Source organism: Microbacterium album (genome assembly GCF_014643695.1).
Taxonomy (GTDB): Bacteria; Actinomycetota; Actinomycetes; order Actinomycetales; family Microbacteriaceae; genus Microbacterium; species Microbacterium album.
This window is the reverse complement of sequence record NZ_BMJY01000006.1, coordinates 57,672-139,097: the sequence shown is the minus strand read 5'-3', so window position 1 is coordinate 139,097 and position 81,426 is coordinate 57,672. Positions and strand designations below refer to the sequence as shown.

The following is an 81,426-nucleotide window of genomic DNA, read 5'->3' as shown; positions in this document are numbered from 1 at the left end:
GGAAGACCGCTCGTTGAGCGAGCGCAGCGAGTCGAAACGGGTTGAGCGAGCGGAGCGAGTCGAAACCGAGCTCAACCCCCGTGTCAGGGGCGGGTGAGGGTGCTGCGGGCGGGTCGGTAGATCCCGCGTCTGTCGATCCAGGGCGGGGCTTTGATCACCGGGGTGCCGACTCTCATACGGACGTCCCACCCGGAGTGGTCGAGGTTGTGGTGGTGCCACCAGCACAGGAGCACGCCGTTGTCGGTGTGGGTGGGGCCGCCGTTCGCGTGTTCGTCGACGTGGTGGATCTCACACCACGCCGCGGGGATCGTGCAGCCGGGGATGATGCACCCGCCGTCGCGGGCGGTGATCGCCCGGCGCTGGTGGGCGTTGAACACCCGCTCCGGGGTGCCGAGGCGGACGATCCTGCCGGTGCTGTCGTGGATCACCTTCTGCACGGCCCCGGTGCGCGCGATCCGGTGCGCAGTGGACACCGGGACCGGGGTGCCGTCGATCCTCGCGGCTGCGGTGGGGTTGTGGAGGTCGTCCTCGGCGACGGTGACCACCAGCGTGGGGGCGGCACCGCCGAGCGTGGGCGTCTCGATGGCTTTGGCGGCGGCTTGGATGATCACCGCCAGCACGTCGTGACGCTTCTGCGCGTTCGTTCGCGGGTCATCGACAACCTCGTCCGAGGACCACGCGGTGTTCTCGTCCCGGTCTTCCGGGTCGACGGTGGGGGTGAAGCGGACGGCGGGGTTCAGGTGCGCATCCAGCAGCCGTTGCAGCCCGGCGGCGACCTCGGGGAGGAGGGACCCCCGTAGCGGGACGACCCCGTCCCGAATTACTCCCAGGGTCAGGCCCCGGTTCCGGGCAGCGCGTTCCGCATCGGGTTCGGGGCCGTCTTGGTCGAGGTAGGTCGCCCAGGTGCGGGCGTGGACCTCGACCTCCGCGAACGTGGGCGGGATCATGCCCGCCTGCTCGTCCAGGGTGCCGGTGGCGTAGGCCACCGTGGTGGCCTCTGCCGCGTCCCACTGGACGGGGTCGGCACGATCCTGGGCCTTGCCCAGTGCTGTCGTGATCTCGTGGGCGGCATCGAGCCCCAGGGCACCGTCCCGTAACGCTTCGCCGACGTGGGGGAACCGGGCCGGGAGCTCCTCACCCGTGAGAGACACCCGGGGGCGGGTGTGCTTGTCCAACCGGATGCGGGCGTTGATCGACCTCGAGGACGCACGCGTCGTGCGCTCCAGCAGCTCCACGCCGTTCCGGCACCCGTACCGCGCCGACAGGCGGTCATCCGCACCCCGGGCGGAGCGGGTGTCGACCTCCCCGGCCAGGCGCACCCGGGCGGCGTCGACCACCCGTCCCAGCGCCTCCACGGCGGTGACTGCCGCTACCAGATCAGCGTCCGACAACGCCGCCGTGTTGTGGATCAGGGCACGCAGCTCACCGGGTGAGGGGAACTCCTCCCCGCTGGTGGTGTACCGGTGATCCATACCTCCACGGCAGGGAGGACCACCGACATTCCCGCGCGAGAAACCGCCGATCCACACCCCAAAACGAAACCCCTGGACAACCCGCTTCCGACGGTGACTGTGGACGAGGAGTGGGGCCCGCGCCTGCCGGCCTCGGTTTCGACTCCGCGGCTGCGCCGCTCCGCTCAGTGAGCGGCCAGACGCGCGACGTCAGTCGTCGTCGTCCTCATCGTCGTCCGACTCGTCATCGTCATCCTCGTCAGACTCGTCCTCGTCGGAGTCATCGTCGTCGTCCGAATCGTCATCGTCGTCGTCGGACTCGTCGTCCTCGTCCGAGTCATCATCGTCATCGTCATCGTCCGACTCATCATCGTCATCGTCATCGTCCGACTCATCGTCGTCATCGTCATCGTCCGACTCATCGTCATCGTCCGACTCATCATCATCGTCGTCGTCCGACTCGTCGTCGTCCGAGTCGTCGTCCTCGCCGCCGGTGTCGAGCGCGTCGATGTCGACGCCGTCGACGTCCCCCGCGTGGAGCAGGGGCGAGTCGTCCTCGTCGAAGTCGTCGTCCTCGTCGTCGTCCGAGTCGTCATCCGCACTCCGGTGCGCGGCCGCCTCCGCCTCGGCGGCCGCCTGGGCGGCCTGATACTCCTTCAGCCGCACGGCCCACGGCACCCACTCGGGCGCGAGCAGGGCGTCGTCGCCGGGCAGCAGCTCGGCCTCGAGCACCGTCGGCTCGGATCCCTCGACGACCGCGAGCGACACCGTCCAGTACCAGCCGGGATAGCCGAGCAGCCGGTTCTCGAACCGCAACGAGACCACGCCGTCGCTCTCGACGAGGTGCCCGGCCGGCTCGCCCACGCTGGACGGGTCCGTGATCTCGTGCAGCGCCGCGAGTGCCAGATCGTGCGCCGCCAGCAGTCGCGCGTCGGGCTCGCTCGGCGGGAGCGCGCCGTCCGTCACCGGCTCGCCGTCGCGTGCGTCTTCCGCGTCAGACATCGAGCTCATCGGCGACCTTGCGCAGCACGGCGGCCGTCTTGCGGGCGTGTCCCGAGGACGGATAGCGGCCGCGGCGCAGATCCGCGCCGATGCCGTCGAGCAGCTTGACGAGGTCCTCGATGATGACGGCCATGTCGTCGGCGGGCTTGCGCTTCGCCTTCACGAGGCTCGGCGGAGCCTCCAGCACACGCACCGAGAGCGCCTGCAGACCCTTGCGCCCCTCGGCCACGCCGAACTCGAGGCGGGTGCCCGCCTTGGGCGCGGGTGCGCCGGCGGGCAGGGCGCTGGCGTGCAGGAAGACGTCCTGGCCGTCATCGGACGCGATGAAGCCGAACCCCTTCTCCTCGTCGTAGAACCTGACCTTGCCGGTGGGCATGACACACAACCTCTGGATGCGGTGAAGAACGAACGCGGGACCGGCGGATCCCGCACATCCAGCCTAACGCGCCACCGCATGCCGCTACTCTGAGGAGGATGAGCACGAAGACCCCCGAGGACCCGCCGGTGCGCCGGATCGATCGGATCCTGGCATTCATGTCGCTCGGGATCGCCGTGCTGTCGGTCCTGTGCTTCTTCGCCATCATGATCGGGCGGGCCATGGGCATGACGAGCACGGAGGACTACGAGGCCGGGCTCTGGCCGATCGTGAGCGCGATCCCCCTCTTCGGCCTGCCGATCGCGTTCGTCCTGATCCTCGTGCTGCTCATCATGAGCTTCGTCCGGAGGGGCAAGGCGGCGCGGCGCCCCTGACCCACCGACGTGAGCGCCGTGAACAGCACCGAAGCCCGCATACTCGCGGAACGGCTCGCGGCTGCGGACGACGCCGCCCTGGCACGCCTGCTCGAGTCCCGGCGCATCGCGCCGCGCGCCCCCTGGCACGACTTCTTCGACGCGGCGGAGGCGCTGCTCGCACCGGACGCCGTCGCGCGCGCCGTGGCCGCACTGCCCCGCGACGCGCTCGCGCAACTGGCGGCGCAGAGCGGGCCGGAGCGGCTCGGACTGACGGATCCCGACGGCAGGCCGTACCAGGCGGTGCGCGTCGCCCTCGGCGGGATCGCCCCCGTGCCCACGCCCGACCGCACGCCCGCCGCGGCGAGCGAGTCGGCCGCCGCGCACGCCGCGGAGCGGGCGTTCACCACGCTGTCGACGCTCGCGGACGTGCTCCTGCTGGCGGTGCGCACGCCGCTGTCGCGCGTCGGCTCCGGCACACTCGGCGCCTCCGACCGACGCCGCATGCTGCAGGCCGAGATCGTGCGGGACCTACACGAGGCCGACGAGCTGGTCGCGCTGGCCGAGGTCACGGGGCTGCTGGCCGTGGCGGACCGCGCCTGGCTCGTCACGCCGCGCGGCGCCCAGTGGGTGGCCGAGTCGACCCCCGTCCGGTGGGCGCACCTCGCCACCGCTCTGCGCACCGCGCTGCCCGCGGGCCTGCGCTCTCCCGGCGGGGGCTGGATCGCCCCCTCGCTGTGGGGCGACGCGTACCCCCTGGACGAGGAATGGCCGGCACGCGCGCGTCACTGGCGCCGGCTCATGGAGCTGACGGGGCTCACCGCCGAGGGGGAGAGCCGCGACGAACCCCCCACCGAGCCCGCCTGGGCCGTGTCCCTGCGTGAGGGGGGCGACGCCGATCCGGCCCCGCTGGTCGCCCTGCTGCCGCACGAGGTGGACCGGGTGTTCCTGCAGAACGACCTGACGGCGATCTCGCCCGGGCCGCTGGCCCCCGCCCTGGACGTGCGGCTGCAGGGCATCGCGACGCGGGAGTCCCACGCGCAGGCATCGACCTACCGTTTCACCGAGTCCTCGATCGCCGGCGCCCTGTCCGCCGGCGAGACCGCCGCGGGCATCCTCGAGTTCCTGTCCGAGATCTCGTTGACCGGCGTGCCGCAGCCCCTCGAATACCTCGTGCAGCGGATCGCCGAGCGGCACGGGCTCGTGCGGGTGGCCGTGGATCCGGACAGCGGCCACACGGTCGTGACCAGCCGCGACGCGGGGCTGCTCGAGACCATCGCCGTCGACCAGGCGCTGCGCGCCCTCGGCCTGGTGCCCGACGGTGAACGCCTGCGTACGCGCGTCGCGCGAGAGACCGCGTACTGGGCCCTCGCCGACGCCCGGTACCCCGTCGTGGCGGTCGACCGGCACGGCCGCACCGAGACGCTCGCCCGCCATCGGATCGCGGCGGCCGAGGACGATGCCGGACCCGAGGATCGCTACGCCGCGCTCGTGGAGCGCCTGCGCAGCGCGCACGGAGCGGACGCCGACCGGGCCTGGCTCGAGCGCGAGCTCGACGCGGCCGTCCGCGACAAGGCGCTGCTGTCCGTGGAGGTCGCCCTGCCCGATGGCTCCACGCGCTCCTTCACGCTCGAGGCGACCGGGCTGGGAGGGGGCCGCCTGCGCGGTCGGGACCGGGGCGCCGACGTCGAGCGGACGCTGCCGGTCAAGAGCATCACGTCCGTGCGGCATGTGTGACGGATCGGCCTGTCGTGCCGCTCGCGGCGTTAGAATTGTCCGCTATGGCTGATGGCCCCCTGATCGTGCAGAGCGACCGCACCGTACTGCTCGAGGTCGCGCACCCGGACGCGGAGACGGCGCGCCACGAGCTGGCGATCTTCGCCGAGCTGGAGCGCGCGCCTGAGCACATCCACACCTACCGCATCACCCGGCTGGGGCTGTGGAACGCGCGCGCGGCCGGCCACACGGCCGAGGACATGCTGTCGACGCTGGATCGCTGGTCGCGTTTCCCGGTGCCGCCGTCGGTGTCCGTCGACATCCGCGAGACCGTCGAGCGATACGGCCGGCTGACCATCCGGCGCGGCGACGACGGCGAGCTGCTGCTGACGTCCACGGACCGCGCGGTGCTGGCCGAGGTCTCGCGCAACAAGCGCATCCAGCCGCTGCTGATCGCGCAGCCCTCGCCCGACACCTACGTCGTCGACGCGTGGGCGCGCGGCCACATCAAGCAGGAGCTGCTCAAGATCGGCTGGCCCGCCGAGGACCTCGCGGGCTACACGCCGGGCACCCCGCATCCCATCGACCTCGACGAGGGCGACTGGGCACTCCGCCCCTACCAGCGCCAGGCGGTCGACACGTTCAGCGAGGGCGGCTCGGGCGTCGTGGTGCTGCCCTGCGGCGCGGGCAAGACCCTGGTGGGCGCCGGCGCGATGGCGGCGACCAAGACCACGACGCTGATCCTCGTGACGAACACCGTGTCGGCGCGGCAGTGGCGCGACGAGCTGCTCAAGCGCACGACGCTCACGCCCGAGGAGATCGGCGAGTACTCGGGCCAGTCCAAGGAGATCAAGCCGGTCACGATCGCGACCTACCAGATCCTCACCGCGCGCCGGAAAGGTGAGTATCCGCACCTCGCCCTGCTGGACGCCCTCGACTGGGGCCTGATCGTCTACGACGAGGTGCACCTGCTGCCCGCGCCGGTGTTCAAGCTGACCGCCGACCTGCAGGCGCGCCGCCGCCTCGGCCTGACCGCCACGCTCGTGCGCGAGGACGGCCGCGAGGGCGACGTGTTCAGCCTGATCGGGCCCAAGCGGTTCGACGCCCCGTGGAAAGAGATCGAGGCGCAGGGCTTCATCGCCCCCGCGGCCTGCTACGAGGTGCGCGTCGACCTGCCGCCGAGCGAGCGGCTCGAGTACGCCGCGAGCGCCGACGAGGAGCGCTACCGCCTCGCCGCGACCGCGCCGGCCAAGATCGACGTGGTGCGCAGCCTCATCGCCAAGCACCCGGGCGAGCGCGTGCTGGTCATCGGCCAGTACCTGGAGCAGCTGGACGAGCTCTCACGCGAGCTGGACGCGCCGAAAATCACGGGCGCGACGCCCGTGGACGAGCGCGAGGAGCTGTTCCGGCAGTTCCGCGAGGGTGAGATCTCGCTGCTGGTCGTGTCGAAGGTCGCCAACTTCTCGGTCGACCTGCCCGAGGCGTCCGTCGCGATCCAGGTGTCGGGGTCCTTCGGCTCGCGCCAGGAGGAGGCCCAGCGCCTCGGCCGCCTGCTGCGCCCCAAGCAGTCCGGCCACACGGCCAGCTTCTACACGCTCATCGCCCGCGACACGGTCGACCAGGACTTCGCCCAGAACCGCCAACGCTTCCTCGCCGAGCAGGGCTACAGCTACACGATCCTGGACGCCGAGCGCCTCGAGGCCGCGTAGCGCGGCCGGCTCCTGCGCCCGACTGCCAGCATCCACCGATTCGGAGATCTGCACCGTTTCGGAGCGTTCGCGCGGATCGGGTCCTACACCGTGGATTTCTCCGTCGTCCGCGGCGGTACCGGTGCAGGATCGAGGCCCGGGTCCCGCGGCGCCCGCCGCGCGCGGAGCGCCAGCAGGCGGTCGATCACCACGCCGAGGCACACCGCGATCACCACGCCGAGCAGCGCACCCAGCAGCGGGGCGTCCTTGAACCAGTTGCCGGCGATCACGCCGATCGTGACCGAGTAGGCCGCCCAGACGACGGCCGCGAGAGCGGCCAGCGGGAAGAACCGGCGCGGCGGATAGCGCGTCGCGCCCGCCGTCAGGTTGACGGCGACGCGGCCCATCGGGATGTACCGCGCGATGAGGATGAGCGACGCGCCCCGTCGGGCCAGCCCCCGCTGTGCCCAGCCCAGGGCGCGTCGCCCGCGCACGGTCCGCATCCACCGGAAGCGCTCGAGCCCGATCGCCCTCCCCAGCAGATACGTCCCGGCGTCCCCCGCGAACGCGCCGACCGCGGCCAGGACCCCGACGATCCATGGCACGGGCGAGCCGGTGGCAGCCCCGACGGCCGCCGCGGTCACCACGACGGTCTCGCTCGGCACGGGAGGAAACACCCCGTCCAGCGCGCTCGCGAGCAACGCGAGCGGGTAGATCCAGACCGTGCCCGCGGCCACGAGCAGCTGGTCGCCCACCGCCGTCAGCCACTCGAGCAGCTCCCGTCCCATCCCACTCACCCTTCGACGCTAGGGGCCGGCCCGGCCGGCCGGATCCCCCGGAGGGCCCATCCGCGTACATCCAACGGATGATCCTGGCCCCTCTCGACGCTAGGCGGCGCACGCACGCGTGTCAGTCGGGATATCCCCCGTTCTCCCCGCGGCTTCCCGCAGGGCCGTTTCCGGGTTCCCCCCTACCCGCAGGGGGCGTAGCGTACTGGATCCGTGCGAGGAGCGACGATATCCAGCGGGATCATCAACAGCACAGACATAATGGGCGCATGACCGCACCGCGCATCCTGGTCGTCGACGACGAGCCGAACATCCGAGACCTGCTCTCGCAGAGCCTGCGTTTCGCGGGCTTCCAGGTGAGGACCGTGGCCAACGGCGCCCAGACGATCTCGGCCGTGCTCGAGGAGGAGCCCGACCTCATCGTGCTGGACGTCATGCTGCCCGACATGAACGGCTTCAGCGTCACCAAGCGGCTGCGCGACGCCGGCTACACCGCCCCGATCCTCTTCCTGACCGCGAAGGACGAGACCGAGGACAAGATCAAGGGCCTGAACGTCGGCGGCGACGACTACGTGACGAAGCCGTTCAGCCTCGACGAGATCGTCGCGCGCATCCAGGCGATCCTGCGCCGCACGATGCAGAGCGACGAGGAGGAGCAGGTCATCCGGGCCGGCGAACTGACGATGGATCAGGACACGCACGACGTGTACGTCGGCGACACCGCGATCGATCTCAGCCCCACCGAGTTCAAGCTGCTCCGCTACCTGATGCTCAACCCCAACCGCGTGCTGTCGAAGGCGCAGATCCTCGACCACGTGTGGGAGTACGACTTCAACGGCGACGCGGGCATCGTCGAGAGCTACATCTCCTACCTGCGCCGCAAGATCGACCCGCACGCGTCGGAGTCGCTCATCCAGACCAAGCGCGGCTTCGGCTACATGCTGAAGGTGGACAAGGCGGGCTGAGACCCCCGCGCGGCGGCGCGCGTTGCCCGCCGCGATCCCGCAGAGAGGCCCCGTCCTGGCGAAGAAGACCGACGCGATCACCCGCTGGTGGCGGCGCATCAGCCTGCGCGCCAAGGTCACCGGTGTCACCGTGACGGTGCTGGCCCTCGGACTGCTGGCGACCGGCGTCGGCACGACGCCCATCCTGCGCGGCGCGCTCGTGGGCAACATCGAGTCGTCCCTGCAGCAGCTCGCGGTCACGCCCGTCGGGGAGCAGCTGTTCAACATCTCCGGCGACGAGGTGCGGGGCCCGGTGTTCACGACGCGGGCGAACGCGCCGCGCACGGACTACTACGTCGCGATCTACGGCCCCGAGGGCGACCTGCTGGCCACCGGCGGGGGTCGCGGACCCGGCTTCCCCCGGCCGCTGTTCCACAGCGAGTACCCGCTGTCGAACGCCTACGCCGACCAGGGCAAGATCTTCGTGCTCACCGACGGCGCCGGCGAGGTGTTCCACGCGGCCGTGGCCGTGAACCCGCTGCCGCAGAGCGGCACGTTCTACACCCAGATGGTCGCGCTGCCGCTCGACGAGGTCGACCGGTTCATCGGCACCTACTTCGGCATCTTCACGCTCGTCTCGCTCGCCACCATCGTGTGGGGCGCGCTGCTGACGCGCTGGGCGGTCACCCTCACCTTCCGCCGCTTCAGCCAGGTGGAGAACACCGCGATGTCCATCGCGGCGGGCGACTTCAGCCAGCGGCTGACGGACATCGAGCCGCACACCGAGATCGGGCGCCTGAAGTCGGCGATCAACACCATGCTCGACCGCGTCGACGCGGCCCTGTCCCAGCGCGACGCCACGGTGCGGCAGATGCGGCGGTTCGTAGGCGACGCGAGCCACGAGCTCCGCACGCCGCTGGTGAGCGTGCGCGGCTACGCGGAGCTGTACCGGATGGGCGCCATCCAGGGCCCGGAGGACACCGCGCGCGCGATGGAGCGCATCGAGAAGGAGGCGATCCGGATGGGCGTGCTCGTCGAGGACCTCCTCGCGCTCGCGCGCCTCGACGAGCGCCGCGAGCTGGACATCGCGCCCGTCGACCTGCGCCCGCTCGCGCGCGACGCCGCGCTTGACGTGCGGGCCGCCGATCCGGCGCGCCTCGTCACGGTCATCGACACGACCGCGGAGGCGCTCACGGGCCCGATCGCGATCAGCGCGCCGGTCGAGCCGCCCGCCGAGGAGCACCGCGACGGCGTGACGACCGACACCAAGAGCATCCCCCGCCGCCTGCCGCGGTCGATCACGGCGGCGACCGAGGGGCTGGCGTCGATGCTGCGCCGCCGCAACCGCGCGGCGGGCGAGCCCACGGGGGAGATCGAGGTGCCGCCGCTCGACTTCTCGGTGCCGCAGGCCATGCGCCCCGTGGCCGTGCCGCCGGTCATCCTCGGCGAGGAGCACCGCGTGCGCCAGGTCATCGCCAACCTGCTCGGGAACGCCCGCCGCTTCAGCCCGGAGGGCTCGCCCATCGAGATCGAGGTCGGCGTGGACATCGAAAAGGACATGGGGTGGATCGCCGTCGTCGATCACGGCGAGGGCGTGCCCGAGGCGATCCGCGACCAGATCTTCGAGCGGTTCTGGCGTGCGGACACCTCCCGCGCCCGGGAGACGGGCGGCAGCGGCCTGGGACTGGCGATCGTCGCGTCCATCGTCGAGGCGCTGCACGGGGCGGTCGCGGTCACGGACACCCCCGGCGGCGGCGCGACGTTCCGCGTGTCGTTCCCGCTGGCGCAGCGGCGCGACATCGCGGACCACGCATACATCGAGACGCAGCCGATGCCGAAGCTGCGGCCGGACGAGGATGCGGGCGGCGCGAACGCCGGCGCGTGAGCGGTCCGCCGCGCCACTCCTCGTCCCCAACGCCCCCGTCGCGCGCCGTCCCTCCCGATCCGGGACCCGGGTGCCCGTGCGGGTCTGCGGGAACCTAGCGTGAGACGGCGTCCATGAACCTCACGAACCGGGAGACACACGATGCCCGCATACTCCGTCGACAGCGACGCCGTCCTGACCGCGACCGCGCAGGTGCACGCCACGGCCGAACGCATCCGCGCCGAGACCGAGGCGCTGCTCGGTCAGCTGCTGCACCTGCAGTCGTCGTGGCAGGGCGGCGCGGCGAGCGCATTCCACGGCACGATCGAGCAGTGGCGAGCCACCCAGCGCACGGTCGAGGAGGCGCTCGCCTCCATCGGCCAGGCCCTGGGCGTCGCCGGCGCCCAGTACGCCGAGACCGAGCACCTCACGGCCGGCATGTTCCGCTGACGCCGACACAGCAGAGCGGCCCCTCCCGGAGGAGGGGCCGCTCTGCTGTGTCGGACGGGAGTTGAGCTCGGGCGCTCACGTGCGGGTTTCGACTCGCTCGCTTTGCTCGCTCGCTCAACCTTGATCCGTCACGACTCAACGCCGCTTCGCGGCATTGAGTCGCGCCGCATCAAAAGTCCATGCCGCCCGTGGGGTCGCCGCCGCCGGCCGGGGCCGCGGCCTTCTCGGGCTTGTCGGCGACGACGGCCTCGGTCGTGAGGAAGAGGCCGGCGATCGACGCGGCGTTCTGCAGCGCCGAGCGCGTCACCTTGGCGGGGTCGATGATGCCCTGCGCGAACAGGTCACCGTACTCGCCCGTCGCGGCGTTGAGGCCGTGGCCGACCGGGAGGTCGGCGACCTTGTTCGCGACGACGCCCGGCTCGAGACCGGCGTTGAGGGCGATCTGCTTCAGCGGAGCCTCGATCGCGACCTTGACGATGTTCGCACCGGTGGCCTCGTCGCCCGTGAGCTCCAGGCCCTCGAACGCGGTCTTGCCGGCCTGGATGAGGGCGACGCCACCACCGGCGACGATGCCCTCCTCGACGGCGGCCTTCGCGTTGCGGACGGCGTCCTCGATGCGGTGCTTGCGCTCCTTGAGCTCGACCTCGGTGGCCGCGCCCGCCTTGATGACGGCAACGCCGCCGGCGAGCTTGGCGAGGCGCTCCTGCAGCTTCTCGCGGTCGTAGTCGCTGTCGGTGTTCTCGATCTCGCGGCGGATCTGGGTCACGCGGCCCTCGATCTGCTCCGTGTCGCCGGCACCCTCGACGATCGTCGTCTCGTCCTTCGTGACGATGACCTTGCGGGCGCGGCCGAGCAGCTCGAGGTCGGTGTTCTCGAGCTTGAGGCCGACCTCCTCCGTGATGACCTGGCCACCCGTGAGGATCGCGATGTCCTGCAGCTGGGCCTTGCGGCGGTCGCCGAAGCCGGGAGCCTTGACGGCGACCGACTTGAAGATGCCGCGGATCTTGTTCAGCACGAGCGTCGCGAGCGCCTCGCCCTCGACGTCCTCGGCGATGATGACGAGCTCCTTGCCCGCCTGGATCACCTTGTCGACGACCGGCAGAAGGTCCTTGATGTTCGAGATCTTCTGGTTCGCGATCAGGATGTAGGGGTCCTCGAAGACCGCCTCCTGGCGCTCCGGGTCGGTCACGAAGTAGGGGTTCAGGTAGCCCTTGTCGAAGCGCATACCCTCCGTGAGCTCGAGCTCGGTGCCGAAGGTGTTCGACTCCTCGACGGTGACGACGCCCTCCTTGCCCACCTTGTCGATGGCCTCGGCGATGAGCTCACCGATCGCGGTGTCGGCGGCCGAGATCGACGCGGTCGCGGCGATCTGCTCCTTCGACTCGACCTCCTTGGCCTGCTTGAGCAGCTCGTCCGAGAGCGCCTGGACGGCCTTCTCGATGCCGCGCTTCAGGCCGATCGGGTCGGCGCCGGCAGCGACGTTGCGCAGGCCCTCGCGGACGAGCGCCTGGGCGAGGACGGTCGCGGTGGTCGTGCCGTCACCGGCGACGTCGTCGGTCTTCTTCGCGACCTCCTTGACGAGCTCGGCACCGATCTTCTCGTACGGGTCGTCGAGCTCGATCTCCTTGGCGATCGAGACGCCGTCGTTCGTGATGGTGGGGGCGCCCCACTTCTTCTCAAGCACGACGTTGCGACCGCGCGGGCCGAGCGTCACCTTGACGGCGTCGGCCAGCGTGTTGAGGCCGCGCTCGAGGCCGCGACGGGCCTCCTCGTCGAAAGCGATCATCTTTGCCATGTGTGTGTCGTCCCTCCCGGACGTAGGCGTGTGGTCTTAGCACTCCATTCCCGCGAGTGCTAACGCCATTCTGGCACTCACCCCCACCGAGTGCAAGCCACTCGGACAGCGGTGGGCGCAGCCCATCCGGGCCGCGCGACGACGCCGCTCCGGCCGTTCCGGCGGGCGCATCCCGCGCCGCCGGGCGACGCGTCACACGACGCGAACGGCCTCGGCCTGCGGCCCCTTCTGCCCGGCGCCGACGGTGAACTCGACGGACTGCCCCTCCTCCAGCACGCGGAAGCCGCTCATCTCGATGTTCGAGTAGTGGACGAAGACGTCCTGGCCGCCGTCGGCCACGGTGATGAACCCGTAGCCCTTCTCGGCGTTGAACCATTTGACGGTGCCCTGGGTCATGCGAACTCTCCTGGTGCGGGTGCTGATACGCGGGAATCGTATCCGCGCGTCCGCGCTCCGGGAGCGTCAGCGGACGAGTGTTGACACGTCCGCTTCGAACTGTTTACCCGCCTGAAACACGGTCGAGGCCCACGACCACGGTGACCTCCAGGATCGGGTCCTCCGGGCTGTGGTACTCGTCGCTCTGCTCCACGCGGGCCCCGCCGATCGTCTCGGCGATGCCGAGGGCCACCGCCTCCTCGTCCGGCGACGCGTAGTACACGGTCGTCTCCGGGAAGTCGGTCACGGAGGACGGGGACGGGATCACCATGTCCTCGCTCCAGCCGGCCGCCGTCAGGTGCTCCGCCGCCTCGTCCTCGAGCCCGGGCGTGGCCGTGCCGTTGAGGATGAGCACGCGGTAGTCGGTGTCGATCACGGGCTCAGCCGCTGGGGGCCGCTCCGGGGCGGGAAGGATGTCCACCCGCTGGGAGAGCAGCAGGAAGGCGAGGATGCCCGCCGCCGTCAGGACCACGGTCGCGAGCGCAGCCCACAGGAAGACGACGAGCCGCGACATCCGCGGGGGCTCGGCGCGGTGCGCGCCGACGCGCTCCGCCTGGCGGGGCACATCGTCGAAGCGGTCCCGGGGATAGCTGGTCGGCACCCCCCGATGCTACCCGGAGCGCGCTGATCGTCCCGCGCGCACGACGGCGGGTCAGCCCGCGAGGCGCGCGCCGCCGGCGGCGCGACCGCGCTCCGGACCCCCGCGACGGGCCGCCAGCCGGGCGTCGCGCTGCCGGCGCAGGCGGCCGACGAGCAGCGGATCGGCGGCGATCGCCTCGGGCGCGTCGATGAGCCGGCCGAGCAGCTGGTAGTAGCGCGCCGGCGTCAAGCCGAGCCGGGCCCGGATGGCCTCCTCCTTGGCGCCGCCGTGCCGGCGCCATTCCGCCTCGAACGCCAGGATCGCGCGGTCCCGGTCCGACAGCCCGCCAGCGGCGGATCCTTCCGGCGGCGAGGACGCAGGCTGCGAGGACGACATGGGACCACGCTAGGCGCGGGGACGCTCCCGCGCCGGGAGGCGCTCCGGGCGGGATCCGACCGCGTGCGCGGCTCAGCGTCCGACGCCCTTCGAGGGGATGTCCCACTCCGTGCCGGTATGAGCCAACCCGTGTCCCACATCGTGCCGCTATACGCACGCCATACCGACAACAAGTGGGACACACACATCGGGAGCGACGCGCGACACCCACACCGACGACCGGCACCCTCGACGGGGCGTCCCACTTCAGGCCGGTATGAGCCCGACCATGTCCCACTTCGCGCCGCTATATGCGGGTCATACCGACAACAAGTGGGACACGCTCGTCGCGAGCACGGCGACGGCGGCCGCGGCGGCCGCGCAGCGGCGCCGGGCTCAGTGGCCGGCGCGGCGCGGTTCGATCCACGCGCCCAGCGGGTCAGCGGCGGCGAGGACCTCGCCGTCGAGAGCGAGCGCGAAGCCGGGCCAAGCAGCCGCATCGATGGGCGGACTCCAGGCGTCGTGGAGGCCCGGCTGGTCGAGCGTGATCCAGTGCGCCCCGCGGTGCTGCCCGGGGAGCGGGGCGCGGACGCCTGCCGGATCGCGCAGTGCCGCGATGAGCGCCTCGCGCCGCGCCCGCGGCACATAGGGAAGCACACCGGGGGTGGTGACGACGAGTGTCGCGTCGACGGGGGCCCGCGCGGCGACGCGGCGCACCAGCGCGACATCGGAGGCGTCCCCCGCCACGAGCAGCGGCGGATCGGCGGCCACGACGTCCAGCGCGGCGGAGATCCGTTCGGCGCGATCGCGCTCCTCAGGCCAGACCAGCCCCTCCAGCCATGCCCTGTCGCCTGCGTCGCGCGCATCCAGGGGCTGCAGGTCGATGCCGCCTCGCCAGACGATGCGCGGCAGCGCGTCGGGCAACTCGAGCGGCTCGGCGCCGCGCACCTCCGTCTCGAGCGTCACTGCCGCGCCGCCCCGCGGCCCGAGCTCGAGACCCGTCCTGCCGTATCGGTACGCATAGCGATCGGGGTAGAGGCACAGCCCGCCCGAGGCGCCCAGCTCGAGCAACGCGAGCGGCCCGGGTATGCGGGCGAGCGCGGGCAGCAGCGCCGCGCACCTCAGCGGCTCGTTGGTCTGCAGCGTGCGCGCCGAGCACTCGGCCACGACCCGTGCCGCGTTCGCGCGCACGAACGCCGCCCACGCGGCGAACGATCCGGCGCCCGCGGGTTCGACCGGGGCGCCCAGCATGCGCGTGACGGCGAAGACGAGCGGCGGCTGCCGTCGCTGCGCCGGGATGCGGGCGAGGATGCCGCACAGCTCGGGATCGGCCGCGACGCCGGTCGCCCATTCCGCGTACACGGCTGAGCGGCCGGGCGCCTCCTCGCGGGCGAAGCGCGCGAACCGTTCGGCGACCGCCTCGGCCTCCGCGCTGTCGGGACTCTGCGTCATCCCCTCATCCTCTCGCGCCGCGGACGAGCGACGCCGGCGCGACGCCCGGGCCCGGGGGCGCCGCGCGGGCGTACGCTGGATTCAGGCCATCGGGAGGGAATCCATGTCGTACAAGGTCAGCAAGTCCGAGGAGGAGTGGCGCGCCGAGCTCACGCCGGAGCAGTACGCCGTGCTGCGCGAGGCCGGCACGGAGCGCCCCTGGACGGGAGAGCTGCTGGACGAGGATCGCGCCGGGCTGTACACCTGCGCCGCGTGCGGGGCCGAGCTGTTCAAGAGCGGGACGAAGTTCGACTCCCACTGCGGCTGGCCCAGCTTCTACGAGTCGGTCCGCCCCGACGCCGTCGAGCTGTTGGAGGACACCAGCCACGGGATGGTGCGCACGGAGGTGCGCTGCGCCACGTGCGGATCGCACCTGGGACACGTCTTCCCCGACGGCTTCGGCACGCCCACGGGCGACCGTTACTGCATGAACTCGCTGTCGCTCGACTTCCGCCCCGAGTCCTGAACGGCACGCGATGAGCGCGCTCGAGGCGATGCGCGTGCGGCGTTCGCTCTTGCGCGTGACGGACGAGGCCCCCACACACGCCGAGCTGGTCGAGCTGGTGTCGGCCGCCGGCCGCGTGGCCGACCACTCCGGCCTCGCCCCGTGGCGGCTGATCGAGCTGCGCGGGGACGACCGTGAGCGGCTCGGGCGCGCCCTCCACAAGGCCGAGCGCAAGCGGGGCGTGTCGACGAAGCCGCTTCGCGCGCCGCTGCTGATCGCCGTGGTGGCCCGGATCCGCCCCTCGCACAAAGTGCCGGAGTGGGAGCAGGAGGCGGTCGCGGCCGGCGTGGCCCACATGCTCAGCCTCCTGCTCGACGAGGCCGGCTGGGGCGTCTTCTGGCGCACGGGAGACGCCACGCGTTCCAAGGCGGTGGCCAAGGCACACGGGCTGGCGCGGAACGAGCGGCTGCTCGGATGGCTCTACGTCGGCGGCAAGCCCGAACGCTCCCGGGAACTGCGCATCAAGACCGTCGACGGCGAGCGATTCCTCTCGTCCATGCCCCGGAAGAAAGACAAGAAGGGCAAGAAGAAGTAGCGGACGGCAGGGCCGGCCGTCCACGCGTCAGCGGACGGGCCGTCGCGCGAGCGCCGTGACCGCGACGCCGGCACCGGCGATCAGGACCGTCGCCGCCGAGCGCCACGGAGACGGCGGCACAGCGGGCGGCCACAGCGCGTCGAGCACGAGCGAGCCCACGAGCATCCCGAAGACCGAGCCCAGCGTGAGCAGCAGCACGCCGATGCGCGGCGCGAGCGCCGCCGACATGGCGATGTAGACGACGCCCAGAGCCCCGCCGAGATACAGCCACGGCTCGGCCGGGAACGGCGCCACGCCCACGGCGGGCACCTGCACCACCGCGACGACGCCCAGGACGAGCGTGCCGCCGGCGAAGTTGACGAAGGTCGCTGCGGTCGCCGAGGCGGTCTTGCGCTGGAGCCGGCCGTTCGTCGCCTGCTGCCAGGCCAGCGCCGCCCCCACGAGCACCGGCAGCAGCAGCATCCACAGCGGCACCTCCCGCAGCGTGCCGCCGGTGAGAGCCACTCCCACCGCGGCGAGCGCGAGCGCGACGCCCGCGACGCGCGGCATCGTCACGGCCGTGACCCCCGAGGGGCTGTAGCCCGCGCGATCGAGCACGAGCCCGTTGAGCGTCTGCCCCGCGACGACGCCCACCGTGAACAGGGCCGTACCGATCACCCCCACGACGGCGCCCTGGGCCCCGGTCGTGAGCGCGCCCGCCGCGCCGCCGATCAGGATCCACCACGGGATGTCGCGCGCGCGCATCCCTCGCCACAGGCGTGACATCCCCGCACGCCCCGAGGGCAGCGCCGCGACGACGACCACCATGATCACGAACCCCGAGCCGAAGGAGACCAGCGCCGCCATCACACCGTTCTCCAGCGCGGCCCCCAGCCCGCCGTTCACGCGGGACTGGATCGCCGTGAGCAGTCCGACGCCCACGGCCCCGGCGACCGGCAGCAGCCCGCGGCGTCGACCGCGCGGGGCGGAGGGCTCGGCGGGAACGCGCACCGCCCCACCCTACGCCCGCGCGACCGGACGTCCGCGCACCGTCCCAGGCGCACGAATCTGCGCCGCCGTGCCCTACCGCAGGGGCACGAACGTGCGCCGCGGTTGCCCTAGTGCAGGCGCACGAACGTGCGCCGCGGGGCGACGGAGGCGATCTCGCGCAGCCGCCGGATCCGCTCGGCCGTGGCCGGGTGGGTGCGGAACAGCCCCGCGATCCCCTCGTCGGCCAGCGGGTGGGCGATCATCAGGTGCGCCTGCGACGCCGCGGTCCCCTGCGGCTCGATCGGCGTGGCGCGCGCGCCGCGCTCGATCTTCTGCAGCGCGCTCGCGAGCGCGATCGGGTCGCCGGACAGCCGCGCGCCGTCGAGGTCCGCCTCGTACTCGCGCGTGCGGCTGATCGCGAGCTGGATCAGGCCGGCGGCGAGCGGGCCGAGCACGAGCATCAGCAGGATCGCGAGCGGGTTGGGCGCGTCCTCGTCGTCCGAGCCCCACGGCAGGAACAGGGCGAGGTTGGCCAGCGAGGTCACGATGCCCGCCAGTCCCGCCGCCACGCTCGAGATCAGGATGTCGCGGTTCGCGACGTGCGCGAGCTCGTGCGCGAGGACGGCGCGCAGCTCCCGCGGGCCGAGCAGGCGCAGCAACCCCTCGGTCACGCACACCGCGGCGTGGCGCGGATCGCGCCCGGTCGCGAACGCGTTCGGCTGCGCCAGCGGGCTCACGTAGACGCGCGGCTCCGGAAGGCCCGCGGCGGCGGCCAGTTCGCGCACGGTAGCCCGCAGCTGCGGCGCCTCCACGTCGGTGACGGGACGCGCACGCATCGAGGCGAGCGCGATGCGATCCGACCAGAAGTACGCGATGCCGTTCATCGCGAGCGACACGACGACGGCCAGCGCGAGGCCCGTGCCGCCTCCGACCCCGTAGCCGATCGCAAGGATCAGGGCCGTGAGCGATCCCAGCAGCAGCGCCGTCTTCCATCCGTTGCGGTAGTGCGTCATCCGAACCAGCTCCCCTCTCCTCTCGCGCACTCCGATTCGACTCCGACTGCAAACCTGCGTCGAGTCGACTCAACTCTTATTGTTCATGACGCCGTCGAGACGTTCCGTATTCCCGCGCTCCTCGCGGTGTCTCGGGTGCCGACGCCGTCGGTCGGTCCACGGAGCGCAGCGTGGCACTCGACACGAACCTCGGCGACGCGGTTGGATCGCTGCACGAGACGTCAGGGAGGTGGATCGTGGACGCAGCGGCGGAGCCCGTGAGACACCGGGTCGGGTTCATCAGCCTCGGGGTCATGGGCGCGGCCATGGCCGCCCGGCTGACCGGAGCCTGGCCGTTGCTGGTCTGGAACCGCACGGCCGCGGCGACCGAGCCGCTCGCCGCGGCCGGCGCGGGCGTGGCCGGATCGCCGGCCGAGGTGTTCGCGCGGTGCCCGGTCGTCATCCTGATGCTCGCCGACGAGCGCGCGCTGGACGACGTCGTCCGGTTCGACGGCTCTGTCGACTACCGGGGGACGACCGTCGTGCAGATGGGCACCGTCGCCCCGGCATACTCGAGCGCCCTCGGCGAGCGCCTTCGCGCGGCGGGCGGACGGTACGTCGAGGCGCCCGTCTCCGGCTCTCGGCAGCCCGCGCTCGAGGGCGCTCTGATCGCGATGGTGGCGGGCGACGACGCCGACGTCGAGCGCGTGACCCCCGTGCTGCGCCCGATGTGCGCGCAGATCTTCCGGTGCGGAGCGCCGCCCGACGCTCTGACCATGAAGCTCGCGGTCAACACGTTCCTCATCACGCTGGTGAGCGGCCTGGCGGAGGCCTTCCACTTCGCCGAGCGACACCGCCTCGACCCGGCGCTGCTGGAGCGGATCCTGGCAGCGGGCCCCATGGCGTCGACCGTGTCGACATCCAAGGCCGCCAAGCTCGCGCAGGAGGACTGGAGCGTCCACGCGGCGATCCCCGACGTGCTCAAGAACAGCCGCCTCATCGTCGACGCGGCCCGGCGCTCCGCGACCGCCTCTCCCCTCATGGAGGTGTGCACGCAGCTGTTCGCGGAGGCGGAGCGGCTCGGCCACGATCGGGACGACATGGCCGCCGTGGTGTCGGCGATCCGCGACCGGACGGCCCGGGGCGAGGTGCGCCCGTGACCCCGGACGCGGCCGGGCCCGCTCGCGACGAGGTCGGCGCGCTGGGCCCGGTAGGACGGCGCGCCGCGGCGGACCTGGGGTTCGCGGACGACGAGCTGGCGCGGGTGGAGCCGCCCGCCGAGCCGCCGCGGTGGCGTTCCGCTCTGCGGGTCGCGGAGCTGGCCGTGGACAGCGTGGCGCTCGCCTCCCTCGCCCTGAACGCCGTGCTCGCGTCCCGCTCGGGACAGCCGGGGCCCGCGCCCGTGCGAGTGGACGGGGCGCGCGTCGCCGCCTCGTACGGCAGTGACCGCCTGCTGCGGATCGACGGGACCGCGCCGGACGTGTGGTCACCGCTGTCGGGCTTCTGGCGCGCGGAGGACGGCTGGATCCGCACGCACGGCAACTACCCGCACCATGCCGAGCGCCTCCGCGGGCTGCTCGGGCTCGGATCCGACGCGCAACGCGCGGACGTCGAGCGCGCCGTTGCACGCCGGTCGGCCACGGCGCTCGAGGAGGCCGCGGCCGAGCACGGCGCCCTCGCGATCGCGGTGCGGGATCCGCAGTCGTGGCGCGCGCACCCGCAGGCCAGGGCCGTGGCCGGGGCGCCGCTGGTCGCGCTGGACCTCGCCGGCCCGGCCGACCCGCGGCGGTGGCGCGCGGCGACCGCCCCGCAGCGGAATGGGCTGCCCCTGGCGGGCGTGCGCGTGCTGGACCTCACGCGCGTCATCGCCGGGCCCGTGGCCACCCGCGACCTCGCGCTCGCCGGCGCCGACGTGCTGCGGGTCGACTCGCCACACCTGCCCGAGATCGAGTGGCAGCACCTCGACACCGGGCACGGCAAGCGGTCCACGCGGCTCGACCTGGGCGCCCGCCGCGACCGGCGCGATTTCGACGAGCTGCTCGCGTCCGCGGACGTGCTCGCGCTCGGCTACCGCCCCGGCGCGCTGGAGCGGCTGGGCCTGGATCCCGCGACGCTCGCCGAACACCGCGCGGGACTGGTCATCGCCGAGGTGTCGGCCTGGGGCGTCACGGGCCCCTGGAGCCGGCGGCGCGGCTTCGACAGCCTCGTGCAGGCGGCGTCCGGCATCGCGATCGCCGAGAGCCGCGACGCGGGCGCGACCCCCGGTGCGCTCCCCGTGCAGGCGCTGGACCATTCCGCGGGCCACCTCCTCGCCGCGGCCGTCGCCACGGCGCTGCGCCGCCAGCGCGCCTCCGGCGGCACGCTCCGCGTCGGCGTGAGCCTCGCCCGCGTCGCGCAAGAGCTGCTGGAGGCGGGCCCCGCCGGCGCGCAGCCGACCGCGACTGAGGACCGCCTCCCCACCGCGACCGCACCGCTCGCGGGACCCGAGCCGGATCCGCCCGTGGTCACCACGGCACCGCCGCCCCTCGCGTTCGCCGCCGCCCCCGAGGTCTGGCCCCGCATGGCACGTCCCTGGGGACGGGACGCGCCCACGTGGGACCCACTGCCCACGACCGCGCACGGGTGACGCGCGTGCCGCGATGGGCTAGCGTGGCCACCATGCCGAAGCTGCTCGTGCGCCGCCGCCAGGACCGCATCATCGCCGGAGTCTGCTCGGTCGTCGCCGACCGGTTCGACATCAGCCCGACGCCCGTGCGGGTGCTCGCGGTGCTCGGTCTGTTCTTCTTCGGCTGGACGATCCCGGTCTACATCGCGCTGTGGGTGGTCATCCCCTCGGAGTGAGCGGGCCCCGCGGCTGCCAGACACTCCTTAGACGGTGCTCGGACGGGCCACCGGGACGATGGTGACGAGGCCGACGCTTCGCTCACCGGCCATGGGGATCCGAGAGCTGTCCGTCCGCATGCTGGTCCTGATCGGAGCGAAAACGCTCCAGATCCGGGCTCCTGCCCCCGCCGAACAGCTCCCGGAACTGCGCGTTCGGCCGGTACGGAGAGGGGGAAACCGGGAGTCTTTGATATCATCTCGCACAGAGTGATATCGCAGGCGGGAGGTGACGATTGGCTGCCATCACGATCCGAAGCCTGCCGGACGAGGTGCACCGCGCACTCAAGGCACAGGCACAGCGGCACGGTCGAAGCACCGAGGCAGAGGTGAGGTCGATTCTCTCGAGCGCCGTCCTGCCTCAGCAACGGGTGCGGATGGGACAGGCCATGTCGCAGATCGGGCGCCGAGCGCGACTGGCCGACGAGGAGGCGGCGCTGCTCGATGACATGCGCGACCGCACACCGGCCGAGCCGATCGAACTGCCGTGATCGTCCTCGACACCAACATCGTCTCAGAGACCCTGCGCCGTGAGCCGTCGCCCGTGGTCCTGGACTGGCTGGACGCGCAGGCGCAGGACACGCTCTACCTGAGTGCGATCACGTGCGGAGAGCTGCGGTTCGGCGTCGAGACGCTCGCCGCGGGGGCGCGGCGCGACCGGCTGCGCTCGATCATCGACGCGATCCTCGAGCTGTACGAAGGCAGGATCCTGGCGTACGACGCGCGCGCGGCCATCCACTACGGGCGCATCGCGGCGAGAGCCCGCACGGCCGGCCGGCCGCTTCCCGTCGCGGACGGACTCATCGCGGCAACGGCGGCCGCTCACGGATACGCAGTCGCCACGCGGAATGATGCCGACTTCGCCGCGGCGGGCATCGAGATCATCAACCCCTGGCGCGTGAGCTAGAGTGCGCCGCGGTGCCGGCTGCGGGGCTCGAACCCACGACCCCCTGTTTACAAGACAGGTGCTCTACCAACTGAGCTAAGCCGGCGTGGTCCCGCGCGACGATGGTCGCGCGGCGGACCAGTCGAGCATACCGAGCCGTCACGCCCGGTGCTGCAGGACGCTACTCTCCGTCGGTGGGGGTCGGGGCGGGAGGCTCGTCGGTGGGAGTCGGGGCGGGGGACGGCGTCGGGGTCGCGGTGCGCAGGTAGGCGTCGCTGGAGACGTTCAGCACGAACTGCGAGAACTCCTCAGCCCGCTCCAGGGAGCCGACGTACGACTGGCCGTTCACGAGGATCATCGGCGCGCCCGACAGGGTCACGTCATCCGTTCCCGGCAGAGGCTCAGTCAGCGCGCGCTCGGTCGCCTCACGCGCCCAGGAGAAGTAGTCCTCGTTCTCGATGCACGCGCGCACGACCTGCGTGTTGGCGGCGCCGACGGCGATCGCGCGGTCCGCGAGTTCCGCGTCGGAATAGCCGTCACTGTCGGGCGAGGGCTGGTTCGTCAGCAGCTCGTGGTTGTATGCGATGAACGCCTCGGGCGCGTGCTCCCACACGCACGCGGCCGCTCCGGCTGCGCGCTGGGAGTACTTCGTGCCGTTCGACTTCGACGTCAGGAGCGCCACGGGGTGATACACGAGCGACACCGCGCCCTGCTCGACCCACTCCTTCAGCTGTGCGGCATTCGTCCGCTGGAAGACGCCGGACGCCTCTGACAGGTAGTCGACGTACACGTGGATCTCGACCGCGGGGGCGGCGTTCGTCTGCGCTTCGGCCTCGTCCGCCTCGTCGTCATCGTCCGCGCCGACCACGGTCTCGTCCAGGACGACGCCGTCGTCCTGCATGTTGGCCGGGTTCAGCGTGGGCTTCGACAGGGTCGGGACCACGGCGTTCGTGACCGCGAAGGCGACGGCCGCGACGACGGCGACGACGCCCAGGACGATCGCCGCGCGCCGGAGCACGCGGTTGCGCGCCTGACGCGCCTTGACCTGCTGGGCCTTCTCGCGCAGCGCCTCGCGCCGGCGTCGCGCCTCGGCGGTCTCGCCCGTCTCGTCGCTCGACATGCCATCCTCTTGAAGCTGAACGCGTGGCGGCCAGATCACCGCCACAACTCTCCGATGCTAGTGAGTACGGCTGAGAAAAGCCCAGACGGGGTCGCGACCGGCGCCTCCGGCGGGCGGATCCGCGTCGCGCGACACGCCCGGGCGGACCGGGCCGGATGGCCGCGTGCCATACTGAGAGCGACCCAACGGCGGGTCTGCGGGGCCTGGTTTCGAGAGGAGCCGGGCATCGCATCCATCACTACGGATCGTCCGGCACGTACCTGCCGGTGAAGGAGAAATCATGGCCTCGGTCACGTTCGACAACGCCACCCGTCTGTATCCGGGCGGAACCCGCCCCGCGGTGGACAAGCTCAACCTCGAGATCGGCGACGGGGAGTTCCTCGTCCTCGTCGGCCCGTCCGGCTGCGGAAAGTCGACCTCGCTGCGCATGCTCGCCGGCCTCGAGGAGGTCAACGACGGGCGCATCCTCATCGGCGACCGCGACGTCACCGACGTGCCGCCCAAGGACCGCGACATCGCGATGGTCTTCCAGAACTACGCGCTCTACCCGCACATGACCGTGGCCGAGAACATGGGCTTCGCGCTCAAGATCGCGGGCGTCGGCAAGGAGGAGCGCGCCAAGCGGGTGCTGGAGGCCGCCAAGCTGCTCGACCTCGAGCCGTTCCTCGCCCGGAAGCCCAAGGCGCTCTCGGGCGGTCAGCGCCAGCGCGTCGCCATGGGCCGGGCGATCGTTCGCGAGCCCCAGGTGTTCCTGATGGACGAGCCGCTGTCGAACCTCGACGCCAAGCTGCGCGTCCAGACCCGCACGCAGATCGCGTCGCTGCAGCGCCGCCTCGGTGTCACCACCGTGTACGTCACGCACGACCAGACGGAGGCGCTGACGATGGGCGACCGCATCGCCGTGCTGAAGGACGGCCTGCTGCAGCAGGTCGGCACGCCGCGCGAGCTGTACGAGAAGCCCAACAACGTGTTCGTCGCCGGCTTCATCGGCTCGCCCGCCATGAACCTGTTCCCCGCTGACCTCGTCGAGGGCGGCGTCAAGTTCGGTTCGAAGGTCGTGCGCGTCGAAGCGGGCGCGCTCTCGCGGGCCCACGGCTCCGAGGTCACCGTGGGCGTGCGGCCGGAGGACATCACCGTCGCCCCGTCGGACGGCGAGGGGCTGCAGGTCACGGTCGACCTCGTCGAGGAGCTCGGTGCGGACGGCTACCTCTACGGCCACTCCGAGATCGACGGCAAGCGCACCGACATCGTCGCGCGCGTCGACGGCCGCGTGCACCCCAGCGCGGGCGAGACGGTCACGCTCGCTCCCGCGCCCGACCACGTGCACGTCTTCGACATCGAGACGGGCGAGCGCCTGACGCCCGCCGTCGCGACCGTCTGACGCCGAGCGCCCACGGAGGCGGCGCGGCCGCGCCCGGGCCGCCTCCGACAGCGCCGGCCGCACCGCATCCAGACACGAGGTGATCCGTGCCCGAGTCCCTGCGCATCACGGCGGCCGAGTTCGATCAGAGCCTGCTCGCCCTGCCCTGGAAGGTCCCCCTCGAGCAGTGGCCGGCGAGCACGATCGTCAAGCTGCCCAAGGGCATCTCGCGCCACGTCGTGCGCTTCAGTGAGCTTTCGGGGCAGATCGTCGCGGTCAAGGAGACCACCAGCGCGATGGCGCAGCGCGAGTACGAGATGCTCGGCAGCCTCCAGCGGCTCGACGTGCCGTGCGTGCGGCGCGTCGCCGTCGTCGCGGGCCGTACCACACCGGACGGCGAGCCGCTGCCGGCCGCGCTCGTCACGGCGCACCTGAGCTTCTCGATGCCGTACCGCGCGCTGTTCACGCACGCGCTGCGCCCCGGCACCGCGACGCGGCTCGTCGATGCCCTCGCCGTCCTGCTCGTCCGGCTCCACAACGTGGGCTTCTACTGGGGAGACGTCTCCCTGTCGAACACCCTGTTCCGGCGCGACGCGGGCGCGTTCGCGGCCTACCTCGTCGACGCCGAGACCGGTGAGCTCCACGAGTCCGCCACGGGCGACGGCCTCACCGACGGTCAGCGCGAGCACGACCTCGACCTCGCGCGCACCAACATCGCGGGCGAACTCATGGATCTCGCGGCGAGCGGCCGACTCGAGGGCGGAGTCGATCCGGTCGCCGTGGCCGACGGCATCGTCTCCGCCTACCGCGCGCTGTGGAGCGCCATCCGCGACCAGGAGACGTTCTCGGTCTCGGAGTCGTGGCGCATCACGGAGCGCGTGCGGCGCCTCAACGAGCTGGGCTTCGACATCGGCGAGATGTCCATCGAGACGGTGGCGGACGGCACGCGCGTGTCCATCCAGCCGAAGGTGGTCGACGCGGGTCACCACCAGCGGCGCCTCATCCGCCTCACGGGCCTCGACGTCGAGGAGAACCAGGCCCGCCGCCTGCTCAACGACCTCGACGAGTTCCGCGTGCGCTCCGGCCGCACGGAGGACGAGGAGGAACTCGCGGCGCACGAGTGGCTCACACAGGCGTTCGAGCCGGTGGTCCGGGCGATCCCGTTCGAGCTTCGGGCCAAGCTCGAGCCCGCCGAGGTGTACCATCAGGTGCTCGAGCACCGCTGGCACCTCGAGGAGAAGCGCGAGGCATCCGTCCCGCTCGCCGAGGTGCTGAGCAGCTACATCCAGGACGTGCTGCGGCACCGCCGCGACGAGGCGACCATCATGGGCCCCCTCACCGAGGGCGTGACGGCTCCCGTGCCGACCTCCTCGCCCGCGCCCGACTGGCGCGACCTGGTCTGACCCGCGGCCTGAAGCGGAATCGCTCGTCAGAGCAGGATCGACAGCGGGTTCTCGATCCTCTTCACGAAAGCGGCCAGCCACTCGGCGGCGAGCGCACCGTCGAGCACGCGGTGGTCGGCTGAGAGCGTGACGGTCATCACCGTGGCGACGCCCAGCTCGCCACCGGCCATGACGACGGGACGCTTCAACGCGGCGCCCACGGCGAGGATCCCGGCGTGCGGCGGGTTGATGATCGCGGAGAACTGACTCGTGCCGTACATGCCGAGGTTCGAGACGGAGAAGGATCCGCCTTCGAGCTCATGTTGCTTGAGGCGCCCCTCGCGCGCCCGGCCGGCGAGTTCCCTGACTGTCGCGCTGAGCGCGCCGAGTGACAGCCGATCGGCCCCACGGACGACCGGGGTGAGCAGGCCGTTCGGCACCGAGACGGCGACCGCGAGGTCGACCGCGTCGAAGCGCCGGGTGGCTTCATCCGTCCAAATCGCGTTGGCGTCGGGGACGTCTGTGAGCGCCCCGGCAACCGCCTTCAGCACCAGATCGTTGACGGACACCTTCTCGGCACCGGACGCGTTGATTCGCTCCCGCAACGCCAGCAGCTCGTCGACGCGCGTATCGGCGACCAGAAAGAAATGCGGCACGGACGACGTGCTCTCGGTGAGCCGCCGCGCGATCGCGCGGCGCATGCCCGTGTGCGGCACGTCGGTGAAGCCGGTCTCCGGCGCGGCCGGGCCGGGCGCAGCGGTGGCGGCCGGCGCGGCATCGGGTGCCGCCAGAGCAGGAGTTGCGGGCGCTGCCGCGACGAACGCGTCGAAGTCACGGCGGGTGATGCGCCCGTTAGGGCCGGTACCGGGGATCGCGTGGACGTCGATTCCGCGCTCTGCCGCCAGGCGGCGCACCAGCGGCGTGACGAAGGTGCGCCCCGCCCGCGCCGCCCCGGCCGCTGCGGGCGGAGCCTCTGCCTCACCCACGGGAGCGGCCTCGGGCATCTCAGGCACCGTCGCCGGCTCGGGCGCGGACTCCGGCTCGGGCGCCGTCTCCGGCTCGGGCGCGGCGGGCACCGGCGCCGCCTCGGGCACCCCCGCCGCCTCCGTCGGCGACGGCGCGGCATCGGCGCCGGCCTCGGCGAGCGCGGTGTCGAGCGCCTCTCCCTGGCCCGCGATCACGGCGATCGGCGCACCCACGGCGGCTTGCTCTCCCGCACCGACGAGCGATCCGGCGAAGACACCAGCGACTTCGGCCTCATACTCGACGACCGCCTTCTCGGTCTCGATCTCGACGATCGACTGGCCGACGTCGATCGCGTCGCCCGGCTCGACGAGCCACGCCTGCACGGCTGCCTCGGCGCCTCCCGCCGCGAGCTGCGGCATCCGGATCACGGTGGCCATCAGACTGTTCCCCATCCCGCGCGCACGCGCTCCAGGCCGGCGGCGACCTCCTCGGTCTTCGCGATCGCGGCCCGCTCCAGCACCTTCGAGATCGACGGCGACGCCTCACCGCCAGTGACGCGCTCGATCGGTTGGTCGAGCCAGTCGAAGAAGCGCCGCTGCAGCTCGTCGGCGAGCCAGCCGCCGTACGACGTGCCGCGCGCGCCCTGCTCGACGATCAGCACGCGGTTGGTCTTGCGGATGCTCTCGCCGACCGTGTCCCAGTCGAGCGAGGCGCGGTCGAGCCAGCGCAGATCGATCAGCTCGCCGTCGATGCCGGTCTGCTCGATCGCCTCGAGCGAGTGCTGCACCATTGACAGGTAGGTCAGCACCGTCACCTCCGCGCCCGTGCGCCGCACCGCGGCCGAGCCGGGCGGGATGATGTAGTCGGCTTCGCCCTCCGGCACCTGGTCCGCCTGGCCGTAAAGGTCGACGTGCTCGATCACGAGCACCGGGTCCTCCAGAGCCAGCGCTGCGTTGAGCAGCCCTCGGTAGTCGGCGGCGTTCGAGGCCGCGACGATGCGCCACCCGGCGGAGGTCGCGAAGATGCCCGCCGGGTCCATCAGGTGCTGCGAGCCGTAACCCGATCCCATCGCCACCTTCGTGCGGAGCACGAGCGGCATCCGATTGTTGTCGCCGAACATGTGGCGCACCTTGGCGACCTGGTTGAACACCTGGTCGGCCGCGACCCACATGAAGTCGGGGTACATGAACTCGACAACGGGCCGGAACCGGCCGTCGAGCGCGACACCGCCGGCCAGACCGAAGAAAGCGTTCTCGCTGATCGGGGTGCCGATCACCCGGTCCTCACCGTACTTCTTCGCGAGCCCCTTGGTCGCACCGTTGGTGCCGCCATTGAGGCGGTGCACGTCCTCACCGAGCACGATGATCCGCTCGTCCTCGGCCATTCGGCGGTCGAGCGTGGCGGCGATCGCATCGACGAACTTGGTGTGCTGCCACGGTCCCGAGTGATCGACGGGATCGAGCACCGAGAGACCGTCGAGCTCGGCTCCGTCCGAGCGGATGCCTCTGTCGACGACGGCGGGATCCGGCCACAGCTCGGGGCGGATGCGACGCTTGCCGGGCGCGTCCGGATCGGGCTCGATGAGCGCGGCGACGGCGTCGGCGAGCGCCGCCTGCGCCTGCTCTCGCACGCCCGCGGCACCCGCCTCGTCGAGCAGCCCCAGCCTCCGCAGCTCGGTGGTCGTGCGGACGATCGGATCGCGCTCGCGCCACGCGGCCTCCTCGGCCTTTGGCCGGTAGCCGAACGCGCTGCCGGGGAACGGCCCGTTCTGGTGGAAGAAGCGGTACACCTCGGCCTCGACGATCGCGGGCCCCTCACCCGCCCGCATCCGCTCGGCGGCCTCCTCCATCGCGAGGTGCACGGCGAGCGGATCCATGCCGTCGACGCGCCACGACGGGATGCCGAAGCCCTGACCGCGCACCGAGAAGCGCGCGTCGGCCGTGACCTCATCGGCACGGGTCGACACCGCGTAGAGGTTGTTCTCGATGAAGTACGCGACGGGCAGCTTCCACGCCGCCGCGAGGTTGAACGACTCGAGCACCGACCCGATCTGCGACGCGCCGTCGCCGAAGTAGTTGACCGTGAGGTCGGTGGTGCCGCCGTGCTTCTGCGCCCACGCGTTGCCCGCGGCGAACGGCGCGCCGCCGCCGACGATCGCGTTGGTTCCGAGCGCACCGGCCTCGAGCCACTGCAGGTGCATCGAGCCGCCGCGCCCACCCGAGAAGCCCTGCGCGAGGCCGAGGATCTCGGCGAGCGTGCGCTGCAGCACGGTCTGCAGATCGTCCGACACGAGCGCATCGAGGTCGAGGCCTCCCCTGGAGACGTGGCCGATGACCTTCGCGAGGAACTGGTGGTGCCCACGGTGCGAGCCGTTCACCGCATCGCTCGAGCGCAACCCGACGATCGACCCGACCGCGCCGCCCTCCTGACCGATGCTCGAGTGCGCGGGGCCGTGCACCAGGCCTTCGCCTGCCAGCTCGAGCACGGTCTCCTCGAAGGCCCTGATGAGGTGCAGCTGCCCGAGGATCGTGCGCAGCAGCGCGGGATCCGCGGCGTTCCAGTCGGCAGCGGTGGACGCGAGCTGAATCCACTCCACCCCGGTCTGCAACCGCTTGCGTCTGGGCATCCTCGCCACCCTCCGTCATCGACGCCGACTCTGGCGTCATGGCCGAGAGTACGATCAGATCGGATCCAATACAAGCTCTCCGATCGATTCGCGCTGGCTATTTCGTCCAAGATGCATGAAAATGGGTCCAATCGGGCGCCTCGCGCGTTCCCTGCGACAAGGAGGTCCGCATGCCGATCCCAGGAGTCCGCGGCACCGACCACATCGGCTTCACCGTTCCCGATCTCGACGAGGCGGAGGCGTTCCTCGTCGGCGTGCTCGGTGCGGTGCGCGTCTACACGCTCGGGGCCAAGCAGTCAGACGACGACTGGATGCAGCGGCAGATCGGCGTGCATCCGCGCACGGTCATCCGGGAGATCCGGTTCTATCGGCTCGAGAACGGCTCCAATCTCGAAGTCTTCCAGTACGACGCGGCCGACGGCCAGGCGCCGCAACCGCGCAACAGCGACATCGGCGGCCATCACCTCGCGTTCTACGTCGAAGACATGGACGCGGCCGTGGCGTACCTGCGCGCGCAGGACGTCGAGGTGATGGGCGATCCCGTGGCGTCCGCCGGCGCATCGGCCGGACAGCGCTGGGTCTACTTCCGCGCCCCTTGGGGCATGCAGTTCGAACTCGTCAGCTTCCCCGACGGCAAAGCGTACGAGATCGACACGGCACTGCAGGACACACCCGGCACGGCGCTGTGGCACCCCGCGCGTCCGGCAGAGTGAACCGCATGGCATTCGACACCGACATCGACCCGCACGGTGCGTATGAGGGCACCCCTGCGGATAGCGCAGTCGCCGCGAACAGCGGGCACGGATCGGCGGGCGTGCGGATCGCCGACGGCGTACGCGCGGCCATCCTGGAGGGAGCGTACCCGCCGGGCACGCGCGTGCGCCAGGAGGATCTCGCCGACCAGTACGCTGCGAGTCGGGTGCCGGTGCGCGAGGCGCTGCGGATCCTGGAGGCCGAGGGCCTCATCACGCGGGTCGCGAACGCCGGCGCTTGGGTGTCGCAGCTCAACCTCGCCGAATGCGAGGAGTTGTACCGCGTGCGCGAGCGGATCGAGCCGCTGCTGCTGGCGATGAACGTGCCGCTGCTCGCCCCAGCGGTCGACGACCTCGCCGAGCTGGCGGCGCGCATGGAGCGCGCTGCGGACGCCGAGGAGTTTCTCTCGCTCGACCGGGCCTTCCACCTTGCGACATACGCGGCGGCGGATACGACGATGCTGCGCGAGACCGTCGTGCGCCTCTGGAACCGTACGCACCACTACCGTCGCGCCTTCACGAGGGTGGCACGCGCACACGGCGAGGACGCGGCCGTGCACCTCGACCACCGCCTCCTCGTCGAAGCGATCCGCCGCGGCGACGCCGACGAGGCCGAGGATGTGCTGTACCGCCACGTCCGACGCACGCGCGTCGAACTCGCGCGGCACCCCGAGATCTTCCCGCACTGAACGCCCCGCCGGGCCGCGGCCCGGATCCGACACACAAGGAGGCATCGTTGGCGATCGCAACCATCAACCCCACGACCGGCGAGCTCGTGCAAGAGTTCGAGCCGCACGACGCGGCCGAGGTCGAGCGCCGCATCGCCGAGGCCGACGAGGCCGCCCGCGCGCTGCGGCGGACGACCTACGCACAGCGCGCGCAGTGGATGCACGCTGCGGCTGACGCGCTCGAGGCCGACATCGACGAAGGCGCGCGGATCCTGACGCTCGAGATGGGCAAGCCGCTCGCGCAGTCCCGCGCCGAAGTGCTCAAGAGCGCCAAAGGCATGCGGTACTACGCCGACAATGCGGAGCGGTTCCTCGCCGACGAGCCGCTGCCCGATGCATCAGCGGTCGGAGCGTCGCAGGCGTTCACGCGCTACCAACCGCTGGGCGTCGTGCTCGCGGTCATGCCGTGGAACTACCCTTTCTGGCAGGTCATCCGCTTCGCCGCGCCGGCACTGATGGCAGGCAACACGGGCCTGCTGAAGCATGCCTCGAATGTGCCGCAGTCGGCGATCTACCTCGACACGCTGTTCGAGGAAGGCGGCTTCCCCACCGGATCGTTCCGGACACTGCTGATCGGATCGCGCGAGGTCGAAGCCGTGATCGCCGACCGCCGTGTGAAGGCCGTCACACTGACGGGATCCGAGCCCGCCGGCCGCGCGGTCGCCGCGACCGCGGGCCGGGAGATTAAGAAGGCCGTGCTCGAGCTCGGCGGATCGGATCCCTTCATCGTGATGTCGAGCGCCGACCTCGAGGCGGCCGCGACGACGGCCGTGAAGGCGCGCACGTCGAACAATGGGCAGTCTTGCATCGCCGGCAAGCGCTTCCTCGTGCACACGGATGTCTATGACGAGTTCTCGCGTCTGTTCGCCGAGAAGATGGCGGCACTGAGGGTAGGCGATCCGTTCGACGAGGGCGTGGACATCGGGCCCTTGGCGACACGCAGCGGCCGCGACGACCTCGCCGAGCTCGTCGACGACGCCGTCGCGCGCGGCGCGCGCGTGCTGACGGGAGGCAAGGCGCCCGAACGTCCCGGCTGGTTCTACGAGCCCACGGTGATCGACCAGCTGCCCGACGATGCCCGTCTCGTGCTCGAGGAGGCGTTCGGGCCCGTGGCGTCGCTGTACCGCTTCGCCGACCGCGAGGAGGCCGCACGCATCGCCAACCAGACGACGTTCGGCCTCTCCAGCGCAGTGTGGACGAACGACCCCGAGGAGGAGGCCTGGTTCATCCAGGCCCTGGATGCCGGCGCGGTGTTCGTCAACGGGATGACGGTGTCCTACCCCGAGCTGCCGTTCGGGGGCATCAAAGACTCCGGCTTCGGGCGCGAGCTCGCCGCCGTCGGCATCCGCGAGTTCACCAACCTCAAGACGGTCTGGAAGGCCTGAGACCACACGAAGAGACGATCTCGACGCGCAACGGCCCGGTCCCCCGATAGCAGGGAGCCGGGCCGTCGTCGAACGGTCGCCCGTGGCCGGAATCAGTAAGGGTTGGCGACGAAGAGGTCTTGGGCGGGGAACTTCGTGAGCACCTCGGTGCCGTACTCCGTGACGACGACCTCCTCCTCGATCCGGGCGGCCGAAATGCCGTCGGAGGCCGGGCAGTAGGTCTCCATCGCGAACACCATGCCGGGGCGCAGCTCGACCGGGTCCTTCAGCGAGTTCAGGCGCGAGATGATGGGCCGCTCATGCAGCCCCAGGCCGAGACCGTGCGCGAACTGCAGGCCGAAGGCGGCCAGCTCGTTCTCGAAACCGAAGTCCTGCGCCTTGGGCAGCACCTTTGCCACATCGTCGCTGCCCACCCCCGGCTTGATCGCGTCGAGCGCGGCGTCCATCCACTCGCGCGCGGTCTTGTAGGCGTCCTTCTGGCTCTCCGTCGCCCACCCGACTCCAAAGGTGCGGTAGTAGCAGGTGCGGTATCCGTTGTACGAGTGGATGATGTCGAAGAAGGCTTGATCGCCGGGCCGGATGATCCGGTCGGTGAAGTTGTGCGGGTGCGGATTGCAGCGCTCGCCCGAGATGGCGTTGATCGCCTCGACCTGATCGGAACCGTACTCGTAGAGCCGCTTGTTGGCGAGCGCGACGATCTCATTCTCCCGCACGCCCGGCCGCAGCGCGTCGACGATGTCCTGGTACACCCCGTCGACCATGGCCGCGGCCTGGTTGAGCAACACGATCTCGTCGTGATTCTTGATCACGCGCGCGTCCAACATGTGCTGCTGTGCATCGGCGATCCGGATCCCCTGGCGCTGCAGCTCGAACAGGAACGGCGGCTCGACGATGTCGATGCCGACGGGCGCGTCGGCGAGACCTGCGGCCGCGAGCAGCGACTTAATCTCCGCGACGGCGTCCTTCATCAGGTCGGCGCCGCCCTCCGGAGCGACCGCCCCCTTGAATCCCAGGAACCCCGGCCGGTAGTTCTCGTCGGGCACCCAGTCCGAGTAAAGCCTGTGATGCTTCACAGCCGACCCGAAGTCCCAGAGAATCGGGTCATGGTCGCGCATCAGCAGCGCGTACCGGATCATCTTGTCACCGAGGGCGCCGCCGATCCACGTCTGCGTCGTGTAACGGATGTTGTAGAAGTCGAACAGCAGAAACGCGCCGCACTCGCTCGCCTCCAGCGCCGCCTTCGCCCGGCCCAGCCGGTAATCGCGCAACCGTTGGAAGTCCACGCGGTGCTCGTAGTCGACGCCGTTCTGCCCGGGAGCCATGAGCGATCGAACGCCCGGCGGGCGCTGGGACGGCCGCTCAAAACGCCGGCCGCCCCCGTGAGGGCCGTGGCCGTGCCCGAGGCCGTGGCTCATGCCGTCGCCTCATCCGGCGCCTCGAGGCCGTCGCTGACGTCGGCGTTCTCCGACACGAGCTCGAGCCCGGCGCCGTGCGCGACCGTGATCAGCAGCGTCGCGAAGTCGAGGTCGACGTTTCCGTTGCCGACCTCCTGGGCGACGATGTTGCGCGTCACCGAGGTGACGGGCAGCGGCACACCCAGCTCGTAGCCGGCTTGCAACCCGAGGTCGAAGTCCTTCTGCAGCAGCACCTGCGTGAAGGTCGGAGTGAAGTCCAGGTTCACGAAGGCGGGCGTCTTGTACCTCGTGAACACCGAGCCCATGACCGAGTCGTTGAGGAAGTTCAAGAACGCCGCGCGCGTGACCCCGCCCTTCTCGACGAGAACCGTGATCTCCGCGAGCGTCTGCGTGACAACGCCGAGCATGATGTTGTGCGCGATCTTCACCAGGCGCGCCACCTCGCCCTCGCCGACATAGGTCACGCCTCGGCCGAAGTGGTTCACGACGGGCTCGAGCTCCTCGTACGCCTCACGCGGCCCCGAGACCGCGACGGTCAGCTTACCCGCGGCGATCACCGACGGGTTGCCGCTCACGGGAGTCGCGAGCAGCTGCGCGCCGCGCTGTGCGGCCGCCGCCCGCAGCGTCTCGCTCGCCTCGACGGACACGGTCGATGAGTCGGCGATGATGCGCGGTGCATGGTCGGGATCGGTGAGCAGTCCGTTCGGGCCGGTCGTGACCTCCGCCAGGTCCTTCGGGGCCGAGACCATCGTGAAGACGATGTCGCGGTCGGCAAGCCCCGCGGGGGTCGAGACGATCTTCGCCCCGGCGTCGACGAGCGGCTGCGCCTTGGCGGCCGTGCGGTTGTAGACCGTGACGTCGTAGCCAGCGTTCAGCAGTCGCTGCACGAGCTGCGAGCCCATGCGCCCGGTGCCGATCCATCCGATGGTGGGAGTGGTCATGAGTGCTCCTTCGCTCTCAGAGGTGTTGTCGTTATGGGGGGGTCAGGCTGATGCGCCGGCGCTCTTGACGGCGCCGCCGAAGTAGAGATCGGCGATCTCGGGGTTCTCGAGGATCTCCTTTGCGGGGCCGGTCAGAAGCACGCGTCCCGACTCCATGACGATCCCCGTGGTCGCCATCCGCATGCCGAATCGCACGTTCTGCTCGACCATGAGGATCGCCGTGCCGCGCGAGCGCATCACCGAGACGGACTCGTCGATGATGCCGAGCGACTTCGGGTCGAGGCCGAGCGACGGCTCGTCGAGCAGGATGAGCTTGGGATCGAGCATCAGCGACCGGGCGAACTCCACCATCCGCCGCTGCCCACCGGACAGCAGTCCGGCCCGGGTGGTCAGCCGTGCCTTCACCAGGGGGAACTGGTCGAGCACGTTCGCGAACCGGTCGCGGATGAGCGCCCGCTCGCGGCGGATCACGTAAGCCCCCATCAGGATGTTCTCCTTCACCGTGAGGTTCGGGAACAGCCCGTTGGTCTGAGGCACCTGGGCGACCCCGCGGCGCAGCACCTCGTCGGGAGCGAGACCCGTGATCACCTCGCCGTCGAGCTCGATCGAGCCCTCGCTCGGGGTGAGCAGGCCGCTGACGGCGCGCAGCACGGTGGACTTGCCCGCGCCGTTCGGCCCGACGATGCAGCCCAACTCGCCGGGGCCGACCTCGAGGTCGACGCCCTGCAACACGTTCCCGCCGCCGTAGCCGGCGACGACGCCGGTGATCCTGATCACTTCGCGCCTCCTTCGATCTCGGCCGGGACGGCCGGCTTCGCATCGAGCAGGTAGTCGTCGCCCAGGTAGGCGTCGATCACCGCCGGGTCCTTCTGGATGTGGTCGGGACTGCCCTGCGCGATCACATGCCCCTTGGCGAGCACGCGGATCGGGTCGCACAGCCCGAGCACGAACGGCATGTTGTGCTCGACCAGCAGGAATGTCTTCCCCTGCCGGTTGAGGTCGCGGATCAACTCGCCCATCCGCTCGATGAGCGTCGGGTTGATGCCGCCCGCCGGCTCGTCGAGCAGGATCAGCTTCGGATCGAGCACCAGAACTTGCGCCAGTTCGATGAGCTTCTGCTGCCCATATGACAACGACCCGGCCTTCGCATCGCGATAGGCGGCGAGCCCGACGAAGTCGAGAAGCTCCATCGCCCGCGCGGCCTCGGGTCCGCTCACGGCGCCGAGCCCGAGCTGCGGGATCGAGAACGACCGCAGCGGCGTGACGATGTTCTCGAGCACCGTCATCTCCTTGAACAGGCGGGTGATCTGGAACGTGCGCCCGATGCCCCGGTGCGCCCGGCCCCACGACGGCTCGCGGTCGATGCGCTCCCCGTCCAGCAGGATCTCGCCGCGGTCGGCCCCGAGCGTGCCCGAGATGAGGTTGAACACCGTGGTCTTGCCGGAGCCGTTCGGACCGATCAGCGCAGTGATGGACCCCTCGGGCACCGTGAAGCTACAGTCGTCGACCGCTTTGTTCCCGCCGAACGCCTTCGACAGGCCGCGTACCTCCAGCAGCGGCACCGGCGGCACCGTCGCGGGCGCGCGCTCGGTGACCGTGATAGCCGAGAGCGGCTTGTCGAGAGGCGTGAGGCGCGTGCCCGACAGGCCCACGGTGCCGCGGGTGCGTGCCTTCTCGAGCAGGGTTTGCAGGCTGGGGAGGATTCCCTTGGGCAGCAGCACAACCAGCACGACGAGCAACCCGCCGAACAACACCAGGCGCGTATTGCCTCCGCCGGCGAGGCTGTTGGCGAGGGTGTTGACCGGCTCGAGGATGAAGGCACCGATCACCGGCCCGAACAGCGTGCCCCGGCCGCCGAGGATGACCGACAGCACGATCTGGACGCTGAACAGGATCGAGAACATGTTGATCGGGTCGACGAAGCCGAGGTAGTAGGCGTACACGCCTCCGGCCATGCCGACGAACAACGCGCTCGCGCCGAACGCGATGATCTTGTACATCGGTGCGTTCACGCCGACCGCGCCGGCCTTGCCCTCGTCCTCGCGGATGGCGATGAGCCCCAGGCCGAACTTGGTGCGGCGGATCCCCCACGACATCAGCAACGACAGGCCCAGGAGCATCACCAGCAGGAGGTGGAAGGGCCAGTTGCCCCACTCCCGCGGCCAGTCCGGGATGGGCAGCGTGATGCCGCTGGTGCCGTTCGTGAGCTCGGTCCACTCGATGGCGATGAACTGCACCAGGAACAGGAACGCGATCGTGATGATGACGAAAGACGGTCCGCGCGACCGATAAGTCACGAGCCCCAGCAGCGCCGCAAGTAGCGCGGACAGGACGCCGCCGATAGGGATCCAGACAAACGGCGACACATCGGGCACGGCCTTCGCGAGGATCGCCACCGTGTACGCGCCGATGCCGACGAATGCGAACTGGCTGAGCGAGAGGTAACCCGCATAGCCGGTGATGATGTTGAGGCCGACCGCGCCGATGGCGAAGACGAGCGCGATGATCACCGTGTTCTGCGCCGACCTGCTCGGCGAGAGCGGGAACAGCACGAGCACGACCGCGGCGACAGCCAGGACGACCATCGTGACGATGCGGATGGTCCTCGGGTTCGCCCACACCGGCCCCCGGTACTCGTCCGGCGGAGCCGCGGGAAGGTTGGTCGTGTAGGCGGAGCCCTTCTCTAGATCGCTCAATGGACCGCGTCCTCTCGGAGTCGCTGCCCCAGGATGCCCTGCGGGCGCAGGAGCAGCACGATGAAGATGACGAAGAACGGCACCGCGACCACCCAGCTCGCGCCGAGCCACAGGGTCGCAAGCTGCTCGCCCACGCCGATGATGAGGGCGCCGATGACCGCGCCGGCCAGACTCCCGAGACCGCCCAGCACGACGATCGCGAGCAGTCGCGCGATCCACTGGTAGTGCGACCCTGGGATGAACGGGTACGTGGCGGCGATGATCGCGCCGCCCGCCCCGAGCGTCGCAATGCCGATCGCGAATGTCGTCGCGGCGATGGACCTGACGCTCACGCCGACGAGCAGCGCGCCTGACTCGTTGACCGACGAGGCGCGGATCGCCCGCCCCTGCCAGGTGCCGTTGAGCAGCAGATGCAGCCCGACCAGCACGACGATGGCGATGGCCGCTGCGATGAGGTTGGCCGTGGGCACGTAGAACGGACCCAGGGCGATCGACGTGTCGGTGTACGGCGTCCGCACGGACCGCGATTGGTTCTGCCAGATGTAGCCCATCACGCCCTCGAGCAGCAACGCGATGCCGAACGTCGCAAGCACCGTCATGCTCACGTGGCTACCGCGCACGTGCCGGATGATCAGGACGTAGGCGAGCCACCCGAGCGCGAACATCGCGATGACGACCACCGGGATGCTCACGAGCGGGTCGAGCCCGAGCCACCGCCAGAGCGTGTAAGTGAAGAAGGCGGCGAGGATCGCGAACGCGCCGTGCGCGAGGTTGATGACGCGCATCACGCCGAAGACCAGGGTGAGCCCAGAAGCCATCAGCGCGTACACGGCGCCGATGAGCAGGCCGGAGAGCAGCGCTTGGATGATGTTCATATCGCGTGGGTCTCCCGCTCAGAACGCGTCGCCACGCCAGCGCAGGATCTGGTCGGTGGTCGCGACGCCCTCGGGGAGGATCACGTGGCTCACGCCGTCCTGCCACTGCCCGACGAGGAACTCGCCCTTAGGGCTCCCGTCCTCGTTCCAGGCCAGCGTGCCGAGGATCGTCTCGACCTCGTTCGCCCGCAACCAGTCGGCCAGCGCCGCCTGGTCGTCGTAACCGCCCACGGCCTCCACCGCCGCGGCGAGCACCTGGCCGGCCGCGAACCCGTCGGCCGCGTCCTCGGGCGGCGTTCCGCCGAACATCTCCCGGTACTTCGCGACGAACTCGTCGTTGCGGAACGTCTCGGCGTCCTCGTGGTAGCTCGACGAGAAGAACACACCCTGGGCGTTGTCGGCGCCGACGCCGTCAATGTACTGCGCGCCGTATGTCGGCGACGAGCTCTGGTAGAGGATCTCGGGCGAGTAACCCGCGCGGTTCAGCGCCCGCACGAAGTTGACGCCGTCCTCGAACTGGGCTCCCTGCACGACGATCTCGGCACCCGAGTCCCGGACTCCGCTGACAATGGCGTCGAAGTTCTTGGTCGTCGCCGGGTAGATGTCCGCGTACACGGTCTCGATGCCGGCGGCCTCCAAGACCTCACGCACGCCGTTCACGACCGGGGAGGAGAAGGGATCATCGAGGGAGGGGTACGCAGCCGTCGCGGGCCGCTGGTCGTCCGGCAGCGCCGCGACCCAGTCGGCGAAGGTCTTCGCCTGGGTCGAGGCGATCGCCTGCTGCGAGAAGAAGATGTACTCGAAGCCGCGGTTGAACATCTCGGGCGAGGCGCAGGACGGGCAGATGTAGAGCATCCCGGCGCGCTCGGCGATGGCCGAAGCCGGGATGTTGAGCAGTGACGACTGGGTGCCGAGCAGCAGATCGACGCCCTCCTGGTCGATCAGGGCGTTGTAGTTGGTGACGACGGTGTTCTGGTTCGTGGCGTCGTCGCGGACGATGATCTCGACGTCGCGGCCGAGCAGCCCGCCCTGCTCGTTCTGCAGGGCCTCCCAGACCTGGTAGCCCTGCTGTGTGTCCTGACCGCCCTGGCTGAACTCGCCGGTGAGCGGCAGCGATGCGCCGATGCGGATGGGGCCCGCTTCGGAACCGGCATCATCCGCATCGGGGGCGCAGGCGGTGGCGGTCACGATGAGGGCGGCCAGTCCGAGGCCGGCGATCAGGGTGCGTGCGTGCATGGTGGTGCGCATGGAACCTCACCTCTCTGTCAGGTTCGATAGGACGGGCCGGCATCTTCGCACGGCGCTCTGCAATCGATTGCGGTCAGGCTACGGCGCTGGCCCTCGGCTGTCAACGCCTTCGAGCGGCGGGTCGGTCCCGGACGGCGCTATTCGCAGCAGGGCCCCGTCGAATCACGCACGACCAGCGACACCGGGATCCTGATCGTCCGGGCGTCGAGCTGCCGCATCTCGATCGCCGCGAGCAGGAGGCGCGCGGATTCCATGCCCATCTCACGGAGCGGCACGCGCACGGTGGTCAGCGACGGCGAGAAGTCGGCGGCGAAGGGCATGTCGTTGAAACCCACGACCGATACGTCCTCGGGGACGCGAAGGCCGTGGGCATGGAGTGACCGGATCGCCCCGAGCGCCACGAGGTCATTACCCCCGATGATCGCGGTCGGCCGGCGGGCGCCCCTCGCAAGCAGCTCGTCCATGGCCCGCTGGCCCGCTTCCGTCGTCAGCGCTCCGGCGTCCACCACACGCGTGCGCACGCCGGGCAGCTCGCGCGCCGCCGCCGCGAACGCATCGGCGCGCGCGCGTGTGGTCGAGAAGTCACGGGGCCCGGCGAGATGCGCGATGCGCCGGTGGCCGAGGTCGACCAGGTGCTGCACCGCTGCGGCCATGCCGCTCTCGCTGTCGTTCGTAACCACGGGATAGGGTGCAGAGCCGGCCTCGCGGTTGACCATCACCGCGAACACGCCGTCGCGATGCGCGCGTTCGACGGCCGGCTGTGCCCCGAGGCGCCCAGTCGCGACGATGAAACCGTCGACGCGGCGCTGCACGAGCGACTCGAACGCCGCCAGCTCGACCGCGTCTCGCCCGTCCGTGTTCGCCAGGAGTGCGGTGTAGCCACGCGGCTGTAGCACGTGCTCGATACCGCGCACGATGGGCGGGAAGATCGGGTTCATCAGATCGGGGATGATCACACCGATCGTCATGGAGGTCTTCGTGCGCAGACCGCGCGCGACGACATCGGGCACGTATCCCAGCTCGTCGGCCGCCGCCCGCACCCGTTCGACGGTCGCCGCCCGCACCTGCGAGCGCGTCGCCTCGTTCAGGGCGCGCGACACGGTCGCCTTGTGCACGCCCGCGAGCCGCGCGACGTCATCGATCGTGACTCGTCTGGGCATCGCGCCCCCCCTCCTGCGCCATCAACCTACCGGGGCGGCCGGTGGCGGCCCGGTCGACCGTGGGATCGTGCACCGTTCACCGATCCTGCACCGTATAGCGGGCACGGCCGATCGACGCGCCCGCGACGAGCACGAGGCTCGCGACCGTTGACCACAGGAACAGCGCGTCGTATGCGTGCGTGCCTGCGGCGAGCGATCCGGCCCACGCGCCCACCGCGCCGCCGCCGAACAGCGCGCCGGCGAACACGGCCATCCCCACGGCCCGCGCATCCCAGGTCGTGTCGGTCATCCACGTCTGGACCTGCGTGTGCATGGCCGCCCACGTGACGCCCATCAGCACCGCGGCGACGCCGACCGTCGCGGCGTCGACGCGCCATGTCAGGGCCGCGAACGCCAGCACGGTGGGAACGCCCGAGGCGAGCACAATCGCGTGTGGCTTCCAGCGGCCGTACACGAGCTTGACAGTCTGGCTCGCGACGATCACCGTGACGCCGAAAAGTGCGGTGACGAGACCCGCGACGCCGATCGACGCACCCTCCGCCTGCAGGGCCACGGGCAAGTAGCTGAACACACCGATCAGCAGCGCGCCCTCGAGGGCGCCGATCGCGAGCACGCCGACCGCCCAGGGGTTGCGCATCACGCGGAGGAGCCCGGAGATCATCCCGCCGCCGCCGTGAGCCGCCGGTTCGCTCAACCGGCCGAGCATCACGGTGACGGCGATGCCGGCGACGGCCGCGGCGGCGAAGGCGACGCGCCACGACGCCCACTCCCCCGCGGCCGACGCCGCGAGCGTGCCCGCGGTCATGCCGAGCGACAGTGCAGCGGCGAGGTTCGCCGCCGCGGTCTGCCGCTCGCGCATCGGCAGCGCGTCGCCCAGGTAGGTCAGCACCGCCGGCACGGTGGCGCCGAAGCCAGCCCCCGCGACGAGCCGCCCCACCAGCAGCGTCCAAGGGTCCGGCGCGAGCGCGGCGATCAGGGCCCCAGCCGCGCCGATGGGCGTCGAGATGCGCAGCGTGCGCACGCGCCCGATCCGTACCGACACGACCGCCCAGCCCAGCTGCATGAGCGCGTACGCCAGCACATACACGGTCATTGCGTGGCCGACGGTGTCGATGTCGACGCCCAGCTCGTCTGCGATCACGGGGATGAGCGGCGGTAGGAGGGCGCGGTCGAAGAACGTCAGGAAGGCGCTGCCGAGCAGCAGCACCAGTCCGGGCAGGGCGGCACCCATCACAGGTGCGGCGGGGTGCCGCCGGCTTCCCGGTCACGCACGAACCAGATGGCGCGCGTCTCGCCGTCGGAGTCGTTCCAGAAGCGGTGGGGAAGGCCGCTGTCGAAGGCGATCGAGTCGCCCGCGTGCAGCACCGTCGCACACCCGTCGACCTCGATGTTCAGACGCCCCGCGATCACCACACCGTACTCGCGGCCCTCGTGCCGCGTCAGCTCGTCGTGCGGCGGGATGCCGGGGGCGTACACGACCTCCAGGAACTCGGCCTCGGGCTCGCCCGCCGCGGTGAGGCGGCTCCATCGTGGGCCGCCCGAAAGCTGGATCGACGGGTGATCCGCCGCGCGCTGCACGATACCCTCGAGCCCGTCGCCGGCGGCCGGCACGGGGATGACGGATCCGTGCGGTCCGGCGGCAGGCACGGCTCCGGTGTCCGATCCCTCCAGCAGCGCGTGCACCGAGACGCCGAGGATGCCCGCCGCGGCATAGAGTGCGGGCACGCTGAACGCACCCATCCCCCGCTCGACCTGCGACACGTGGCTGGGTGAGACGCCGATCCGTCGTGCCAGCTCGCGCACGCTCAGTCCCGCCGCCAGCCGGGCGGTGCGGATGCGTTCGCCCATCCCCTCGCGCAGGTCGGTCACAGCGGCGCTTCCTGCGGCAGCCGCCCCTCCTGCGGCGGCAGCCGGCTCAATGCTGCCATGGCCTCCACGGCCGAGCGCAGCGGCTCGTCCCCCGCGGCCGTCTCGCCGTCGGCTCGACCGATCACGAACCAGATGCCCTCCGCGGTCACGTCGCCGTCGTTGACGTAGAAGTGCGGACGCGTCGAGTCAAAGCAGAACGAGTCGCCCACACGCACCCGGTGGGTCTCGAAGTCGACCTTCAGCGTGAGCTCGCCCGCCGTGATCGTGCCGTACTCCACGCCAGCGTGGCGCATATGAGTGCCGTCCAGTGAGCTGGCTGCACCGGGCTCGTATGTGACCCGGATTGCGTCGATGCCGGAACCGGGTCCCATTCCCGCCAGGCGCCGCCACACGACGCCGTTCTCCATCACGAGGGCAGGCTCGTCCTCATGCCGCTGCACGGGCGTTGTGGGCACCGCGGTGACGGGAGCCGCCCGCGCGGTGTCCAGGATGTCATCGACAGACAGCCCCAGGCATGTGGCGATCGCGTAGAGCGTCGACACGGACGGGCGCACCTTGCCGGTCTCCACCTGCGAGAGCAGACTCGGCGAGATGCCCGCGGCACCCGCGGTGGACCGCAGGCTCTCCCCCCGGGCCTCGCGCGCACGCCGGATGCGCTCACCGAGCTCGTTCATGCGGTCCCCATTCCCCCTCAGGTGGTGTTCCGAGAATAGCGCTCCGTGTACCGCCCCGATGAACATGGGCAGTGCACACCGCCTCTGCGCGCCTTCGTCCGTGCAGGCGCGATCAGCCGGCGGACGCCGCCGCGACCACGTGGAACTCGAAGCGCAGTCGCGGATCCGTCGCGAGGCGCGAGATCTCGAGGGTGGTCGACGTCGGGATGTGACCGCCGAACCACTCGCCCTGCAGCGCGTTGACGACATCCTGATCGGCCACGATGTCGGTGAAGAAGCGGATCATGTTCACCACGTCATACCGCTCGCAGCCCGCGGCCCGCAGCGCGAGATCCAGATGTGCGAACGCGTTGCGCGCCTGCCCCTCCGCATCCATCGGCATCGCATCGAACACCTCGGGGCGGTGCGGATGATCATGGTAGACGGGTGCGCCAGTGACGCCGCTGATGAACACGAGCCTGGCGCCCGACACGGTGCGGATCGCCGGGACGAACGGGCTCACGATTCCGTCGTCGTAGCCCTCGTGGTGGATGATCTCGGCGTTGCCCACGCGGCGCGGGGCGGGGATGTCACTCATGTCGTGCTCCTCTCAGAGCCGCGCGCTCCCGCGAGCTCGCGGCCGTCCTCGGTGATGCCTTGCGGCGTGATGCGGTCGTGCATGACACGACCGCCGAGCACCGTCAAAGCGCTGCGGATGCCTGCGAGGTCCTCCTCGGGACAGGTCAGCGGATCCGCGTCCGGCACCATGAGGTCCGCGTCGTATCCGGGTGCCAATCGGCCGCGCGTGCCGGACTCTCCCGTGAACCACGCGGCGTCGCGCGTATAGGCGGCGATCGCGGACCGTCGGTCGAGCAGATGCTCGGTGGACCGCGCGCCTCGCCCATCGAGCGTCCGGCCCGTCACAAGCCATGCGATGGACGCCCACGGGGAGAACCAGTTCGCACGCGTCGCGTCGGTGCCCGCGCCGATCGGGATGCCGCGGCTCCGCATCCCGGCGATCGGCGGCGCGCACGTCGCCGCGTCTTCGCCCCACGCCTCGACATAGTCGCCGCCCTTGAGCAGCAGCCGGTTCTGGACGAGAATGCCCGCACCGAGTCGGGCGATGCGGTCCAGATTCGTCGCGGACGCCGCGTCGGCATGCACGATCGACCAGCCTCGACCGGAGACCAGCCCCTCCTCGCGCTCGACCTGCTCCCATGCGTCGAGCACCCGGCCGAGCGTCCTGTCGAGCACGGCGTGCACGCTCATCCGCCAGCCGCGGCGTGCACAGAGCCGCACGATCTCCACGAGCTCCTCGTGGGCCGCGTCGCTCAGCTCGAACGGATCGAGCCCTTCCATGTCGTGGCAGCCGAGGTGCGGGATCTCACCGATGCCGGCGATTCGCAGCATGTGGTCGCCGGCGCCGGGTTGGACCAGGTCTGTGAGCGCGCGGATGTCCTCCACCTCGCCGCCGCGCGACCATGCCGAGACGAAGGTGCGCACGCGCACGGATAGCTCGCCCGCCCTCCAGACGCTGTAGAGGTCGTCGTAGTCGCGCGGAGTCATCAGCAGCCCACCGCCGTCCACCACGCCGGTGAGCCCGTGTCGCGCAAACTCGGCAGTCATCGCGCGAACGCCCCGCCGTGCCTCCTCCGCGTCGACCGCAAGTGCGGCCGCGAGGGGCACCGCGAAGGCGCCCACGCCGCGGATCTCGCCGGTGAGGCGCCCCTCGGCATCGCGCAGCAGCGTCCCGCGCTCCGGGTCGGGAGAGTCGTCCGTCCAGCCGCAGGCTGCCAGTGCCGCCGAGTTCAGCACGGCGCGGTCGTACAGCTCCTGCACGTACACGGGATGGTCCGGCGCCGCGGCGTCGAGCTCGGCACGCGTGGGGGCGCGACGCTCGGCGAGCTGCGAAGCGTGCCAGCCCCCGGTGACGGGGATCCACTCCCCCGCGGGCCGCGCGGCGGCGGAATCGCGCACCGTCCGCAGCGCCACGGCGAGGTCGCGCACATCGTCCCAGTGCAGCGTGCGGGTCCAGGCCGGCCCCGCGCGCACCGCATGGATATGGGAGTCGTTCAGCCCGGGCAGCACCCGCCGCCCCTCGAGGTCGATGACCCGGGCCGCGAGCGGCTCGTAGGGCGCGACGTCCGCGGCCGTGCCGACGGCCACGACCCGCCCGCCGGCCAGCGCAATCGCCTCCGCCTCCGCCGGGCCCTGCCCCGCATCGGCGAACGTCGTGATCCGACCGCCCCGTAGCACGAGGTCGACGACGGGTGGCGGGGCAGCCATCAGATGCTCAGGTGGCGCTCGAGCAGCACCGTGTCCACCGCCAGGTCCGGCGCCGGCCCCTGCCAGGCGACCGTTCCCGAGTCGTCGATGAGAATCACGTGCTCGGCGATCTCCAGGGCGAGGTCGACGTTCTGCTCGGCGATCAGCACAGACAGCCCGGATACCGACAGCTCGGCGAGCCGATCCTGGATCACGTCGAGCACGGCGGGTGCGAGCCCCTCGCTCGGCTCGTCCATGATCAGCAGCCGCGGCCCGGTCATCAGCGCGCGACCGATGGCGAGCATCTGCTGCTCGCCACCCGAGAGCGAACGCGCCATCGAGCGCTGTCGCTCAGCCAGCCGGGGGAAGAACTCGAAGACGCGGTCGACGGTCCAGGCACTTTCGCTGGCGTCGGCGCGGCGCGGCACGACCGTCAGGTTCTCGAGCGTGGTGAGTGACCCGAACACCCGGCGCCCCTGAGGCACGAAGGCGATGCCCGCGCGTGACACCATGTGGCTCGGCTTCCGGGTCAGATCCGAGCCCTCGAACGTGATCGTGCCGTGGGTGATCGTCGGCGGACGCAGGCCGCAGATCGCGCGCACGAGCGTGGTCTTGCCCATGCCATTGCGTCCGAGCACGGCGACCGCGCGCCCCTCCGGCAACTCGAACGTGACGCCGTGCAGCACGCGCGCCGTCTGATATCCGACGTGCAGGTCGGTGACATGAAGGGTCACGACTCCTCCTTCCGATCGCGACGGCCGAGGTAGATCTCGCGGACGGTCTCGTTCGCGCGCACCTCCGCCGGAGTGCCCGTGACGACGTGGTGCCCGTTCTCCATGCACATCACCCGGTCGGTCAGGCCCAGCGCCAGCGACATGTCGTGCTCGATCAGAAGGATCGGGATCGTGCGGGGCAGCTGCTCGATGAGCTCGCGCAGCGTGGCGCGTTCGGCCGCCGAAAGCCCCGCTGCCGGCTCGTCGAGCAGCAGGATGCGCGGGTCGCCCACGAGCGCCATCGCGATCTCGAGCTGACGCTGCTCACCGTGGGACAGCGCCGCCACCGTGTCGTCGCTGCGGTACGCGAGGCCGACGGACTCGAGCGTCTCCCGTGACCGCGCCGTGACCTGGTCACGCGATCCCTGCGGGCGCCAGAACACCCGCGCGCCCGCGGTGCCGCCGCGGGCGGCGACGCGCACGTTGTCCAACACCGTCATCTCCCGGAACAGGTTCGACACCTGGAACGTGCGCCCGACGCCCAAGCGGGCGCGCCGCGCGGTGGGGACCGCGGTCACATCCCGCCCGAACAGCTCGACGCGGCCGTCCGTCGGCGCGACGTCGCCGGCGATCATCTTGAACAGCGTGGTCTTGCCGGCCCCGTTCGGGCCGATCACGCCCATTCTCTCCCCGGCACCGAGGGTCAGCGAGATGTCGTCCACGGCGCGCACGCCGCCGTAGCTCTTGCCGAGCCCGTTGGCGACGAGCGCGGGCACCGCGGCCCCTTCCCCCTGCGGGCCGGGAACCGCGGACTCGCGCGCAGGAGCGCTCATCAGCCCTGGAAGTCCTGCGAATAGGTCGGCTGCTCGAGAATCTCCTCCGGTGACTTGCCCAACCATTGGTCCACGTCCTCGAAGGTGGCGATCGGCACGTTCTTGTACACACCGTCGACCTCACGCACCTCGCGCACGTAGACAGGGCTCGTCATGTTGTTGTAGTCGTCGAAGGACGCCTTGCCGAAGATCGAGTCCTCGAACTCGTGGGCGGTGATGGCGGCGACGAGGTCCTCACCGGTGACCAGGCCGTTCTCCTCGAGCACCGCCGCCACGAGACTCGCCGTCATGTAACCGCCCGCGACGTTCGCCGACGGGATGCGGCCGTCGTAGCGCTCAGAGTAGGCCGCGGAGAACTCCTCGACCACCGGCGACTCGCGCCCCTCGGCCCAGTACGAGATCGACCGAAAACCCTCGATGTCAGCGCCCAGCGTCCGCAGCGTGGCCTGATCCATGCCGCAGCAGTTCATGATGAGCGGCTGCGACTCCCCGAGACCCATGCCCAGGAAGCTACGGAGGAAGTCGGGACCAGGAGCGCCGCCCGCCGTTGCGACGAACGCGACGTCGGCCCCGGCCGCCTGGATCTGGGACACGTAGGTCGAGAAGTCGCTCGTGCCGTTCGGGAACCACAGCTGCTGCACGACCTCGCCCCCGCCGGCCTCGAAGCCCTGAGTGAATCCGGCGCACGACTCCCAACCGAACGCGTAGTCGGGGCACAGCGTCACGGCCGTCTCGTAGCCTTCCTCCTCAGCTGCCCACCGGGCACCGGGGAAGATCGTCTGCGAGCCCGACTGCGAGCCCGTGCGCACCGTCAGGTCGTTCGCCTGCTTCTGCGTCAGGTCATCGGCCGCCGCCACGGGGTGCAGGTTCGGGATGCCCTGTTGTGAGGTGTACGCCGCCACCGCCAGCGCCGTGTTGGCCAGCAGGGGGCCGATCACGACGTCGACCCCGTCAGACGTGACGAGCTTCTGCGCCTTGGTGAGCGACACCTCGGGGTTGCCCGCGTCGTCTTCGACGATGGTCTCCACCGTCACACCACCGGCTTCGGGGCCGTTGATCTCCCAGTACAGGTTCCAGCCGTCGACCATCTCCTGACCGGCGATCGCGAAGTTGCCGGTGATGGGCGAGATGTAACCCACCTTGAGCACCTGGGCACCGTCCTCGCCGCCGTCCGCGGCGCCGGGGTCGGCAGGCGCGGCCCCTGGCGGGGCGCACGCGGTGAGCGCGAGGGTGGCCGCTGCGCCGAGGGCGGCGAGTGCGGACAGCCGTGACCGATGTGACATCCTCTTCGACGTCATCACTGTTCCTCTCATGTGATCTTGCTGGTCGACACCCCGGCCAGCGGAGCGTCGCTTGATGCGAGCGGGTCTGCGGGCGGCCCCCCGGTGCTGCCGGGCGGCCCCGCTGAGGGCGGACCGGAGCCGAACCGCCCGAGCAGCGTGATCACGCCGCCCATGATCCCCTTGCGTGCGAAGAGGATGACCAGGATGAACACCAGCCCGAGCAGAGTGGGCCAGCGCTCGACCGAGTTCGACACGACGTTCTCGATCAGCACGACGACGGCCGCGCCCATGAGCGGGCCGAAGGTGGTGCCGACGCCGCCCAGGATCACCATCACGATCAGGAGCACCGAACGGTGCACGCCCGCCGATGACGGGCTGACGAAGTGGGTGTGCCAGACGGCCAGCAGCCCGGCGAGCCCCGCGACGAAGCCCGACATCATAAAGGCGCCGAGCTTGTAAGCGGGCACGTTGTAGCCGAGGCTGCGCATCCGGGTCTCGCTGTCTCGGATCCCGCGCAGGCTCGCGCCGAACGGGGAACGGCTGATCACCCACAGCGCCACGGTGACGAGGACGAACATCCCGACGAGGAAGAAGTAGTAGATCCAGTACGGGCCGAGCACGTCGGGTCGCCGGATGCCGGTGATGCCGTTCTCGCCGCCTGTCACGCCCGACCAGCGATACGCGAGCCCGAAGATCACCATGCCCAGGGCGAGGGTGACCATCAGGAAGAAGATGCCGCTGGTGCGCATCGAGAGCGCGCCGTAGACGAAGGAGACGACCAGCGTGACGCCGAGCGCGACGACGATCTGCATCTCGGGCTCGAGTCCCTGTCTGCTCGCCCACCCCGCACCGTAGGAAGACGCCGCGGCGATCGCGCCGTGTCCGAGCGAGGCCATTCCACCGTCGCCGACGAGGAAGTTCACGCTGGCGGCGAGCATCGCGGCGATCAAGATGGTCATCGCCAGCGAGACGACGTACTGATCCGCGCCGAGATAGGGCAGCGCGACGGCGAACGCCAGCAGGATGACCATCAGCACGAGCTGCAGCCAGGGCCACCGGGTTCGCGAGTAGAAGAAGGTCGGGCTGTTGATCGTCCTGGTGATGGGCGAGTGCGTCATGCGGGCCTCCCAAACAGTCCTGTGGGACGGAACACGAGCACCAGCGCCATCGGGGCGAAGACGGTGAAATACGCGAGGTCAGGCACCCACGCTTTCGCGAACGCGTCGATCACGCCGATGAGCACGCTGCCCACCGCGGCCCCCGGAATCGAGCCGAGCCCGCCAATGATGATGACGACCAGCGCGTACAACAGCACCTCGTCCTGGATGCCCGGACGGATCGACAGCACACCGGCGCCGACCGTGCCTCCGATCGCGGCGAGCGCGGCGCCGAGGATGAACATGCCGGTGAACACGCGATTGATGTTCACGCCCATCGCCTGGATGATCTCGCGGTCGTCGACGCCGGCGCGCACGACCGCGCCGATGCGCGTGCGGTGCTGCAGGAGCACGAGGCCGATGCCGATGACCACCGCGACGCCGATGACGAGGATGCGGTACCAGGGATAGGTCAGGGTGCCGATCGTCATCGCGCCGGGCACCATCACCGACGACGGCAGGTTCCGCGGGTCGCCGCCGAAGAACGCCAGGCACAGGTCCGCCGTCACGAACGACACGCCGACGGTCACCAGCACCTCGGGCAGCTCCTGCCCGCGCACGAACCGCAGCAGGACGACCTCGACCACGAACGCCGTCACCGCCACCACGATCACCGCGGTGATCAGGCCGACGAGCAGGTTCCCGGTCATGGCCGACACCACGACTCCGAGGTATCCGCCCAGCATGTAGAACGCGCCGTGCGCGAGGTTGATGATGCGCATCAGCCCGAACACCAGCGTCAGTCCGCTGGCGAGCAGGAACAGCAGCGCCCCGAAGCTGAGACCGTTCAGCACCTGCTGCGCGAGGAAGAGCGGCTCGAACATCGTCAGTCGGCTGCCTTCTCGCGGTGCGCCTCTCCGCGGCCCTCCGGCGTGTTCAGGTGCGACTGCGAGTCACGGATGCCGGGCAGCGGGCCGTTCACGGTGAAGTAACGGCCGCCGCCGGCGACGAGCAGGTCTTCGGCCGGGAACTTCGTGATGACCTCGCAGCCGTCGGCGGTGACGACGAGCTCCTCCTCGATGCGCGCGGCTCCCCAGCCGTCCGCCGCCGGCCAGTACGTCTCGAGAGCGAAGACCATGCCCTCCTCGAGAACTTCGGGATGGTCGAGCGACGTCAGCCGGCTGAAGATCGGCTTCTCCCAGATCGACAGCCCGACGCCGTGCCCATACTGCAGGGCGAACGCGGCCTCCTCGTCGGGAAACCCGACCTCCTGCGCCTTCGGCCACAGCGACACGATGTCGGCGGTCGTGGCCCCCGGCCGCACGGCCGCGATTGCGACGTCCATGTACTCGCGCGCGATCTTGTACGCGTCGCGCTGCGCCGGGCTCGCGGATCCCACCGCGAAGGTGCGGTAATAGCAGGTTCGATAACCGTTGAAAGAGTGCAGGATGTCGAAGAACGCCGGATCCCCCGGGCGGACGGCGCGGTCGGAATAGACGTGGGGATGGGGCGCGCAGCGCTCCCCGGAGATCGCATTGACGCCCTCCACGTACTCCGAGCCCTGGTCGTAGAGCGACTTCGCCACGAGGCCGACGCACTCGTTCTCGCGCACGCCTGGACGCAGGAACTCATAGAGCCGGTCGTAAGCGGCGTCCACCATCGATGCGGCAGAGGTCAGCAGCGTGATCTCGTCGGCGGTCTTGATCCGCCTCGCCTCGAGGAACACCTGCTGCCCGTCGACCACAGTGATGCCCTGGGCCTGCAGTGCGAACAGGATCGGCAGCTCGATGAGGTCCACGCCGAGCGGCTCACGTGCCAGCCCGAACCGTTCAAGCTCGCGCGTGACCTTGCGGGCGACCTCCTCGGCGATGCCGGCCGCGGGCGGGAATGCGCCGCGGAGCGTCGAGATACCGGCGCGGGCCCCAGTCTCGAGCCGCGGCCGCTTGGCGCCGTGGTGCGGCGCGTGGGGGTCCGCGTCAGCCTCCATGTGGGTCTCGTGCAGCCACGGGTTCAGCAAGTCGTGGTGCTTCGCGGCCGACCCGAAGTCCCACACGATCGGGTCGGACGAGCGCGTGATCAGGCAGAACCGGATGAGCTTGTCCATCGCCCAAGTGCCGATGTGGGTCGCCGACGCGTAGCGGATGTTGCCGAAATCGAAGGCGAGCAGGGCGCCAAGCTCGGAGCGGTCGAGCTCGGCGCGCAGCCGCGCGAGCCGCTCCTCCCGCAGGCGTCCGAAATCGACGCGCGCCTCCCAGTCGACCCCCATGTTCCCTCGGGTCGCGATGCTCATGTGACGTCCTCGTCTCTTTGGATCAGTGGGCTCGGTGGCGGATCAGGTGATGCGCCAGCCGCGGTCGACGTTGAGACTGTGCGCGGAGACGCCGCGGTTGAACAGCAGGAAGCGCACCGCGTCGACGATGTCGGTCATGGTCGCCAGCTCGCCACCGGGCGTGCGCGACTGATAGCCCTCGAGCACGGCCGCCGGCTTGCCCGCCCAGAACGGGCTGTCGCCGACGATCCCCGGGTGGAGCGCGTTCACGCGGATGGGCGCGAGCTCCAGCGCGAGCGTGTTCATCAGACCCTCGATGCCGCCGTTGATTGTCGACACGGTGGTCGACCCCGGGTAGGGGGCATCCTTCGCACGCCCGCCGAAGAGCACGATGCCGGTCTCGTTCGACGGCTGCAGCCGGTCGAGCAACGCGTGGATCACTTCGGTGTAGCCGATGAGCTTCAGCGTGATGAGGCGTCGGGCGCGCTCGATCGAGTAGTCCCGGATCGTGTTGGCGTCGCGCTCGATGGCGCCCAGCACAAGCCCGTCGATCGCGGGGACGTCCGCCAGCGCGGCGACGATCTGCTCGGGCTCCGACACGTCGACGGCGAGGCCGGTCGCCGCGGGTCCGAGATCCGCCGCCACCCGGGCGGCCGTCTCCGCGCTGCGGCTCGTCAGTATCACCCGATCACCGCCGGCGATGAGATCCCTCGCGATCTCGAGGCCGATGCCGGCGGATCCGCCGACGACCAGGATGGTGCGCTCCGTCACTGTTCCTCCTCCAGACGTTCCGTCAGGTACTCCCAGTCCCGCGCGAAGCGGTAGGCGTGGCGTGCCGGCATCTGCGGCGCCTGGGTCTCCAGCCATCGCACGGGAGCGCCGGTCGCGGCGAACGAGTGGACTGTGCCGACGCCCGCCCACGCGATGTCCCCCGCGCGCAGCAGGTACTCGTCGCCGTCGAACGTCGCACGCACCTCGCCCTCGGTGATGAGGTACGCCTCCTCGAGGGGGTGGTCGTGCGGACCTGCCTTGCCATCAGGCTCGTACTGCACCATGAACAGCGTCCCCAGCGTCGCGCCGAGGTCGGAGTCGACCATCATCTTCAGGGAGATGCCGCTGTACACCAGCAACGCGGTGCGCATGCTGGCTGAGACGGCCAGCAGCTCCTGCGACTGAGCGTCCTTGTCCATGTGCGCAGCGCTGATCGAGCCGAACGAGCGCATGCGCGGATCGCGGGGATCGACGCGCACCGCGTCGCGCGCGGCCAGTTCCGGCACTCGGTAGGTGTCGCCGCCGTGGCGCGAGCGCGCCGGCGGCGTGAACAGGTCGGCCCATTCCGCCCCCTGCGCGCCGACGGAGCCCCAGCGGTGCGGCACGCCGATGGGGATGACGCCGTAATCACCCGCCATGAGGTGGACCGTGGCCTCGGGCGTCGCGAGGAGCACCTCCCCGCTCAGCACGTGGAAGCTCTCCTCGAAGGAGTGCACGTGGGTCGCGATCCGGCCGCCCCGAGCGAGCCGCGTGATCCCGAAGTCGGTGTGCGCGGCCCCGTCCTCCTCGCCGACGGCACGCCATCGCGTGACGCCCTCGGCGCTCGGGGCCACCGGCCCCGGATCGGAGTAGACGGCGTCCGCCGCCCGACGAACCACGTACCTCGCCATAGCAGTCTCCCGAGAGCTCCACCGCGGCGCCTCGTCGCGCCGTGGGTGCCGCACCGTCGTCGATCCCTCGGGTGTACAGCGCTAACCCGAGAACTGTTCAGTGCTGCTGAACCCGAGTAAACGGCTTAAGCACAGAATGTGTCAAGAGCTTGTGAACATCGACTGCGCGCGCCATCCTGGTCTCGTCCTGCTGATCAAAGGAGATCGAGCATGTCCGATACCCCCATCCCCGCTCCCGGCCAGCCCATCGTGTTCCGCAACGGCATCCTCCTCAGGATGGACGACGCCCACTCCGTCCATCGCCGGGCGGACGTGCTCGTCATCGACGGCAGAATCGCGCAGGTCGGCCCCGACCTGGCCGCCCCGCCGGGCGTCCACGAGATCGACGCCAGCGGCGGCATCGTGATGCCGGGCATGGTCGACACGCACCGGCACATGTGGCAGACCGCGATGCGCGCGTACGGTGCCGACTGGACACTCACGCAGTACTTCGTCTGGTACTACCTGGAGCACGGCAAGACCTTTCGGCCCGAGGACATCGCGGTCGGCAACCTGCTGTCGGCGCTCGACGCCATCGAGTCCGGCGTGACCACCGGCGTCGACTGGTCGCACGGTCTGCGCACGCCCGATCACGGCGCTGCCGCCGTGGACGCGCTCGCGAGCGCTCCGGGCCGCTATGTCTTCGCCTACGGCAACCTCCATCAGGCTCCGTGGGAATGGACGCAGGAGCCCGCCGTCGCGCGCGTCATCGAGGACGCGCGCTCACGCCTGTACGGCACGCAGTTGGCCTTCGACGTGCCCGGCGACGCCTCCTTCCCCGAGGCGCCGGCATTCCGCTTCGCCAAGGACATGGGTCTCTCGGTGACAACCCACGCGGGCGTCTGGGGGGCGACGGGCGACGACGGCGTGCGCCTGATGTACGAGCACGGCGTTATGGATGAGGGCTTCGTGTACGTGCACGCTGCAACCCTCAGTGACGACTCTTATCAGCGCATCGCCGCGTCGGGCGGCACGGTGTCGCTCTCCACCGAGAGCGAGCAGACCTGCGGCCAGGGCTATCCGCCGGCCGCGAAGCTGCGAGCGCACGGCATCCCAGCGTCACTGTCGATCGACACGAGCGTGTGGTTCAGCGCTGACATGTTCTCGGCGATGCGCACGACGATCGGCGCCGACCGGTCTCTCGAGCACTACATCGCGCATCAGGACGGAGCGACGGTGACCCATGCCACCCTGCGCGTTCAGGACGTCGTCGACTGGGCGACGCGCGGCGGAGCCAAGGCGATCGGACGCTGGCACGAGATCGGCAGCCTGGAACCCGGCAAGCTGGCCGACATCGTTCTGATCCGCAACGAGCACTCGCCGACGATGCTGCCGATCCTCAATCCCTACGGCCACGTCGTCTACCAGGCCGGACGCGGCGACGTGCAAGTAGTGCTCGTCGGCGGCGTGCCGGTCAAGTGGGACGGCCGCCTGTGCGGCGTGGACCTCCCGGGGCTGCGGGCGCGGCTCGACGACACCGTAGAGCACCTGCGCGGCACGCTCGGCGACGACGTGTGGCGCGCGGGCATGAACCCTGAGATCCCGGAGGCGGAGATCCTCAGCAATCCGTACCAGTACCGCAAGGGCACCCGCGCCCGCTGACCCCGGTCGTGGGTCAGTAGCCCACGGTGAAGCGCGTACGGCGGTGCTTCGGGTTCTCGATCTCGTCGAGGATCGCGATCGCGAAGTCGGCGCCGGAGATCGTCGACTCCCCCTTCTCGTTCGCCACGAGGACGTCCCCGCCCGTGCGGTAGCCGCCCGTGCGCTCGCCCTGCGCGTACGCCCCGAACAAGACCGCGGGGTGCACGTAGAACCAGTCCAGGCCCGTCTCATCCGCGCGGAGGTCGTCGAGCACGCCGATCATCTCGCGCGCCTCCGGCTGGAAGGCCTCGGGGAACTCGCCGGCGTCGATCAGCATCGGGCCGCCCTCGGCGACCAGGCTGCCGCCCGCGCCGCCCACGACGCCGAGCCGCGTCCCCTCGGGCAACGCGTCCGCGAGCCCCGCGATGCCGGGACGCACGCGCCCCGCCATGTCCTCGCGCGGAGCCACCGCCACCACCACGACGTCGACGTCACCGATGGCGGCCACGACGCCCGGTCCGTCCGTGAGGGTCGCCGTCGCGTAGGTGGCGCCCTCGACGCGCTCGGACGGCTCCTTACGCGAGACCGAGACGACCGTGTGGCCGCGGTCGACGGCCTCCTTCACGATGTGGCTGCCGGCGTAGCCAGTGCCTCCGATGACGGCGATGCGAGCCATGCTGATTCCCTTCGTCGGGTGATGCTGTCGTAGGTCGAGCGGTCCGCGAGACGCGGACCATCCGTGGCAACGCGCGTCGCGCTCCCAGGATTCCCTCAGCTCGGAAGCGGACCCACGCGCGTTGTCTAGTCGGTCGCGGCCCGCAGGGTCGCGATCTGATACAGCGCGACGGATGCCGCGATCCCGGCGTTGAGCGATTCGGTCGCGGCGGAGATCGGGATCGACACGATCTGGTCGCAGGTCTCGGTCACCAGCCGGGAGAGCCCCTTGCCCTCGCTACCCACGACGACGACGACGGGACGGTCGGCGAGCTGCAGCGAGGGCAGCGAGACGTCACCGTCGCCGTCCAGGCCCAGCACGAATACGCCCTGCTTCTTGAACTCCTTCAGGGTCGTGGTGAGGTTCGTCGCCATCGCCACGGGGATGCGGGCGGCGGCGCCGGCGCTCGTCTTCCACGCGCCCGAGTTCATGCCCGCGGAGCGGCGCTGCGGGATCACCACCCCGTGTCCGCCGAATGCGGCCGTGGAGCGGATGATCGCGCCCAGGTTGCGGGCGTCGGTCACCCCGTCCAGCGCCACCAGCAGCGGGGTCTGACCGCCCTCGATGATCCGCTCGAGCAGGTCCTGGGGGTGCGCGTACTCGTACGGCGGAACCTTCAGCGCCACGCCCTGGTGCACGCCGTCGAAGCCGGCCATGCGGTCGAGCTCGGGCCGCGTCACCTCGAGGATCGGGATGTCGCGGTTCTTCGCGATCGACAGCATCTCCTTGACGCGGTCGTCCATCTCCACCCGCTGGGCGATGTACAGCGCCGTGGCGGGGATCCGCGCCCGCAGCGCCTCGAGCACCGAGTTGCGCCCCGTGACGTTCTCGGTGTCCGTGTCGCCCTTGGGCCGCGACGTCCGGGGCCCGGGGGTCTGGGCGTGCTGTCCGCGCTTGGCGGCGAGCCGCTCGGCGGCCTGCTTGCGCTTGTGCGCGACGTGGTAGACGCGGTCCTCGGCCTTCGGGGTGGGCCCCTTGCCCTCGAGCGCCTTGCGGCTGTGCCCGCCGGTGCCCTTCGTGGGGCCCTTCTTCTTGCCCCGGCCTGCGCCCGGGCGTCCCAGCTTCGCCATCAGTTCTCCCTCTTGCCACGCCCGGCGCGGCTGTCGTCTTCGGCCGCACGGGGGGCGGCATCCGGGATGCTCCACCTCGTCCCGTCGGCGGTGTCCTCGAGCGCGACTCCCGCGGCCGCGAAGAGATCGCGGATGCGGTCGGCCGTCGCCCAATCCTTCGCGGCCCTCGCCTGCGCCCGCTGCGAGATCAGCTCCTCGACCAGCGTCGACAGGGCCGTCTCGGCGCTCGATGCCGCGGTGGACGTCGCGCTCGCGGGGTCGAGCCCCAGCACGCGCACCATCGCCGCGACGCCGTCGGCCGCCGCTCGCACCGCGGCCGCGTCGCCCGCGTCCAGCGCGGAGTTGCCGGCGCGCACGGTGTCGTGCAGCACGGCGAGCGCCTGCGGCACGCCGAGGTCATCGTCCATGGCGGCGGCGAACGACTCGGGCACCTCGCGCTCGCCCGGCGCCCCGACGGCTTCGGCGGCGCGCGCCTGGAAGCCCGTGATGCGCTCGAGCGCGGCGGCGGCTTCGTCGAGAGCGCGGTCCGAGATGTCGAGACTGGACCGATAGTGGGCGGCGGCGAGCGCGTAGCGGACGACCAGAGCCGGACGGCCGGCGAGGAGGTCGGCCGCGAGCGTGACGTTGCCGATCGACTTGGACATCTTCTGCCCGTCGACAGTGACGAGCCCGTTGTGCACCCAGAACCGGGCGAAGGGATCGCCCGCGGCGGCCGACTGGGCCAGCTCGTTCTCGTGGTGCGGGAAGCGCAGGTCCAGGCCGCCGCCGTGGATGTCGAACTCGGCCCCGAGATAGCGACGCGACATGGCGGAGCACTCGATGTGCCAGCCCGGACGACCCGGGCCCCACGGGGAGTCCCAGCACGCGTCGGCCGGCTCATCGGGCTTGGCGCCCTTCCACAGGGCGAAGTCGCGCGGGTCGCGCTTGCCGCGCGGATCGGCGTCGGTCGCGGGCTCGATCGCGTCGAGCGACTGACGCGTGAGCGAGCCGTACTCGGCCCACGAGCGCACATCGAAGTACACGTCACCCGCGGCGGCGTAGGCGTGGCCCCGCTCGATCAGGCGCGCGATCAGCTCCTGCATCTGCGGGATCGAGGCCGTCGCGCGGGGCTCGTATGTCGGCGGAAGGATGCCGATCGCGGAATATGCGCCGGTGAACTCCTGCTCGATCCGGTACGCCAGCGCCCACCAGGGCTCGTCCGCGGTGGCGCGCTCAAGCACCTTGTCGTCGATGTCGGTCACGTTGCGCACGAACGTGACCCGGCCGAAACGGTACGCCAGCCACCGCCGCAGCAGATCGAACGCGAGCGCCCCGCGCAGGTGCCCGACGTGGGGCCCCGACTGCACCGTCGGTCCGCACACGTACATCGTCACGTTCCCGGGAACGCGCGGCACGAACTCGCGCAGGGACTGCGCGCGGGAGTCGTAGATGCGGACGGACACGCCCCCAGCCTACGGCGTGGCCCATCCGAAACCCCTGCGCCCCCACGCAGGGCCCGTTGACTAGCGCCGGTGCCGTTCACTAGTGCGGGGAACGCTAGTGAACAGCACACACGCTAGTCAAGGCCGTGCGGTGGGTGCGGGGAGCGCGAACAGATGGGGTAGAACGGTCGGGTGCGCTTCGTCCTCGCCGTGCTCGCCGCGGCCGTGCTGTTCGGCACCACGGGCACGTCGCAGGAACTCGGCCCGGACGGCACCACGCCGCTCGCGGTCGGGGCCGTCCGGCTCGCGATCGGAGGAAGCGCGCTCGCGCTCCTGGCCGCGGGGGCCGCGGTGCTGCGCCACCGCCGGAGGCCCCCTCGACCGCGCCTGTCGGCGAAGCCGCTCGCGCTGATGGCGGCGACGGCCGTGTCGCTGTTCGTCTACCAGCCCCTGTTCTTCCTCGGCACGTCCGCCAACGGGGTGGCGGTGAGCACCGTGATCGCCCTGGGCTCCGCGCCCGTCCTCGCCGGGCTCCTGGAGTGGCTCCTCACGCGGCGCGCCCCCGGGCTGCTGTGGAGCGCCGCGACCGCCGTGTCCACGATCGGCGTCGCCCTGCTCGCGCTCGGCGGGGGCGCGGGCGGATCCGCGGACCCCGCCGGCCTGGCCGGATCGCTCGGAGCCGGTGCGGCGTTCGCCGTCATCGCGGTCGCGCAGCGGCGGCTGCTCGACGCGGGCTGGCACCCGTTCACGGTCGTCGGCGCGATGGGCGGAGGCAGCGCCGTGATCGCCGCCGCGGCGCTGCCGTTCACCGACCTGGGCTGGATGGCCGACCCCCGCGGCGCGGCCATGGCGCTGTGGCTGGGGCTGGCCACCATCACCGCCGCGTACGCCCTGTTCACGTGGGGCCTCGGCGGCCTCAGGGCGGCGACGGCGGCGACGCTCACGCTCGGCGAGCCGCTCACCGCGAGCGTCCTCGGCATCGTCGTGCTGGGCGAGCACCTCTCCGCGCTCTCGACAGCGGGCATCGTCGTGCTCGGCGCCGGGCTGGTGCTGCTCGCCTCCGGTCGGCCCGCTCGGCCCGCACTCCCCGACTCTTCACCGTAGAGGGCTGATCCGATGATCGAGATCCGCACCGACGACCTGACCGGCGAGCAGACGCTCCGGCTCGCCGCGCAGCACCACGCCGAGATGCACGCGAACACCCCGCCCGAGAGCGTGCACGCGCTCGACCTCGATGCGCTGCGCGCTCCCGGCATCACGGTCTGGAGCGCATGGATCGACGGCGACGTGGCCGGCATCGCCGCCCTCGCGCAGCTCGATGCCGCGCGCGGCGAGCTGAAGTCGTTCCGCACGGGCGACGCCCATCGCGGCCGGGGCGTCGCCCGTGCGCTCCTGCGCCACATCGTGGCGGAGGCGCGCGCCCGCGGGCTGACGTCGCTGTGGCTCGAGACCGGCAGCGACGCGGCGTTCGCCCCCGCCCGCGCGCTCTACGCGGGCGAGGGCTTCCGCGAGTGCGGCCCGTTCGCCGACTACACGGACGATCCGCTCTCGACGTACATGACGCTCGCTCTCTGAGCGCGTCGCCGGCGGGCGGCGAGCGCGAGGACGACCCCGGCCGCCAACACGGCCGCGCCCGCTGCCAGCGCCGTCATGAGAGCCACCGCGTCCGCGCCGGTCGCGGCGAGCGCCTCGACGGGGACGATCCGGATCGGAGCCCATCCGATCAGCTCTCCTGCGGCGTCGTACACCGCGATCCGGTGATCGCCGAGCGGAACGTCGAGCGGGATCGTGACGGCGATCGTTCCGTCCGGCCCGGCCGTGCCCGTGACCAGCAGCTGGGGCTGCGAGTACAGGTAGACGGCCACCGCGCTGCGCGGCTCGAGACCGCCGACCCGGATCGTCTCTCCCGGGCTGGCCTGGGACGGAACGGTGACGCTGCCTCGCACGTCGGCGGTGAGGGCGCCGCCGGGCAACGGCTGCCACCCCGGCGTCTGCGGACCGCCGACCGGGTCCGGCCCCGTGCCCCCGCCGCCGTGAGGGGGCCGCGGCTTCACGGGAGGCTGCGGCTTCACGGGAGGCTCGGTCCCGTCGTCCGCCGCCACGAGCTGTCCGACTCCCCAGTGCGCCGTGCTCTGGTAACCGGTGCCCGTCGGGTCGGCCCAGTTGCGGATCGCCGTGCGGGCTCCGGCCGTGCCGTCGTTGACCTGGAAGTCGAGGCCGTGGAACGTGCCCTCGCCGCCGTACTCGAGCAGGGAGATCGCGGCCTCGACGACGTAGCCGCCGTCGACGATCGCCGTCGCCGAGGTGAGCCGTCCCTGCTGGAACGCGGTGTCGCCGGTCCCGAACGAGACGGCGTTCTCCGCGCTGATCCGGATCTGGGTGTCGTCGTACCGGTATGCGCCGTTCTTGACGTTGCCGGCATCGACGTAGATCTCGACGGAGTCCTGCACCCACGGGTCACTGCCTGAGACGTCCACCTGCTCGTCGGCGACCTCGGCCAGCACGTACAGCGTGTTCCCGCGCCACAGCGTGCGCACCGTGGCGCTGGCGCCGCCCGTGCCCTCGACCTGCACGTCCGTGGACACCGCGCCAGCGGCCTCCCAGTGCTCGTCGATCTCGCCGTCGATGTCCGGGGCCTCGGCCGTCTCCACGACCTCCAGGTACGACAGCGGCTCGATCAGCGACAGGGTGCCCACGGCGCCGGGCGAGTTCCACGCGCCGATGCCGCCGATCCTGACGTCGAACGCGACGGTGTCGCCCTGCGCTGCGCCGTCCAGGGGCAGCTGTGCCGCCACCCGGACGCCCGTGTCGGTGGCCGTCGCCGCAGCGGGCACGTCGCCCGTCCCGTCGCCACGCACCGTGTAGACCGTGCCGCCCAGTTCGAGCTCGATGGCCGTGTTCGCGTCGCCGCCGGGGGCATCGACCAGGACCGTGAGGCCGTCGGGCGTCCATCGCGCCTGGAAGGCGCCCTCGCCGTCCAGCGCGTGCAACGGCAGGCGCCGCCACTCCGGCGCGTCCGGTTCCAGAGGCACCTCGCCTGCGAACACGTTCGCCGCGCGCAGCCGGTCGGGAAGGGCCGCGCCCGCCGCGCCGTAGTACGCCGGCTTGGCACGCAGCTCGTCGTCGAACAGCAGCGGCGCGCCGTTGGAGGAGCGCCAACTGCGCCCGTCGGTCAGCCCCCAGACTGTAATCGCGAAGAGGTCGTGCGCGCGGAACACCTCGAACGCGTCGCGGTAGTAGTAGCCCTGATCGACGAGCCGCGCCTGCGTCACCGGCGTGCCGGTGGTCACGTCGAACTCCGTCACCGCCTGCGTCAGGCCGAGGCCGGCGAACCGTTCGAGCGCGCCCGCCAGGGCAGAGATCGGCATGGCCAGGCTGACGTGGAACTGGTGTCCGACGCCGTCGAGGGGCACCCCGCGCTCGAGCAGTCGGTCGACGAGGGCGGCATACCGCCCCTGCTTGCCGTCCTGCTCGGTGTTGTAGTCGTTGATGAACAGCGCGACCGGACGATCGGAGCCGGCGTCGGCGTACGTCTCGTTGAACGCCTCGTCGGCGTACTCGAAGGCGAGGTCGATGTACTCCTCCCCCAGGATCCGGTACCACTCGCTGCGGCGCAGGCCGTCGGCGAACTCGCCGCCGTCGGAGACCACCTCGTTCACGACGTCGAACGCGGTCACGGGGTTGGAGGCCGATCCGTACGGGCCATACCTGTCGGCGAGGCTCTCGGCGACGGCGAAGATGTGGGTGCGCATGCGCTCGCGCAGCGTCTGCTGCCCGCTCCCATCGGCAGCTAGCGGAGCTCCAGAGGCGTCCTGGAAGAACCAGGCCGGCGTCTGGCTGTGCCACACGAGCACGTGCCCGTACAGATCGAGGTCGTTGGCCGCGGCGAAGTCCATCAGCGCGAGCGCCTCCGGGTGCGGGGCGAAGGCGCGGTCGGCGCCGTACCAGGCCTCGGGCTTCATGTGGTTCTCGGCGGTGATCTGCGTGAAGTGCCGTCGCAGCAGCTCCGCGGGCGACCCCGTGGTCTCGCGGCTGTCGATGGCCACGCCGAGCGGCACGTCGACCGTGCCCGCCAGCGACGGCAGATCCTCGATCACGACGGCGTCCGGAACCTTGAGCACGACGTCGTCGACGAGGAAGTCGCTGCGGTTGCTGCCGTTGTAGTTGGTCTCGAAGTACAGCAGCGCCTGATCGGCCGCGGTCGCCTGGAACGTGGCCGAGACGTGCGTCCAGCCGTTGTTCGAAATCCCGGAGAACTGGCCGAGCGTCGAGTAGGTGGTCGAGCCGCCGGTCGTGCGAGCGAGGCTCAGCCAGACGTCGTCGACGGGCTGCCCCTCGGCGAAGCGCACCCAGGCCTCGAGGCGGTACGCGGTGCCCGGCACGAGCAGGCCGGTGACGTCGTGCCCGATCCCGGCGCCCTGGCCGGATCGCTCCGTGACGATCGCCGCATGTGCGCCGCCGTGCGCGACGCCGGTCAGCTCGACCCTCGGAGCGCCGGCGCCCGCATCACGCGGAGCCCAGCCGCCGAGCCCGTCCTCGAAGTCCGTGTGCAGCACGACGGTCCCCGGTGCCGGCGTCTCCGGATCGGGCCCGCCGCCCGGAGGGCCGGCGTCCAGCGGTTCCGCGGAGACGACCAGGTCGTCGACCAGATAGTCGTACGGAGCGCCGGTGTCGCTCGTGCCGATGTAGACCTGCAGCTCGCTGACGTCCGCGCCGGCCGGCACCTCGTACGTGCCCGTCACGGTCGTCCACGCATCGGCCGAGACGGCTGTGTTGCCCACCCACTGATACGCGGGCTTGACCACGAACCGCGCCTGCGTGGCGGACGTGCCCTCGGCCAGCCGGACCGACATCGAGAACGTGTAACGGTGCCCTGCGGCCAGGAATCCCACGGGAGACTGGATGCCCGTGAAGTCATTGGCGCGTCCGGCCACGCGCAGCGCGAGGCCGTCGCCGGACTCGACGAACTGCAGCGTGCCCGCGCCGCCGCCGGACTGCGTCCAGCTGCCGGTCGTGCCGTCGTCGAAGTCGATGGTCTCCACGACGGTCGGGGCGGCGGTGGCCGGCGCGACCGCCCCGGCGCCGATCAGGGCGAGGCCGCCGAGGACGCCTCCGAGGGTACGGGTGAATCTGAACCTGCGCATGGCGCTCCTTTGCGCGTGCGGGGATTGTTGTCGGTGACACCATATTCCCGAGGCAAGGGTACAGCGCAAGACCCGCGTCGCATTGTGTCGGGATGCGGCGACGGCTCCGGGGCCGGGCGCCGGGCCGGGCGCGAGCTCAGGCGGGGTGCACCAGCGCCACGGCGAAGGCCTGCACGCCCTCGCCCGTGCCGGTGAAGCCAACGCCGTCGGTCGTGGTCGCCGAGACGGAGACGGGCACACCGCCCAGCGCGGTCGAGAGAGCCGCCTCGGCCTCGGAGCGCCGCGGCGCGAACCGCGGGCGCCGGCACTGCACCTGCACCGCAACGTTTCCGATCGCCCAGCCCGCCTCGCCGAGCAGGGCCCGGGTGCGAGCGAGGAACGCGTCGGCGTGCGCACCGGCGAACTCCGGGCGGTCGACGCCGAAGTGGGTGCCGATGTCGCCCAGCCCGGCCGCCGACAGCAGCGCGTCGACGATCGCGTGTGCGACGGCGTCGCCGTCCGAGTGCCCGGACAGAGCACGCTCGCCCGGCCACTCCAGCCCGGCGAGCCACAGCACGGCCCCGTCGTCGTCAGCGAAGGCGTGCACGTCCGTGCCGACCCCGACCCGCGGCAGCGCCGCCCCGGGACGAGCGACGGCGGAGTCGGCGACCGCGGGGACCGGGGCGGCCACCGATCGCGCGCGCTCGAGGTCGGCGGGAGTGGTGATCTTGAAGCCCAGTGGGTCGCCCGCAACGATCGCCACACGGTGCCCCGCGGCGGCGACGAGCGCCGCGTCGTCGGTGAAGTCCTCGGTCGCCACCGCGTACGCCGAGTCGAGCACGTCGCGGCGGAAGCCCTGGGGGGTCTGCGCCGCCGCGAGCTGCGAGCGGTCGACCGCCTCGACGATGCGCTCCCCCTCGACGCGCTTGATCGTGTCGATCACGGGGAGGGACGGGACGACGCCCCAGCCGGTCCGGTCGACGGCGTCCACCACCCGGTCGAAGACCTCCGGGGGCGTGAGCGCGCGGGCGGCGTCGTGCACGAGCACGACCTCGATCGACGGCCACAGTCCCGCAAGCCCGGCCGCGACCGACTCCTGTCGGGTGGCGCCGCCCGTGACGACGGACACGAGATCCGCCCGGTCTCCGGCGACCTCGCGGGACTCGGTCAGCGCCTCGCCCTCGCGACCCGCGGGAGCGACGACGACGAGCTGCGCCGCGGCCGTCGACGATGCCGTCAGCACGCCCCGCAGGGCGTGACGCAGGATGCTGTGCCGGTCGATGCCGACGAATGCCTTGGGCTCACCGGCTCCCAGTCGCGTGCCGGCACCGGCTGCGACGAGGACGACGGCGATTCGCGGAACGGGCGTGAGGGTCACCCCCTCAACGTACCCGCATCCGGGCCGCCCTCAACCGGGACGGCCGGGCCGGCGTCAGGACGCGAGGACCTCGTCGAGGACGGTCGCGGCCTTCTCCTCGTCGGTCTTCTCCGCGAGCGCGAGCTCCGAGATGAGGATCTGGCGCGCCTTGGCGAGCATGCGCTTCTCGCCCGCCGACAGACCGCGGTCCTGATCGCGGCGCCACAGGTCGCGCACGACCTCGCTGACCTTGATCACGTCACCCGAGGCGAGCTTCTCCAGGTTCGCCTTGTAGCGGCGGGACCAGTTGGTCGGCTCCTCCGTGAACGGGGCGCGCAGGACCTCGAAGACCTTGTCGAGCCCGTCCTGGCCGATCACGTCACGCACGCCGACGAGGTCGACGTTCTCCGCGGGAACCTCGATCACGAGGTCGCCCTGGGTGACGTTCAGCTTGAGGTAGACCTTCTCTTCACCCTTGATGACTCGGGTCTTCACTTCGGTGATCGTGGCCGCCCCGTGGTGCGGGTAAACGACCGTCTCGCCAACCTCGAAAAGCATAGATTCTATTTCCTTCCGGCGACTTCCAGGATACCACAGCGGCTATCCACTAAGGTTTGCGACCGCCCACCCCGTGTAGCGACACGCCGAAACCGCGCACGTCTCAGGGATCGAGTCGGCCGCCCCTCGGAGGCATGGGCCGGGGCACGCGCACGCGACCCCCTAGAATGTGTGGCAGGGCCCGCAGCTCGGCGGGGCCGCACGACCTGGAGGTTCCGTGAACTCCCGTACTCTCGCGTCCCTCGCCCTCGGCGCCGTTCTCGCGCTGGGCGTCACCGGCTGCGCCGCCATCACGCCGCAGGCGACCACGCTCATGTACTCCCCGTCCGACGGCGTCAACGTCCCCGACACCGACGGTGCGGCGGTCAAGGTGCTCAACGCGGTCGTCATCGCCGACGAGCAGGGCGCGGACGGCAACCTCGTGGCGGCGCTCGTCAACGCGTCCGACTCGTCGGCGCGGTTGAACGTCGACTGGGGCGGGCAGTCGCTCACCATCACGGTCCCGGCGAACGACACGCTGAGCCTCGGGACCGGCGACGTCGAGCCGGTGCTGCTCGAGGGCATCGACACCCCGGCGGGCGCGACCATCCCGATGTACTTCCAGTCGGGCGACGGCGAGGGCGTGCTGGTGCAGGTCCCCGTCCTCGACGGGTGCCTCGATCACTTCGCCGACCTCGTCCCCGGCGGCGAGCGCACCGACTGCTCGCACCTCGAGCACGAGTCGGCTCGCGGCGGCGGCCACTGAGCACCGCCCGGCACGCACGCGGAAGGCCGCGGGGATCCGATCCCCGCGGCCTTCGCGCTGTCCGGCGGCGTCTCAGCCCTCGAAGCGGTATCCCAGCCCTCGCACGGTGACGAGCATCTGCGGGTCGCTGGGGACGACCTCGATGCGCGAGCGGATGCGCTTGATGTGCACGTCCAGCGTCTTCGTGTCGCCGAAGTAGTCGCTCCCCCACACGCGGTCGATCAGCTGCCCGCGCGTGAGCACGCGGCCGGCGTTGCGCATGAGGACCTCCAGCAGCTCGAACTCCTTCAGAGGCATGTTGATCTGCTCGCCGTCCACCGCGACCGTGTGCCGGTCGACGTCGAGCGAGACGCGCCCGCCCTCCAGGATCCGCTCGTCGAGCTCGCCCTCCGCGTCGGCCGCACGCCGCAGGACCGCGCGCATGCGGGCCAGGAGCTCGCGCGCCGAGTACGGCTTGGTGACGTAATCGTCGGCGCCCAGCTCCAGGCCCACGACGATGTCCACCTCGGAGTCCTTGGCCGTGAGCATGATGATCGGCACGGCCGAGGACGTCCGCACCTGGCGGCACACCTCCGTGCCCGGCATCCCGGGCAGCATCAGATCGAGCAGGATCAGGTCGGCGCCCTGCTCACGGAACGCCGCCAGCGCGGCCGCTCCGTCCTCGGCCATCTCGACCTCGTAGCCCTCCCGGCGCAGCAGGTAGGCGAGCGGTTCGGCGAGGTCGGGCTCATCCTCGACCAGCAGCACACGCGTCATACACGGCCTTTCTTCGCTGTCGTGGCCACGGCCGCCTTGGCCGAGCGCTTCTTCTTCACGGGGACCTCGATGACGGGCGCCTCGCTCAGGGGCAGGCGCACGGTGAACGTGGATCCTCGATCCGGCTGCGACCAGAGTCGCACCTCTCCGCCGTGACGCGAAACCGCGTGCTTGACGATGGACAGGCCCAGGCCGGATCCGCCGGTGCGGCGCGACCGCGCCTGGTCGGCGCGGTAGAAGCGCTCGAACACCCGCTGCTGGTCGGCCTCGGCGATGCCGATGCCCTGATCCGTGACGGCGATCTCCACGACGCCCTCGACCGCACGCACCCCGACGCCGACCCGGGAACCCCGAGGCGAGTAGGCGATCGCGTTGGCGACGAGGTTGCCGACGGCCTCCTTCAGGATCTGCGCGTCGCCGCGCACGTACAGTCCGCGCTCGCCCCCGCGCACGAGCTCCACCCCGGCGGAGTCGGCCTGCACCGCGTGCGCCTCGATCGCGGACGCGACGACCTCGTCGATCGCGACGTCGCCCACCTCGGTCAGCTCGTCCGCCGCCTGCAGGCGCGACAGGTTCATGATGCGCCCCGTGAGGCGCCCGAGGCGATCGGCCTCCGCCGAGAGCCGCGCCGTGAACGCCCGCACCTGCGCGGGATCGTCCGCGGCGAGCTCGATCGCCTCCGCCAGCAGCGTGATCGCGCCGACCGGCGTCTTGAGCTCGTGACTGGTGTTGGCGATGAAGTCGTGCCGCATCTGCTCGAGCCGCTCCTGCTCGGTCAGATCGCGCACGATCAGCAGGATCAATCGCTCGGCGATGCGCGTCGCGCGGGCCGCCACGAGACGGGAGTCGGTCGACATGCGCCCGCGCTGGAGGCGCAGCGTCTCGGTCTCCGTGGCTCCCGAGCGCGCGTTGCGAACGAGATCCCGCAGCTCGCCGTGCTCCAGCGGCTCCCCCGCCTCGAGGCCGAGCCACGCCGCCGACGGCGAGGTCGCCATCACCACGCCCGAGGGCCCGACGACCGCCGCGGCGTCGTCCATGGCCTCCAGCACGGCCGTCACGCCTTCGGGCACCACGTCGACCGCGTCGCGGGCGACGCGCGCCCTGGCGCGGAACGCCGCGAAGAGGATCAGGGACGCTCCGGCCCCGATGATCGCCCCGAGAAGCAGGGCGAGCAGCGCGAGCTGCGTCGTGTCCATATCTCCAGAGTAAAGTCATGGCGAACGAAGGGTGGAACGGGCGGGCTCCGCGAGGAGCACGCGCCGCGGAGTGTTTACCGCGCCGGCACCGCTCGTTCACCTTCGCTCACGACAATCGCAGAGAGCGTGCGTGCGGCACCCGCCGTGCGACGCCTCCGCGAGACAGACGAAAGGTCCCCGATGCGCGAAGTCTTCCATCAGTCTCTCGAGGACGTGCAGTCTCGCCTGGTCGAGATCGCCGAGCTGGTCACCATCGCGATCGACAAGGCGACACGCGCCTTCGGCACGAGCGACGTCGCGCTCGCCGAGGAGGTCATCGCCGACGACGCGCTGATCGACGAGCGCACGTTCGCGCTCGACGAGCTCGCGATCGAGATCCTCGCGATGCAGCAGCCCGTTGCCCGCGACCTCCGCATCGTCGTGACGGCGCTCCGCGTGAGCGCCTCGCTGGAGCGGATGGGCGACATGGCCGAGCACATCGCCCAGCTCGCCCGCACGCGGTACCCCGAGCGCGCCGTCCCGAAGGGCCTCAAGGGCACCTTCGCGAAGATGGGCGAGCTCGACGTGGAGATCTCGCGCACGCTCACGGAGCTGCTGCGCACGCAGGATCTCCGGATCGCGGACGAGATCCGCAACCGCGACGACGACGTGGACGAGCTGCACGCGAGCGTGTTCGAGAAGGTGCTCAGCGACAGCTGGCAGGGCGAGGCCGGAGCGACGGTCGACGCGACCCTCGCCAGCCGCTACCACGAGCGGTTCGCGGACCACGCCGTCTCGATCGCCAAGAAGGTCATCTACCTCGGCACCGGTGACTGGGCCGCCCACGGCAAGCCCCCCGCGGCAGCGGCCGCCGACGCCGCGATCGCCGCCCGCCCGACCCCGGCCGAGTAGCCCGACAGCGAAGAGGCCCCGCCCCGGATCATCCGGGGCGGGGCCTCTTCGCGAGCGCCTACTTCTTGCCCTGCGCGGCCACGGCCGCCGCGCCGGCGGCCGCGGCCTCGGGGTCGAGGTAGCGGCTCGCGCCGGTGGGCTTCATGGCGTCGTCGAGCTCATACACGAGCGGGATGCCGGTGGGGATGTTGAGCGCGGCGATGTCCTCGTCGCTGATGCCCTCGAGGTGCTTCACGAGACCGCGCAGGGAGTTGCCGTGGGCCGTGACGAGCACGGTGCGTCCGGCCGCGAGGTCGGGCACGATCTCGCCCTCCCAGTAGGGCAGCATGCGGTCGATCACGAGCTTGAGCGACTCGGTGGCGGGAAGCTCGCCGTCCATGTCCGCGTAGCGCGGGTCGTCGGTCTGCGCGTACTCGTCGGCCGGGTCGATGGGGGGCGGCGGCACGTCGAACGAGCGGCGCCACTCCATGAACTTCTCCTCGCCGAACTGTTCCAGCGTCTGCGCCTTGTCCTTGCCCTGCAGCGCACCGTAGTGGCGCTCGTTGAGCCGCCAGGAGCGTTTGACGGGGATCCACAGGCGGTCCGCGGCGTCGAGCGCGATGTTTGCCGTCTGGATCGCGCGGCTCAGCACCGAGGTGTGGACGACGTCCGGCAGCACCCCGTGCTCCGTGAGCAGCTCGCCTCCGCGCTTGGCCTCGCTTCGCCCCAGCTCGGTGAGCCGCACGTCGACCCATCCGGTGAAGAGGTTCAGCTCGTTCCACTCGCTCTGGCCGTGTCGCAACAGGATCAGGGTGTGTGCCATGGCATCAGCCTACTTCCGCGCAGGCAGGCCCGCTGCGCCGGTTCGCGCTCGGTCCCAAAAAGAAAAGCCGAGACAATGGACCCCATGGCAGCGCGTGCGTCCCGGGGGCCCGAAGGGCGGCCCACGCGGGGCACGACCGGCACGAATCGCCTGCGGCGGGTGGATCGGTGGATCGCGCATCTGGCCGAGCTGCGGCGGGCACCCGATCCGTTCGTCGTCGACCTGGGGTACGGCGCGAACGGCGTGACGACGCTCGAGCTCGAGGCGCGCCTGCGGCGGGTACGCGGCGATGTCGACGTGCTGGGCCTGGAGATCGATCCGGAGCGCGTCGCGCGCGCCGGCGATCAGCTCGACGCGACCCGGCGAGGCGAGACCGTCTTCTCCCCCACCGCGCGCGTATCGTTCGCCCGGGGCGGGTTCGAGGTGCCGACGGCCGGTGGGCGACGGCCCGCCGTGATCCGCGCGTTCAACGTGCTGCGGCAGTACGACGAGGCGGATGTGGCGGTCGCGTGGGAACGCATGACCGACCGTCTGGCGCCGCGCGGCGTGCTCGTCGAGGGCACGTGCGACGAGATCGGCCGCGTGTGCAGCTGGGTCGATGTCTCGCCCGCCGGGCCCGTGCGCTTCACGATCTCGCTCCGGCTCGCCGAGCTCGATCGGCCGAGCATCGTCGCCGAGCGGCTGCCGAAGGCGCTCATCCACCGCAACGTCCCCGGCGAGCGCATCCACGCGCTCCTGGGCGCGCTCGACCTGGAGTGGGATCGCGCCGCCGCGCTCGCGCCGTTCGGTCCCGCGCAGCGCTGGATGGCCGCGGTCGGCGCCCTGCGCGCGGCGGGGTATCCGGTGCTGGGCGGCCGGTCGCGGTGGCGCCTGGGCGAGCTGACGGTGCCGTGGGAGGTCGTCTCCCCCGCCTGACGGCGCGTGCCACAGCCGCGTGCCGCAGCCGCGGGCCGGCCGCGGCTCAGAGGCGCGGCAGGGCGGCGCGTGCGTCGGCCGGCGGCATGCCGGTGGCGACCAGCAGGTCGACGACGAGGGGTCGCATCGCCGACACCAGCGCCTGCTCTCCCAGCGGAGCGCCGGGCAGCATCCTGGCGGGATCGAGCCGGCGCGCGAAGGCGAGCAGCGCCTCGCGCGCCACCGGCTCCTCCGAGATGTCGTCGAGCGACGCCGCGACGACGGTCGCGGCTCTCGTCAGCTCGGCCAGGGCCTCAGCGGGCACCGGCAGCGGCCGGCCGTCGTCGCACACGTACACGATGCGGCGGGCGACGACCCGCAGGTTGCGCATGGCCAGGTCCATGGCGTGCAGCATCCGGGCCTGCCGCTCCAGCTCGGCGCGGCGCCCGCGCAGGAAGGGCGAGATCCGCGCGATCGACTGCCCCGACTCCAGCGCGGTGCGCCAGGCGTCGAGCGCCGGCTGCAGGCCGCGCGCCTTCTCGAGGCCGCGCTCGGCGCGCCGCCGGTCGCCGTGCCGCAGCGCCGTCACGAGCCGCGCGGCCGCCGCGTCGAAGCCCGCGAAGAACGCGCGCGCGTCCCGCTGCACGACCGTCAGCGGGTTGCGCGGCAGCAGCGCGGTGACCAGCACGGCCAGCGCGCCGCCGATCACACCGTCGAGCAGCCGCGAGAAGGGCACCGGGGCCAGCGGGAGGATCATGGCGATCGCCGCCTGGATCGCCGCCGCGATCGCGAAGGCGGGCGATGCGGACAGGAAACGCGCAGTGAGCATCGTCACGCCGAGCGTGACGGCCAGCTGCCACCATCCGCTGCCGAACAGCAGCCGCAGCGCCTCCGAGACGAGGATGCCCGTCAGCATGCCCACCACCGTCTCGGCGACGCGGCGAGGCCGCGCGTCGCGCGCGAGGCCGAGGCTCGAGATCGCGACGGTCGCCGCGATCATCGGCGTCTCGTGCCCGAATGCGTACCGGCCGATGAGGTACGCGCAGGTCGCGGCCGTCACGATCTGCGCGACGGCGACCCACGACTCGCGCAACCGCGCCAGCCCGGGACGGGGCGAGAGCCGTGTGCGCCACGTGATCGGAACCGCCACCGTGTTCGTCGGCGGCGGCGTCGGCTGCGCGTCGGACATCCCCGGCTCGCCGGGCTACTTCGCGGGCGGCTCGGCGTCGCCCGCGGAGGGCGCGCCCGGTGCGGATCCGCCTCGATCTGCCAGCGGGCGGCGCGACAGCCGCGTCAGCCGCGGCACGCCGGCGGTCGCGCCCGCGTCGGCCGGCACGATGACCTCCTGTGCCGCCGCGATGCGCGCGCCGTCGGCCAGGACCTCGAGAGGAGCGTCGGCGGGGACGCGGCGGGCCAGCACCGCCAGCGCGATCGGACCCAGCTCGTGATGCAGCGCGCTGCTGGTGACGTGGCCGACTTCCGCGGGGGCTCCGTCGGGCCCCGAACCCTGCACCACCGGGGCGCCCCGCTCCGGCAGCACGCTGTCGCTGCCGTCGAGGTGCAGCAGCGTGAGGCGCCGCGGGGGATGTCCGAGGTTGTGCACCTTGGCGACGGTCTCCTGACCCCGGTAGCAGCCCTTCTCGAGGTGCACGGCCGAACGCAGCCAGTCGTACTCGTGCGGGATGGACCGGTCGTCGACCTCGCGGCTCCATCGCGGCCGCCACGCGGCGATGCGCAACGCCTCGGCCGCCAGCAGGCCGGCCGCCTCGACGTCGTCCAGCCTGCGGAGCGCGGCCCGCTCCACGACGATCTCGGTCCAGGTGTACGCGGCCCCCGGGTGCGCCGGGGTCGTGGCGTACTGCCAGCCGCCGGGCGCGACGCGGCGCCACGGGTCGTCCCAGACGACCGCCACGTCGTGCGGCCGGTACGCGGCGAGCTCCGCCCGCGTCCGGGCGCCTCCCGCCTCGGCGCAGCCCACGATCGCCAGGTCGGGCCGCTCGGAGATCTCCACGCGCGCGCGGAACCGCATGCGGGACAGCCAGGCGGCCAGCGCGGGCGCATCGCCCCCGTCGGCGAGCAGCCACGTCGCGACGCCGTCGTCGAGCACGCCGGCCGCATGCTCGACGCGGCCCTGCGGGTCGAGCACCAGCAGCTCGGCGCTGTCACCGGGCGCCAGCGCCGTGAGCGCCTGCGACGTGATCGAGTCGAGCCACGTGAGGCGGTCCTCGCCGGCGACCTGGATCACCGCGCGATCGGCGCGCGGGACGACCGCCTCCCCGGCCGCCAGCCTGCGCTGCTCGCGGATCGGATCGCCGAAGTGGGCGATGCCCTCCTCCGTGAGGACGGCGCCGGGGCGCCCGGCGAACGGATCGGACCCGAAGACGGCGTCGCTCATCAGGACACCTTCGCCAGTCGCGCCGAGGCGTGGGATCCGAGCTCTCCGCCGAGCGCTGCGATGTCCCACGCCCACAGCAGGTGACCCTCGACGAGGCCGTACAGGCGCGTGGCAGCCGCGTAGGGGCGGGCGCTCGCGCTGCGCATGACGGCGTCGGTCGCGAGGTCGATGCGCGGTCCCTTCGCCTGCCCCAGGTACAGCTCGCTGACACCGTCGGAGTGCACGAGCGAGACCTCCAGGTCGAAGCCGCCGTCCGCGTTGCGCAGCGCCTCGACATCCTCCGCGGTGCGCGCCGGGTGGGTCTCCAGCGGCGGGAGGAGCCCGGGTCCCGGCTCGGCGGCGGTCGCGGGCCGCGCCAGGCGCCAATAGCCGGTCTCGGCGTTCAGCGCACGTGCCGGACGCCCATCCGGCCCCACGAGGGAAGCCGTGGCGGCGTAGTTGAGGAACGGTCCGCCGTCGTGGCTGAAGCTGACCCGATGCGCGAACTCGCCCTCGTAGTGGGTGTCACCGACGTGATAGTCGATGACCCCGGTGCCCTCCCACACGCCGACGAGCCACGCGAGCGGAGCCAGGTCGGCGGGGAGGTCGGTGGGCAGCTCGATCATGCTGCCGCCTCTCAGCGCTGGCCGCGGAAGAGGTTCCAGACCACGGCGCCGGAAACGAAGGCGATCGCCAGGCTGGCGAGCCCCAGCAGCCCGACGAAGAAGAGTTCGAGCGCAACGAGATCCATAGGGGTCAGCTTAGCGCGTCGCCGACCGAGATGGCGGCGAGGACCATGCCCAGCGACAGTGCCCCGATGAGGCCCAGACCTCCCAGGGCCGCGACCGCGACCCGGGAGATGAACCCGTGCGCGCGACCGTCCATAAGCTGGAAGACGAACGCGGCGATGACGCAGGCGCCGCCGGCCACACCCAGCCACGGCGCTCGCCATTCGAGCGGCACAAAGACCCCGACGGCGATCGCGGCGAGGATGGCGAACGCCCAGGTGGCCGCGATCGCGGCGTGGCGCCGGGGGGAAGCGTGCTCGGGGACCGTCATCCGTCCATTGTCCGTGACGCGCTGCGATCACGGAAGCGCGGCGCGAGGCCCGCGTCACCGTATGATCCGGCACCCCCTATCATGAGACGCACGACGGGGACGCCCCCGCGTGTCACAGGAGCGGCCCCCAACCGCCCCGGAAGGACGACGCTTGGCCCAGCTGCTTGTCTTGAGCTCCGCCCCCGGCGGCACCCCCGTCCTGCCCGCGCTCGAGCTGCTCAGCCACCGGGTGCGGCAGATCCCGGCCGAGCCCGCGCAGCTCGTGAACGCTCCGAGCAGCGATGTCATCTTCGTGGACGCACGCAGCGACCTCGTGGGCGCGAAGTCGCTGTGCAAGATCCTGGCGACCACGGGGCTCGACGCGCCGCGGATCCTGATCGTCACGGAGGGCGGCCTGACGGCCGTGTCGACCGACTGGGGCATCGACGACGTCATCCTCGCGGGTGCCGGTCCCGCCGAGGCCGACGCGCGGATCCGACTCGCCATCGGTCGGCAGAGCAGCGAGCAGGCGACGACCCGCATCCAGACCTCGGGCATCACGATCGACGAGTCCTCCTATTCGGCGAAGGTGCACGGGCGTCCGCTCGACCTGACCTACAAGGAGTTCCAGCTCCTGCACTTCTTCGCGACGCACCCGTCCCGGGTGTTCACGCGCGAGCAGCTCCTCAGCGAGGTGTGGGGCTACGACTACTTCGGCGGCACACGCACCGTCGATGTGCACGTGCGACGTCTGCGCGCGAAACTGGGCGACCTCGAGCAGCTGATCGGCACGGTCCGCAACGTCGGATACCGCTTCAACGTGTACGAAGATGACCAGCAGCCGGCGGACCGGTCCTGACCACAAGCGGGGCCCGTGCCGCGGGGCCGGAATCCGTTCACGCACGCGTCATCTGACGGTGGAAGGATGGGCGCCATGATGGACGGGCTCGACAGCACGATCGTGGACACGGGCATCGGCGACGCGGAGGACGACGACTTCGACGCCGCCGTCGAGGCGCCCGACGCCCAGCTGCCCGAGAACAGGTATCACGACCGGGAGCTGAGCTGGCTCGCGTTCAACCAGCGGGTGCTGGAGCTCGCCGAGGACCCCGCCGTGCCCGCGCTCGAGCGGGCCAACTTCCTCGCGATCTTCGCGAGCAATCTCGACGAGTTCTTCATGGTGCGCGTCGCGGGTCTCAAGCGCCGCATCGTCACGGGCCTCGCCGTGCCGACCAACGTCGGGCGCCCGCCCGCGGAGGTGCTCGCGAGCATCTCGTCCGAGGCTCACGCGCTGCAGCTGCGTCACGCCGCGGCGTGGAACGAGCAGGTGCGCCCCGCGCTCGCGGACGCCGGCATCGAGGTCGTCGGCTGGTCGTCCATGAGCCCGGACGAGTGCGCGGTGCTCTACGAGTACTTCCAGGCCAAGGTCTTCCCGGTGCTCATGCCGCTCGCGGTGGACCCGGCGCATCCATTCCCGTACATCTCCGGTCTGTCCCTGAACCTCGCGATCCGCATCCGCAACGCGCGCACCGGCCGACAGGAGTTCGCGCGACTGAAGGTCCCGCCGATGCTCCCCCGCTTCGTCGAGGTGCCGGGGTCCAACCGCGGCGGCCGCGTGCGCTACCTGCCCCTCGAAGAGCTCATCGCGCAGCACCTGGACGATCTGTTCCCGGGCATGGAGGTTCTCGACCACCACGCGTTCCGCCTCACCCGGAACGAGGACATGGTCATCGAGGAGGACGAGACCGAGAACCTCATCCAGGCACTCGAGGCCGAGTTGCTGCGGCGGCGCTTCGGCCCGCCCATCCGTCTCGAGATCACCGACGACATGGACGACGTGACGCTCGAGCTCCTCCTGAAGGAGCTCGACATCACCGAGCAGGAGGTGTACCGCCTGCCCGGCCCGCTCGACCTGCGCGCCCTGTTCGATCTCGCGCGCCTCGATCGCCCGGAGCTGCGCTACCCGCCGCACGTGCCGACCACGGCCGTGGCGTTCCAGTCGCCGGAGCAGAGCAGCAGCAGCCGCGCCGACATCTTCGCGGCGATCCGCAAGGGCGACGTCCTGGTGCACCACCCCTACGAGTCGTTCGCGACGAGCGTCCAGGCCTTCCTCGAGCAGGCCGCGAAGGACCCACACGTGCTCGCCATCAAGCAGACGCTGTATCGCACCTCGGGCGACAGCCCCATCGTGCAGGCGCTCATCGACGCGGCCGAGGCCGGCAAGCAGGTGCTCGCCCTCGTGGAGGTGAAGGCGCGCTTCGACGAGGCCAACAACATCGTGTGGGCGCGCAAGCTCGAGAAGGCCGGCGTGCACGTCGTGTACGGCCTCGTCGGACTGAAGACGCACTGCAAGCTCGCGCTCGTGATCCGCGAGGAGAAGGGCGAGCTGCGCCACTACAGCCACGTCGGCACCGGCAACTACAACCCCAAGACGAGCCGGCTGTACGAGGACCTGGGCCTGTTCACGACCGACGCCCAGGTCGGTCGCGACCTGACCCGCCTGTTCAACGAGCTGAGCGGTTACGCGATCGAGAAGAAGTTCAAGCGCCTCCTCGTCGCGCCGCTGCACCTGCGCAAGGGCCTGCTGCGGCTCATCGAGCGTGAGCGCCGCCACGCACTCGCCGGCAAGCCCGCCCGCGTGCGCATCAAGGTCAACTCGATGGTCGACGAGCAGATCATCGACGCGCTCTACCGCGCCAGCCGCGACGGCGTGAAGGTGGACGTCTGGGTGCGCGGCATCTGCTCGCTGCGCACGGATCTCCAGGGCGTCAGCGACAACATCACGGTGCGCTCCATCCTGGGCCGCTATCTGGAGCACTCGCGCATCTTCGCGTTCGAGAACGACGGCTCCCCCGAGGTGTACATCGGCAGCGCCGACATGATGCACCGCAACCTCGACCGCCGCGTCGAGGCGCTCGTGCGCGTCGGCGCGCCGAAGCACATCAAGGAGCTCATCGCGCTGTTCGACCTCGCGATGGACCCGGGGACGAGCTCGTGGCACCTCGGGGCGGACGGAGTGTGGACGCGTCACAGCGTCGACGAGAAGGGCAAGCCGCTGGTGGACCTGCAGGACCGCACGATGAGCACGGTCCGGCGTCGCCGCCAGTCGCGCGTCAGCCGATGACGGAGAGGGCCGTCTACGCCGCGGGCGGTGTCGTCTGGCGGCTCGCCGCCGGGAAGGTGCACGTGCTGCTGGTGCACCGGACCAAGTACCGCGACGTCACCCTGCCCAAGGGGAAGGTCGATCCGGGCGAGATGCTCGCGGAGACCGCCGCGCGGGAGATCCTCGAGGAGACGGGGATCCGCACGCCGCTCGGAGCGCCGCTCGGGGTCTCCCGCTACGTGCTGCCGAGCGGGCGCGAGAAGGTCGTGCACTACTGGGCCGCGCACGCGACGGACGACGCGATCCGCGCGAGCGGGTTCGTGCCGAACGGCGAGATCGCGGCGGTCGAGTGGGTCAGCGCGAAGAAGGCCCGCGCCCGACTGAGCTATCCCGTCGACAGGGAGATCCTGGATCAGTTCCTGCGTCTCGTCGACGACGGCATCCGTGAGACGTTCCCTGTCATCGCGCTGCGCCACGGCAAGGCCGTGCCGCGCGACGAATGGGACGGCTCGGACGCGAGCCGCCCGCTGCTGCCGCGCGGGAAGGAGCAGGCGAAGGCCATCGTGGGCGCGCTGCGCGCCTTCGGCGTGCGCCGGATCGTGTCCAGCTCCGCGGTGCGGTGCGTCAAGACCGTCACGCCGCTCGCGAAGGCCCTCGGTCGCCGGATCGACGAGACCGACCTCATCAGCCAGGACGCGTGGGAGGACGGATCCGCCGACGTCCGGGCGGTCGTCGGCAGGCGCGTCCGCGCGGGCAAGCCGGCCGTGCTGTGCAGCCACGGGCCCGTGCTCCCGGAGATCCTGTCGGAGCTCGCCCTCGCGACCGGCACCATGCCCGGCTCCTATCTGTCCAGCGCGGCGGCGCTCGAAACGGGCGCGTTCAGCGTCGCGCACGTGTCGGCGACCAACCCCGGATCCGGGATCGTCGCGATCGAGACGCACGCCCCCCAGGTGTGAGAAGGTTCCGGCATGAGGGTGAGCTCGGGTGTGAAAACGCTGTGCGACCTCGCGATATCGCAGGATCGATGCGCGTCGTTCACCTTCTGTTTACCCGAACAGCGGAGTCTCTTCACCGCGCCGACCTAGCGTCGCAATCAGCCCTGCACCGGGCCTGATCCCCTGACCACCGATCGAAACGGATACACAGTGAAGATCACCCGCCTTTCGACCGTCGCCGCCCTCGGCGCCGTCGCCGCCCTGACCCTGGCCGGCTGCGCCAGCAACGAGAACCCCGGCGGAGGCGACCCCTCCGCTCCGGCCGGTGGGGGCGACAGCAACCTCAGCGGCACGATCAACGGCACCGGCGCTTCCTCGCAGGCCGCCGCCCAGGACGCCTGGGTCTCCGCCTTCCAGACCGCCCACGGCGACGTGACCGTCAACTACGAGCCCACCGGTTCGGGCACCGGCCGCGAGAACTTCCTCTCGGGCGCCTCGAACTTCGTCGGCTCGGACCGCGCGTTCAACGACGACGAGGTCGCCGCCGGGGGCTTCGGCGCGTGCGCCACGGACGAGATCGTCGAGATCCCCGTCTACATCTCGCCCGTCGCGATCGCGTTCAACCTCGAGGGCATCGAGACGCTGAACCTCGACGCCGCCACGATCGCCGGCATCTTCGCCGGTGAGATCACCACCTGGAACGACGACGCGATCGCGTCGCAGAACGAGGGCGTCGAGCTGCCCGACCTGGCGATCTCGCCGGTGCACCGCGCCGACGCGTCGGGCACGACCGAGACGTTCACGAGCTACCTCGAGGCCGTCGCGCCCGAGGTGTGGACGTACGAGGCCAGCGACGAGTGGCCGATCCAGGGCGGCGAGGCCGCGCAGCAGACGTCGGGCGTCGCCAGCACCATCAGCGGCGGCAACGGCACCATCGGCTACCTCGACGCCTCGCAGATCCCCTCGGGCGCCGGCCAGGTGCACATCGAGGTCGACGGCGAGTACGTCGCCTACTCGTCGGACGCCGCCTCGGCGCTCGTCGAGAACTCGCCGCTGGTCGAGGGCCGCGGTGACGCCGACCTCGTCTTCGACGTGGACCCGGCCGCTGCCACGGGTGGCGCCTACCCGATCGCGCTCGTGTCGTACCTCATCGGCTGCGTCGAGTACGAGGACCCGAACGTCGCGCAGATCGTGAAGGAGTACTTCAGCTACATCGCGAGCGCCGAGGGCCAGGACGCCGCCGCGGCGAACGCGGGCAACGCGCCGATCTCGGACGGCCTGCGCAGCCAGGTCATGGCCGCGATCGACCTCATCGTGACGGACTGACGCCGGACCAGCACGACGACCTAGGCTGATCACAGCGACGGTGCCCTCGCGCACTTCCGATTCGGGGAAGTCCTCGAGAGGATGGCGCGGGGGCACCGTCACGGTCAGGCCGCACCCGATACCGCTCCCCCACACCCGCCCCAACGACCCGAGGACTGGGAAGCCATGAGCACGTCCGAGAAGACGTCACCCCCCACCACCCCCGTGACCCCCCCGCCCCCGGCGCCCGGACCGATCAAGGCCAAGCGGCGCCCCGGCGACCTCATCTTCTCCGGCACGGCGCTCGGCGCCGGCACGATCATCCTGATCGTCCTCGCCGCCGTCGCCTTCTTCCTGGTCATCCAGAGCCTCCCCGCCTTCGAGGCCGACACCACCGGGAACCACATCCTGCGCGGCCAGTCGTTCTGGTCGTACGTCTGGCCGCTCGTGTTCGGCACCCTGTGGGCGTCGCTCATCGCGCTCATCGTGGCCTCCCCGATCGCGCTCGGCATCGCGCTCTTCATCTCGCACTACGCGCCGCGCCGCCTCGCCGCGGTCCTCGGCTACATCATCGACCTGCTCGCGGCGGTCCCCTCGGTCGTCTTCGGCCTGTGGGGCGGCCTCGTGCTCGCCCCGCTCGTCCAGCCCTTCTACGCCTGGCTGCACGAGTACCTGGGCTGGGTCCCCCTCTTCTCCGGCACGCCCTCCGCGACCGGCCGCACGATCCTCACCGCCTCGCTCGTGCTCGCGGTCATGATCCTGCCGATCATGACCGCCATCTGCCGCGAGGTCTTCCTCCAGACGCCGAAGCTGCACGAGGAGGCCGCGCTCGCGCTCGGCGCGACCCGCTGGGAGATGATCACGATGGCGGTCCTCCCCTTCGCCCGTGGCGGCATGGTGTCGGCGGCGATGCTCGCGCTCGGCCGCGCGCTCGGCGAGACGATGGCCGTCACGATGGTGCTCTCGGTCTCGGGGGTCGTCACCTTCGAGCTGCTGACCTCCACCAACCCGACCCCGATCCCGGCGAACATCGCGCTGCGCTTCCCCGAGGCCCACGACGTCGGCATCAACACCCTCATCGCGACGGGCCTGATCCTGTTCATCGTGACCTTCGCCGTCAACGCCATCGCGCGCTGGGTCGTCGCCCGCCGCGCCGAGTTCTCGGGAGCGAACTGACATGACCACCGTCGCCCTCTCGCGCTCCGAGAAGCTCGTCTCCGGACGCCTCTCGTCCTGGGTCCCGTGGGCCCTGCTCGCCGGGTCCTTCGCGGTCGCCGCCGTCGTGTTCGCGCTCGCCAACGCGACCGGTGACCTCGCGGACTTCAACATCGCGGCCACGCTGTTCGTCGGCATGGTCATCTACGTCATCGTGATCACGGTCATCTCGTCGATCGTCGAGAGCCGCCGCCACGCGATGGACCGCCTGATGACCGCGCTCGTGTCGACCGCGTTCGTCATCGCGCTGCTGCCGCTCGTCTCGGTCCTGTGGACCGTGCTCGCCAACGGCGTGGGCCGCTTCGACCCGCTGTTCTTCAGCTCCTCGATGCGCAACGTGCTCGGCGAGGGCGGCGGCGCCGTGCACGCCGTCTGGGGCACCGTGCTCATCACGCTGACCGCGACCGTCATCTCGGTGCCGATCGGCCTCATGACCTCGATCTACCTCGTCGAATACGGCCGCGGCCGGCTCGCCAAGGCGATCACGTTCTTCGTCGACGTCATGACGGGCATCCCCTCGATCGTCGCGGGTCTGTTCATCTACGCGGTGTTCGCCCTGTTCCTCCGGCCCGGCATCTCGATGGGCTTCATGGGCGCGCTCGCACTGGCGGTGCTCATGATCCCGGTCGTCGTGCGAGGCAGCGAGGAGCTCCTGCGCATCGTCCCGAACGAACTGCGTGAGGCGAGCTACGCGCTCGGCGTGCCGAAGTGGCTGACGATCGTGAAGGTCGTGCTGCCGACCGCGATCGCGGGCATCATGACCACCGTCATGCTCTCCATCGCCCGTGTGATCGGCGAGACGGCGCCGCTGCTGCTGACGGCCGGCTTCACCCACAGCCTCAACACGGATCTGATGAACAACCAGATGATGACGCTGCCGGTCTTCGTCTACAACCAGTACATGAACCAGGGCACGACGCCGGACGCCGCCGTCGG

77 protein-coding genes and 1 tRNA gene (1 of these 78 cut by a window edge) are annotated in these 81,426 nt (G+C 71.2%); 30 read left to right on the top strand and 48 right to left on the bottom strand.

Annotation, left to right across the window (positions count from 1 at the left end; all coding sequences use genetic code 11):
• Window positions 1-83 precede the first annotated feature (83 nt).
• The 3 genes from IEX37_RS09150 to IEX37_RS09140 form a co-directional block, all read right to left on the bottom strand.
• Window positions 84-1,472, bottom strand: a complete 1,389-nt coding sequence (locus IEX37_RS09150) for an HNH endonuclease signature motif containing protein (RefSeq protein ID WP_188755956.1) — start codon at window positions 1,470-1,472, stop codon at window positions 84-86.
• 189 nt (window positions 1,473-1,661) lie between these two features.
• The gene (locus IEX37_RS09145; RefSeq protein WP_188755955.1) at window positions 1,662-2,453 is read right to left on the bottom strand and encodes a DUF3027 domain-containing protein; all 792 of its coding nucleotides are present in this window, start codon (window positions 2,451-2,453) and stop codon (window positions 1,662-1,664) included.
• On the bottom strand, window positions 2,446-2,829 hold the full coding sequence (locus IEX37_RS09140; protein ID WP_188755954.1) for a cold-shock protein: 384 nt from the start codon (window positions 2,827-2,829) through the stop codon (window positions 2,446-2,448). The genes IEX37_RS09145 and IEX37_RS09140 overlap by 8 nt, the downstream gene beginning before the upstream one ends.
• A gap of 98 nt (window positions 2,830-2,927) precedes the next feature.
• Here IEX37_RS09140 and IEX37_RS09135 point away from each other — a divergent pair, with 98 nt between their 5' ends.
• From IEX37_RS09135 to IEX37_RS09125, 3 genes are read left to right on the top strand one after another with little or no spacing between them, the layout of a single operon-like run.
• The gene (locus tag IEX37_RS09135) at window positions 2,928-3,203 is read left to right on the top strand and encodes a multidrug ABC transporter ATPase (protein WP_188755953.1); all 276 of its coding nucleotides are present in this window, start codon (window positions 2,928-2,930) and stop codon (window positions 3,201-3,203) included.
• Window positions 3,204-3,221: 18 nt separating this feature from the next.
• Window positions 3,222-4,919 carry a helicase-associated domain-containing protein gene (locus tag IEX37_RS09130; protein WP_188755952.1) on the top strand — a complete coding sequence of 566 codons (1,698 nt, stop codon included), beginning with the start codon at window positions 3,222-3,224 and terminating at the stop codon, window positions 4,917-4,919.
• 44 nt (window positions 4,920-4,963) lie between these two features.
• Window positions 4,964-6,607: a DNA repair helicase XPB gene (locus IEX37_RS09125; RefSeq protein ID WP_188755951.1), complete on the top strand. Its 1,644-nt coding sequence runs from the start codon at window positions 4,964-4,966 to the stop codon at window positions 6,605-6,607.
• A gap of 83 nt (window positions 6,608-6,690) precedes the next feature.
• Here the strand turns inward: IEX37_RS09125 and IEX37_RS09120 are convergent, their stop codons facing one another.
• A complete protein-coding gene (locus tag IEX37_RS09120; RefSeq protein WP_229663184.1) occupies window positions 6,691-7,374 on the bottom strand; it encodes a DedA family protein in 684 nt (227 codons plus the stop codon).
• A 269-nt stretch (window positions 7,375-7,643) separates the two neighbouring features.
• Here IEX37_RS09120 and IEX37_RS09115 point away from each other — a divergent pair, with 269 nt between their 5' ends.
• The 3 genes from IEX37_RS09115 (at window position 7,644) to IEX37_RS09105 (ending at window position 10,632) form a co-directional block, all read left to right on the top strand.
• Window positions 7,644-8,339 (top strand): response regulator transcription factor, encoded by a 696-nt coding sequence (locus tag IEX37_RS09115; protein ID WP_188755950.1) that lies wholly within the window; start codon window positions 7,644-7,646, stop codon window positions 8,337-8,339.
• 22 nt (window positions 8,340-8,361) lie between these two features.
• Entirely contained in the window at window positions 8,362-10,203 is a 1,842-nt protein-coding gene (locus tag IEX37_RS09110; RefSeq protein ID WP_229663178.1) for a sensor histidine kinase, read from the top strand.
• A 141-nt stretch (window positions 10,204-10,344) separates the two neighbouring features.
• Complete coding sequence (locus tag IEX37_RS09105; RefSeq protein ID WP_188755949.1) at window positions 10,345-10,632, top strand: WXG100 family type VII secretion target; 288 nt, start codon at window positions 10,345-10,347, stop codon at window positions 10,630-10,632.
• Window positions 10,633-10,801: 169 nt separating this feature from the next.
• On the opposite strand, the gene groL is transcribed toward IEX37_RS09105, so the two are convergent.
• The 5 genes from groL to IEX37_RS09080 form a co-directional block, all read right to left on the bottom strand.
• The gene (groL, locus tag IEX37_RS09100) at window positions 10,802-12,427 is read right to left on the bottom strand and encodes a chaperonin GroEL (RefSeq protein WP_188755948.1); all 1,626 of its coding nucleotides are present in this window, start codon (window positions 12,425-12,427) and stop codon (window positions 10,802-10,804) included.
• A 192-nt stretch (window positions 12,428-12,619) separates the two neighbouring features.
• Entirely contained in the window at window positions 12,620-12,823 is a 204-nt protein-coding gene (locus IEX37_RS09095; RefSeq protein ID WP_188755947.1) for a cold-shock protein, read from the bottom strand.
• 103 nt (window positions 12,824-12,926) lie between these two features.
• Complete coding sequence (locus IEX37_RS09090; protein ID WP_188755946.1) at window positions 12,927-13,463, bottom strand: LytR C-terminal domain-containing protein; 537 nt, start codon at window positions 13,461-13,463, stop codon at window positions 12,927-12,929.
• Window positions 13,464-13,514: 51 nt separating this feature from the next.
• Window positions 13,515-13,838 carry a DUF3263 domain-containing protein gene (locus IEX37_RS09085; protein ID WP_188755945.1) on the bottom strand — a complete coding sequence of 108 codons (324 nt, stop codon included), beginning with the start codon at window positions 13,836-13,838 and terminating at the stop codon, window positions 13,515-13,517.
• Window positions 13,839-14,213: 375 nt separating this feature from the next.
• Window positions 14,214-15,269: a DUF2332 domain-containing protein gene (locus IEX37_RS09080; RefSeq protein WP_188755944.1), complete on the bottom strand. Its 1,056-nt coding sequence runs from the start codon at window positions 15,267-15,269 to the stop codon at window positions 14,214-14,216.
• 103 nt (window positions 15,270-15,372) lie between these two features.
• Between IEX37_RS09080 and msrB the strand changes: the two genes are divergently transcribed.
• Window positions 15,373-15,774, top strand: coding sequence for a peptide-methionine (R)-S-oxide reductase MsrB (msrB, locus tag IEX37_RS09075; protein ID WP_188755943.1), 402 nt, complete (start codon window positions 15,373-15,375; stop codon window positions 15,772-15,774).
• 10 nt (window positions 15,775-15,784) lie between these two features.
• Entirely contained in the window at window positions 15,785-16,348 is a 564-nt protein-coding gene (locus IEX37_RS09070; RefSeq protein WP_229663177.1) for a nitroreductase family protein, read from the top strand.
• Window positions 16,349-16,375: 27 nt separating this feature from the next.
• Here IEX37_RS09070 and IEX37_RS09065 read toward each other — a convergent pair whose 3' ends face one another.
• Together IEX37_RS09065 and IEX37_RS09060 are read right to left on the bottom strand one after the other, a co-directional pair.
• The gene (locus IEX37_RS09065; protein ID WP_229663176.1) at window positions 16,376-17,338 is read right to left on the bottom strand and encodes a DMT family transporter; all 963 of its coding nucleotides are present in this window, start codon (window positions 17,336-17,338) and stop codon (window positions 16,376-16,378) included.
• A gap of 107 nt (window positions 17,339-17,445) precedes the next feature.
• A complete protein-coding gene (locus IEX37_RS09060) occupies window positions 17,446-18,330 on the bottom strand; it encodes a M48 family metalloprotease (protein WP_188755942.1) in 885 nt (294 codons plus the stop codon).
• 170 nt (window positions 18,331-18,500) lie between these two features.
• On the opposite strand from IEX37_RS09060, the gene IEX37_RS09055 reads away from it, so the two are divergent.
• The 5 genes from IEX37_RS09055 to IEX37_RS09035 all read left to right on the top strand — a co-directional run bounded on the left by IEX37_RS09055 (window position 18,501) and on the right by IEX37_RS09035 (window position 22,096).
• Window positions 18,501-19,469 carry an NAD(P)-dependent oxidoreductase gene (locus IEX37_RS09055; protein WP_229663175.1) on the top strand — a complete coding sequence of 323 codons (969 nt, stop codon included), beginning with the start codon at window positions 18,501-18,503 and terminating at the stop codon, window positions 19,467-19,469.
• A complete protein-coding gene (locus tag IEX37_RS09050; RefSeq protein ID WP_229663174.1) occupies window positions 19,466-20,935 on the top strand; it encodes a CoA transferase in 1,470 nt (489 codons plus the stop codon). The genes IEX37_RS09055 and IEX37_RS09050 overlap by 4 nt, the downstream gene beginning before the upstream one ends.
• A 32-nt stretch (window positions 20,936-20,967) precedes the next feature.
• Complete coding sequence (locus IEX37_RS09045; protein WP_188755941.1) at window positions 20,968-21,150, top strand: PspC domain-containing protein; 183 nt, start codon at window positions 20,968-20,970, stop codon at window positions 21,148-21,150.
• Between the two features lie 275 nt (window positions 21,151-21,425).
• A complete protein-coding gene (locus IEX37_RS09040; RefSeq protein ID WP_188755940.1) occupies window positions 21,426-21,680 on the top strand; it encodes a FitA-like ribbon-helix-helix domain-containing protein in 255 nt (84 codons plus the stop codon).
• A complete protein-coding gene (locus tag IEX37_RS09035; RefSeq protein ID WP_188755939.1) occupies window positions 21,677-22,096 on the top strand; it encodes a type II toxin-antitoxin system VapC family toxin in 420 nt (139 codons plus the stop codon). Before IEX37_RS09040 ends, IEX37_RS09035 begins: the two co-directional genes overlap by 4 nt.
• Before the next feature lie 12 nt (window positions 22,097-22,108).
• Here the strand turns inward: IEX37_RS09035 and IEX37_RS09030 are convergent.
• A tRNA-Thr gene (locus IEX37_RS09030) sits at window positions 22,109-22,181 on the bottom strand.
• A gap of 75 nt (window positions 22,182-22,256) precedes the next feature.
• Window positions 22,257-23,195 (bottom strand): DsbA family protein, encoded by a 939-nt coding sequence (locus IEX37_RS09025; protein ID WP_188755938.1) that lies wholly within the window; start codon window positions 23,193-23,195, stop codon window positions 22,257-22,259.
• A 280-nt stretch (window positions 23,196-23,475) separates the two neighbouring features.
• Here IEX37_RS09025 and IEX37_RS09020 point away from each other — a divergent pair, with 280 nt between their 5' ends.
• Together IEX37_RS09020 and IEX37_RS09015 are read left to right on the top strand one after the other, a co-directional pair.
• Window positions 23,476-24,576 carry an ABC transporter ATP-binding protein gene (locus IEX37_RS09020; protein WP_188755937.1) on the top strand — a complete coding sequence of 367 codons (1,101 nt, stop codon included), beginning with the start codon at window positions 23,476-23,478 and terminating at the stop codon, window positions 24,574-24,576.
• A gap of 86 nt (window positions 24,577-24,662) precedes the next feature.
• A complete protein-coding gene (locus IEX37_RS09015; RefSeq protein WP_188755936.1) occupies window positions 24,663-25,958 on the top strand; it encodes a DUF4032 domain-containing protein in 1,296 nt (431 codons plus the stop codon).
• Between the two features lie 26 nt (window positions 25,959-25,984).
• On the opposite strand, the gene IEX37_RS09010 is transcribed toward IEX37_RS09015, so the two are convergent.
• A complete protein-coding gene (locus IEX37_RS09010) occupies window positions 25,985-27,340 on the bottom strand; it encodes a dihydrolipoamide acetyltransferase family protein (RefSeq protein ID WP_188755935.1) in 1,356 nt (451 codons plus the stop codon).
• A complete protein-coding gene (locus IEX37_RS09005; protein ID WP_188755934.1) occupies window positions 27,340-29,529 on the bottom strand; it encodes an alpha-ketoacid dehydrogenase subunit alpha/beta in 2,190 nt (729 codons plus the stop codon). Before IEX37_RS09005 ends, IEX37_RS09010 begins: the two co-directional genes overlap by 1 nt.
• A gap of 170 nt (window positions 29,530-29,699) precedes the next feature.
• Here IEX37_RS09005 and IEX37_RS09000 point away from each other — a divergent pair, with 170 nt between their 5' ends.
• Genes IEX37_RS09000 through IEX37_RS08990 form a run of 3 tightly spaced genes read left to right on the top strand, consistent with a single transcriptional unit; the run spans window position 29,700 to window position 32,394 of the window.
• Entirely contained in the window at window positions 29,700-30,242 is a 543-nt protein-coding gene (locus IEX37_RS09000) for a VOC family protein (RefSeq protein WP_188755933.1), read from the top strand.
• Between the two features lie 5 nt (window positions 30,243-30,247).
• Window positions 30,248-30,970, top strand: coding sequence for a GntR family transcriptional regulator (locus tag IEX37_RS08995; RefSeq protein ID WP_188755932.1), 723 nt, complete (start codon window positions 30,248-30,250; stop codon window positions 30,968-30,970).
• Between the two features lie 47 nt (window positions 30,971-31,017).
• Window positions 31,018-32,394 (top strand): NADP-dependent succinic semialdehyde dehydrogenase, encoded by a 1,377-nt coding sequence (locus IEX37_RS08990; protein ID WP_188755931.1) that lies wholly within the window; start codon window positions 31,018-31,020, stop codon window positions 32,392-32,394.
• 92 nt (window positions 32,395-32,486) lie between these two features.
• Here the strand turns inward: IEX37_RS08990 and IEX37_RS08985 are convergent, their stop codons facing one another.
• From IEX37_RS08985 to IEX37_RS08890, 20 genes are all read right to left on the bottom strand, one after another.
• Window positions 32,487-33,716, bottom strand: coding sequence for a M24 family metallopeptidase (locus tag IEX37_RS08985; RefSeq protein ID WP_229663173.1), 1,230 nt, complete (start codon window positions 33,714-33,716; stop codon window positions 32,487-32,489).
• Window positions 33,717-33,805: 89 nt separating this feature from the next.
• Window positions 33,806-34,750, bottom strand: coding sequence for an NAD(P)-dependent oxidoreductase (locus tag IEX37_RS08980; protein WP_188755929.1), 945 nt, complete (start codon window positions 34,748-34,750; stop codon window positions 33,806-33,808).
• 42 nt (window positions 34,751-34,792) lie between these two features.
• The gene (locus IEX37_RS08975) at window positions 34,793-35,527 is read right to left on the bottom strand and encodes an ABC transporter ATP-binding protein (protein WP_188755928.1); all 735 of its coding nucleotides are present in this window, start codon (window positions 35,525-35,527) and stop codon (window positions 34,793-34,795) included.
• A complete protein-coding gene (locus IEX37_RS08970) occupies window positions 35,524-37,446 on the bottom strand; it encodes a branched-chain amino acid ABC transporter ATP-binding protein/permease (RefSeq protein ID WP_229663172.1) in 1,923 nt (640 codons plus the stop codon). The genes IEX37_RS08975 and IEX37_RS08970 overlap by 4 nt, the downstream gene beginning before the upstream one ends.
• Complete coding sequence (locus tag IEX37_RS08965; protein ID WP_188755927.1) at window positions 37,443-38,321, bottom strand: branched-chain amino acid ABC transporter permease; 879 nt, start codon at window positions 38,319-38,321, stop codon at window positions 37,443-37,445. The genes IEX37_RS08970 and IEX37_RS08965 overlap by 4 nt, the downstream gene beginning before the upstream one ends.
• A gap of 18 nt (window positions 38,322-38,339) precedes the next feature.
• On the bottom strand, window positions 38,340-39,569 hold the full coding sequence (locus IEX37_RS08960; protein ID WP_188755926.1) for an amino acid ABC transporter substrate-binding protein: 1,230 nt from the start codon (window positions 39,567-39,569) through the stop codon (window positions 38,340-38,342).
• Between the two features lie 137 nt (window positions 39,570-39,706).
• The gene (locus tag IEX37_RS08955; protein ID WP_188755925.1) at window positions 39,707-40,729 is read right to left on the bottom strand and encodes a LacI family DNA-binding transcriptional regulator; all 1,023 of its coding nucleotides are present in this window, start codon (window positions 40,727-40,729) and stop codon (window positions 39,707-39,709) included.
• Window positions 40,730-40,805: 76 nt separating this feature from the next.
• Window positions 40,806-41,960 (bottom strand): MFS transporter, encoded by a 1,155-nt coding sequence (locus IEX37_RS08950; RefSeq protein ID WP_188755924.1) that lies wholly within the window; start codon window positions 41,958-41,960, stop codon window positions 40,806-40,808.
• A complete protein-coding gene (locus tag IEX37_RS08945; protein WP_188755923.1) occupies window positions 41,960-42,598 on the bottom strand; it encodes a helix-turn-helix domain-containing protein in 639 nt (212 codons plus the stop codon). Before IEX37_RS08945 ends, IEX37_RS08950 begins: the two co-directional genes overlap by 1 nt.
• The gene (locus IEX37_RS08940; protein WP_188755922.1) at window positions 42,595-43,272 is read right to left on the bottom strand and encodes a helix-turn-helix domain-containing protein; all 678 of its coding nucleotides are present in this window, start codon (window positions 43,270-43,272) and stop codon (window positions 42,595-42,597) included. The genes IEX37_RS08945 and IEX37_RS08940 overlap by 4 nt, the downstream gene beginning before the upstream one ends.
• 112 nt (window positions 43,273-43,384) lie before the next feature.
• Window positions 43,385-43,849, bottom strand: coding sequence for a RidA family protein (locus tag IEX37_RS08935; RefSeq protein WP_188755921.1), 465 nt, complete (start codon window positions 43,847-43,849; stop codon window positions 43,385-43,387).
• Entirely contained in the window at window positions 43,846-45,537 is a 1,692-nt protein-coding gene (locus IEX37_RS08930) for an amidohydrolase (protein ID WP_188755920.1), read from the bottom strand. The genes IEX37_RS08935 and IEX37_RS08930 overlap by 4 nt, the downstream gene beginning before the upstream one ends.
• Window positions 45,537-46,250, bottom strand: a complete 714-nt coding sequence (locus IEX37_RS08925) for an ABC transporter ATP-binding protein (protein ID WP_188755919.1) — start codon at window positions 46,248-46,250, stop codon at window positions 45,537-45,539. The genes IEX37_RS08930 and IEX37_RS08925 overlap by 1 nt, the downstream gene beginning before the upstream one ends.
• Complete coding sequence (locus IEX37_RS08920; RefSeq protein WP_188755918.1) at window positions 46,247-47,062, bottom strand: ABC transporter ATP-binding protein; 816 nt, start codon at window positions 47,060-47,062, stop codon at window positions 46,247-46,249. The genes IEX37_RS08925 and IEX37_RS08920 overlap by 4 nt, the downstream gene beginning before the upstream one ends.
• Entirely contained in the window at window positions 47,062-48,360 is a 1,299-nt protein-coding gene (locus tag IEX37_RS08915) for an ABC transporter substrate-binding protein (RefSeq protein ID WP_188755917.1), read from the bottom strand. The genes IEX37_RS08920 and IEX37_RS08915 overlap by 1 nt, the downstream gene beginning before the upstream one ends.
• Before the next feature lie 11 nt (window positions 48,361-48,371).
• On the bottom strand, window positions 48,372-49,463 hold the full coding sequence (locus IEX37_RS08910; RefSeq protein WP_188755916.1) for a branched-chain amino acid ABC transporter permease: 1,092 nt from the start codon (window positions 49,461-49,463) through the stop codon (window positions 48,372-48,374).
• A complete protein-coding gene (locus IEX37_RS08905; protein WP_188755915.1) occupies window positions 49,460-50,326 on the bottom strand; it encodes a branched-chain amino acid ABC transporter permease in 867 nt (288 codons plus the stop codon). Before IEX37_RS08905 ends, IEX37_RS08910 begins: the two co-directional genes overlap by 4 nt.
• A gap of 2 nt (window positions 50,327-50,328) precedes the next feature.
• A complete protein-coding gene (locus IEX37_RS08900) occupies window positions 50,329-51,732 on the bottom strand; it encodes a M24 family metallopeptidase (protein WP_188755914.1) in 1,404 nt (467 codons plus the stop codon).
• 42 nt (window positions 51,733-51,774) lie between these two features.
• On the bottom strand, window positions 51,775-52,482 hold the full coding sequence (locus IEX37_RS08895) for an SDR family NAD(P)-dependent oxidoreductase (RefSeq protein WP_229663171.1): 708 nt from the start codon (window positions 52,480-52,482) through the stop codon (window positions 51,775-51,777).
• Window positions 52,479-53,372 (bottom strand): cupin domain-containing protein, encoded by an 894-nt coding sequence (locus IEX37_RS08890; protein WP_188755912.1) that lies wholly within the window; start codon window positions 53,370-53,372, stop codon window positions 52,479-52,481. Before IEX37_RS08890 ends, IEX37_RS08895 begins: the two co-directional genes overlap by 4 nt.
• Before the next feature lie 210 nt (window positions 53,373-53,582).
• Here IEX37_RS08890 and IEX37_RS08885 point away from each other — a divergent pair, with 210 nt between their 5' ends.
• Window positions 53,583-55,013, top strand: a complete 1,431-nt coding sequence (locus IEX37_RS08885) for an amidohydrolase family protein (RefSeq protein ID WP_188755911.1) — start codon at window positions 53,583-53,585, stop codon at window positions 55,011-55,013.
• Between the two features lie 13 nt (window positions 55,014-55,026).
• On the opposite strand, the gene IEX37_RS08880 is transcribed toward IEX37_RS08885, so the two are convergent.
• The 3 genes from IEX37_RS08880 to cysS form a co-directional block, all read right to left on the bottom strand.
• Entirely contained in the window at window positions 55,027-55,668 is a 642-nt protein-coding gene (locus tag IEX37_RS08880) for an NAD(P)-dependent oxidoreductase (protein ID WP_188755910.1), read from the bottom strand.
• Between the two features lie 125 nt (window positions 55,669-55,793).
• The gene (gene rlmB / locus IEX37_RS08875) at window positions 55,794-56,777 is read right to left on the bottom strand and encodes a 23S rRNA (guanosine(2251)-2'-O)-methyltransferase RlmB (RefSeq protein WP_188755909.1); all 984 of its coding nucleotides are present in this window, start codon (window positions 56,775-56,777) and stop codon (window positions 55,794-55,796) included.
• Window positions 56,777-58,219 (bottom strand): cysteine--tRNA ligase, encoded by a 1,443-nt coding sequence (gene cysS / locus IEX37_RS08870; protein ID WP_188755908.1) that lies wholly within the window; start codon window positions 58,217-58,219, stop codon window positions 56,777-56,779. Before cysS ends, rlmB begins: the two co-directional genes overlap by 1 nt.
• A 171-nt stretch (window positions 58,220-58,390) precedes the next feature.
• Between cysS and IEX37_RS08865 the strand changes: the two genes are divergently transcribed.
• On the top strand, window positions 58,391-59,302 hold the full coding sequence (locus IEX37_RS08865) for a DMT family transporter (RefSeq protein WP_188755907.1): 912 nt from the start codon (window positions 58,391-58,393) through the stop codon (window positions 59,300-59,302).
• Between the two features lie 12 nt (window positions 59,303-59,314).
• On the top strand, window positions 59,315-59,773 hold the full coding sequence (locus tag IEX37_RS08860; RefSeq protein ID WP_188755906.1) for a GNAT family N-acetyltransferase: 459 nt from the start codon (window positions 59,315-59,317) through the stop codon (window positions 59,771-59,773).
• Here IEX37_RS08860 and IEX37_RS08855 read toward each other — a convergent pair.
• From IEX37_RS08855 to IEX37_RS08845, 3 genes are all read right to left on the bottom strand, one after another.
• Window positions 59,728-63,342 carry an endo-1,4-beta-xylanase gene (locus tag IEX37_RS08855; RefSeq protein WP_188755905.1) on the bottom strand — a complete coding sequence of 1,205 codons (3,615 nt, stop codon included), beginning with the start codon at window positions 63,340-63,342 and terminating at the stop codon, window positions 59,728-59,730. The genes IEX37_RS08860 and IEX37_RS08855 overlap by 46 nt on opposite strands.
• 136 nt (window positions 63,343-63,478) lie before the next feature.
• The gene (ispD, locus tag IEX37_RS08850; protein WP_188755904.1) at window positions 63,479-64,699 is read right to left on the bottom strand and encodes a 2-C-methyl-D-erythritol 4-phosphate cytidylyltransferase; all 1,221 of its coding nucleotides are present in this window, start codon (window positions 64,697-64,699) and stop codon (window positions 63,479-63,481) included.
• Between the two features lie 54 nt (window positions 64,700-64,753).
• Window positions 64,754-65,236 (bottom strand): CarD family transcriptional regulator, encoded by a 483-nt coding sequence (locus IEX37_RS08845; protein WP_188755903.1) that lies wholly within the window; start codon window positions 65,234-65,236, stop codon window positions 64,754-64,756.
• Between the two features lie 217 nt (window positions 65,237-65,453).
• Here IEX37_RS08845 and IEX37_RS08840 point away from each other — a divergent pair, with 217 nt between their 5' ends.
• The gene (locus IEX37_RS08840; RefSeq protein WP_188755902.1) at window positions 65,454-65,981 is read left to right on the top strand and encodes a DNA modification methylase; all 528 of its coding nucleotides are present in this window, start codon (window positions 65,454-65,456) and stop codon (window positions 65,979-65,981) included.
• A gap of 72 nt (window positions 65,982-66,053) precedes the next feature.
• Here the strand turns inward: IEX37_RS08840 and IEX37_RS08835 are convergent, their stop codons facing one another.
• Window positions 66,054-66,737, bottom strand: coding sequence for a response regulator (locus IEX37_RS08835; RefSeq protein ID WP_188755901.1), 684 nt, complete (start codon window positions 66,735-66,737; stop codon window positions 66,054-66,056).
• A complete protein-coding gene (locus tag IEX37_RS08830; RefSeq protein WP_188755900.1) occupies window positions 66,734-67,933 on the bottom strand; it encodes a sensor histidine kinase in 1,200 nt (399 codons plus the stop codon). Before IEX37_RS08830 ends, IEX37_RS08835 begins: the two co-directional genes overlap by 4 nt.
• Window positions 67,934-68,113: 180 nt before the next feature.
• On the opposite strand from IEX37_RS08830, the gene phoU reads away from it, so the two are divergent.
• Complete coding sequence (gene phoU, locus IEX37_RS08825; RefSeq protein WP_188755899.1) at window positions 68,114-68,824, top strand: phosphate signaling complex protein PhoU; 711 nt, start codon at window positions 68,114-68,116, stop codon at window positions 68,822-68,824.
• 58 nt (window positions 68,825-68,882) lie between these two features.
• On the opposite strand, the gene IEX37_RS08820 is transcribed toward phoU, so the two are convergent.
• Window positions 68,883-69,626 carry a phosphoglyceromutase gene (locus tag IEX37_RS08820; protein WP_188755898.1) on the bottom strand — a complete coding sequence of 248 codons (744 nt, stop codon included), beginning with the start codon at window positions 69,624-69,626 and terminating at the stop codon, window positions 68,883-68,885.
• Window positions 69,627-69,701: 75 nt separating this feature from the next.
• Between IEX37_RS08820 and IEX37_RS08815 the strand changes: the two genes are divergently transcribed.
• Complete coding sequence (locus tag IEX37_RS08815; protein ID WP_373286261.1) at window positions 69,702-70,541, top strand: class I SAM-dependent methyltransferase; 840 nt, start codon at window positions 69,702-69,704, stop codon at window positions 70,539-70,541.
• 46 nt (window positions 70,542-70,587) lie between these two features.
• Here the strand turns inward: IEX37_RS08815 and IEX37_RS08810 are convergent, their stop codons facing one another.
• The 4 genes from IEX37_RS08810 to IEX37_RS08795 all read right to left on the bottom strand — a co-directional run bounded on the left by IEX37_RS08810 (window position 70,588) and on the right by IEX37_RS08795 (window position 73,953).
• Window positions 70,588-71,709: an FUSC family protein gene (locus tag IEX37_RS08810; protein WP_188755896.1), complete on the bottom strand. Its 1,122-nt coding sequence runs from the start codon at window positions 71,707-71,709 to the stop codon at window positions 70,588-70,590.
• A gap of 15 nt (window positions 71,710-71,724) precedes the next feature.
• Window positions 71,725-72,915 (bottom strand): CAF17-like 4Fe-4S cluster assembly/insertion protein YgfZ, encoded by a 1,191-nt coding sequence (gene ygfZ / locus IEX37_RS08805; RefSeq protein WP_188755895.1) that lies wholly within the window; start codon window positions 72,913-72,915, stop codon window positions 71,725-71,727.
• A complete protein-coding gene (locus IEX37_RS08800) occupies window positions 72,915-73,520 on the bottom strand; it encodes a heme-binding beta-barrel domain-containing protein (protein WP_188755894.1) in 606 nt (201 codons plus the stop codon). Before IEX37_RS08800 ends, ygfZ begins: the two co-directional genes overlap by 1 nt.
• Window positions 73,521-73,650: 130 nt before the next feature.
• Window positions 73,651-73,953, bottom strand: a complete 303-nt coding sequence (locus tag IEX37_RS08795) for a hypothetical protein (RefSeq protein WP_188755893.1) — start codon at window positions 73,951-73,953, stop codon at window positions 73,651-73,653.
• Window positions 73,954-74,104: 151 nt separating this feature from the next.
• Here IEX37_RS08795 and IEX37_RS08790 point away from each other — a divergent pair, with 151 nt between their 5' ends.
• The 6 genes from IEX37_RS08790 to pstA all read left to right on the top strand — a co-directional run.
• Window positions 74,105-74,791 carry a winged helix-turn-helix transcriptional regulator gene (locus IEX37_RS08790; protein WP_188755892.1) on the top strand — a complete coding sequence of 229 codons (687 nt, stop codon included), beginning with the start codon at window positions 74,105-74,107 and terminating at the stop codon, window positions 74,789-74,791.
• A 75-nt stretch (window positions 74,792-74,866) separates the two neighbouring features.
• On the top strand, window positions 74,867-77,056 hold the full coding sequence (locus IEX37_RS08785) for an RNA degradosome polyphosphate kinase (RefSeq protein WP_373286260.1): 2,190 nt from the start codon (window positions 74,867-74,869) through the stop codon (window positions 77,054-77,056).
• A complete protein-coding gene (locus IEX37_RS08780; protein ID WP_188755891.1) occupies window positions 77,053-77,991 on the top strand; it encodes an NUDIX hydrolase in 939 nt (312 codons plus the stop codon). The genes IEX37_RS08785 and IEX37_RS08780 overlap by 4 nt, the downstream gene beginning before the upstream one ends.
• Window positions 77,992-78,180: 189 nt before the next feature.
• Complete coding sequence (locus tag IEX37_RS08775; protein WP_188755890.1) at window positions 78,181-79,296, top strand: phosphate ABC transporter substrate-binding protein PstS; 1,116 nt, start codon at window positions 78,181-78,183, stop codon at window positions 79,294-79,296.
• A gap of 165 nt (window positions 79,297-79,461) precedes the next feature.
• Window positions 79,462-80,451, top strand: coding sequence for a phosphate ABC transporter permease subunit PstC (gene pstC / locus IEX37_RS08770; protein WP_188755889.1), 990 nt, complete (start codon window positions 79,462-79,464; stop codon window positions 80,449-80,451).
• 1 nt (window position 80,452) lies between these two features.
• Window positions 80,453-81,426, top strand: partial view of a phosphate ABC transporter permease PstA gene (gene pstA / locus IEX37_RS08765; RefSeq protein ID WP_188755888.1) — the 5' portion only. The gene runs 106 nt beyond the window's last position; only the first 974 of its 1,080 coding nucleotides appear in the window; it begins with the start codon at window positions 80,453-80,455; the stop codon falls past the right edge of the window.

Excerpts from the sequence above, each read along its gene's own strand:
- IEX37_RS08955 (WP_188755925.1), bottom strand. The coding sequence starts at position 40,729 with ATGCCCAGACGAGTCACGATCGATGACGTCGCGCGGCTCGCGGGCGTG.
- IEX37_RS08905 (WP_188755915.1), bottom strand. The coding sequence starts at position 50,326 with ATGTTCGAGCCGCTCTTCCTCGCGCAGCAGGTGCTGAACGGTCTCAGC.
- IEX37_RS09150 (WP_188755956.1), bottom strand. The coding sequence starts at position 1,472 with ATGGATCACCGGTACACCACCAGCGGGGAGGAGTTCCCCTCACCCGGT.
- IEX37_RS08785 (WP_373286260.1), top strand. The coding sequence starts at position 74,867 with ATGATGGACGGGCTCGACAGCACGATCGTGGACACGGGCATCGGCGAC.
- IEX37_RS08880 (WP_188755910.1), bottom strand. The coding sequence starts at position 55,668 with ATGGCTCGCATCGCCGTCATCGGAGGCACTGGCTACGCCGGCAGCCAC.
- phoU (WP_188755899.1), top strand. The coding sequence starts at position 68,114 with ATGCGCGAAGTCTTCCATCAGTCTCTCGAGGACGTGCAGTCTCGCCTG.
- IEX37_RS08985 (WP_229663173.1), bottom strand. The coding sequence starts at position 33,716 with ATGGCTCCCGGGCAGAACGGCGTCGACTACGAGCACCGCGTGGACTTC.
- IEX37_RS08900 (WP_188755914.1), bottom strand. The coding sequence starts at position 51,732 with ATGAGCATCGCGACCCGAGGGAACATGGGGGTCGACTGGGAGGCGCGC.
- IEX37_RS08910 (WP_188755916.1), bottom strand. The coding sequence starts at position 49,463 with ATGACGCACTCGCCCATCACCAGGACGATCAACAGCCCGACCTTCTTC.
- IEX37_RS08855 (WP_188755905.1), bottom strand. The coding sequence starts at position 63,342 with ATGCGCAGGTTCAGATTCACCCGTACCCTCGGAGGCGTCCTCGGCGGC.
- IEX37_RS09120 (WP_229663184.1), bottom strand. The coding sequence starts at position 7,374 with ATGGGACGGGAGCTGCTCGAGTGGCTGACGGCGGTGGGCGACCAGCTG.
- IEX37_RS08915 (WP_188755917.1), bottom strand. The coding sequence starts at position 48,360 with ATGACGTCGAAGAGGATGTCACATCGGTCACGGCTGTCCGCACTCGCC.
- IEX37_RS09020 (WP_188755937.1), top strand. The coding sequence starts at position 23,476 with ATGGCCTCGGTCACGTTCGACAACGCCACCCGTCTGTATCCGGGCGGA.
- IEX37_RS08835 (WP_188755901.1), bottom strand. The coding sequence starts at position 66,737 with ATGACGCGTGTGCTGCTGGTCGAGGATGAGCCCGACCTCGCCGAACCG.
- IEX37_RS09095 (WP_188755947.1), bottom strand. The coding sequence starts at position 12,823 with ATGACCCAGGGCACCGTCAAATGGTTCAACGCCGAGAAGGGCTACGGG.
- IEX37_RS08830 (WP_188755900.1), bottom strand. The coding sequence starts at position 67,933 with ATGGACACGACGCAGCTCGCGCTGCTCGCCCTGCTTCTCGGGGCGATC.
- IEX37_RS09060 (WP_188755942.1), bottom strand. The coding sequence starts at position 18,330 with ATGACGCACTACCGCAACGGATGGAAGACGGCGCTGCTGCTGGGATCG.
- IEX37_RS08995 (WP_188755932.1), top strand. The coding sequence starts at position 30,248 with ATGGCATTCGACACCGACATCGACCCGCACGGTGCGTATGAGGGCACC.
- IEX37_RS09025 (WP_188755938.1), bottom strand. The coding sequence starts at position 23,195 with ATGTCGAGCGACGAGACGGGCGAGACCGCCGAGGCGCGACGCCGGCGC.
- IEX37_RS09000 (WP_188755933.1), top strand. The coding sequence starts at position 29,700 with ATGCCGATCCCAGGAGTCCGCGGCACCGACCACATCGGCTTCACCGTT.
- IEX37_RS09145 (WP_188755955.1), bottom strand. The coding sequence starts at position 2,453 with ATGTCTGACGCGGAAGACGCACGCGACGGCGAGCCGGTGACGGACGGC.
- IEX37_RS08930 (WP_188755920.1), bottom strand. The coding sequence starts at position 45,537 with ATGGCTGCCCCGCCACCCGTCGTCGACCTCGTGCTACGGGGCGGTCGG.
- IEX37_RS09005 (WP_188755934.1), bottom strand. The coding sequence starts at position 29,529 with ATGCCCAGACGCAAGCGGTTGCAGACCGGGGTGGAGTGGATTCAGCTC.
- IEX37_RS09105 (WP_188755949.1), top strand. The coding sequence starts at position 10,345 with ATGCCCGCATACTCCGTCGACAGCGACGCCGTCCTGACCGCGACCGCG.
- IEX37_RS08815 (WP_373286261.1), top strand. The coding sequence starts at position 69,702 with ATGGACCCCATGGCAGCGCGTGCGTCCCGGGGGCCCGAAGGGCGGCCC.
- IEX37_RS08980 (WP_188755929.1), bottom strand. The coding sequence starts at position 34,750 with ATGACCACTCCCACCATCGGATGGATCGGCACCGGGCGCATGGGCTCG.
- IEX37_RS08885 (WP_188755911.1), top strand. The coding sequence starts at position 53,583 with ATGTCCGATACCCCCATCCCCGCTCCCGGCCAGCCCATCGTGTTCCGC.
- IEX37_RS08950 (WP_188755924.1), bottom strand. The coding sequence starts at position 41,960 with ATGGGTGCCGCCCTGCCCGGACTGGTGCTGCTGCTCGGCAGCGCCTTC.
- IEX37_RS09080 (WP_188755944.1), bottom strand. The coding sequence starts at position 15,269 with ATGACGCAGAGTCCCGACAGCGCGGAGGCCGAGGCGGTCGCCGAACGG.
- IEX37_RS08800 (WP_188755894.1), bottom strand. The coding sequence starts at position 73,520 with ATGATCGAGCTGCCCACCGACCTCCCCGCCGACCTGGCTCCGCTCGCG.
- rlmB (WP_188755909.1), bottom strand. The coding sequence starts at position 56,777 with ATGGCGAAGCTGGGACGCCCGGGCGCAGGCCGGGGCAAGAAGAAGGGC.
- IEX37_RS09125 (WP_188755951.1), top strand. The coding sequence starts at position 4,964 with ATGGCTGATGGCCCCCTGATCGTGCAGAGCGACCGCACCGTACTGCTC.
- IEX37_RS08860 (WP_188755906.1), top strand. The coding sequence starts at position 59,315 with ATGATCGAGATCCGCACCGACGACCTGACCGGCGAGCAGACGCTCCGG.
- msrB (WP_188755943.1), top strand. The coding sequence starts at position 15,373 with ATGTCGTACAAGGTCAGCAAGTCCGAGGAGGAGTGGCGCGCCGAGCTC.
- IEX37_RS08845 (WP_188755903.1), bottom strand. The coding sequence starts at position 65,236 with ATGCTTTTCGAGGTTGGCGAGACGGTCGTTTACCCGCACCACGGGGCG.
- IEX37_RS08965 (WP_188755927.1), bottom strand. The coding sequence starts at position 38,321 with ATGAACATCATCCAAGCGCTGCTCTCCGGCCTGCTCATCGGCGCCGTG.
- IEX37_RS09135 (WP_188755953.1), top strand. The coding sequence starts at position 2,928 with ATGAGCACGAAGACCCCCGAGGACCCGCCGGTGCGCCGGATCGATCGG.
- groL (WP_188755948.1), bottom strand. The coding sequence starts at position 12,427 with ATGGCAAAGATGATCGCTTTCGACGAGGAGGCCCGTCGCGGCCTCGAG.
- IEX37_RS09140 (WP_188755954.1), bottom strand. The coding sequence starts at position 2,829 with ATGCCCACCGGCAAGGTCAGGTTCTACGACGAGGAGAAGGGGTTCGGC.
- IEX37_RS08795 (WP_188755893.1), bottom strand. The coding sequence starts at position 73,953 with ATGACGGTCCCCGAGCACGCTTCCCCCCGGCGCCACGCCGCGATCGCG.
- ygfZ (WP_188755895.1), bottom strand. The coding sequence starts at position 72,915 with ATGAGCGACGCCGTCTTCGGGTCCGATCCGTTCGCCGGGCGCCCCGGC.
- IEX37_RS09115 (WP_188755950.1), top strand. The coding sequence starts at position 7,644 with ATGACCGCACCGCGCATCCTGGTCGTCGACGACGAGCCGAACATCCGA.
- IEX37_RS08935 (WP_188755921.1), bottom strand. The coding sequence starts at position 43,849 with ATGAGTGACATCCCCGCCCCGCGCCGCGTGGGCAACGCCGAGATCATC.
- IEX37_RS08890 (WP_188755912.1), bottom strand. The coding sequence starts at position 53,372 with ATGGCGAGGTACGTGGTTCGTCGGGCGGCGGACGCCGTCTACTCCGAT.
- IEX37_RS08820 (WP_188755898.1), bottom strand. The coding sequence starts at position 69,626 with ATGGCACACACCCTGATCCTGTTGCGACACGGCCAGAGCGAGTGGAAC.
- IEX37_RS09085 (WP_188755945.1), bottom strand. The coding sequence starts at position 13,838 with ATGTCGTCCTCGCAGCCTGCGTCCTCGCCGCCGGAAGGATCCGCCGCT.
- IEX37_RS08960 (WP_188755926.1), bottom strand. The coding sequence starts at position 39,569 with ATGCGCACCACCATGCACGCACGCACCCTGATCGCCGGCCTCGGACTG.
- IEX37_RS09070 (WP_229663177.1), top strand. The coding sequence starts at position 15,785 with ATGAGCGCGCTCGAGGCGATGCGCGTGCGGCGTTCGCTCTTGCGCGTG.
- IEX37_RS08920 (WP_188755918.1), bottom strand. The coding sequence starts at position 47,062 with ATGAGCGCTCCTGCGCGCGAGTCCGCGGTTCCCGGCCCGCAGGGGGAA.
- pstC (WP_188755889.1), top strand. The coding sequence starts at position 79,462 with ATGAGCACGTCCGAGAAGACGTCACCCCCCACCACCCCCGTGACCCCC.
- IEX37_RS08940 (WP_188755922.1), bottom strand. The coding sequence starts at position 43,272 with ATGAACGAGCTCGGTGAGCGCATCCGGCGTGCGCGCGAGGCCCGGGGG.
- IEX37_RS08810 (WP_188755896.1), bottom strand. The coding sequence starts at position 71,709 with ATGTCCGACGCGCAGCCGACGCCGCCGCCGACGAACACGGTGGCGGTT.
- IEX37_RS09045 (WP_188755941.1), top strand. The coding sequence starts at position 20,968 with ATGCCGAAGCTGCTCGTGCGCCGCCGCCAGGACCGCATCATCGCCGGA.
- IEX37_RS09010 (WP_188755935.1), bottom strand. The coding sequence starts at position 27,340 with ATGGCCACCGTGATCCGGATGCCGCAGCTCGCGGCGGGAGGCGCCGAG.
- IEX37_RS08780 (WP_188755891.1), top strand. The coding sequence starts at position 77,053 with ATGACGGAGAGGGCCGTCTACGCCGCGGGCGGTGTCGTCTGGCGGCTC.